General features: G+C 59.5%; 115 protein-coding genes (1 of these 115 running past the window's edge). 58 read left to right on the plus strand and 57 right to left on the minus strand.

From position 1 onward, the window contains the following. The 5 genes from LC094_RS00250 to LC094_RS00270 form a co-directional block, all read left to right on the plus strand. Positions 1-307 carry the 3' portion of an aminomethyltransferase family protein gene (locus LC094_RS00250; RefSeq protein WP_226548937.1) on the plus strand. 827 nt of this gene lie to the left of the window's left edge, so the window shows 307 of its 1,134 coding nt (coding positions 828-1,134); its start codon lies beyond the left edge, outside the window; it ends in the stop codon at positions 305-307. Between the two features lie 80 nt (positions 308-387). After that, on the plus strand, positions 388-981 hold the full coding sequence (locus tag LC094_RS00255) for a dimethylamine monooxygenase subunit DmmA family protein (protein ID WP_226548940.1): 594 nt from the start codon (positions 388-390) through the stop codon (positions 979-981). Beyond that, positions 978-1,925 carry a PDR/VanB family oxidoreductase gene (locus tag LC094_RS00260; RefSeq protein ID WP_226548945.1) on the plus strand — a complete coding sequence of 316 codons (948 nt, stop codon included), beginning with the start codon at positions 978-980 and terminating at the stop codon, positions 1,923-1,925. The genes LC094_RS00255 and LC094_RS00260 overlap by 4 nt, the downstream gene beginning before the upstream one ends. A gap of 12 nt (positions 1,926-1,937) precedes the next feature. Continuing rightward, entirely contained in the window at positions 1,938-2,981 is a 1,044-nt protein-coding gene (locus tag LC094_RS00265) for a heme-dependent oxidative N-demethylase family protein (protein WP_226548947.1), read from the plus strand. 21 nt (positions 2,982-3,002) lie between these two features. After that, positions 3,003-3,317 (plus strand): DMT family transporter, encoded by a 315-nt coding sequence (locus LC094_RS00270; protein WP_226548950.1) that lies wholly within the window; start codon positions 3,003-3,005, stop codon positions 3,315-3,317. Here LC094_RS00270 and LC094_RS00275 read toward each other — a convergent pair. The 4 genes from LC094_RS00275 to truA form a co-directional block, all read right to left on the minus strand. Next, positions 3,314-3,967 carry a TetR/AcrR family transcriptional regulator gene (locus LC094_RS00275; protein WP_226548953.1) on the minus strand — a complete coding sequence of 218 codons (654 nt, stop codon included), beginning with the start codon at positions 3,965-3,967 and terminating at the stop codon, positions 3,314-3,316. The two genes, LC094_RS00270 and LC094_RS00275, sit on opposite strands and share 4 nt — an antisense overlap. Positions 3,968-4,087: 120 nt before the next feature. Further along, on the minus strand, positions 4,088-5,836 hold the full coding sequence (locus tag LC094_RS00280; protein ID WP_226548957.1) for a sugar phosphorylase: 1,749 nt from the start codon (positions 5,834-5,836) through the stop codon (positions 4,088-4,090). 200 nt (positions 5,837-6,036) lie between these two features. Further along, positions 6,037-6,186 carry a hypothetical protein gene (locus LC094_RS00285; RefSeq protein ID WP_226548959.1) on the minus strand — a complete coding sequence of 50 codons (150 nt, stop codon included), beginning with the start codon at positions 6,184-6,186 and terminating at the stop codon, positions 6,037-6,039. 112 nt (positions 6,187-6,298) lie between these two features. Continuing rightward, complete coding sequence (truA, locus tag LC094_RS00290) at positions 6,299-7,069, minus strand: tRNA pseudouridine(38-40) synthase TruA (protein ID WP_226548961.1); 771 nt, start codon at positions 7,067-7,069, stop codon at positions 6,299-6,301. A 108-nt stretch (positions 7,070-7,177) separates the two neighbouring features. On the opposite strand from truA, the gene LC094_RS00295 reads away from it, so the two are divergent. After that, the gene (locus LC094_RS00295) at positions 7,178-8,581 is read left to right on the plus strand and encodes a YcjX family GTP-binding protein (RefSeq protein WP_226548962.1); all 1,404 of its coding nucleotides are present in this window, start codon (positions 7,178-7,180) and stop codon (positions 8,579-8,581) included. Then, on the plus strand, positions 8,578-9,585 hold the full coding sequence (locus LC094_RS00300; protein ID WP_226548964.1) for a YcjF family protein: 1,008 nt from the start codon (positions 8,578-8,580) through the stop codon (positions 9,583-9,585). The genes LC094_RS00295 and LC094_RS00300 overlap by 4 nt, the downstream gene beginning before the upstream one ends. A 169-nt stretch (positions 9,586-9,754) precedes the next feature. Here LC094_RS00300 and LC094_RS00305 read toward each other — a convergent pair whose 3' ends face one another. Next, a complete protein-coding gene (locus LC094_RS00305; protein WP_226548966.1) occupies positions 9,755-10,174 on the minus strand; it encodes a group III truncated hemoglobin in 420 nt (139 codons plus the stop codon). A 289-nt stretch (positions 10,175-10,463) separates the two neighbouring features. On the opposite strand from LC094_RS00305, the gene LC094_RS00310 reads away from it, so the two are divergent. Both LC094_RS00310 and ileS read left to right on the plus strand, forming a co-directional pair. Further along, positions 10,464-10,643, plus strand: coding sequence for a hypothetical protein (locus LC094_RS00310; protein WP_066705990.1), 180 nt, complete (start codon positions 10,464-10,466; stop codon positions 10,641-10,643). Between the two features lie 342 nt (positions 10,644-10,985). Then, entirely contained in the window at positions 10,986-13,922 is a 2,937-nt protein-coding gene (gene ileS, locus LC094_RS00315) for an isoleucine--tRNA ligase (protein ID WP_226548968.1), read from the plus strand. A gap of 55 nt (positions 13,923-13,977) precedes the next feature. On the opposite strand, the gene LC094_RS00320 is transcribed toward ileS, so the two are convergent. From LC094_RS00320 to fsa, 6 genes are all read right to left on the minus strand, one after another. Further along, positions 13,978-14,436 carry a hypothetical protein gene (locus tag LC094_RS00320; protein WP_226548970.1) on the minus strand — a complete coding sequence of 153 codons (459 nt, stop codon included), beginning with the start codon at positions 14,434-14,436 and terminating at the stop codon, positions 13,978-13,980. A gap of 144 nt (positions 14,437-14,580) precedes the next feature. Next, a complete protein-coding gene (locus LC094_RS00325) occupies positions 14,581-14,766 on the minus strand; it encodes a hypothetical protein (protein ID WP_226548973.1) in 186 nt (61 codons plus the stop codon). A gap of 134 nt (positions 14,767-14,900) precedes the next feature. Beyond that, positions 14,901-15,833, minus strand: a complete 933-nt coding sequence (locus LC094_RS00330) for a tyrosine recombinase XerC (RefSeq protein ID WP_226548975.1) — start codon at positions 15,831-15,833, stop codon at positions 14,901-14,903. After that, positions 15,830-16,552 (minus strand): DUF484 family protein, encoded by a 723-nt coding sequence (locus LC094_RS00335; protein WP_226548977.1) that lies wholly within the window; start codon positions 16,550-16,552, stop codon positions 15,830-15,832. The genes LC094_RS00330 and LC094_RS00335 overlap by 4 nt, the downstream gene beginning before the upstream one ends. 73 nt (positions 16,553-16,625) lie before the next feature. Continuing rightward, positions 16,626-18,419, minus strand: a complete 1,794-nt coding sequence (locus tag LC094_RS00340; RefSeq protein ID WP_226548979.1) for a glycosyltransferase family 2 protein — start codon at positions 18,417-18,419, stop codon at positions 16,626-16,628. Positions 18,420-18,582: 163 nt separating this feature from the next. Continuing rightward, a complete protein-coding gene (gene fsa / locus LC094_RS00345) occupies positions 18,583-19,236 on the minus strand; it encodes a fructose-6-phosphate aldolase (protein ID WP_226548981.1) in 654 nt (217 codons plus the stop codon). A gap of 744 nt (positions 19,237-19,980) precedes the next feature. Between fsa and LC094_RS00350 the strand changes: the two genes are divergently transcribed. Beyond that, positions 19,981-22,176, plus strand: coding sequence for a primosomal protein N' (locus LC094_RS00350; RefSeq protein ID WP_226548983.1), 2,196 nt, complete (start codon positions 19,981-19,983; stop codon positions 22,174-22,176). Positions 22,177-22,247: 71 nt separating this feature from the next. On the opposite strand, the gene LC094_RS00355 is transcribed toward LC094_RS00350, so the two are convergent. The 4 genes from LC094_RS00355 to LC094_RS00370 all read right to left on the minus strand — a co-directional run bounded on the left by LC094_RS00355 (position 22,248) and on the right by LC094_RS00370 (position 24,863). Continuing rightward, positions 22,248-22,724: a GNAT family N-acetyltransferase gene (locus tag LC094_RS00355; RefSeq protein ID WP_226548985.1), complete on the minus strand. Its 477-nt coding sequence runs from the start codon at positions 22,722-22,724 to the stop codon at positions 22,248-22,250. Then, positions 22,717-23,085, minus strand: coding sequence for a hypothetical protein (locus LC094_RS00360; protein WP_226548987.1), 369 nt, complete (start codon positions 23,083-23,085; stop codon positions 22,717-22,719). Before LC094_RS00360 ends, LC094_RS00355 begins: the two co-directional genes overlap by 8 nt. Positions 23,086-23,152: 67 nt before the next feature. Further along, the gene (locus tag LC094_RS00365; protein WP_226548989.1) at positions 23,153-23,869 is read right to left on the minus strand and encodes a hypothetical protein; all 717 of its coding nucleotides are present in this window, start codon (positions 23,867-23,869) and stop codon (positions 23,153-23,155) included. A gap of 73 nt (positions 23,870-23,942) precedes the next feature. After that, positions 23,943-24,863 carry a manganese-dependent inorganic pyrophosphatase gene (locus LC094_RS00370; RefSeq protein ID WP_226548991.1) on the minus strand — a complete coding sequence of 307 codons (921 nt, stop codon included), beginning with the start codon at positions 24,861-24,863 and terminating at the stop codon, positions 23,943-23,945. Between the two features lie 136 nt (positions 24,864-24,999). Here LC094_RS00370 and LC094_RS00375 point away from each other — a divergent pair, with 136 nt between their 5' ends. From LC094_RS00375 to LC094_RS00400, 6 genes are all read left to right on the plus strand, one after another. Next, positions 25,000-25,644 (plus strand): DUF2161 domain-containing phosphodiesterase, encoded by a 645-nt coding sequence (locus LC094_RS00375; protein WP_226548993.1) that lies wholly within the window; start codon positions 25,000-25,002, stop codon positions 25,642-25,644. Next, entirely contained in the window at positions 25,628-26,449 is an 822-nt protein-coding gene (locus LC094_RS00380) for a hypothetical protein (RefSeq protein WP_226548995.1), read from the plus strand. Before LC094_RS00375 ends, LC094_RS00380 begins: the two co-directional genes overlap by 17 nt. Before the next feature lie 178 nt (positions 26,450-26,627). Continuing rightward, positions 26,628-26,915 carry a co-chaperone GroES gene (gene groES / locus LC094_RS00385; protein WP_226548997.1) on the plus strand — a complete coding sequence of 96 codons (288 nt, stop codon included), beginning with the start codon at positions 26,628-26,630 and terminating at the stop codon, positions 26,913-26,915. A gap of 49 nt (positions 26,916-26,964) precedes the next feature. Further along, on the plus strand, positions 26,965-28,608 hold the full coding sequence (groL, locus tag LC094_RS00390; RefSeq protein WP_226549000.1) for a chaperonin GroEL: 1,644 nt from the start codon (positions 26,965-26,967) through the stop codon (positions 28,606-28,608). Positions 28,609-28,846: 238 nt separating this feature from the next. Next, positions 28,847-29,359: a GNAT family N-acetyltransferase gene (locus LC094_RS00395; protein ID WP_226549001.1), complete on the plus strand. Its 513-nt coding sequence runs from the start codon at positions 28,847-28,849 to the stop codon at positions 29,357-29,359. 171 nt (positions 29,360-29,530) lie between these two features. Then, complete coding sequence (locus LC094_RS00400) at positions 29,531-30,097, plus strand: GNAT family N-acetyltransferase (protein WP_226549003.1); 567 nt, start codon at positions 29,531-29,533, stop codon at positions 30,095-30,097. Positions 30,098-30,102: 5 nt separating this feature from the next. On the opposite strand, the gene LC094_RS00405 is transcribed toward LC094_RS00400, so the two are convergent. From LC094_RS00405 to LC094_RS00415, 3 genes are all read right to left on the minus strand, one after another. Continuing rightward, positions 30,103-31,182 carry a 5-(carboxyamino)imidazole ribonucleotide synthase gene (locus LC094_RS00405; RefSeq protein ID WP_226549005.1) on the minus strand — a complete coding sequence of 360 codons (1,080 nt, stop codon included), beginning with the start codon at positions 31,180-31,182 and terminating at the stop codon, positions 30,103-30,105. A 4-nt stretch (positions 31,183-31,186) separates the two neighbouring features. Next, complete coding sequence (gene purE / locus LC094_RS00410; protein WP_226549007.1) at positions 31,187-31,672, minus strand: 5-(carboxyamino)imidazole ribonucleotide mutase; 486 nt, start codon at positions 31,670-31,672, stop codon at positions 31,187-31,189. 78 nt (positions 31,673-31,750) lie between these two features. Then, positions 31,751-31,969 (minus strand): YdcH family protein, encoded by a 219-nt coding sequence (locus LC094_RS00415; RefSeq protein WP_167599728.1) that lies wholly within the window; start codon positions 31,967-31,969, stop codon positions 31,751-31,753. 240 nt (positions 31,970-32,209) lie between these two features. Between LC094_RS00415 and LC094_RS00420 the strand changes: the two genes are divergently transcribed. The 4 genes from LC094_RS00420 to LC094_RS00435 all read left to right on the plus strand — a co-directional run bounded on the left by LC094_RS00420 (position 32,210) and on the right by LC094_RS00435 (position 34,513). After that, the gene (locus LC094_RS00420; RefSeq protein WP_226549009.1) at positions 32,210-32,623 is read left to right on the plus strand and encodes an Hsp20 family protein; all 414 of its coding nucleotides are present in this window, start codon (positions 32,210-32,212) and stop codon (positions 32,621-32,623) included. 3 nt (positions 32,624-32,626) lie between these two features. Then, a complete protein-coding gene (locus LC094_RS00425) occupies positions 32,627-32,866 on the plus strand; it encodes a DUF1150 family protein (protein ID WP_226549011.1) in 240 nt (79 codons plus the stop codon). A 100-nt stretch (positions 32,867-32,966) separates the two neighbouring features. After that, the gene (locus LC094_RS00430) at positions 32,967-33,848 is read left to right on the plus strand and encodes a glycosyltransferase family 2 protein (RefSeq protein ID WP_226549014.1); all 882 of its coding nucleotides are present in this window, start codon (positions 32,967-32,969) and stop codon (positions 33,846-33,848) included. A 167-nt stretch (positions 33,849-34,015) separates the two neighbouring features. Next, complete coding sequence (locus tag LC094_RS00435) at positions 34,016-34,513, plus strand: cytochrome b (RefSeq protein WP_226549016.1); 498 nt, start codon at positions 34,016-34,018, stop codon at positions 34,511-34,513. A gap of 82 nt (positions 34,514-34,595) precedes the next feature. On the opposite strand, the gene LC094_RS00440 is transcribed toward LC094_RS00435, so the two are convergent. Then, a complete protein-coding gene (locus tag LC094_RS00440; RefSeq protein ID WP_226549018.1) occupies positions 34,596-36,308 on the minus strand; it encodes a bifunctional sulfate adenylyltransferase/adenylylsulfate kinase in 1,713 nt (570 codons plus the stop codon). Between the two features lie 219 nt (positions 36,309-36,527). Then, positions 36,528-37,472: a thioredoxin-disulfide reductase gene (gene trxB, locus LC094_RS00445; RefSeq protein ID WP_226549020.1), complete on the minus strand. Its 945-nt coding sequence runs from the start codon at positions 37,470-37,472 to the stop codon at positions 36,528-36,530. Positions 37,473-37,720: 248 nt separating this feature from the next. Between trxB and LC094_RS00450 the strand changes: the two genes are divergently transcribed. Beyond that, the gene (locus LC094_RS00450) at positions 37,721-38,221 is read left to right on the plus strand and encodes an Lrp/AsnC family transcriptional regulator (RefSeq protein ID WP_226549022.1); all 501 of its coding nucleotides are present in this window, start codon (positions 37,721-37,723) and stop codon (positions 38,219-38,221) included. A 104-nt stretch (positions 38,222-38,325) separates the two neighbouring features. Here LC094_RS00450 and LC094_RS00455 read toward each other — a convergent pair whose 3' ends face one another. The 5 genes from LC094_RS00455 to lgt form a co-directional block, all read right to left on the minus strand. Continuing rightward, positions 38,326-39,177 carry a Hint domain-containing protein gene (locus LC094_RS00455; RefSeq protein WP_226549023.1) on the minus strand — a complete coding sequence of 284 codons (852 nt, stop codon included), beginning with the start codon at positions 39,175-39,177 and terminating at the stop codon, positions 38,326-38,328. Positions 39,178-39,385: 208 nt separating this feature from the next. Beyond that, on the minus strand, positions 39,386-39,547 hold the full coding sequence (locus LC094_RS00460) for a hypothetical protein (RefSeq protein ID WP_226549025.1): 162 nt from the start codon (positions 39,545-39,547) through the stop codon (positions 39,386-39,388). A gap of 293 nt (positions 39,548-39,840) precedes the next feature. Then, the gene (gene pgeF / locus LC094_RS00465; RefSeq protein WP_226549027.1) at positions 39,841-40,599 is read right to left on the minus strand and encodes a peptidoglycan editing factor PgeF; all 759 of its coding nucleotides are present in this window, start codon (positions 40,597-40,599) and stop codon (positions 39,841-39,843) included. A 5-nt stretch (positions 40,600-40,604) separates the two neighbouring features. Beyond that, positions 40,605-41,678 carry a class I SAM-dependent methyltransferase gene (locus LC094_RS00470; protein WP_226549029.1) on the minus strand — a complete coding sequence of 358 codons (1,074 nt, stop codon included), beginning with the start codon at positions 41,676-41,678 and terminating at the stop codon, positions 40,605-40,607. Beyond that, the gene (lgt, locus tag LC094_RS00475; protein WP_226550328.1) at positions 41,675-42,544 is read right to left on the minus strand and encodes a prolipoprotein diacylglyceryl transferase; all 870 of its coding nucleotides are present in this window, start codon (positions 42,542-42,544) and stop codon (positions 41,675-41,677) included. The genes LC094_RS00470 and lgt overlap by 4 nt, the downstream gene beginning before the upstream one ends. 113 nt (positions 42,545-42,657) lie before the next feature. Between lgt and LC094_RS00480 the strand changes: the two genes are divergently transcribed. The 4 genes from LC094_RS00480 (at position 42,658) to LC094_RS00495 (ending at position 44,968) form a co-directional block, all read left to right on the plus strand. Continuing rightward, on the plus strand, positions 42,658-42,906 hold the full coding sequence (locus LC094_RS00480) for an accessory factor UbiK family protein (RefSeq protein ID WP_226549031.1): 249 nt from the start codon (positions 42,658-42,660) through the stop codon (positions 42,904-42,906). A 305-nt stretch (positions 42,907-43,211) separates the two neighbouring features. Continuing rightward, on the plus strand, positions 43,212-43,712 hold the full coding sequence (locus tag LC094_RS00485) for a type III secretion system chaperone family protein (protein ID WP_226549033.1): 501 nt from the start codon (positions 43,212-43,214) through the stop codon (positions 43,710-43,712). An 84-nt stretch (positions 43,713-43,796) separates the two neighbouring features. Continuing rightward, entirely contained in the window at positions 43,797-44,606 is an 810-nt protein-coding gene (gene proC, locus LC094_RS00490) for a pyrroline-5-carboxylate reductase (RefSeq protein WP_226550329.1), read from the plus strand. Beyond that, positions 44,603-44,968: a tRNA-binding protein gene (locus LC094_RS00495; protein ID WP_226549035.1), complete on the plus strand. Its 366-nt coding sequence runs from the start codon at positions 44,603-44,605 to the stop codon at positions 44,966-44,968. Before proC ends, LC094_RS00495 begins: the two co-directional genes overlap by 4 nt. A 15-nt stretch (positions 44,969-44,983) precedes the next feature. Here LC094_RS00495 and LC094_RS00500 read toward each other — a convergent pair whose 3' ends face one another. Continuing rightward, positions 44,984-45,565: a thymidine kinase gene (locus LC094_RS00500; protein ID WP_226549037.1), complete on the minus strand. Its 582-nt coding sequence runs from the start codon at positions 45,563-45,565 to the stop codon at positions 44,984-44,986. Between the two features lie 371 nt (positions 45,566-45,936). On the opposite strand from LC094_RS00500, the gene LC094_RS00505 reads away from it, so the two are divergent. Beyond that, complete coding sequence (locus LC094_RS00505) at positions 45,937-46,395, plus strand: hypothetical protein (RefSeq protein ID WP_226549039.1); 459 nt, start codon at positions 45,937-45,939, stop codon at positions 46,393-46,395. A gap of 62 nt (positions 46,396-46,457) precedes the next feature. Here the strand turns inward: LC094_RS00505 and LC094_RS00510 are convergent, their stop codons facing one another. From LC094_RS00510 to LC094_RS00520, 3 genes are all read right to left on the minus strand, one after another. Beyond that, positions 46,458-47,780 (minus strand): DEAD/DEAH box helicase, encoded by a 1,323-nt coding sequence (locus tag LC094_RS00510; protein WP_226549041.1) that lies wholly within the window; start codon positions 47,778-47,780, stop codon positions 46,458-46,460. 341 nt (positions 47,781-48,121) lie between these two features. Next, complete coding sequence (gene carB, locus LC094_RS00515) at positions 48,122-51,481, minus strand: carbamoyl-phosphate synthase large subunit (RefSeq protein ID WP_226549044.1); 3,360 nt, start codon at positions 51,479-51,481, stop codon at positions 48,122-48,124. Between the two features lie 132 nt (positions 51,482-51,613). Further along, positions 51,614-52,918 carry a glycosyltransferase family 87 protein gene (locus tag LC094_RS00520; protein WP_226549046.1) on the minus strand — a complete coding sequence of 435 codons (1,305 nt, stop codon included), beginning with the start codon at positions 52,916-52,918 and terminating at the stop codon, positions 51,614-51,616. A gap of 198 nt (positions 52,919-53,116) precedes the next feature. On the opposite strand from LC094_RS00520, the gene aspS reads away from it, so the two are divergent. Next, complete coding sequence (gene aspS / locus LC094_RS00525; RefSeq protein ID WP_226549049.1) at positions 53,117-54,910, plus strand: aspartate--tRNA ligase; 1,794 nt, start codon at positions 53,117-53,119, stop codon at positions 54,908-54,910. 83 nt (positions 54,911-54,993) lie between these two features. Here the strand turns inward: aspS and LC094_RS00530 are convergent, their stop codons facing one another. Next, positions 54,994-55,713: a response regulator gene (locus LC094_RS00530; RefSeq protein ID WP_226549051.1), complete on the minus strand. Its 720-nt coding sequence runs from the start codon at positions 55,711-55,713 to the stop codon at positions 54,994-54,996. A gap of 167 nt (positions 55,714-55,880) precedes the next feature. Between LC094_RS00530 and mce the strand changes: the two genes are divergently transcribed. Together mce and LC094_RS00540 are read left to right on the plus strand one after the other, a co-directional pair. Then, positions 55,881-56,285, plus strand: a complete 405-nt coding sequence (gene mce, locus LC094_RS00535; RefSeq protein WP_226549053.1) for a methylmalonyl-CoA epimerase — start codon at positions 55,881-55,883, stop codon at positions 56,283-56,285. Position 56,286: 1 nt separating this feature from the next. Continuing rightward, complete coding sequence (locus LC094_RS00540; RefSeq protein ID WP_226549054.1) at positions 56,287-56,583, plus strand: DUF1467 family protein; 297 nt, start codon at positions 56,287-56,289, stop codon at positions 56,581-56,583. Here the strand turns inward: LC094_RS00540 and LC094_RS00545 are convergent. Both LC094_RS00545 and LC094_RS00550 read right to left on the minus strand, forming a co-directional pair. Next, positions 56,566-57,282, minus strand: a complete 717-nt coding sequence (locus LC094_RS00545) for an EI24 domain-containing protein (protein ID WP_226549056.1) — start codon at positions 57,280-57,282, stop codon at positions 56,566-56,568. The two genes, LC094_RS00540 and LC094_RS00545, sit on opposite strands and share 18 nt — an antisense overlap. Continuing rightward, positions 57,282-57,860, minus strand: coding sequence for a nitroreductase family protein (locus LC094_RS00550; protein ID WP_226549058.1), 579 nt, complete (start codon positions 57,858-57,860; stop codon positions 57,282-57,284). Before LC094_RS00550 ends, LC094_RS00545 begins: the two co-directional genes overlap by 1 nt. Positions 57,861-57,941: 81 nt before the next feature. On the opposite strand from LC094_RS00550, the gene LC094_RS00555 reads away from it, so the two are divergent. Next, the gene (locus LC094_RS00555; RefSeq protein ID WP_226549060.1) at positions 57,942-58,208 is read left to right on the plus strand and encodes a DUF167 domain-containing protein; all 267 of its coding nucleotides are present in this window, start codon (positions 57,942-57,944) and stop codon (positions 58,206-58,208) included. Positions 58,209-58,774: 566 nt separating this feature from the next. On the opposite strand, the gene LC094_RS00560 is transcribed toward LC094_RS00555, so the two are convergent. Continuing rightward, a complete protein-coding gene (locus LC094_RS00560) occupies positions 58,775-59,014 on the minus strand; it encodes a hypothetical protein (RefSeq protein WP_226549062.1) in 240 nt (79 codons plus the stop codon). A gap of 330 nt (positions 59,015-59,344) precedes the next feature. On the opposite strand from LC094_RS00560, the gene LC094_RS00565 reads away from it, so the two are divergent. The 5 genes from LC094_RS00565 (at position 59,345) to LC094_RS00585 (ending at position 64,198) form a co-directional block, all read left to right on the plus strand. Further along, the gene (locus LC094_RS00565) at positions 59,345-61,384 is read left to right on the plus strand and encodes a TonB-dependent receptor domain-containing protein (protein ID WP_226549064.1); all 2,040 of its coding nucleotides are present in this window, start codon (positions 59,345-59,347) and stop codon (positions 61,382-61,384) included. 155 nt (positions 61,385-61,539) lie between these two features. Then, positions 61,540-62,217 carry a M48 family metalloprotease gene (locus LC094_RS00570; protein ID WP_226549067.1) on the plus strand — a complete coding sequence of 226 codons (678 nt, stop codon included), beginning with the start codon at positions 61,540-61,542 and terminating at the stop codon, positions 62,215-62,217. A gap of 211 nt (positions 62,218-62,428) precedes the next feature. After that, complete coding sequence (locus LC094_RS00575; protein ID WP_226549070.1) at positions 62,429-63,427, plus strand: Hint domain-containing protein; 999 nt, start codon at positions 62,429-62,431, stop codon at positions 63,425-63,427. A 165-nt stretch (positions 63,428-63,592) separates the two neighbouring features. Next, positions 63,593-63,862, plus strand: coding sequence for a DUF6455 family protein (locus LC094_RS00580; protein WP_226549073.1), 270 nt, complete (start codon positions 63,593-63,595; stop codon positions 63,860-63,862). A 48-nt stretch (positions 63,863-63,910) separates the two neighbouring features. Continuing rightward, entirely contained in the window at positions 63,911-64,198 is a 288-nt protein-coding gene (locus LC094_RS00585; RefSeq protein ID WP_226549076.1) for a DUF6455 family protein, read from the plus strand. 69 nt (positions 64,199-64,267) lie between these two features. On the opposite strand, the gene LC094_RS00590 is transcribed toward LC094_RS00585, so the two are convergent. Next, positions 64,268-64,807, minus strand: coding sequence for a DUF4405 domain-containing protein (locus LC094_RS00590; protein ID WP_226549078.1), 540 nt, complete (start codon positions 64,805-64,807; stop codon positions 64,268-64,270). A gap of 105 nt (positions 64,808-64,912) precedes the next feature. Between LC094_RS00590 and LC094_RS00595 the strand changes: the two genes are divergently transcribed. Then, positions 64,913-65,275: a diacylglycerol kinase gene (locus LC094_RS00595; protein ID WP_226549080.1), complete on the plus strand. Its 363-nt coding sequence runs from the start codon at positions 64,913-64,915 to the stop codon at positions 65,273-65,275. Positions 65,276-65,290: 15 nt separating this feature from the next. Continuing rightward, positions 65,291-65,641, plus strand: a complete 351-nt coding sequence (locus LC094_RS00600; RefSeq protein ID WP_226549082.1) for a YigZ family protein — start codon at positions 65,291-65,293, stop codon at positions 65,639-65,641. Here LC094_RS00600 and LC094_RS00605 read toward each other — a convergent pair. The 4 genes from LC094_RS00605 to rimO form a co-directional block, all read right to left on the minus strand. Continuing rightward, complete coding sequence (locus LC094_RS00605) at positions 65,623-66,024, minus strand: thiol-disulfide oxidoreductase DCC family protein (protein ID WP_226549084.1); 402 nt, start codon at positions 66,022-66,024, stop codon at positions 65,623-65,625. The genes LC094_RS00600 and LC094_RS00605 overlap by 19 nt on opposite strands. Positions 66,025-66,033: 9 nt before the next feature. Beyond that, the gene (locus tag LC094_RS00610; protein ID WP_226549087.1) at positions 66,034-66,426 is read right to left on the minus strand and encodes a rhodanese-like domain-containing protein; all 393 of its coding nucleotides are present in this window, start codon (positions 66,424-66,426) and stop codon (positions 66,034-66,036) included. Between the two features lie 107 nt (positions 66,427-66,533). Then, the gene (locus LC094_RS00615) at positions 66,534-67,400 is read right to left on the minus strand and encodes a hypothetical protein (protein ID WP_226549088.1); all 867 of its coding nucleotides are present in this window, start codon (positions 67,398-67,400) and stop codon (positions 66,534-66,536) included. Between the two features lie 84 nt (positions 67,401-67,484). Next, the gene (gene rimO / locus LC094_RS00620; RefSeq protein ID WP_226549090.1) at positions 67,485-68,894 is read right to left on the minus strand and encodes a 30S ribosomal protein S12 methylthiotransferase RimO; all 1,410 of its coding nucleotides are present in this window, start codon (positions 68,892-68,894) and stop codon (positions 67,485-67,487) included. 278 nt (positions 68,895-69,172) lie between these two features. Between rimO and LC094_RS00625 the strand changes: the two genes are divergently transcribed. Continuing rightward, on the plus strand, positions 69,173-70,366 hold the full coding sequence (locus LC094_RS00625) for a cytochrome b/b6 domain-containing protein (protein WP_226549093.1): 1,194 nt from the start codon (positions 69,173-69,175) through the stop codon (positions 70,364-70,366). An 80-nt stretch (positions 70,367-70,446) separates the two neighbouring features. Here the strand turns inward: LC094_RS00625 and LC094_RS00630 are convergent, their stop codons facing one another. Further along, positions 70,447-71,022, minus strand: coding sequence for a YceI family protein (locus tag LC094_RS00630; RefSeq protein WP_226549096.1), 576 nt, complete (start codon positions 71,020-71,022; stop codon positions 70,447-70,449). A gap of 256 nt (positions 71,023-71,278) precedes the next feature. After that, entirely contained in the window at positions 71,279-71,860 is a 582-nt protein-coding gene (locus tag LC094_RS00635; protein ID WP_226549098.1) for a GcrA family cell cycle regulator, read from the minus strand. A 249-nt stretch (positions 71,861-72,109) separates the two neighbouring features. On the opposite strand from LC094_RS00635, the gene LC094_RS00640 reads away from it, so the two are divergent. From LC094_RS00640 to argF, 5 genes are all read left to right on the plus strand, one after another. Further along, complete coding sequence (locus tag LC094_RS00640; protein WP_226550330.1) at positions 72,110-72,922, plus strand: ABC transporter permease; 813 nt, start codon at positions 72,110-72,112, stop codon at positions 72,920-72,922. A gap of 268 nt (positions 72,923-73,190) precedes the next feature. Further along, complete coding sequence (locus LC094_RS00645; RefSeq protein ID WP_226549101.1) at positions 73,191-74,228, plus strand: Hint domain-containing protein; 1,038 nt, start codon at positions 73,191-73,193, stop codon at positions 74,226-74,228. A 132-nt stretch (positions 74,229-74,360) separates the two neighbouring features. Continuing rightward, on the plus strand, positions 74,361-75,155 hold the full coding sequence (locus tag LC094_RS00650; RefSeq protein ID WP_226549104.1) for a trypsin-like serine peptidase: 795 nt from the start codon (positions 74,361-74,363) through the stop codon (positions 75,153-75,155). A gap of 273 nt (positions 75,156-75,428) precedes the next feature. After that, positions 75,429-76,595, plus strand: a complete 1,167-nt coding sequence (locus LC094_RS00655; protein ID WP_226549107.1) for an aspartate aminotransferase family protein — start codon at positions 75,429-75,431, stop codon at positions 76,593-76,595. A gap of 20 nt (positions 76,596-76,615) precedes the next feature. Then, positions 76,616-77,545, plus strand: coding sequence for an ornithine carbamoyltransferase (gene argF, locus LC094_RS00660; RefSeq protein ID WP_226549110.1), 930 nt, complete (start codon positions 76,616-76,618; stop codon positions 77,543-77,545). Between the two features lie 48 nt (positions 77,546-77,593). On the opposite strand, the gene LC094_RS00665 is transcribed toward argF, so the two are convergent. After that, complete coding sequence (locus LC094_RS00665) at positions 77,594-78,460, minus strand: LysR family transcriptional regulator (protein WP_226549113.1); 867 nt, start codon at positions 78,458-78,460, stop codon at positions 77,594-77,596. Between the two features lie 103 nt (positions 78,461-78,563). Between LC094_RS00665 and LC094_RS00670 the strand changes: the two genes are divergently transcribed. Then, the gene (locus LC094_RS00670; RefSeq protein WP_226549116.1) at positions 78,564-80,027 is read left to right on the plus strand and encodes an MFS transporter; all 1,464 of its coding nucleotides are present in this window, start codon (positions 78,564-78,566) and stop codon (positions 80,025-80,027) included. A gap of 5 nt (positions 80,028-80,032) precedes the next feature. Here LC094_RS00670 and LC094_RS00675 read toward each other — a convergent pair whose 3' ends face one another. Further along, on the minus strand, positions 80,033-81,514 hold the full coding sequence (locus LC094_RS00675) for an inorganic phosphate transporter (protein ID WP_226549119.1): 1,482 nt from the start codon (positions 81,512-81,514) through the stop codon (positions 80,033-80,035). A gap of 104 nt (positions 81,515-81,618) precedes the next feature. Beyond that, complete coding sequence (locus LC094_RS00680; protein ID WP_226549122.1) at positions 81,619-82,077, minus strand: NUDIX hydrolase; 459 nt, start codon at positions 82,075-82,077, stop codon at positions 81,619-81,621. A 248-nt stretch (positions 82,078-82,325) separates the two neighbouring features. Between LC094_RS00680 and gndA the strand changes: the two genes are divergently transcribed. Continuing rightward, the gene (gene gndA, locus LC094_RS00685) at positions 82,326-83,744 is read left to right on the plus strand and encodes an NADP-dependent phosphogluconate dehydrogenase (RefSeq protein WP_226549125.1); all 1,419 of its coding nucleotides are present in this window, start codon (positions 82,326-82,328) and stop codon (positions 83,742-83,744) included. A 109-nt stretch (positions 83,745-83,853) separates the two neighbouring features. Next, complete coding sequence (locus tag LC094_RS00690; RefSeq protein ID WP_226549128.1) at positions 83,854-85,281, plus strand: TrkH family potassium uptake protein; 1,428 nt, start codon at positions 83,854-83,856, stop codon at positions 85,279-85,281. A gap of 149 nt (positions 85,282-85,430) precedes the next feature. On the opposite strand, the gene hrpB is transcribed toward LC094_RS00690, so the two are convergent. Next, entirely contained in the window at positions 85,431-87,845 is a 2,415-nt protein-coding gene (gene hrpB, locus LC094_RS00695; protein ID WP_226549130.1) for an ATP-dependent helicase HrpB, read from the minus strand. A 109-nt stretch (positions 87,846-87,954) separates the two neighbouring features. Between hrpB and meaB the strand changes: the two genes are divergently transcribed. From meaB to LC094_RS00720, 5 genes are all read left to right on the plus strand, one after another. After that, on the plus strand, positions 87,955-88,932 hold the full coding sequence (gene meaB / locus LC094_RS00700) for a methylmalonyl Co-A mutase-associated GTPase MeaB (protein WP_226550331.1): 978 nt from the start codon (positions 87,955-87,957) through the stop codon (positions 88,930-88,932). A 237-nt stretch (positions 88,933-89,169) separates the two neighbouring features. Beyond that, on the plus strand, positions 89,170-89,457 hold the full coding sequence (rpmB, locus tag LC094_RS00705) for a 50S ribosomal protein L28 (protein ID WP_167599784.1): 288 nt from the start codon (positions 89,170-89,172) through the stop codon (positions 89,455-89,457). A gap of 122 nt (positions 89,458-89,579) precedes the next feature. Beyond that, the gene (locus tag LC094_RS00710) at positions 89,580-89,981 is read left to right on the plus strand and encodes a hypothetical protein (protein WP_226549132.1); all 402 of its coding nucleotides are present in this window, start codon (positions 89,580-89,582) and stop codon (positions 89,979-89,981) included. After that, complete coding sequence (locus tag LC094_RS00715) at positions 89,971-90,450, plus strand: copper chaperone PCu(A)C (RefSeq protein ID WP_404814960.1); 480 nt, start codon at positions 89,971-89,973, stop codon at positions 90,448-90,450. The genes LC094_RS00710 and LC094_RS00715 overlap by 11 nt, the downstream gene beginning before the upstream one ends. Before the next feature lie 148 nt (positions 90,451-90,598). Further along, entirely contained in the window at positions 90,599-91,150 is a 552-nt protein-coding gene (locus LC094_RS00720; protein ID WP_226549136.1) for a 2OG-Fe(II) oxygenase, read from the plus strand. A 202-nt stretch (positions 91,151-91,352) separates the two neighbouring features. Here the strand turns inward: LC094_RS00720 and LC094_RS00725 are convergent, their stop codons facing one another. Continuing rightward, the gene (locus LC094_RS00725) at positions 91,353-92,042 is read right to left on the minus strand and encodes an NAD-dependent deacylase (protein WP_226549138.1); all 690 of its coding nucleotides are present in this window, start codon (positions 92,040-92,042) and stop codon (positions 91,353-91,355) included. A 78-nt stretch (positions 92,043-92,120) separates the two neighbouring features. Here LC094_RS00725 and LC094_RS00730 point away from each other — a divergent pair, with 78 nt between their 5' ends. Next, positions 92,121-92,573: a low molecular weight protein-tyrosine-phosphatase gene (locus tag LC094_RS00730; protein ID WP_226549141.1), complete on the plus strand. Its 453-nt coding sequence runs from the start codon at positions 92,121-92,123 to the stop codon at positions 92,571-92,573. Here LC094_RS00730 and LC094_RS00735 read toward each other — a convergent pair. From LC094_RS00735 to LC094_RS00745, 3 genes are all read right to left on the minus strand, one after another. Further along, the gene (locus tag LC094_RS00735) at positions 92,562-93,296 is read right to left on the minus strand and encodes a DUF4336 domain-containing protein (RefSeq protein WP_226549144.1); all 735 of its coding nucleotides are present in this window, start codon (positions 93,294-93,296) and stop codon (positions 92,562-92,564) included. The two genes, LC094_RS00730 and LC094_RS00735, sit on opposite strands and share 12 nt — an antisense overlap. Continuing rightward, positions 93,289-93,606, minus strand: coding sequence for a hypothetical protein (locus LC094_RS00740; protein WP_226549147.1), 318 nt, complete (start codon positions 93,604-93,606; stop codon positions 93,289-93,291). The genes LC094_RS00735 and LC094_RS00740 overlap by 8 nt, the downstream gene beginning before the upstream one ends. A 197-nt stretch (positions 93,607-93,803) precedes the next feature. After that, the gene (locus LC094_RS00745; RefSeq protein ID WP_226549150.1) at positions 93,804-94,613 is read right to left on the minus strand and encodes a hypothetical protein; all 810 of its coding nucleotides are present in this window, start codon (positions 94,611-94,613) and stop codon (positions 93,804-93,806) included. A gap of 151 nt (positions 94,614-94,764) precedes the next feature. Between LC094_RS00745 and lepA the strand changes: the two genes are divergently transcribed. The 3 genes from lepA to LC094_RS00760 all read left to right on the plus strand — a co-directional run bounded on the left by lepA (position 94,765) and on the right by LC094_RS00760 (position 97,687). Further along, positions 94,765-96,564 (plus strand): translation elongation factor 4, encoded by a 1,800-nt coding sequence (gene lepA, locus LC094_RS00750; protein ID WP_226549153.1) that lies wholly within the window; start codon positions 94,765-94,767, stop codon positions 96,562-96,564. Between the two features lie 203 nt (positions 96,565-96,767). Beyond that, positions 96,768-97,187, plus strand: coding sequence for a hypothetical protein (locus LC094_RS00755; protein WP_226549156.1), 420 nt, complete (start codon positions 96,768-96,770; stop codon positions 97,185-97,187). After that, entirely contained in the window at positions 97,184-97,687 is a 504-nt protein-coding gene (locus LC094_RS00760; RefSeq protein ID WP_226549159.1) for an ImmA/IrrE family metallo-endopeptidase, read from the plus strand. The genes LC094_RS00755 and LC094_RS00760 overlap by 4 nt, the downstream gene beginning before the upstream one ends. A gap of 121 nt (positions 97,688-97,808) precedes the next feature. On the opposite strand, the gene LC094_RS00765 is transcribed toward LC094_RS00760, so the two are convergent. Together LC094_RS00765 and LC094_RS00770 are read right to left on the minus strand one after the other, a co-directional pair. After that, positions 97,809-97,946 (minus strand): entericidin A/B family lipoprotein, encoded by a 138-nt coding sequence (locus LC094_RS00765; protein ID WP_066710510.1) that lies wholly within the window; start codon positions 97,944-97,946, stop codon positions 97,809-97,811. A 67-nt stretch (positions 97,947-98,013) separates the two neighbouring features. After that, positions 98,014-98,151 (minus strand): entericidin A/B family lipoprotein, encoded by a 138-nt coding sequence (locus tag LC094_RS00770; RefSeq protein WP_226549162.1) that lies wholly within the window; start codon positions 98,149-98,151, stop codon positions 98,014-98,016. Positions 98,152-98,331: 180 nt separating this feature from the next. Between LC094_RS00770 and LC094_RS00775 the strand changes: the two genes are divergently transcribed. Next, on the plus strand, positions 98,332-98,520 hold the full coding sequence (locus tag LC094_RS00775; protein WP_226549165.1) for a CTP synthetase: 189 nt from the start codon (positions 98,332-98,334) through the stop codon (positions 98,518-98,520). Here the strand turns inward: LC094_RS00775 and LC094_RS00780 are convergent. After that, positions 98,517-99,299 (minus strand): alpha/beta fold hydrolase, encoded by a 783-nt coding sequence (locus LC094_RS00780; RefSeq protein ID WP_226549167.1) that lies wholly within the window; start codon positions 99,297-99,299, stop codon positions 98,517-98,519. The genes LC094_RS00775 and LC094_RS00780 overlap by 4 nt on opposite strands. Positions 99,300-99,363: 64 nt before the next feature. Between LC094_RS00780 and LC094_RS00785 the strand changes: the two genes are divergently transcribed. Continuing rightward, the gene (locus LC094_RS00785) at positions 99,364-99,723 is read left to right on the plus strand and encodes a hypothetical protein (RefSeq protein WP_226549170.1); all 360 of its coding nucleotides are present in this window, start codon (positions 99,364-99,366) and stop codon (positions 99,721-99,723) included. Here the strand turns inward: LC094_RS00785 and LC094_RS00790 are convergent. Together LC094_RS00790 and glyA are read right to left on the minus strand one after the other, a co-directional pair. Continuing rightward, positions 99,698-100,546: a DUF817 domain-containing protein gene (locus LC094_RS00790; protein WP_226549173.1), complete on the minus strand. Its 849-nt coding sequence runs from the start codon at positions 100,544-100,546 to the stop codon at positions 99,698-99,700. The genes LC094_RS00785 and LC094_RS00790 overlap by 26 nt on opposite strands. A 70-nt stretch (positions 100,547-100,616) precedes the next feature. Continuing rightward, complete coding sequence (gene glyA, locus LC094_RS00795) at positions 100,617-101,912, minus strand: serine hydroxymethyltransferase (protein ID WP_226549176.1); 1,296 nt, start codon at positions 101,910-101,912, stop codon at positions 100,617-100,619. Between the two features lie 267 nt (positions 101,913-102,179). Between glyA and LC094_RS00800 the strand changes: the two genes are divergently transcribed. Further along, positions 102,180-102,938 carry an NAD kinase gene (locus LC094_RS00800; RefSeq protein ID WP_226549179.1) on the plus strand — a complete coding sequence of 253 codons (759 nt, stop codon included), beginning with the start codon at positions 102,180-102,182 and terminating at the stop codon, positions 102,936-102,938. A gap of 15 nt (positions 102,939-102,953) precedes the next feature. On the opposite strand, the gene LC094_RS00805 is transcribed toward LC094_RS00800, so the two are convergent. From LC094_RS00805 to LC094_RS00820, 4 genes are all read right to left on the minus strand, one after another. Continuing rightward, positions 102,954-104,345 (minus strand): sigma-54-dependent transcriptional regulator, encoded by a 1,392-nt coding sequence (locus LC094_RS00805; RefSeq protein ID WP_226549182.1) that lies wholly within the window; start codon positions 104,343-104,345, stop codon positions 102,954-102,956. Continuing rightward, positions 104,314-105,903, minus strand: coding sequence for a response regulator (locus LC094_RS00810; RefSeq protein WP_226549185.1), 1,590 nt, complete (start codon positions 105,901-105,903; stop codon positions 104,314-104,316). The genes LC094_RS00805 and LC094_RS00810 overlap by 32 nt, the downstream gene beginning before the upstream one ends. A gap of 166 nt (positions 105,904-106,069) precedes the next feature. Further along, on the minus strand, positions 106,070-107,962 hold the full coding sequence (locus LC094_RS00815; protein ID WP_226549187.1) for a propionyl-CoA synthetase: 1,893 nt from the start codon (positions 107,960-107,962) through the stop codon (positions 106,070-106,072). Positions 107,963-108,239: 277 nt separating this feature from the next. Then, positions 108,240-110,522 (minus strand): NADP-dependent malic enzyme, encoded by a 2,283-nt coding sequence (locus LC094_RS00820; protein ID WP_226549190.1) that lies wholly within the window; start codon positions 110,520-110,522, stop codon positions 108,240-108,242. Between the last annotated feature and the right edge of the window lie 20 nt (positions 110,523-110,542).

The following is a 110,542-nucleotide window of genomic DNA, read 5'->3' on the forward strand; positions in this document are numbered from 1 at the left end:
TGCCGAGGAACATTACCGTTTGAAGGGCAAGGAGCGCTTCAAAATCTACGGTGTGAAGCTCGAGGGCACCACGCCCGCCGCAGAAGGTGCGCCTTTGCTGAAGGACGGCAAAGAGGTGGGCGTCGTGACCATCGGCATGTACTCGCCCCTCAATGAGCACAACGTTGGCATCGCGCGGATGCCGGTCGATTGCGCCGTCGAAGGCACCGAGCTGACGGTCAAGAACCCGGACGGCGAGATCAAGGCCATCGCCCATCCGATGCCCTTCTACGACGTCGATAAGAAACGCCGCACCGCTAAGGGCTAAGCTTCAAGTATAAATAATAACAAATACTTACGAGGCGGGCGCAATCCCGTGCCCGCCTCCTGAGACCAACAGGACCCGTAATGCCCAAGACTGAATTTTCCCCGTCCATCGACAGCCGGCCGACCTACGCCGGGCTTGTCTCGCAAGGTGCCGCCCCCGCGATCATGGTTGCGGATGAGGCGGGCGCTCAGGCGCTCTCCGATCTGGCCGCCTCTGATGCCTCCGTCATGGATCACGCCCATGTGGTGCTGGTCGGTTGTGGCGCGAGCGCTCTCGGCGATGTTACACCCACCGCCCTGCATGAGGCCCCCGATTTCGACGCCGCAACGCCGCTGGTGACCCAGCTTTTGAACACGGCGCGGATGGGCACGCAAATCTATCTCGCAGGCTCCGAAGGGCTGATCGGCCATGTCTCTGCGCTGGCTTTTGCGGCCGGGATGCCGGTCGACGAGATTCAGATGGAACATCGCGGTTCCATCGCGCGGCGGATGCAATGCGTGCATTGCAAGGGCATCACCGAGGATGTCACCACCGATCCCTTTACCTGCGCCCATTGCGGGCTGACGCTTTTCGTGCGCGATCATTTTTCGCGCCGCTTGGGCGTGTTCCAAGGCGTCTGTGTCGATGCGGAAACTCCGGGCGTCGTGCCCGAGGTCGTGGAGATTCAGGCATGAAAAAACTCTGTTTGAAAGTCGCTGCGGTTGAACAACTCTCGCCCTTGGTGAAACGCTTTCGCTTCGAGGACCCGACAGGGGCCTCTTTGCCTGTCTTCTCCGGCGGTGCGCACCTTACGGTCGAAATGCCAGAAGGCGACATGATCCGCCGCAATTCCTATTCGCTGATCTCCGATCCTTATGACGGCAGTGGCTATGAGATCGCCGTGCGTCGCGAAGATAAGGGGCGGGGGGGCTCGCTCTACATGCACACCAAGGTCGCGGAGGGCGATGAGATCACCGTCTCCGTCCCCTCAAACCTGTTCCAGCTTGATCTGCGCGCCCGCAAGCACGTGTTGATCGGCGGCGGCATCGGCATCACGCCGTTCCTGTCGCAACTGCGCCAGCTTGATATGGAGCAGAAGCCCTACGAGCTGCATTACGCCGCCCGCTCACGCGAAGAGGCCGCCGGGATCAGGCTTTTGCCGCAGGCCGCGCATATCCATGTGCATATCTCGGAAGAAGGCGCGCGCATGGACCTTGGCGCCATTCTCGATGGCCAGCCTTTGGGCACGCATGTTTACACCTGCGGCCCCGACGGGTTGATCTCGGCGGTGGCCGATCAGACCGCGCGGTTGGGCTGGCCCAAAACGTCTGTGCATTCCGAAGCCTTCACTGCGCCGCCTCCGGGCGAACCCTTTGATGTGGTGGTGAAATCCTCCGGCAAGACCGTGCATGTGAAAGCCGATCAGAGCCTTTTGGAGGCTTTGGAGGCCGCCAAGGTGGAGATCGATTATTCCTGCCGTGGCGGGGCCTGTGGGCGGTGCCACACCAAGGTGACGGCCTGTGATGGTCGCATCCTGCACAACGACCACTGGCTCTCGGACGACGAGCGCGCCGCACAACAAGACATCATGCCCTGCATGTCGCGTTTCAAAGGCACGCGGCTTGAACTGGACCTGTGAGGAGACATTCCCATGACCATGCAATTCAATGACGAAACCTTCCGGGGCGATTACACCTATCACAACTCCCCCGAGGCAATCCGCCGTTTTCCCTTTCCGTTCGACCAAGACACTTACATGTATTCGGTCAACATCGAACAGCATCCGGGCGGACCGCAGGGCACACCGTTCGAGAAGATGTTCGACGTGGACGAGCATTACGTGGCGGAGATGAAGGACCGCGAGATCACGCTGGCCGAAGATCCGCTGCGCTGTCAGTCGCTGCCGCATATGGAGCTGGCGGGCTGGGATTTGCTCGAACTCATCATGGTGTCGAAGGCCCGGGATTATCCCGATCTTTTCACGCTCCATCGCGACGGCAACGACTGGCACTGGGTCAACAAGCCGCTGGGGATTGAAAAGAATTTCACCTTCCTCGACGCGACCACGCTGCCGTGTGGTCCGATGGAATATATCACGCGCCAGACCCAAGGTGACTTTGCGCTCCTTCATGAGCGCGACAACAACCTCTGGATGGACGCAGGCATGATCACGTCTCAGGCCGACTGGTCGCTGGATTTCGACGTGGGCATGAACTTTTTCGAATGGCATGCGCCGGTGCCGAAAGCCCGCAAGATGGGCGTCTTCGACAAGGCGCTGAAATTCCTTTTGGCGGTGGACCAAGGCCAGCATTATCGCCGGTTGAACTGGACCATGACGGTCAATCCGCGACTGGATACGTCGCCCGAAAACTACCACAAATGGGGCCCGGAAAAGCGCACCGTGACGCCGGAAAACGTCGGCCAGAAACAATTCCTGCGCGTTGAGTTGCAGACGTTTTTCCGCCTGCCGCGTTCAAATGCGCTGGCCTTCCCGATCCGGTGCTACTTGATGAACCTCGAAGATATTGCGTCGAAACCGAAATGGGGCCGCCGTCTGCACCGTGTGCTGCGCGACATCGACCCGGCTCTGGCGGAGTACAAAGGCTTTGCGGTGAACCAGAAAATCATCGTGGACTACCTGTCGCAATTCGATGATGGTGCACCGACGACGCCGGGGATTTTCCCGGACGTGTAAAGGCGCAAAAGAGGATGCGGAATGGCTTGGATCTTGCTCATCATCGCGGGACTTCTCGAAGTGGTCTGGGCGACCTCGATGAAATATTCGAACGGATTCACGGTGCTCTGGCCGAGCGTTTTGACCGTGGTGACCATGATCATCTCGTTCGGACTGTTGTCCGTCGCAATGAAAAGCCTACCCTTGGGCACGTCCTATATGATCTGGGTCGGCATCGGTGCGATCGGGGCCTTTATCGCCGGGATCGTGCTTTATGGCGAGACAGTGAACCTCACGCGCATCGCCGCCGCCGCGCTGATCGTTGCGGGCATGGGGTTGATGAAACTCAGCGCTTAAAGTCCTGCGATTTCTGAGGCTTGCGTCAGGATCGCGGCGCGCAGGCCTTCGGGCTGGGTGTAGCTTTTGCCACAGAGCGGGCCGACCACGTCAATGAGACCGGCGATCATCACGGCCTTATGGGCCACGGTCTCGGGCGGGGTGTCGGGGGAAAACGCCGTCACCATATCCGCGAGACTGCGGATGTGAAACTGACAGGTGGCGGCGAAATATTCTGCCGGACCGTCGAGGCGTTGCGCCAGATCCTTGAGCCCTGTGGTGATCGTCTGCGCGCGCGGCGCAGCACTACGGTCCATGCGAAAATCCAGATAGGCGCGAAAGCGTTCGCGCAGATCGGGCAGGGTGAGCGCGCCACGGTCCCGCAGCTCTTCAAGACGGGTGGCCAAGGCATGGCGCGTCACCGCCGTCAAAAGCGCCTCCTGCGTGGCAAAGTAATACTGCAGATTGCTGAGCCGCATGTCGCAGCGCCGCGCAAGAGCGCGAAAGCTTAGCCCGCTGACGCCCTCGGTCGCCAAAACCTCGACCGCCTCATCAAGCACCTTTTCGACCGTCGCCCGGCTGCGGCTTGAAGGCGCTGTGACGCCGTAGACCTCGCTGGCTGTCGCGCCGGTTTTCAACTGGTCGATCAAGGCATCAAGGGAAAGGGTCATCGTGAAATCTCTGTAAACGTCGTGGGGGCGCACAGCCCCTACTGCGTCGCACCGGAGAGGTCAATTGCTGCAAAAAGGGCGCCCGCGATGGACGCCCTTTTGTTCACGCTTGTGCGGTCCTCAAAGCCGGTTGGAAATCCAGCGGCATTGATAGGGCGCAAAGCTGATGTTGGGTTTTGACAGATCGATTTTCTCGCCCGTCAACAGGTCGTACCAGGCCTCGCCGTCGATCAGGTTGATCGCGATATGCGGCACCTCGACCTCTTTGTCTGTCACATTGTGCAGCGCGAAAATCGACTGATCGCGTTCCGGCGACTGACGCCAGATGCCGAACATGTCTTCGCCCAGCTGCATGGTGAATTGCGTGGCGTTCGGGTGGAAGGCCTTTTGCGCGATGCGAATGGCGATCCGGCGTTTCATCTCGGCCAGCACCCGCGCGTTCTGGCTTTCGGGATCGTCCAGAAGCGCGCGCAGCTCCGGATAGTCCCAGCGGTGGCGGTTGATCGCGCGTTTCACGCCGGTCTTTTCGACGCCCGCATGGTCGTTGTGGGTCGCCAGAAGCGAGTGGATATAGAAGGCCGGCACACCTTCGAGCGCCATGACGATGCTCTGCGAACAGAGGAAGCGATCCACTTGGAGGCCATCTTCGCCCTTGGCAATCGTGCCTTTCAAAGCATCGAAATAGGTGATGTTCAGCTCGTAGGGTTTCTCCGAGCCGTCGGGCAGGGCGCGCATCGACACGAGGCCGCCAAAATCGCGCACGCATTGGATCACCTCGCCCAGTTCTTCGGGCGCCAAAAGCCCCTCCGCTCCGCGGACCCCGATGCCGTCGTGAGAGGCGGCAAAGTTCAGGTACGCACAGCCCAGTTGTGCTGGCGGCATCCGCATCAGCCATTGGTTCAAGTAGGTCGAGGTGCCCGACAAAAGCGCGTGCAGCAACAGAGGCGGCAGAGAGAAATTGTAGATCATATGCGCTTCGTTGCGGTTGCCGAAATAGCTCAGGTTCTCGGCATTGGGCACGTTGGTCTCGGTCAAAAGCACCACGCGCTCCTCTGCATAGTCGCACAAAAGTCGCATCAACCGCACGATGGCATGGGTCTGCGGCAGGTGGATGCAGGTGGTGCCGAGTTCCTTCCAGACAAAGGCCACGGCATCGAGCCGCACGATGCGCACCCCATTGTCGACATGCAACCGCATGATGCGCAGGAACTCGAACAAGACCTCGGGGTTCTTGAAGTCGACATCAATTTGGTCGTGGCTAAACGTACACCAAACGTGTTTCGGCCCATTCACCGTGTTCACTTCGCGCAGCAAAGGCGAGGTGCGGGGGCGGGTGACCTGTGAAAGATCGTCCTCCGGCGAGGCCTCGACAAAGAACTTGTCATAGGGCTCGTGGCCCTGACGGTATTCGGAGAACCAGGTCGACATCGACGATACATGGTTCAGCACCAGATCGGACATCAGGCGGAACTCGCTGCCGATGCGCTGAATATCGGCCCAGTCGCCAAGCTGGCTGTTCACTTGGCGATAATCCGTCACCGCAAAGCCGTCATCGGAGGTAAACGGGAAAAACGGCAGGATATGGACGCCATGCACCGTGCCTTTGAGATAGCGATTGAGGAAATCGCGCAGCAGATCGAGCGGCTTGTGCTGGCCGTCGATCAGAGAATTGCCATAGGTGATGACCAAAGTGTCGGTCTCATTCCAAAGGCTGTTGCCCGGCGCACGGGCGCGCGAGCGCGGCTTGGTGCCTTCGGGCCAAAAGGCGTCGATGATCTGGTCGGCAAGGCGTTTGCTGTCCTGATCCGGGTAAATCTGTTCGATCAAGGCGCGCAGGCGCGTTGAGAATTGCGAAGATGGTTTTGCCATGGGCTTCCCCTGTCTTTTCTTTTTCGTAGACCAGACAGATTTGAGGGGTTCAATGCATGGGCCGGTGAAAGCGGCGCATTCCTGTGCAAAAATTCGGGAAAGCGGAAAGGGCGTTCGCAAATTGCTCTATTTTTGAGCAGTCGAAACAGTTTCGGGTTTGTGCGGCCTGAAAGAGGGGGCGAAAGTCTGGTCCGAGAGACTCAGACGTGATCCCCAAGCGCGGTGTCAATCAACCAGCCACCGGGGCCCGCGATCCGATCGGGAAGCGTGACGATCATCACCTCACGGATCGCGATGGTGGTCATGATGGCCAGAGCCAGTTGATCAAAGCTGATGTTGAACAGGTCCATAGCGATGCTCCCGAAAGTGGTCGTGTAAGAGCTGACAGGCAAATCGGGCCGAAATGCGGCAGGCTTTGGGCGGCTTTGGGTTCCTTTGGCAAAATGCGAAAATGACCTAGCGTCAGCTTCCGAAAGGATCATCTGGGTAGCCAACGCCCACCAGATAAAGCCCCTCCGGCGGACAGACTGGCCCACAGGCGGCGCGATCCTTGGCCTCCAAAGCCTCGGTCACATCCTCGGGCGACCACGATCCCGACCCGACCCGTTCGAGCGTGCCGACAAAGCTGCGCACTTGGTTGTGTAGGAACGACCGCGCCCGGAAATAGAACCGAAACTCTTGCCCGTAGGGGATGTCCGAGACCTCAACGCGCGCCTCGTCCAGCGTCTTCACCGGGCTGTCCGCCTGACACATGGTCGAGCGAAAGGTTGTGAAATCATGCAGGCCGATCAACCGATCTGCGCCCGCCTGCATCGCTTGGGCGTCCAGCTCATGATTGACCCGCCACGCCAGCCCTGCGTCATGCACCAACGGCGCACGGCGCGACACCAGCCGAAACATATAGCGCCGCTCCAGTGCCGAAAACCGCGCGTGCCAGTCGTCGTCCACGCGGGCGGCTTTCAGGATCGCAACGGGGTTGGGTTTCAGATGATGGTTTAGGGCCTCGCTCAATCGAAACGGGTCCCAGCCCTTCGCCATATCGCAATGCGCCACCTGACCCGTGGCATGAACGCCCGCGTCGGTGCGCCCGGCGGCGCCGATCCCCGGACAATCGGGTTCGAGTTTGCGCAAAGCCTCCTCCACCGCCTGTTGCACGGAGGGGTGCTCTTTCTGGCGTTGCCAACCGGCAAAAGGCGCGCCGTTGTATTCGATCAAAAGGGCGTATCTGGGCATGTGGCGGCTTTAACGCGGCGGGGAAGGCGCGTCCAGTCTTTCTCCCTTACAACCACGCGCGCGAGTGCCTATGTTGAACGTGTAAACATCCAAGATGGGGCGGCAGATTTGATCCTCAACACGATTGCAGACCGGATTGTCCGGGGCGTTGAAACCGTTCAGGACGGCGTGCATGAGGCGCTGTTCGAACCGGTGGTTCGGCTGGGCGTCACGGGGCTGTCGCGCGCGGGCAAAACGGTGTTCATCACCTCGCTCGTGGCCAATCTTCTGGACCGGGGTCGGATGCCGCAATTCGGGCCGTCCTCCGCGATCACCGCCGCCTATCTTCAGCCGCAGCCCGACGATACCGTGCCGCGCTTTGACTATGAAAGCCACCTCTCCGCGCTCACCGCGCCCGAGCCGCATTGGCCCGACAGCACCCGCGCCGTGTCCGAATTGCGCCTGTCGTTCAAGGTGCGGCCTGCGGGTTTGCTTGGTGGTTTGACGGGGCAAAAGACGGTGCATCTCGACATCGTGGACTATCCCGGCGAATGGCTTTTGGACCTTGGACTGATGGAGAAATCTTTCTCTGAGTGGTCTGCCGAGGCTTTGCAGGCTGCGCGTGACCGGGCGGAAGGGGAGGCGTTCCTTGCGGCTCTGGACGCCGCCGATCCGAGCGCAAAACAGGACGAACCCACCGCCAAATCTCTGGCCCAAAGCTTCACCGCCTACCTGCAATCCGCCCGTGCGGCGGGCTATTCCGATTGCACGCCGGGGCGGTTTTTGCTGCCCGGTGAGTTGGAAGGCTCGCCTGTCCTGACCTTTGCCCCTCTGCCTGCGGGTGAGGCCCCGCGCGGCTCGCTGCATCGCGAATTCGAGCGCCGTTTCGAGGCCTATAAGCGCGAAGTGGTGAAACCGTTTTTTCGCGATCATTTCTCTCGCATTGATCGCCAGATCGTGTTGGTCGATGCGCTAGGTGCGATCCATTCCGGGCCGAAGGCGGTCGAAGACCTGCGCCGCACCATGGCCGATATTCTCTCTGCCTTCCGCCCCGGTCGGGTGGGGCGGATCATGTCTTTGCTCGGTCAGCACAAGGTCGAAAAAATCCTCTTTGCCGCCACCAAAGCCGACCACATCCACCACAGCCAACACCCGCGCTTGACTGCGATTATGGAGGCCTTGGTGCGAGATGCCCGCGACCGCGCCGATTTCGCAGGCGCCTCGACGCAGGCGATGTCTCTAGCGGCACTTCGCGCCACGGTCGAGGAGACCATGGACCATCAGGGGCAGAGACTCGATGTGGTGCGCGGCATGACCGAAAGCGGCAAACAGGCGGCGTTTTATCCCGGCGAGTTGCCCGAAGATCCGGCGCATATCCTGTCGCCCGCGCGTAAAGGGGCGGAGCGCTGGCTGGATGCGCAGTATGAAATCATGAAATTCCGTCCCGCGCGGCTCACCCTGCGCCCTGGCGAAGGGCCGCCGCATATCCGGTTGGATCGCGCCGCTGAGTTTTTGATCGGAGACAAGCTATGACAGACAATCAGCCGAGTCGTGGCCCGATCCTGATCGAGCTGGAAGACGCGCCGACGATCACCCCCTCCACCGCCGATCCCGTCCCCGATCTCGCACCTTTGGCGCGGCCTGCCGCGATGGAACGGGTGGCGGTACTGGTTGGGCGCAAACCTTCGGCCTTGGCGCGCTGGTTCTGGCGGCTCTTCGCGGCGCTTTTTGCCTTTACCGTCTCGATCCTGACCTATGACGCCATCATGGGGCTGATCGCGGCGCATCCGATGTTGGGCTATGTCGCACTTGGACTGACGGGGGCGTTTGTCGTTGTTTTGGCCGCGATTGCGATCCGGGAACTGTCGGCCTTCGCCCGGCTCAAACGCATCGATACGCTGCAAAAGGCGGCAGTGGACGCGATGGGGGCCGCCGATCTGAAAGCCGCGAAAGGCGTCGCCGACAAGCTTTTGTCGGTCTACGCGCATCGCCCGGAGCTGAACTGGGGCAAGGATCGGTTTCGCGAACGCGAGGCCGAAGTCTTCGATGCCGACGGGCTTTTGGGGCTGGCGGAAACGGAGATTCTCGTGCCGCTCGACGCCGCGGCGCGTCGTGAAGTCGAAGCCGCCGCGCGTCAAGTCGCCACTGTCACCGCCCTTGTGCCGTTGGCTTTGGCGGATGTGTTTACCGCATTGACCGCGAACCTGCGGATGATCCGCCGGATCGCAGAGATTTACGGCGGGCGGTCTGGCACGTTGGGGTCTTGGCGGGTGACGAAATCTGTGCTCACGCATCTGGTCGCGACCGGGGCCGTCGCCGTGGGCGACGATCTGATCGGCACCATGGCCGGTGGTGGTGTGATGGCGAAAGTGTCACGCCGCTTTGGCGAGGGGGTGGTCAACGGCGCCCTGACGGCGCGCGTGGGCGTGGCCGCCATCGAAGTCTGCCGCCCGCTGCCGTTCATGAAAGCCAAAAAGCCGTCAGTGTCGGGAACGGTGAAGCGGGCTTTGACCGGGTTGTTCGATAAGGGGGAGTGAAGCGCGAGCGCATGACCGGGGGCAGGCCTAGGGGCTGTCGACGACGCACTTTATCTTCGCAAAATCCGGGCGACATGAAGGCGAAACCTGCCGTTTCAAAATCGCCTGACCGAGGGACGGTCATGCGATGGCGCGGCGGACTGCGTCCTTGTTCCGCGCCAAGGGGGGCTTAGAACAGCTTCGGCGGCGCGTCTTTCGGCTGATCGCGCTGCATGATCCCCATGCGAAACGCCCGCCCGATGCGATGCGCCATTTCCGACCATTTCGCCGCCGTCTCGGGGTCGAGCTCTGCGGTGAGGGTTTCGTCGAAGAGCTCGAGCCACATGGCAAAGTGATGCTCTTTCACCTCTGGCGCCATCAGGTGGACGCGTTGCGGAAAGCCGTCGTATTGCCGCTCGTGCAGGATCGCGTTGCGCCAGAACCGGCCGATCTTTTCCTCATGCGCAGGCCAGTCCTCGACATGGGCACCGAACACGGGGCCGAGTTCAGGGTGTTGGCGAACGCCTGCGTAAAACCGGGCGAGGACGCGGTCCATCTCGTCGTGGCTGATCTCGAATTTCGGGGGCAGGGCGGAACGAGGCTCTGACATCGGGGGCTCCTTGAGCGTTTCGCTAAAGGTATATTCTCGATGGTCTTTTTCCACCAGTGCCGGAATGTCGCGCATATTCCGACTGTTTTACTTTCCATTCCTGAGTGTTTTTATAGTTGAGAAAATATGTCAACTATTTGATTTTGTTGAATATTTTGTTGACTTCTTCGTTCCGTGCGCCTAAATCACTCTCAGCAAGGACGAAAAGCCACCCATCGCAGGCAGCCATTCTCCCAGCCGCTTCAGCCCAATAGCCAAAACCTATGAACCCGGATCGGGGAGTGTCGCCATGTCTGATACCGCTTGCAAAACCTGTGCCTTCTTTGAGCTTAAGGCTGTTGAAACCGACGCCAAAGGCGAATGCCGTTTCAACCCGCCGACCTTCCTGACCGAAGCAGAACACAAAGGCATGTGGCCGGTTGTGAAATCCGACGACTGGTGCGGTCAGTTCGAACAAAACGCCGCTTGAGATTACGCGCTCCAGCCAGACAGCGACCGAAGCACGCCAGGAAACACCTAGGCCAGCCACGCCGCCCTCTCGCCAGACAGCACATGAGAAAGGGATGCCACAGATAGGATCTGCGGCGTCCCTTTTTCCTATTCGGTTTTCACATGCAGCCCCTGTCAAGACGGGTTTACCGCCCGCAAGCCGCGTCCTATAAGGCGCTTATGACATTCATGGTCGCGATCATTATTCGAATTATCAGCCCGGCGCTCTGATCTCAAAGATCCTACGAGCCGCCGGGACAAGGCGTATGGAGACCCGCGCCGCCCTCGAATTTACCGACCATTCCTCCCAAGGACAAAATCCATGTGTTCCGAGACGACCACACCCGAGTATAAAGACACGCTCAATCTGCCGAAAACCGATTTCCCGATGCGCGCGGGCCTGCCGAACCGCGAGCCGGGCTGGCTTGAACGCTGGGCGCAGATCGACGTCTATGAAACGCTCCGCGCCAAGGGCAAGGCCGACGGCCGCCCGTCCTTCGTGCTGCACGACGGCCCTCCCTACGCCAACGGGCATCTGCACATCGGCCACGCGCTGAACAAGACGATCAAGGACATCATCACGCGTTCGCATCAGATGATGGGCTTTGACGCGCGCTATGTGCCAGGCTGGGATTGTCACGGTCTGCCGATCGAATGGAAGATCGAAGAGAAATACCGCGAAAAAGGCAAGAACAAGGACGAGGTTCCGGTGGTGGATTTCCGCCAGGAATGCCGCGCCTTTGCCGATGAATGGGTGAACGTCCAGCGCGAAGAATTCAAACGTCTGGGCGTCTACGGCAAGTGGGACGATCCGTACCTGACGATGAATTTCCACGCCGAGGCGGTGATCGCCGAGGAATTCATGAAATTCCTGATGAACGGCACGTTGTACCAAGGCTCCAAACCCGTGATGTGGTCGCCGGTCGAAGAGACAGCATTGGCCGAGGCCGAAGTCGAATATCACGACAAGGAAAGCCCGACGATCTGGGTGAAATTCGCCGTCGCAAACGAGGGTGCGGACCTTCAGGGCGCCTATGTCGTGATCTGGACCACCACACCCTGGACCATCCCGTCGAACAAGGCGGTGGTCTACGGTGCCGATTACAACTACGGCCTCTATGAGGTCACCGGCACGCCGGATGAATGCTGGCTCAAGGTCGGGGAGAAATATGTTCTCGCCGACAAGCTCGCGGCGCAGTGTTTCGCCAAGGCGCGCCTTGCCGAGGATCAATGGACCCGCGTCCGCGATGTCCCGACCTCTGAGTTCGAAGGGCTGGGGCTTCTGCACCCGCTCGCCGGTGCCGAAGGTGCCAATGGCGAATGGGACGATCTGCGCGACTTCCGTGCCGCGCCTTTCGTGACCGATGACGAGGGCACGGGCTTTGTCCACTGTGCGCCCTCGCACGGCATGGAAGAATTCGAGCTCTACCGCGATTTCGGCATGCTCGAGCAGGTGATCACCTATAACGTCATGGACGACGGCAGCTTCCGCGAAGATCTGCCCTTCTTCGGCGGCAAGCGCATCCTGCGCGACAAGCCGAAGAAAGGCGATTGGGAGGGTGACGCCAACGCCGCCGTGATCGCCAAACTCACCGAGGTGTGCGGCCTCATGGCACGCGGTAAGATCAAGCACAGTTATCCGCACAGCTGGCGTTCGAAAGCGCCGGTGATCTTCCGCAACACGCCGCAATGGTTTGCCGCCGTGGACCGCAAGCTGGACGACGGCATGGACACCTATGGCGACACGATCCGCACGCGCGCGCTGACCTCCATCGACGAGCTGGTGAAATGGACGCCGCAGACCGGGCGCAATCGTTTGTACTCGATGATCGAGAACCGCCCCGACTGGGTGCTCTCGCGTCAACGCGCCTGGGGTGTGCCGCTGACCTGCTTTACGAAAAAGGGTCTGTTGCCGACCGAGGACGGGTTCCTCTTGCGCAATGACGAGGTCAACGCCCGCATCTCCGCCGCTTTCGAAGAAAAAGGCGCGGATGTCTGGTACGAAGAGGGCTTCAAGGAGAAGGTGCTGGACGGCATCGTCGACCCGGCCGACTACGATCAGGTCTATGACGTGCTGGACGTGTGGTTCGACTCCGGCTCGACCCACGCCTTCGTGCTGCGTGACCGCGAAGACGGCACGCCCGATGGCATCGCCGATGTTTATATGGAAGGCACCGACCAACACCGCGGCTGGTTCCATTCGTCCCTCTTGCAGGCCTGTGGCACCAAAGGCCGTGCGCCCTATAAAAACGTTGTGACGCACGGGTTTACGCTGGATGAGAAGGGGATGAAAATGTCCAAATCTCTCGGCAATACCATCGTGCCGGAGCAGATCGTCAAACAATATGGCGCCGACATCCTGCGGCTTTGGGTGGCGCAGACGGATTACACCGCCGATCAGCGGATCGGGTCGGAAATCCTCAAAGGTGTCGCCGACAGCTACCGTCGTCTGCGCAACACCATGCGCTATATCCTTGGCTCGCTGAATGATTTCACTGAGGCGGATCGTCTTGATGCCGCTGAAATGCCGGAGTTGGAGCGCTGGGTGCTGCACCGCATTGCGGAACTCGACACCACGGTGCGCGAGGGCTACGAGACCTTCGATTTCTCCGGTGTCTGGCAGGCGGTGTTCAACTTTGCGACCGTCGATCTGTCGTCCTTCTACTTCGACGTGCGTAAGGATGCGCTCTATTGCGATGGCGACACCACCCGTCGTCGCGCCGCGCTGACCGTGCTGGACGTTCTGTTCCATCGCCTGACCACATGGCTCGCCCCGATCCTCGTGTTCACAATGGAAGAGGTCTGGCTTGAACGCTTCCCGGGCGACGACAGCTCTGTGCACCTCGTGGACTTCCCCGAGGTCACGCCGGGCTGGCTCGATGGCGAATTGGCGTCGAAATGGGCGGGCATCCGCAAGGCGCGCCGCGTCGTGACCGCCGCCCTCGAAGTGCAGCGCCGCGACAAGGTGATCGGCGCCTCTCTGGAGGCCGCGCCCACCGTGCATGTCGAGGACGAGGCTGTGTTGGCCGCGCTCAAGACCGTCGATTTCGACGATCTCTGCATCACCTCGGCGATTGCGCTGACCGGCGATCCGGCGCCATCAGAGGCCTTCCGCCTCGAAGGCGAGGTCGATGGTATCGGTGTGGTGTTCGAAAAGGCCGAAGGCGAGAAATGCGAACGCTGCTGGAAAATCTTGCCGGATGTTGGCAGCCACAGTCACGCCGGCGTCTGCGGTCGCTGCGACGAAGCACTCGGTTAAGTCACGCAAGACAACATGGGAAGGGCGGACCATATGGTCCGCCCTTTTTTGTGGGTTAGTTGCTGAATAATCCCAAACGCTCCTGCATTTTGGCATAAAATTCTGCTGGATTTTTGCCCTGTGAGGAGGCGATGCGATCCAGCAGAGCATGAAAGACATGATGCGCGTTGGTCTTTTCAAGAGTGGGCCGGGAGTCGCGAGGCTGTTCCGAGATCTCGCGATCAGCATTCTGCTCGGGAGCTGTCTGGGCGTCGCCGCTTGCCTCAGCGGGATCGAAATTTTTCAACATATAGGCGTCGGTGATGTCACTTTGGACCACTGCGCGGTCTTCGGACGTGAAAATGGGCTTCGGCGTTATTTTATGCCCCTCCTGATCCAAGAAAAACGCAGTTGAATCGGTCTTGCCACTGTCCTGGTGGGCACTGTCCTGCTGGGCACTGTCCTGACGGGAAAGGCGAGAGGCAGAAGAAAAAGGGGATTGGAAATTGGCGTCCATAAACTGTGAAATGTTCATAGCGTAGTCCTTTCTGGCCTGACGAACATGGCATCAGGATCGCGCCGAAAGGTTGATAAAACAGAAACCAAGTTTGCAATGCCGATCCGGGCCAGCGTTTTACCGGTGCTTTATCTCTAAGATTTTAGATAAATGGATCTGACCTCAGCCCGCGTCCTTATAGGCGTCCTCGACCCATTTCCATTCTTCTTCGGTCAAAAGCCCGTCGCCATCCTGATCGTAAAGCGCCAAAGCCTGTGCCAGCTGCGCAAAGAAGTCTTCCTGCGTGATCCGTGTGATCGTGGCGACCTCGCGCAAATTCGGTCCGGTAGGTTGTGTGTCGTCCGCCATCTGTCATCCCCAAAACTGCCCCAAACGTGCCCCGAGTTTAGGGCAGAGGAAGTGAAGAAATCGTAAGCTCTCATAGAAACTTAAAGCGGTTCCGCAAAAACGAAAACATGGCTTTTAGGCGAGGTTCGGACGCTCTAGCCCTGTTTGGCGCGCGGATGGGCGGCCTCATAGACCTGCAACAGGCGCGCGTTGTCGACGGCGGTGTAGGTCTGAGTCGTCGACAGAGACGCATGGCCCAAAAGCTCCTGAATCGCCCGCAAATCACCGCCCGCATTCAACAGATGCGTGGCGAAGGAGTGGCGCATCGCGTGGGGCGTGACGGAAGAAGGCAGGCCAAGCTGCATGCGCGCGGCTTCGGTCACCTTCGCAATCAAACGCGGGTTGAGGGCGCCGCCACGGGTACCGCGAAACAGCGGTGCCTCTGGCGTCATATCATAGGGGCAAAGCCGCACGTAGTCCGCGACCGCGCGCCGCGCGGCGGGCAGCACCGGCACGATGCGCTCCTTGTTGCCCTTGCCGACAATACGGATCACCTCGCCCAGAGGGACATCCCCGCCGGTCAGCGACAGGGCCTCTGAAATCCGCAAACCGCAGCCGTATAATAACGTCACCACCGCCACATTGCGCGCCGCGATCCAAGGCTCGTCATGTTGCACCTCGACCGTCGAAAGCATCTCTTTGGCCGCGTCCGGCGACAGCGGGCGGGGCAGCTTCTTTTGAAACTTCGGCGAGCGGGTGGAGAGCACCGCAGTGGCGTCAAACCCGTCGCGTTCGGCCAGCCAGCGGGTGAAGGTTTTAACCGCCGACAAAGACCGCGCCAGCGAACGCGGCGCCACGCCCCGGCTGCGCTCACGCGCCATCCAGGCGCGCATGTCGGTGATGCGCAGCTTGGCGATCTGGGCGGGGCCAAAGCCACCGCCCTCATGTTCAGCGAGAAAACTGAGCCAGCCCGAGACATCGCGCCCGTAGGCAGTGATCGTGTTCTCGGAGGCGGATTTCAACGCGCGCTCGTGATCGAGCCAGCGCGCCAACGTGTCGCGCATCCCCTCTGTGATCTTGAGGCTCATCCCAGCCAGCGGCGCATCAATTTTTCGAACACGCCGGAGAAGAAGGTCAAAAGATCGGTGCCCTGGGTCGGGCGGAACATATGCGGGTCCTCAGACCCGAACACCAACAGTCCCGGCAGGCGACCGGGGCCGAAATCCAAGGTCATCAAGGCCTCGGAATGAATAAACCCGGTGTTGTCGCCATAGATCACATCGGTCTCCGGTGCGACTTGGCGCAGGGTGACAGCGCGCACGGGGACATTGCGGCCATAAGTGATATAGGCCTCGATGAAACCGGGCTCTGCGGTGATCAACACATCGCCGAGCTTGCGCGTGGCGGGTTCGTCGTTTTCGACTTTGGTCTCCAACACAAGCCGCACGGAATCGACGCGCAGGGTCTGGGCGATCTCACCCGACAAGGCCTTGAGAAACGGGGTGAATTCGGTGGGTTCCAAAAGCTGCAACACGGCGCGGTGGATCTGATTGGTGCCGGCGAGGTTCTCGTAAGCGGCGGCGATCACGCCGCGATGGGTGTCCTCGAGACGGTCGAGTCGGTCCTCGAGCCGCTCCATCGCCAGCCCGCGCAGATCGACGACATTGGACCCTGTGCTGCGTTCATTCGCGGCGATCAGCGCGCGCATCACGTCTTGGTCGTCCAACACCATATCAGGGTCGGAAATGATTTTTTCGCGCAGCTCTTCAGCCATGGGCGAGATGCCCCGGGGGAGTTGGGTGCTCATATTGCCTCGTCGTTTACTCGATCCGCCGGTTTTCCGGTCGTTGAGCCAACTATGACCGCAGGGGAGGCCCGTTTCAAGCCTCTTGCGTCTCATCCTCTGTCGCGACAACGGCGTCACGGTAGGCTTCGGGCACCTCGCTGTGCCAGGCCTCGTTGAAAATCCAACGTTTGCGGTCTTCGAATTCCGGCTCTCCTTCGAGGGCAGAAATTCGCGCCTCATGGGCGGCGCAGGCGGCGTCATGCAGCGCGGCCAATTGGGTGTCTTGCAACAGGCGCTCATATTCGGCCTTGGCGGCGGCGCGCAGGTGGCTCAGGTCGCTGGTGGTGAAATCATGGTGGTTGCGGGTGCGCCAATAGCGGTTCGAGGCCATTTTATTGGCCACCACCACATCACCGCGATGCATTTTCACAAGAAAGGATTCGAGCGAGCGCAGCGGGAAATGGTCCAAGGACACCAGATCGTAAGCCCCGCGGCAATCAAAGCCATTGGCCTCCGGATCGTCCAAAAACTCGCGCCGCATCCGTCCCGATCCATCGAGCCAGCGCACCGTGCCGAAACTTTCCGACAGGTCCGGGCGGTGGTTGCGCACGGCGGTCACGCGGGGGCTCATCTTGGTGATGCTTTTGACGCCACGATGGGCTTTCTTCTCGCCGGGGCCGGGGTTCTGATGGCCGGGGAATTGTTCGGTCAGCCAGCCGCGCTCATAACGCAGCCGATCGTTCGAGCCATGGTTGATCTCGGACATCGACAGCACGTCAAAGTCGCCCGCCGCCTCCACCAGATCGGCAAACCGCCCGTCGCCTGCGCGGATGTTGATGAACTCGTCCACATCCATCGAAATCACGTAATCCGCCTCGCGAAATTCGCGGGTGTAGGGCAGGTAGCGCAGCATCACCGGCTGGAAATTCGTGGCCTCCTGACCCAGCGCCGGGTTGGGCAGGTGATGCACCAGCCCCATGTCGTCGAGTCGGTCCAAAAGCTGATCCGTGCCGTCGGTGCAATCATTGGTGAAGATCAGGAAATCCGTGACGCCCACGACCCGATGCCAGGCGAGCCATTCCAAAATGAACGGCCCTTCGTTTTTCATGCAGGTCGGCACCAAAACGCGCGGCGGGGTTTGCTCCGCCGCTGCACGGAATCGCCTGCGCGGCATCATCGCGCCCTCGGGCACCTGACCCGGCACTTTCACCCGCTCGAAACAGATCATCCGCTTGCCGTCCTCGGTGTCGGGGGCGGGCATAAATCCTTTGGTGCCCAGCATGTCGACGAACTCGCGCAACGCGTCCTGACCGTAGACGGCGGGCGTCACCTCGATGATCAGATGATCCACCCGGTTCAGATCGGCCGCGTCGAACAAAGGCAGTTCCAAGCCCTGAAGCGTGCAGAGGATCACCGTCGGATCCACCTCCTCGATCAGCTTCGGCAGCGGCAGGTTTTCGAGCGTGACGGTCTCGCTGGGCCTGTCCGCCTCCGGGGCGAGCGAGCTGTCCCAGAGCGGATCACGCAGGTAAAATTCGGCCTTTTTCACGCCCGCGCGCTCCACCGGCATGCCGATGTAAAGCGTGGCATTCTCGACCCCGTTTTGGGCCCAGAGCGCGGTGATATAGTCCTTATAGGCCGGGTTGACTTCGACGGCGGCGACACGTTCGACGCCTTTGGTCTTGGCGGAAATCGCGGCCACGACGCCGATTTCCGTGCCCAGCTCCAAAAGCCGCGCGCCGGGGCGCAGGACCTTGTCCAAATGCGCGAGTTTCGCCTTGGCGTAGTTCTGGCGGCTGAGCCGACGCGCGATTTTCGGAGAAATCAGCGCGGGGTCATTCGGGACGATCAGGCCCCCCAGCTCAAATTTCTGTTCCGTGTCGCTCATACGCTTGCCGCTCACTTTTGTCTTAAAACCCCGCACATCTTGGCGTGGGAAGCCGGGTTTTGAAAGGGGTATAAGTGTGATGATTTAAAAATAGAAAAACGCCCCCATGTGGCCCGAAAGTTTGGCATGGAGGCGTCTTGTTGTTTTGAAAAGAGGGCTAAGATCAGACGATCTTGATGCCAGCCTCTTCGGCGTCTTTCACGAATTGCGCCAGACCTTTGTCGGTCAGCACATGGTTCGCCATCGCCTTGATCACATTGGCAGGCGCCGTGATCACATCGGCACCGATTTTCGCGCAATCCGAAATGTGGTTCACGGTGCGGATCGAAGCGGCGAGAATTTCGGTCTCATAGCCGTAGTTGTCGTAGATCGTGCGGATGTCTTCGATCAGTTCAAGCCCGTCGAGGTTGATGTCGTCCAGACGCCCGATGAACGGCGAAATGAAGGTCGCACCGGCTTTTGCAGCCAAAAGCGCTTGGTTCGCGGAGAAACAAAGCGTCACGTTGATCTTGTGACCCTCGGAAGCCAGCGTTTTACAGGCTTTGAGACCATCGAGCGTCAACGGCAGCTTGATCACAACGTTGTCGGCGATCTGCGCCAGCTTGCGGCCTTCTGCGACCATGGCGTCATAGTCGAGCGCCACAACTTCTGCGGAGACCGGGCCATCGACGATGTCGCAAATCTCTTTCGTCACTTCGAGAATGTCGCGACCGGATTTCTTGATCAGCGACGGGTTGGTGGTCACACCGTCCACGAAGCCAAGATCGTTCAGCTCGCGGATGGCATCCACATCGGCGGTATCAACAAAGAATTTCATGGGGCGTCCCTTTTGTGTGTCACAGGCTTTGATGTGCGGCGTGTCTCAAACCGCTTCTTCCGGTGCACTCATACGTCATCACGGGACGCGGAGAAAGGCAAAACCGTGTGAGATACAGGCGCTTTGTTCGCGCTAACTTCGAGGGAGGCCCTTTCTCTTTGCTCATTGGTTGCCTGTCCCACGTGTGATCGAGTGAAGTCAGGTTTTATGCGGAGATTTTTTTGATGGGCGCCCGTCGGAGCGTTTGGTCCCTTGCGCGAAAGATTTTGTTTGGCCTTGGGAGGCTTGTCTTTTACGCCCTCGTCGAGGGGCCTGTTTTCTGCATTCTGGCCTTCTTTCAATACATTTAGTTTATTCCCGGCGATGGCATATATCTTCCCCATATCCGGTTATCCGCTTTTCGTTATTGTCGCATAGCGGTTCTTGGCTGAGGGCAAGCGTAGCCTGCGAAAGACAACCTTTGCGCGATGCCTTGCTTTTTTAGGGTGGCTCGTGGTTTTTTACATTCTTGTGCTGATGTCGCTTTGGGAATTGCAGTTTAATCCTCCGCTGGAACAGGCCGCTGTTTGGAGTGTGTTCGCCGTATCAGGGGGCGCGGCAACTGCAACCTCGGAATTCCTTTGGTATCGTCTGCAAACCCGGATGGCCGCTCGGTGTGCCGCATGGAGGGTTGAAAGCGCCTGACACAGATGCGCACTCATTCGCGGCTTTTCCCCTCCGTCGAAACCTCCTAAAGCTGGTGCCATGCGTGACGCCGAATTTTACCCCGAAGGCCATCTGGTTGCCGTTTTGACCTGTGAACCGCTCGACCGGACGCTGGATTACAAGGCGCCCGAGGGCGGTGTCGCCATGGGCGCTTTTGTCGAGGTGCCTCTGGGCCCGCGCAGGGTTCTGGGCTGTGTCTGGGGCGAGGGCATTGGCGGCTTTGATCTCTCAAAGGCGCGCTCGATCTCGACGGTGCTGGACCTCGCGCCGATGCGCGAGGAGATGCGGCAGTTCCTCGAAAAAGTCGCCGCCTACACACTCACCCCCATGCCTGCCATGCTGCGCCTCGCGACCCGCGCGCCGGGGCTGATGAACCCGCCGGGGATGCGCAAGGTGTATCGCCGGGGCGAGGGGCGCCCGCCGCGTGAAACCGAGGCGCGCACAAAGGTTTTGGAGACCTTGGACGAATACGGCGGGCTGTCGTTTACGCTTAAGGAACTCGCTGACACGGCGGGGGTCACGGCCTCAGTCGTCAAGGGGATGCTGTCCTCGGGCGCGGTGATCGAAGAGGACACGCCCCGCGATCTGCCCTATCGCCGCCTCGATGCCAGTGCGCCCGGCAAAGAGCTGACCGAAGCGCAAGAGGCCGCCGCAAGCGCACTCCGCGAAGATGTCGCCGCCGAGCGCTATTCCACCACGCTTTTGAAGGGCGTCACAGGGTCCGGCAAGACCGAGGTCTACCTCGAAGCCGTAGCTGAATGTCTCAAACAGGGGCGGCAGGCCCTTGTGCTTTTGCCCGAGATCGCGCTCACCTCCGCTTTCCTCACCCGCTTCGAAGAACGCTTTGGCGCGCGGCCTGCCGAATGGCACTCGGGCGTCACCATGACCGAACGCCGCCGCGTCTGGAAAATGGTCGGCGAAGGCGGCGCGCAGGTGGTGATCGGCGCGCGCTCTGCGCTTTACCTGCCGTTTCAAAACCTTGGGTTGATCGTGGTCGATGAGGAGCACGACGGCTCTTATAAGCAAGAGGACGGGGTGCATTACAACGCCCGCGACATGGCTGTGCTGCGCGCGTCGCTGTGCTCTGCGACGGTCGTTCTGGCCTCGGCCACGCCGTCCTTGGAGACCTGGGCCAATGTCGAGGCGGGCAAGTACAAGCGCCTCGATCTCGAGAGCCGCTATGGCCCCGCCGTGATGCCCGACATGCATGCGCTCGATATGCGGGGGGAAAAGCTGCCCTCAACTCGGTTTATCTCCGACACTTTGGTCGGCGCGGTGAAAAAGCGGATGGAGCGGGGCGAGCAAAGCCTTTTGTTCCTCAACCGTCGCGGCTTCGCACCCGTCACGATTTGCCGCGCCTGCGGGCATCAGATCGCTTGCGATCATTGCGATGCGCGGATGGTTGAACACAGGTTTCTCAAACGCCTGATGTGCCATCAGTGCGGTGAGACAAAGCCGATGCCAGAGGCCTGTCCGTCTTGTGGCGTCGAGGGGCGGCTGGCGCCCGTCGGTCCCGGCGTCGAGCGTCTGGCCGAGGAGGTCGCCGAACGCTTCCCGGAGGCGAAATGTGCGGTGCTCTCCTCCGACCTCTTTGCCTCTGCGCGGGCGCTGAAAGAGCAGATTCAACTGATCGCTGAGGGCGACACGGACATCATCGTCGGCACGCAGCTGGTGGCGAAAGGGCATAACTTCCCGAACCTCACGCTCGTCGGCGTGATCGACGCGGATCTGGGGCTGCAAGGGTCGGACCTGCGCGCCGCCGAGCGCACCTTTCAGCTCATGCGTCAGGTCGCGGGGCGGGCCGGTCGGTCGGAGAAAAAGGGCGTCGCGCTGTTGCAGACCTATCAGCCCGAGCATCCAGTTATCCGCGCGATCCTGTCGGGCGACGAAGAGGGCTTTTGGCGCGCCGAGGCTGCCGAGCGCAAAATGGCGGGCGTGCCGCCCTATGGGCGCATGGCAGGGATCATTCTGTCGGGGCCGGATTTGGCGGTGGTGACGGATGTCGCCAATCATCTCTCTCGCATTGCGGGGCCGCTGCAACGCATCAACGCTCAGCTTTTCGGGCCTGCGCCTGCGCCGATTGCCCGTGTGCGCGGGCGGCATCGCATCCGCTTTCTGGTCAAGGCCGAGAAGACCGCACCGATACAGGCCGCACTGGCCGCTTGGGTCGGGCAGGTGAAACTGCCCAACAACGTCCGGCTTCAGATCGACATTGATCCGCAGAGTTTTTGGTGAGGTGAGGGGCGCTGCCCCTCTTGCGCGATGCGCAATTCACCCCGGGATACTTACAGACAAAAGAAAGCCGCTCAGCCGAAAGCCTTCGGGTAGATCAGCTCTTTGGTTTTGGCCTTTGCCGGGCCTGCGGCCAGCGTGTGATCCAGCGGGTAGGGGGAAGCAAATCCCTCCGCGATCGGTGTGAAGCCGCAGCGGGAATAGAACGCCGGATCGCCCAAAACGACGAGGGTTTGGCCCGAGAGTTCCGCCCATTGGGTGATCATGCCCACGAGACGACGCCCGTAACCGCGTGATTGCAGGTCCGGGCGGATCGCGACAGGGGCGAGGCAGAGCCAGCCCTTGGGCGCGGTCATTTTGGAAAGCGCCGCGTAGCCGATCACCTCGCCCGCCATGGGCAGGACCATTTCGCCCGCAATGGCGCGGGATTTGCGCAGGGTCTCGACCAGTTGCGCCTCATTCTTTTGGCCGAACGCGGCGGTCAGGAGGTCCGCGACGGCGGGTTCCTCGCCGCGTTTCATCTCGCGCATGAAGTCGGGCGTTTTAAGCATGGCGCAGGGCTTTCAGGTAGAGGGCGGCAAAGAGGACCTCGGTGATCACGGCCACCAGAATGCCGGGACCCACCCGACCCAAGGCCCATTCGGTGAGGCCCAGCATCGCGATGGTGATCAGGAAAATGGTTCCGGCGGAGAGCAGCACGCGTTGGACTTTCGGGTGCTCTATGTCCGCCAGTTGCAGATAGAGCAGGCCCAGAGGCGCGAAGAGAAGCCCTGCGCGGCGGGCCATGACCTCGGCGCCCGTCGAAGGGTCTATGCCGAAGATCGTGCCGAAGAGGCCGGGGGCCAAAAGAAGCCCCGCACAGAGCGCGAAGAAGAGACAGGCGCTGAGGCGAAACAGCAGGATGTTGGACATGGGCATCTCCGAAATGGGTCTGGCCTTTGAACCCTGATCTGCCGTGGCGCGCAAGGTTTGGGGGCACTCAGAAAAGATGTTTGTGCAGGAAATGTGGTTCAAGTGGACAATCCGGGCGGCGCGTTCCGGGGAAGACCGGGGCAGGGATCGCCTCGAAGCGCAGGCTTTTGGCGGACCAGTTCCATTCCTGCGCCTCTGTGAGCAGCACGCCGTGGAAGGTCCAGAAGTTGCTGGATTTAAACCCGGTTTCGTCGGTGTAAAACGCAAGCCCGCGCAGCTCCGCGATAGAGGTGATCGGGTCGCCGGAACGGGCGACACAATAGGGCTCACCTTCGGTCAGGCTTGCGATCTGCGTAACGGCGCGGGTCATGGCAAAGAGGGACCAGAGCGAGATCAAAGTGACAACGAGGAGGAGGGCTTTTCCTCTGCGGGAGCGATGTGCCCAAAGACCGATCAGCGCGGCCCATGTGACGAAGAGATAGAGAAAGATATGCGTTGTGCCGGGGCCTGACATGATCAGGATCAGGAGACTTGGCAACCAGAGGAGCGAGATCAGGGTGCGGACCGCCACGGAAGGGGTTGGCAGCAGAAGCGCCAGAGGCGCGAAGAGGGGCGCGAGGGCGAGGCCGATAAATAGCGTGAAAAACAGCGCGCTTATGAGGCCGTCACTGACAGCACTTGGAAATTTCTCGAACAGCTCTCCCAGAGGAATCGGCATGGCGCCGAATGTGGCGAGCACATAAAGGAGCGTGAACAGCCAAAGGTGCAGGGCGTTGAACGACATGAGACACAACCAAACAAAAAGGGGCGCGGACGGACCGCACCCCTTTCAAAGCTCATAAATCCTGAAAAGTCGATCAGACTTTGAGGTTCGGGATGATCTGTTTCTTGCGGGACATGATGCCCGGCAGGACCACGGTGTCGCCCTCTACGGTGCAGCCAAAGGAGGCCTCTGCGATGGCTTTCACGGTGTCGTTGGGCACCAGAAGCGTGGCTTCCTCGTTGAGAATATCGACAACGAAAAGCAGCACTTCATGAGCGCCATCCTCGGAGGCCACGGCGGGCATGGAGGCCATCAGGCTGTCCTTGCGGTCGAGGATCATTTTCGGCGCGGTGGTTTCCAGCACGGAGACACGCAGGTCGGTGGAGCCAACGGTGTATTCCTTGGAGTCCATGCGGATCAACTCGGCATCCGAGAAGGCGGCCACATCGGATTTGGCTTCGAACATCTCAGAGGCGTATTGGCCCAGATTGATGTTCAGTTCGGAAGCCAGTTTCTCGGCCAGCGCCTTGTCCACGTCGGTGGTGGTCGGGCTGCGGAATTCCAGCGTGTCAGACAGGATGCAGGAGAGCATCGCGCCTTTGATGTTGTCGGGCATCTTGTCGGCGTCGTCGCCCATCAGGTCGTACATGATGGTCGCGGTGCAGGCGAGCGGACGGATGGTGATGTCGATCGGACCTTTGGTTTCCAGACCGCCAACCAGTTTGTGGTGGTCGATGATCGCGGTCACGTTGGCGTCGTTGATCGCGTCCGGCAGTTCGGCCGGGTTGTTGGTGTCGACGATGACGACGTCTTGGCCCTCTGCGACCTCGGAAATGATCTCCGGCTTGTCAAAGCCCCACTTCTCGACAACGAAAGCGGCCTCAGTGTTCGGCTCGCCGAGCAGAACGGCTTTGGCGTCAACGCCTTTGACTTCGTTAAGATACCAAGCCCAGATCAGCGGGGAGCCGGTGGAGTCGGTGTCGGGGGATTTGTGGCCGAAAACAAGCGTGGTCATATGTCTGTCCCATGGATTCCTGTGATTTCGCCCGCCTTATAGGCGGTGCGGCATGGCTTGTCACCTCCTGTGAACGCTCACAGGGAGGGGGTCTTTCGTCTTGGTTCCTCTGTGTGCCCACGCTATCACAGAGCCTATGACGAAACTCCGCGAAACCGACCTCTATCCCCCTGTCAAAGCGCATTTCGAAGCGCTGGGATATGAGGTGAAATCAGAGGTGCGGGACGCGGATGTTGTGGCGGTCAAAGACGGCGTGCCTGTCATCATCGAGCTGAAAACCGGCTTTACCCTCCAGCTCTTGCAACAAGGTGTGGCGCGCCAAGTTATGAGTGATCACGTCTACCTCGCCGTGCCCCGGTGGAAGGGCAAGGCGGGCTGGCGGATGTTCAAGGGAAATCTTGGGCTTTGTAAGCGGCTGGGGCTTGGGGTGATCTCGGTGAATGTGGCGGAGAGTTCGGTGCAGGTGCATCATGATCCCCGACCGTTCACGCCGCGCAAGAATAAGGCGAAGACGGAAAAGCTCTTGGCCGAATTCGCTCGGCGGGAAGGCGACCCCAATCTGGGCGGCTCAAAAGCCGGTGGCCGCGTGACCGCCTACCGTCAGGACGCGGAGAAATGCCGGGCGTATTTGTTGGAGCATGGGCCCTCTAAGGGGGCTGAGGTGGCACAGGCTACGGGGGTGAAGAATGCCACCCGGATGATGCGGGACAATCATTATGGGTGGTTTGAGAAGGTTGAGGTGGGGGTTTATGGGGTGGTTTTAGATGGTACAGCATATTGACGAGTGCAGGCTCTGTCGCCGCGAGGCTAAATTGCTCAAGAGTCATATTATGCCGCGGGGCGTATACAATAGGGTTCGAGATGCCGGAGCCACTAAGGAAAGTGATCTGGTAAAGGTTCAACCAGTAGATGGTACTTCCTTGCTGACCTCACGGCAGATCGTCCAGAGATTATTTTGCCGTGAGTGTGAGGATCTTTTCAAAGTTGGAGAAGATTATTTCTACTCTCTCGTTGATGCAAAGGAGAGTGAGAAGATCAGTCTCTGTCGACATGTCCAAGAAGAAGGGGGAGGAGCTGTCTCTGCCCAACAAGCTGCTGCGTTAGTCGATATAGAACAATTAGCTAGTTTTGCTTTGGGCATTTTCTGGCGCAGCAATGTCTCGACCGCTTACGATGTTAGGAGTTATATCGGCTCCATGGGGCGAAACTTTGAAGAGGAAGTCCGCAAATATCTTGTGTCAGAGGGGCCTTTCCCATCGAAGTGCTTGTTAATAGTTACCGTGTATGACGGAGTTCACGAGGGAGGGTTCTCTCCCTTTCTTTTCAGCACACCCGTTGCATCGCGAATAACATATGATGGTCAGAAGTTGTGGTCGCACAGTTTCTTTTGCTTGGGATTGGAGTTTACTGTTGTAAGGGGTGGTTATGAGGGGTTCTGGGGTAAGATTATTTATCCCCTGCCAAAGATTCCTATGGTTCTTTCATCAGAGCGGTTCTCGGAGTCGAAGGTTGCCGACAAAATTGTCGATTTTGTTCACAATACATCTGCTGTCGGCGTTCTTCAAAAAATGCTTCCTAGTGTGTAAGTGTTTAACTTTCCCGCCGCCCCGCAGCACAATTTTCCCAATCTCCCCTGTTGACTCACTCCCACCTCCTTCCTAACTATGCGTCGTTGTCACTCTCCTGAGGTGAGTGCTAACGATTGATTTACCCCCGCCCGACAGGGTGGATGAACTGGAAACTTTGAGCGAAGGAGCCTCGAAGATGGCATTCAAACCGCTGCACGACCGCGTTGTGGTCGAACGTGTTGAGAGCGAAGAAAAGACCGCCGGTGGTCTCATCATCCCCGATAGCGCAAAAGAAAAGCCCGCTGAAGGCAAAGTCGTTGCCGTGGGCGAAGGCGCTCGCAAAGACAGCGGCGAGCTGATCGCTCCCTCCGTCAAAGAAGGCGATGTCGTCCTCTTTGGCAAATGGTCCGGCACGGAAATCACCGTGGACGGCAAAGAGCTTCTCATCATGAAAGAGTCGGACATTCTCGGCATCATCGCCTAAGCGAGCCTGAGACATCTGACCCCCATCAACCCAATTTACGGAGTGAACAATGGCTAAAGAAGTCAAGTTTGACGTCGACGCACGCAACCGCATGCTCAAAGGCGTGAACGTCCTCGCCGATGCAGTGAAAGTGACCCTGGGGCCCAAAGGCCGCAACGTGGTTCTCGACAAATCCTTCGGCGCCCCGCGCATCACCAAAGACGGTGTGTCCGTGGCCAAAGAGATCGAGCTCGAAGACAAGTTCGAAAACATGGGCGCACAGATGGTGAAGGAAGTTGCTTCCCGCACCAACGACGAAGCTGGCGACGGCACCACCACCGCCACCGTTCTGGCCCAAGCCATCATCAAAGAAGGCCTCAAGCAGGTTGCTGCTGGTTTGAACCCGATGGACCTGAAGCGCGGCATCGACCTCGCGACCCTCAAAGTCGTCGAAGCGATCAAAGCGGCTGCCCGTCCGGTGAACGATTCCGCTGAAGTTGCACAAGTTGGCACCATCTCCGCCAACGGCGAAGCCGAAATCGGTCAGCAAATCGCAGACGCGATGCAGAAAGTCGGCAACGACGGCGTGATCACCGTCGAAGAGAACAAAGGCATGGAAACCGAGACCACCGTGGTCGAAGGCATGCAGTTCGACCGTGGCTACCTGTCCCCGTACTTCGTGACCAACCCGGACAAGATGCTCGCAGAACTCGATGACTGCATCGTGCTCCTGCACGAGAAGAAACTCTCCTCGTTGCAGCCGATGGTGCCGCTCCTCGAGCAGGTCATCCAGTCCCAAAAACCGCTCCTCATCATCGCTGAGGACGTGGAAGGCGAAGCGCTGGCGACCCTCGTGGTCAACAAACTGCGCGGCGGCCTGAAAATCGCAGCTGTCAAAGCACCGGGCTTCGGCGATCGCCGTAAAGCCATGCTGCAAGACATCGCGATCCTCACCGGCGGTCAGGTGATCTCCGAAGATCTCGGCATGAAGCTCGAAAATGTCACCATGGACATGCTCGGCTCCGCCAAGAAAATCACCATCTCCAAAGACGAAACCACCATCGTCGACGGCGCTGGCGAGAAGGCAGAGATCGAAGCACGCGTGGCTCAGATCCGCACCCAGATCGAAGAAACCACCTCTGACTACGACCGCGAGAAACTCCAAGAGCGCGTTGCCAAGCTCGCAGGCGGCGTGGCTGTCATCCGCGTTGGCGGCATGACCGAAGTGGAAGTGAAAGAGCGCAAAGACCGTGTGGACGATGCTCTGAACGCAACCCGCGCTGCTGTGCAAGAAGGCATCGTCGTGGGCGGCGGTGTGGCCCTCGTTCAGGCTGGCAAAGGCCTCGAAGGTCTCAAAGGCGACAACGCGGATCAAGATGCCGGTATCGCCATCGTGCGCCGCGCGATCGAAGCTCCGCTGCGTCAGATCGCTGAAAACGCTGGTGTCGACGGTGCTGTCGTGGCCGGTAAAGTCCGCGAATCCTCCGACCTGGCCTTTGGTTTCAACGCTCAAACCGAAGAATATGGCGACATGTTCAAATTCGGCGTGATCGACCCGGCCAAAGTGACCCGCACCGCTCTGGAAGACGCAGCCTCCATCGCAGGTCTGCTGATCACCACCGAAGCCATGGTTGCCGATAAACCGTCGAAAGACGGCGCTGGCGCCGGCATGCCCGACATGGGCGGCATGGGCGGCATGGGCGGCATGATGTAATCATCTCGAAAGAGATGTGATCAGCCACCTGGTTTGATTTTGAGGGTCGCCTGACAAGGCGGCCCTTTTTCGGTTCTGCGCCGCAAATTCATATGAAAGATGGGAAACCGCGACGCCAGCGGAGCATTTCGCTCAAAAAAAGACCGTAAGCCTCTATTTTACAAGGATGTGCAAAAAAGACGCATTTGTGTCTTGCTATCGTTTTTCTGCACCTGCACAATTTTTGGAAAGCATGTTGATGAGTGATGAAATGCACCTACGCGCCCTTTCCGCTGACGATGATATTGCGGTGTCCGTGCTTTTGGACACGACATTTGGCAATTCGGACATGTACCGTTTGGCGCAATGCCTGCGCGATGAGGATGCCGTCGCGATGGAGCGGGTCGCCTATGAAAACGATACGATCCTAGGCTACATTTGCTGCGCGCGCATGACCCTGCCTCAGGACTGGTGGGCCCTGTCCATTCTCGCTGTCTCGCCGATCTATCACAAACGCGGTATGGGCCGGGAATTGGTGGTGCGCGGTATGGAGCACGCACGACGCGAGGGTGCAAAGGCCGTGGTCGTCGTTGGAGACCCGAAATATTTTTCCCGCGTTGGCTTTTCCAAACTGGCGGCGAGCAATCTTGAGACGCCTTTTCTCAAGGAACACACCTCACTCTTTCCGATTGCGCCGGGCACGGGAATGAGTCGCAATGAACTTATCTATCCCACTGCATATGGCAAATTTGTTGACACGATCAGCGGGTGATGCGCGCGGTATTTGGGCATAAAACGTATCTTGCGTGTATGTTTACCCATTTTTAACGCGCCAAAGTTGTGTTTTCTCAACCTTCCCTTACGTCAGCATTGAGGGTTTCATAAGCATTTTCATATTCAACTATCGGTAGGGTGACATGCGGCGGTGACTTGGCGCGTTTGCATGTCGGAAACGGTGGTGGAGTTGCTCCGCGTCCCGATTGTTCGGGGCCGGCAGTATTTATGTGAATTGAGTATGAGAATTAGACATATTGAGCCGGGGGACGATCTTGCTGTGTCTGTCCTGCTGGACGGATATTTCCAAGGCTCGGGCATGTTTCACATGGTGCAGCAGCTGCGCCTGGATCAAGATATGGCGCTGGAATGCGTGGCCTGCAAAGGGGACGATCTTTTCGGCTATCTTGCCTTTTCAAAATTGAAATCGCCGGACAACTGGTGGAATCTCGCGATCGTTGCGGTGTCATCGGCGTGGCGTCAAAAGGATGCCGATGCCTACATGATCCGCAAGTCGCTTGAATTTGCACGTGAGCACGGGGCACAGGCTGTCGTCGTTGTCGGCGACCCGGCATTTTACACGCCTCTGGGCTTTGCTCCCATTGCGGGAGAAAACATCATTCTGCCGTTCGGGCGGGAAAGAACGCAAATCGCCTATCTCGAGGACACCGCGCCGCAAGAGTTGCGACGCGTTGTCTATCCCGATGCTGTGGGGCAGGCCGCCAAGGCCTCATAGGTGGGTTAAGCGGCGCCTGTGATCTTGTTCACATGGCCCATTTTGCGGCCCGCTTTGACCTCGGCCTTGCCGTAAAGATGGATCGCGACCGAGCCGTCTTTGGCGAACTCCGGGATGCGGTCAACATCGTCGCCAATCAGGTTCAGCATCTCGACATTGGAATGCCGTTTGCCATCGCCCAAGGGCCAGCCTGCGACGGCGCGGATGTGTTGCTCGAACTGGTCGATGACACAGCCGTTTTGGGTCCAATGGCCGGAATTGTGCACGCGGGGCGCGATCTCATTGACGATCAAACCAGCGGGTGTGACGAACAGCTCGACGCCCATAACGCCGACATACTCCAGCGCATTCAATATCTTGGCCGCCAGAAGAACCGCATCGGTGCGTTGCGCGGGCGTCAGGCGGGCAGGGACCGTCGTGGTGTGCAAAATGCCAGATTTGTGCACGTTTTCGCCGGGATCGAAACAGGAAATATCCCCCGCCTGACCGCGCGCGGCAATCACCGACACCTCATGCGAGAAATCGACAAAGCCTTCGAGAATGGCGGGTGCGCCGGCCATATCGGCCAGCGCTTGATCGGCCTCGGACAAGTCCATGATCCGGGCCTGGCCTTTGCCGTCATAGCCGAAACGACGGGTCTTGAGGATGGCAGGCGCGCCGATCTCCGACAAAGCCTCAGCGAGATCGACATCGTCGTCCACGGCGGCAAAAGGCGCCACTTGCAGGCCCAGATCAGAGAGGAAGTTCTTCTCCACCAGACGATCCTGCGAGACGGCCAACGCCTTGCGGTTCGGGCGGATCGGCACGAGAGATTCGATCAGATCAAGCGCCGAGGTCGGCACGTTTTCGAACTCATAGGTCACCACATCGACGCTCTCGGCAAAGGCCCGCAGAGCGGCTTCGTCCTCATAGGGCGCGGTGGTCACTGTGTCGGCGACATGCCCGGCGGGCGGATTGGCGCCCGGCTCAAAGATATGCGTCTTGAACCCGAGGCGAGAGGCCGCAACCGAGAGCATCCGGCCAAGCTGACCGCCGCCGAGGATGCCGATGGTTGCATTGGGGGCGAGGGTCTGTACGTCAGTCATGGCGTCACTCATCAATCGGTTCGTCAGGGATAGAGGCGGAGAGGGCCTCGCGCCAGGCATCGAGGCGGTCGGCCAGTGCCGGGTCATTGATCGCCAGAATGCCTGCAGCCATCAGGCCCGCATTAGCGGCCCCTGCCTCACCGATGGCCATGGTGGCGACCGGGAAGCCTTTCGGCATCTGAAGGATCGAATAGAGGCTGTCGACGCCCGAAAGTGCACGGGTCTGCACCGGCACGCCGATCACCGGCACGCGGGTCTTGGACGCCATCATGCCCGGCAAATGCGCCGCACCACCGGCGCCCGCGATAATCACTTTGAGGCCACGTCCGACGGCCTCTTTGCCATAGGTCCAAAGACGATCCGGCGTGCGGTGGGCGGAGACGATTTTCGTCTCGTAAGCCACGCCCAATTCGTCCAGAATCTCCGCTGCGCGTTTCATGGTGGGCCAATCCGACTGGCTGCCCATGATGATGCCGACTTCGACGCTCATATGGCTGATCTCCTGGGAAAGTGTCGCTTTCCCGCCTTATAGCCGATGCGCGGCGTGACGCAACGTTTAGGCGTGGCTTTACGCAATGATGTCGGGGGTGATTTGATCTTCGAGCAGGGCGATCCGGTCCTTGAGCGCCAGCTTTTGCTTTTTCATGCGCTGAAGCCGCAGGGCATCGAGGTGCCCGGTTTCCTGCATCGCATCAATGGCCGCATCGAGATCGCGGTGTTCGCGTTTGAGCATTTCGAGTTTGACCCGAAGCACATCCAGATGATCCATACGGTTGGACACGTTCATCGCGTTGTCTCTGTCATTGTTTGCAATGGCCCTGACAGACTCAGGCGCATTCGCGCGGCCCGGCAGGTGCCCTGAGCTTAGCCGCAAAGTTTAAAAACTCAAAGCGTTCTGAACGCTCTCGTTTGGCACGAACGTAAGGGCACTTGAACCAAGAGTGTCTGTTGCCCATATCTTAGAGGAAGGGTTGCCGGGTTCGGGACCCGCAAGACACAACACAGTCGCTTCGAAAAGGACGTGTAGATGACGAAAGTGAGTTTTGGTGCCCATCCTTTCCTTCTGGGGTTCGATCAGTTGGAACGTCTGGTGGAGCGCACGGCGAAGACCGACGCCGGGGGCTATCCGCCCTATAACATTGAACAATCCGCAGCGAACGAATACCGCATCACGCTGGCCGTCGCGGGGTTTTCCGAAGGCGATCTGGCGATCACGCTCGAAGACCGTCAACTGGTCGTGCGCGGGCGGATGCCGGAGGAGACGGGCGAGCGCGTCTTTCTTCACCGTGGCATTGCCGGGCGACAGTTCCAGCGCTCTTTCGTGCTGGCCGACGGGGTCGAAGTATGCGGCGCGTCGATGGAAAACGGGTTGTTGCACATCGAATTGACCCGCGCGGAACCGGAATCCGTCGTGCAAACCATCCAGATCAGGAAAGGATAAGACATGAACGCGCGCTATCCGAATTTGCCGTTTGGAGAAGAGACCCACGAGGTCAAAATCGCCTATGTGCGCCCCGTCGCCGTCTCTGAGCTGCCCGAAGAGGTGCAGGATCAGGTCGAGGGGCTCGATCACATCTATTCCGTCAATGACGCGGAGGGCACGCGGTTGGCTTTGGTGGCCAACCTGCCTTTGGCTTTTGCGATTGCCCGCGAACATGATTTCGCGCCGGTGAACGTGCACTGACGTGAAGCCGTAGCAAAGACGTTAAAGAGATGCCCTCGTTCTTGATAGAGCGAGGGCATCGGCGTATCGAGGGAGGGAAAACTGTGCCTCGGAAAGCGCCATGAAAGATTTTGTTGTCTCGCTGACGACCATTCCACCGCGGTTCTCGGATTTGATGCCGACATTTTTGTCGCTGAAGGCTCAGAAACGCGTGAATATTCGTGAAATTCGCCTCGATCTGCCAAAGACATATCGGCGTTTCGAGTTTGACCCGGCAACCGATTTGCCGGATTTGCCCGATTGGGTGACGCTCTATCTGCATGATTTCGACTATGGGCCTGCAACGAAAATCCTCCCCTCGGCACAGGCCTATGCGGGGCAGGATGTCTTGTTGTTCTTTTGCGACGACGATCATCGATATGAGCCGCATTTGCTCTATAAGCTCGGCAAAGCTGCAGAAGCCCATCCGAACGATGTGATCGCCAACATGGGCTACAATCTCAATGAGCGGTTGGTGAACCCCTGTTATGCCTTCCCGCGCAGGTTTCAGCCGCGTGCGATGCGCCGTCCGAAAGACTGGCGCTACCGGCTTTGGCGATTGAGCACGGGGCTGCGCAAGAAACAGGAATTTATTGGTACGCCGGGTTACATGGACTTGGCAGAGGGCTATGGCGGCATTCTGGCGCGCCCGTCTTTTTTCACGCCGGACATGTATGACATCCCTGAGATTCTCTGGACGGTGGACGACCCTTGGTTGTCGGGGCATTTTACCAAGAACGGTCACGGCATCTGGCGCAGCGCCGAGCCCCTGCGGCACGCGCACAATGTGGGGGCCGAGGCGCTTGCCGATTTCGTCTACCAAGGGCATGGGCGCGCGGAAGCGGACACTGCTTGTATCGAATATTTCCGACGCGAATATGGGATTTGGGGCGGGGACGATCCGGCGACACGGTTCGAACGCGACCTGAGCGTACCGAGACGCTGGAACGGTTCAGCCGATTGACCTCTGTTGAGGGCTAAACTCAGGTTATAGACCGGCGTTTTCGGCCTGAAACGCATTTGCGTTGCGGCATGTCCGGGTCTAGCTTTCTCGTATTGATCCCGCGACGACCGGCGCATGGCATGAGGCCTGACCGGACGCCCACGAGCCATACAGCCAGAAAGCGAGCGATGATGAAACCTTCGGTGAAAATGTCCCAATCCTACAGCGGGCTGCAAAAGCTCTTGCACTGGGCGGTGGTGCTGACCTTTGCCTTTAATTATGTGGTCTCCGACGGCATGGGCCGGGCGCTGCGCACATTCCTTGAAACCGGGGTGAACGACACTCTGACCGCCAAACTTCACGTTATCGTCGGTGTCGCGACGCTGGTTTTGATGATCCTGCGCCTTCTGGTGCGGTTGATCCAGGGCGCGCCCGCACTGCCGCCTGCGCCACATCCGCTGATGGAAAAAGCCGCACATGGGGTGCATTGGCTGCTCTATGCCGCGATGATCGCGACGCCTGCGGCGGGGGGCGCGGCTTGGTTTCTGGGGCTTCATGAGGCGGGCGACATTCACGAGGCTCTGGTGAACCTGACGCTTTTGCTGATCATCGCCCATGTCGCGGCGGCTCTGTTTCACCACTTTATTCTCAAGGATCAACTCTTGAAACGTATGGCGCCACACTGAAAGCCGGAACGGAAAGCCGGGCGCCAAAACGAGAAAGCCCCGACAGTGTCGGGGCTTTCTTTATGTCTGCGTGTCGCGCGCCTTAGTGTGCGGCGATCAGGCCCATGCTTTCGAGTTTGAGAATGACCTGATGGGCGCAGTTGTCCACTTCGGTGTTCTCGGTCTCGATCCGCAGTTCCGGATTCTCAGGCACATCGTAAGGATCGGAGATGCCGGTGAATTCCTTGATCTTGCCTTCGCGCGCGAGCTTATAAAGCCCTTTGCGGTCGCGTTTTTCGCATTCCTCGATGGAGGTGGCGACGTGCACTTCGACAAAGGCGCCAAAGCTTTCGATGTCTTCACGCACGGCACGACGGGTGGTCGCATAGGGCGCGATCGGCGCACAGATGGCGATGCCGCCGTTTTTCGTGATCTCGGAGGCCACGTAACCGATGCGGCGGATGTTGAGATCGCGGTGCTCTTTCGAAAAGCCCAGCTCGGAGGACAGGTTTTTGCGCACGATGTCGCCATCGAGCAAAGTCACGGGACGGCCGCCCATCTCCATCAGCTTGACCATCAAAGCGTTCGCAATGGTGGATTTGCCGGAGCCGGAGAAGCCGGTGAAGAACACGGTAAAGCCCTGTTTCGAGCGTGGCGGCTTGGTCTTGCGCAGCTCTTTCACCACCTCGGGGAAGGAGAACCATTCCGGGATCTCAAGCCCCTCGGCCAGACGGCGACGCAGCTCGGTGCCGGAGATGTTGAGGATGGTGATTTTATCCTTGTCCTCGATCTCGTCGATGGCCTCGTATTGTGCACGTTCCTGGACCCAAACCATGTGTTTGAAGTCCACCATTTCGATGCCCATTTCGTCTTGGTGCTGGCGGAACAGCTCCTGCGCATCATAGGGGCCGTAGAAATCTTCGCCCTTGGAGTTGGAGCCCGGACCGGCGTGGTCGCGGCCCACGATGAAATGGGTGCAGCCGTAGTTTTTGCGGATCAGACCGTGCCACACGGCCTCACGCGGGCCAGCCATCCGCATGGCGAGCGGCAGGAGCGACATGGTGGTCGTGGACTGCGGGTATTTGTCGAGCACGGCCTCGTAGCAGCGCACGCGGGTGAAGTGGTCCACATCGCCCGGTTTGGTCATGCCGACGACCGGATGGATCAAAAGGTTGGCCTGTGCTTCTTTCGCGGCGCGGAAGGTCAGTTCCTGGTGCGCGCGGTGCAGCGGGTTGCGGGTCTGGAAGGCCACGACGCGGCGCCAGCCCAGCTTGCGGAAATAGGCGCGCAGCTCATTGGGCGTGTCGCGACGGGCGCGGAAATCGTAGTGTACCGGCTGTTGGATGCCGGTGATCGGGCCGCCGAGGTAGACCTTGCCTGCGGTGTTGTGCAGGTAGTTCACAGCCGGATGCTTGTCATCGTCGGCGCCGAAGACTTTTTCAGCCTCGAGAGATTTGTTCGGCACCCAATTGTCGGTGACGGTCATGGTGGCGAGGATCACGCCTTCCTGGTCGCGCAGAGCGATGTCCTGGCCCTCTTTGAGGGAGGCGGCAAACTCTTCGGAGACGTCGAGCGTGATCGGCATTGGCCAGAGCGAGCCGTCGGCGAGGCGCATCTCATTGACGACGCCATTGTAATCGGCCTCGGACAGGAAGCCTTTGAGAGGGTTGAACCCACCATTCATCAGCAATTCGAGATCGCAAATCTGACGCGGGGAGAGGTCCCAGCTCACGAGGTCCGCCGCCTCGACCTTGAGTTTCTGGGCGCTTTCGTAGGAGACGTAAAGCTCGGGGATCGGGGCTAGATTTTCGGCCATGCAAATCGCCTTTTTGTGGCTGGAACGGTTCAACGGTGTAATCACGATGCTGCAAGGCGGCATCGCACTTACGCCGGAGTAGCCTTTTTTCGCAGGCCAATTCAACACTGGTGGCGCTGACGGAACAAAAATGAGGCCCGCGGGCCTCACTTTTTAAGCTATCAAGAACTCTGTTCGTCCAATCGTGACAAAACCGGTCCTTTGTTTCGCTTTATGGGCTTATTCTTGAGCAGCCAGCCAATGTTCCGCGTCCAAAGCCGCCATACAGCCCATGCCCGCCGAGGTCACCGCCTGACGATATTTGTGATCCGTCAGATCGCCCGCGGCGAAAATGCCGGGGATGGAGGTCTCGGTGGTGCCGGGGTTGACTTTGACGTAGCCGCCGTGGTGCATCTCGACCTTGTCTTTCACCAACTCGGTCGCCGGCGCGTGGCCGATGGCGATGAACACGCCTTTGGCGGCAATATCGGTGATCTCGCCGGTCTTGACGTTTTTCACCTTCACGCCATTCACGCCCTTCAACGGTGCCTCGTCACCGTAGACCTCGACCAATTCGCTGTCCCAGAGCGGGTGGATTTTCTCGTTCTTCATCAGGCGGTCGATCAGGATCTTCTCGGCGCGCAACTCGTCGCGGCGGTGGATCAGCGTCACTTTCGAGGCAAAGTTGGTCAGGAACAAAGCTTCCTCGACCGCGGTGTTGCCGCCGCCGACCACAACGATTTCCATGTTGCGATAGAAGAACCCGTCACAGGTCGCACAGGCCGACACGCCATAGCCCTTAAAGGCTTCCTCGGTCGGCAGGTTCAGCCATTTCGCCCGCGCACCCGTGGCGAGGATCACCGCATCGGCCGTGTAGATCGTGCCGCTGTCGCCTTTGGCCACAAAGGGACGGCTGTCGGTGTCCAACTCGACGATCAGGTCCGAGATGATCTCGGTGCCCATCGCGCGGGCGTGCTCTTCCATCTTCACCATCAACTCGGGGCCCTGCACCTCGGTGAAGCCCGGAAAGTTCTCGACCTCGGTCGTGGTGGTCAATTGTCCGCCCGGCTCCATGCCCTGCACGAGGATCGGAGACAGCATCGCGCGCGCCGCATAGACGCCCGCCGTGTAGCCCGCAGGACCTGAGCCGATGATCAGAACTTTGGTGTGTTTCGTGTCCGCCATGATCCGGGACCCTTTTCATGTTGTCTTTTATGTCGGCACCGATATAGACACGCGGCTCGCGCTTATCAAACCCCCCTGTGCCGCACAGCGGTGGTGAAAAAATGAGCGCGGATTGGCGTAGGGCGCGTGACCCGTGCGAAATGCTCTTGAAACTTTCTTGCCAAAATGAGAAAGAATGTTGCGCGCAGAGACCGCTTTGCGCATTTGTTGGAATTTACGCCGTTTCGGCCAAGGCTTCGGGAAAACAGATGCCCTCTCATAAACTCGACGAGATCGATCGCAAAATTTTGGCCGAATTGCAGGCAGACGGTCGCATGACCAACGTGGAGCTGGCGAAACGCGTCGGCATTTCCGCGCCGCCCTGTTTGCGTAGGGTGCGCACCTTGGAAGAGAGCGGCTATATCAAGGGTTATCACGCCGTGGTCGATGCCCGTGCGCTGAACTTTGAAGTGCAGGTCTTCGCCATGGTCGGTCTGCAAAGTCAGGCCGAGGTCGATCTGTCGAAATTCGAAGCGAAATGTCAGGAATGGCCGCTTGTGCGCGAATGCCACATGCTGAACGGCGAGGTGGATTTCATCCTCAAATGCGTGGCGCCGGACCTCTCGACCTTCCAAAGCTTTCTGACCGGCGAGTTGCTGTCGACGGAAAATGTCGCGAGTGTGAAGACCTCGCTGGTCATCCGTTGTGCGAAAGATGAGCCGGGCGTGCCCTTCGAGGTGCTCGAAGCGCGGCTGGCGCAAAACGCCTGAACTGAGTGTTTTAAAACATTGCTCAAATATAAAAACGGCCCGCCTTCTGGGCCGTTTTTCGTGAATGACCGACGGAGGGACAGCTCATCGGTCGGCTGAACAGGTTAGCGGAATGTCAGTTCCAGCATATCCGTGGGCGTCAGGCGCAGCTGCGCCATCGCACCGAAATCGCCCAGAGTTTCGAGATGTGGGAACATCTCCATGAACCGCCCACGCAGGTCGCCCTGCAACTGACCGGCGGCGGCGGTGCCCGGGTGATAGCTCTCAAGTTCGACACCGTTGACGCGCAGGAGGCTGTGGCGGGCCAGACCGATGTGATAGCTGCGCACAGACGAAATCGGCGTGACCTCGATCACGGACATGCCATCGACGAGGCTTGGCACCGGGGCCATGGCCTGAGAGGTGCCATAGGTGGATTTCAACGCATCCGCCCGCAGCAAAGATCGCGCACCGGCCCCAAGCATCAGATCGGGGGCAGGGCGGCCCAGCCCGAAGGCATCCGCCATGATCCGATAGAGCCGCTCGGGCTTGGCCTCCGGGCTGCGCGTGCCTTTCGGGTCCAACATCATCGCGCCGATCCACTCGACACATTGCACGCCATTGTCCACGGTTTCGATCAGATCGCCCGGCAACAAATCTTCAATGGCAATAGGCCCTTGCTGCGTCGGGATCAGCGCGCCACGGGCAAAGGCGTTGAACGCCGCCTCAAAGAGCGGCAGGGCCGGGGCGCTCAGCGTGTCGTCGCGAATGTCGCCATTGGGCGCGCGCCAGAGGATTTCATAGCGGCGCAGCGCGTGTTGCGGACGTTCGTCAAGTTGATCCTGAGGGCGCGCCCGGCGCACGGTCCATGCCGTTTGAACGGAGGGGCTGGGCTGAAGATAGCCTTGCGCTGTTCGGGGCAGGCCTGCAGCGGCGTTGTTGACGTGCGCGTGCGGGCCGGAAAGGGGCTGCGACATGGAAAAGCCTCGTGACTGTGTCGGCCCCCACCGAAAAACAGTGGATCTTTGATCACAGGAAACGAGGTGGATTGTCAAAAATTTTATCGAATTACGGTTAAGAGCGGAACCAGTCGACCTGTCCGCTCATTCTTTGTTTCCGGCCTGCGGCGGAATGTGCCGCTATTGTGGCGCTCTCACGTCACGAAGCCTACCGGCGTCGAATCGTTCAGGCGGAGGCGCGCAGTTGGAATTTGGCGGCCGGGGCAGATTTCTTGGCGATGAAGGCGGCGCGACGGGCGCCACGGCTCCAAGGCATCTCGACCTCGGTCTTTTTCGCTTCAGCGATCATGGATGTCATCCAACGGCGGTTTTTCATGCTGGCTTTCATGGCGCGGCTCTCACATTTCCTGCACTGTTTCGGTGCCTGTTTCTGACTTGAGAACAATATGCTCCGGGCCTTCGGCGAAAATGCGGCGACTGGGGTGAAAAATCGACGGGGGACGCGTCCGATGTCCTAGGGGGCTTTAGGGAGGGCGCTCGGGTAGATTAACCTTAAGAAAATTAAGGTTAATTCCTGTTGTCGAAAAACAATGGTACGCAAGTCGCGGGATTGTTTCTGGCGAAAATGGGGCAGGGTTGCGCCGCATTCCTGCCCAAAACAGTACGTGCTGCAAACAGGCCTCAGAGGCGGATCAGAGAAATGAGTCGCCCGTAATCGGCCTCTTTGCGATGCACCGAACGGCGGTAGGAATAGAACCGCTCCGGGTCGGAATAGGTGCAATGCCGGGTCCATTCGGCCTGACCGACGCCCGCCTGACGCAAGCGGTGCAACCCGTAAGCCGGGAGGTCGAACTGATAGCGATCCCCCTCGCCAATGGCAAAGAATCGAGCGTTGTCGGGCGTATCCGCGATGAAATCCTCAAGGAATTCAGGACCCACCTCATAGGCGCGTTGCGAAATCGACGGGCCGATGATGGCGGTGATATCCGCGCGATGAGCGCCCAAGGCCTCCATCTCGTCAATCGTGGCCTCCAGAATCCCGCCAATCGCGCCTTTCCACCCGGCGTGCGCCGCGCCGATGACGCCGGCTTTCGGATCGGCGAAGAGCACTGGCTGGCAATCGGCGGTCAGAATCACAAGCGCCAGCCCCGGCTGATCGGTCACCAGCGCATCGCATTTCGGGGCCGGGCCGTCTTGCGGTCCGGTGACACGCGCGACCTCGGCGGAATGCACCTGATGTGCGGCGCAGAGATCGTTGTAGCTCAGCCCGAGCGCGCTTGCGGCCCGGCTGCGGTTGATCTTGACGATGTCGGCCTGGTCCGTCGATCCCAGCCCACAGTTGAGCCCGCCAAACACCCCCGACGAGGCGCCGCCCTTGCGGGTGAAGAACCCGTGCTGAATGCCGCGCAACGCGTCAGAGGTGATGATTTCGAGGTTCATATGTCTTATCCCGCGTCGAATCCTGGGGGCATTTTATCCGGGCTGGGGGCGAGGGCCAGCGCTTTAAAAAGGGTTCCCATTTCTGCGGGCGAGGTCAACCGGTCAAATGCGCGGGCGTGGCTTTCCAAAGCCTCTCCGCTCAGTTTTGCAGCAAGCGCCTCGGCACGTTCCGAGATGCCCAAGCGGGCCAAAAGCAGGCCTTGTGGGATCATCTGAGACGGGACGATGCCTGACCGTTGTGCCGCCTGAGCCAGCGCCTCGAAATCCACATGTGCGGTCAAATCGGCCTGCCCGGGGCGGGCGAGGGGGTCGACCATCTCATGGGCCTCAAGCGCTTGGAACGTATCGCCCAAAGAGCGCCAATCGCCATAATCGACAAAAATCGCAGCGCCGCCATGCTCGGCAATCCGCTGCGCGATCTCGGTGACAACGGGGCGTGCGGCAGGGCAGGTTTCGACCACATCGCCGTCTGTCGTGTCCTCAAACCGAGGCGCCAATTCTGCCAGCGGCGCAGGCGCGGAGAGGCCTAAGGTCAGCGCGCCGTCTTTCAGCCCGATCTGCGTTTCGGCCCAGCCCTGTCCCTTGCGGGTGAATTGCCGGATCGGCAGCGCATCGAAAAACTCGTTTGCGATCAACCACAAAGGTGCATTGGGCAGCTCCGCTACATGATCGCACCAAGTGGCATCATGGCCCGCAAGACGGTCCTTTTGCGCCGCGCGCAGCGTGGGGGAGGCCTCAACCAGATGCACCTGCATCGCATCGTGCAGGCCCGGCACGCCTTTGGTGGCGCGCAAGATGTCGGCCATCAAAGTCCCACGTCCGGGGCCGATCTCGGCCAGCGTAAAAGGCGCTGGTGCGCCTTGGCTCAGCCAGCTTTGCGCCAGACAAAGCCCCAAAAGCTCGCCGAACATCTGGCTGATTTCGGGCGCAGTGGTGAAGTCGCCAGAGGCCCCCAAGGGATCGCGTGTCGTGTAATAGCCATGCTCCGGGTGCAGCAGGCACTCCGACATATAGTCGGCCAGCGAGATCGGCCCGGTCTGCGCGATCCGGCGGGTGAGAATGTTTTTTAGCGCGGTCATGCTTTCTTGGCTCTGAGCATGAAGAACAGGCCCAAGAGGATCATCGGCAGGGACAAAAGCTGGCCCATCTGCATCCCGAGGAAAACGGCGCCGGTGGGATTGGAGGCGGTGATGAATTGCGCATCCGCTTGGCGGAAAAATTCAACGATGAAACGCGACAGGCCGTATCCCGCAAAGAACAACCCCATGATGAAGCCGGGGCGTTTCAAGATGCCGGTGAACCAGACGAGGGCGAGGATCAGCGCGCCGAGAATCAGCCCCTCCATCCCCGCTTCATAAAGCTGCGAGGGGTGGCGGGCGCAGACCGGACCAACATTGGCGCAGGCCTGCGCGTCCATGCCCGGAAAAATCACCGCCCAAGGTCCATCCCAAGGCTTGCCCCAAAGCTCGGCATTGACGAAATTCGCGAGCCGCCCGAGCAAAAGCCCCGGAGGCGTGGCCATCGCCAAGAGATCGCCCAGCGACAACAAGGGCTTATTGTGTTTGCGACCCCAGATCAGCGCCGCGACGACAACGCCCAGAAACCCGCCATGAAAGGCCATGCCGCCCTTCCACACCATCGGAATTTCCCAAGGATGGCTGAGGTAATAGCCGGGATTGTAGAGCAGCACGGAGCCAAGCCGCCCGCCGACAATGACGCCCAGAATGAGCCATGTGAGCAGGTCTTCGAACTCTGCCTTACTCATCGGCGCGGTGCCATCGGCCCAAAGCCGCGTGGCCTTGAGCGCGCGTAGGATCAGGAACCACCCGACCAGAAAGCCGCCGATATAAGCGAGCGCATACCAATGCAGCGCAAAATTGATCGGACCCAGGTGGATCTCGAAGATCACCGGGGAGAGGTCGGGAAAATTCAGAACGGCAGGGATCATGTTCAACATGCGCGCAACTGTCGTCAGGGCGCGGCGGAAGTCAACCTTGCGATTTGCGCTTTCCCGCCCCATATAGATCACAGACATTCACGACTGCGCCGGAGGCCGCCATGCAGACCCGCAACAAGATCCTTGATGACTTCTCGCAACTCATGACCAACGCCATGGGTGTGGCTCAGGGCGCCAAGGACGAGGCGGAAACCGCGATGAAAAGCCTTGTCGACCGCTGGTTGGCGGATCGCGATTTCGTCACCCGCGAAGAATTCGACGCCGTGCGCGGCATGGCGCAAAAGGCCCGCGAAGAGAACGAAGAGCTGAAAAAACGCCTCGAGGCTCTTGAGGCGAAGAAAAAAGCCTGATCCGGCAGACCCGTTTCAAATGCACCCGAAAAGCTCCCGTTCAGGGGGCTTTTTTTCTGTCCACAGGAGGCTTTGTGAGGATGTGGAAAAAACAGGCATCCTGTGGATGGCTGTCGATTGATGGGGATAACACAAATATTTCGCTTTACAGATTCGGTGCTTTCGTCACACCATATCTAGTAAGGGGAGGTGCTGCACACGCCGATCCTTAGAGCAGGCACCAAGTCTTAGTGGAAGCCACCGTGATGTCACAAAGGGGGGATGTCGCTGCGCCACGACAGACGCAAAACAGACGAGGCCCGTGTATGTCGCTTATTGAGCAGAGCTTTTCTACCGAAATTCACCCGATCGATCTGTGTGAGCATCTTTGCGAACACAATGACTGGGAATTCGACCGTGTTGCCGACGATCAGATCGCCATGGCGGTCGAAGGTCAGTGGCGCACCTATTCGATCACGCTGGCCTGGTCCGATTTCGACGAGACCCTGCGGCTGATCTGCACCTTTGAAATGGAACCGCCGGCTGAAAAGCTGCCGCAGATCTACGAAATCCTGAACCGCGCCAACGACCAAATCTGGACCGGCGCTTTCACCTTCTGGCCCGAGCAACAGCTTATGGTCTACCGCTACGGCCTCGTGCTCTCCGGCGGTCAAATCGCAGGCGCGGAACAGGTGGATCGCCTGATCGGTTCTGCCGTCGGCGCCGCCGAGCGGTTCTACCCGGCCTTCCAACTCGCTGCCTGGTCTGATCGTTCGCCCGAAGAGGCGATGGATGTCGCGATCCGCGAGGCCTACGGGCGCGCATAAGTGCAAAGCGCTGCCGCGTTGCACGCAGATGGATGATTGATAAAGTGCCCTCTGATTCAGAGGGCATTTTTCGTGACGAAAGGGATGAGCATGGATGATCTGAAAACACGTGGTCTGGTGCTGTTGGGCTGTGGGAAAATGGGCTCAGCGATGCTCAAGGGCTGGCTCGACGGTGGTCTGCCGCCCAGCTCGGTGACCGTGCTCGACCCGAATCCGTCGGAGTGGTTGCAATCCACCGGCGTGAATCTGAACGCGGCGCTGCCGGACAATCCGGCGATTGTTCTCGTCGCGGTCAAACCGCAGATGATGGGCGACGCGCTGCCGTCGCTGCAAAAGCTGGGCAACGGCACGACCGTGTTCCTGACCGTCGCCGCCGGGATCACCATGGCCAGTTACGAAGAGATGCTGGGCGACAAAACCCCCATCGTGCGCGCCATGCCAAACACGCCGGCGGCGATCGGTCGCGGCATCACCGGGATCGTCGGAAATGCCATGGCGAGCGCGGCCGATGTCGATCTGGCAGACAGCCTGTTGCAAGCCGTCGGGCAGGTGGTGCGCCTCGAAACAGAAGCGCAAATCCGGCCTCTCATGGCGATCTCCGGCTGCGGCCCTGCCTATGTGTTTCACCTGATTGAGGCCATGGCTGCGGCGGGCGAAAAGGCAGGTTTGACACCAGAGATGGCGATGCAACTGGCCAAGGCCACGGTCGGCGGCGCAGGTCAGCTGGCGGAAACCTCCGATGAAAGCCCGGCACAGCTGCGCATCAATGTGACCTCGCCGGGCGGCGTGACCGCCGAGGCGCTGCGCGTGTTGATGGATGAGGAAACTGGCTTCCCTGTGCTCTTGGAACGTGCTGTTGAGGCCGCGATCAAGCGTGACGAGGAACTGGCATGAGCGGTGAGAAAGCCGCCGAGAAAGAAGCTGAGATCAGCTTTGACGACTTTTTGAAAGTCGATATTCGCGCGGGCACAGTTGTCCGCGCGGAACCCTATCCGGAGGCCCGCAAACCCGCGATCAAGCTCTGGATCGATTTCGGGCCGGAGATCGGCGAAAAGAAATCCTCCGCGCAGATCACAGTGCATTACACGCCGGAAACCTTGGTCGGGCAACAGGTCATGGCCGTGGTGAATTTCCCGCCGCGCCAGATCGGGCGGTTCATGTCGGAAGTGCTGGTTTTGGGCTTTCCGGATGCCGAAGGGGCGATTGTTTTGGCGCAGCCGGGCCTCTCGGTGCCGAATGGCGGGCGGATGCATTAAGGCCTGATTGGGGGCTTAGCAGCCCCCCGTCGCCTCGCGCCAATGTTTGCGGCAAAGTGACACATAACGCTCATTGCCGCCGATATCGACCTGCGCGCCCTCGGTCAGAACCATACCGTTCTCAGACATGCGCACCACCATGGTCGCCTTTTTCCCGCAATGACAGATCGTGCGCACTTCGCGCATCTCATCGGCCAGCGCCAAAAGCGCAGCCGATCCGGGGAAGAGGTTGCCCTGAAAATCAACGCGCAACCCGTAGGCCATCACAGGCACCTTCAGATCATCGACCACGCGCGCCAACTGCCAGACCTGGTCCTTGGTCAGAAATTGGGCCTCGTCGATGAAAATACAGGCCAGAGGGCCGTCTTTGAGACGTGCCTCGATCTTGGCGAACATATCTTCGTTTTCTTCAAACGTGTCTGCCTCATCGCCGATGCCAATCCGGCTAGCGATGCGCCCCGCGCCTGCGCGGTCATCAAGTTTCGCGGTAATGAGATAGGTGTCCATCCCACGTTCACGGTAGTTGTAAGACGCCTGAAGCAGCAGAGTCGATTTGCCCGCGTTCATGGTCGAGTATTGAAAATAGAGCTTTGCCATGCGCCGTTCTGTGCCAGATCACATAGGTCAGGATCAAGCGGGCAATGCGCGCGAACCTCGAGGAAACTGAAAAACGGGCCGCTCAGCGGCTCTGTTGCGGGAAACTAACGGGTGGAAGCCTGAGAAAAACTCGTAACCATGTCCGGCGATTGCCTGACGGCAAAGGGGATGAGGGTGCCGGGACCAAACTATAAACCTGTTTTCTCGAAAAACGCTCCCACCCGACCCGATGCCGGTTTGCATCGAATACTCTCTAACGCCCGCAACAACAGGTATATGCTTGTATGTCATGCGAAAATCGGGAATTTAATGGGAAATGGTTTATGGAATTCCCCATGGGATGGATGACGTAAGGGGTTGAAACACACATTATGGATGCTGCTGGGAACTATCTTAAGAAACACACCGAAGCGTTGGTGAAAGATGTCGGTTTGGAGGCGGCCTGCGCTCTGACCGGTAAGTCCAAGGCCACGCTCGGGCGCTATTATTCGACGGCGGATGAGCATTCCGACCGCTTTATTCCGGTCGATGCCGTCGCCCAATTGGAAGCGGCGGCGGGCTATCCGCATGTGACCTCTGCCTTGGGGGAATTGAAAGGCATCGCGCTGTCTTATGACGCGACCCGCAACGTGCATCCGAAAGAGGGCGGGGTGAACACCGATGTGGTCGCCCTCTCGCAACGTTTCGCCATGCTGATGGCCGAATACACAGATGCGATCGAGGATGGGATCATCACCATCAACGAGGCCAAGCGCCTGCTGCGTGAGACGCTCGAACTGCAACAGGTGCTGATCAATATGAAGCTGCACCTTGAGCAGGAAGCCACCTGATAAGTGATTGATCCAGAAATAGAAAAGGCGGCCTTTGGAGCCGCCTTTTTCATGCTTTCACTTTAGCCGCGGCGTCTTTGCCGGGAGGGGCGGCCTTTTGCGCCACCCGGTTTTCCTGCCGGGTTTCCGCCCTGTTTCGCGCGCGGTTTGCCGCCCGCATTGGCACCACGAGGACCACCGCCGCCGCCATTTCCGCCGCCACGACGACGACCGCCTTGCGGTTTGGGTTTCGGCTCCGCCTTCATCCCATCGGCGGCCCAAGAGGCCGAGGTCGCCACCGGAATGCGGATTTTCATCACCTTTTCGATGGCGCGGAATTCATCAAGCTCAGTCGGCGAACAGAAGGCGATCGCTTTACCGTCGCGCCCCGCGCGGGCCGTGCGCCCGATGCGGTGCACAAAGTTCTCCGGCACATTCGGAAGCTCGTAGTTGTAGACATGACGCACCGCCGGGATGTCGATCCCGCGCGCGGCCACATCGGTCGCCACCAGCACTTTGATCTTGCCGGATTTTGCTTCCGCCAGGGTACGCTCGCGCTGGCCTTGCGATTTGTTGCCGTGAATCGCGCCCGCTTCGAATCCGTCGCGCACGAGGTTCTTCGCCATCCGCTCTGCGCCGTGTTTGGTGCGGGCAAAGACCAGCGCCAACTCGTCGGAATGATCGCACAGCAATTCCTTCAACAGCTCGTATTTGTCCGGCTGCGGGATGAAATGCACCTCTTGGGCGATCTTGTCGGCGGCCTTGCCCGGAGGGGAGACTTCGATGCGCACGGGCGAGGTCAAATAGCTCTGCGCGATCTCGTTCATGTCCTTCGACATGGTGGCCGAAAACAGCATGGTCTGGCGTTCTTTCGCCAGCATCGGCACCAGTTTACGGAGCGCATGGATGAAGCCCATGTCGAGCATCTGGTCGGCCTCGTCCAGCACAAGGAAGGTGGTCTCGTCCAGACGTACCGCCTTACGGTCAATGAGGTCCATCAAACGGCCCGGCGTGGCGACGAGAATGTCGGTGCCACGCTCCAGACGGTTGATCTGCGCATTGATCGACACACCGCCAACCACGCGGTTCAATTTGAGATGCGAGCCCTTGATGAAGGGGAACAGCCCGTCGGCGATCTGGTTCACCAGCTCGCGGGTCGGCGCCAGAATCAGCGCGCGGACGGTTTTGGGCGCGGGTTTCGAGCCATCGCTGTAACACATGTGCATGAGCGGCAGACCGAAGGCGAGCGTCTTGCCCGTGCCGGTCTGTGCGAGGCCCATCACGTCGCGACCCTGCATCACTTCGGGAATGGCGCGGGCCTGGATGGGGGTGGGGGTCTCGATGCCGATCTCTTTCAAGACATCGAGCAGCTTCGGCTTGAGGCCGAGCATGGAAAAATCAGTCATATCTGTCCTTTGGTGGGAGGCCCACACGCTAGACGCACCCGCATCTCGCGGGCACTTGGTTGGTCGCGGAAAAGGTCTCCGGAGCGCGCCATATGCCCACCCCGTCTTTCCGCCGGACCCCTCGCGTGATGTTGGGAACCTTTGGGCGGCTCAAAGCACACCCGATCTTCCACCCGGCGCGTCAAACGCGGCTGCTCACGCGGCAGCACGGGGGGTGGAATGTCGCTCAAATGGGGCAGAGCGGCGAAGAAGTCAAGGGATTTGCCGCACCGCAACAAAACTACAACAAAAAACGCCCCGTCAATACGGGGCGTTTCTTAAGAGTTCTGAACCTTCGACGCTTACACGTCCTGAAGGCTCAACACCTCGATCTCACCTTCTTCGCGGGCCTTGATCGCCATGGCGGCGGCGTGGCTGGCGGCGGCGGTGGTGAAGTACGGGATCTTGTCGTAGAGCGCGACGGAGCGAATCTCACGGCTGTCGTCCAGCGCCTGCTGGCCTTCCGTGGTGTTCAGCACCAAAGCGATCTCGCCGTTCTTCATCATGTCGACGATGTTCGGACGGCCCTCGTAAACCTTGTTCACCAGCTGGCTTTCGATGCCATTTTCCTTAAGGAATTTGGCCGTGCCACGGGTTGCGACGATTTCGAAACCCAAATCCACAAGCGTTTGCATCGCTTCGACCATCTTCGGTTTCTTGTCGTAGTTTTTCACCGACAAAAACACCTTGCCCGAGCGCGGCAGATCGGTGCCAGCGCCCATCTGTGCCTTCAGGAATGCGCGCGCAAAGCTCTTGTCCGTGCCCATGACCTCGCCGGTCGACCGCATTTCCGGGCCGAGGATCGTGTCCACACCCGGGAATCGGGCAAAGGGCAGAACCGCCTCTTTCACGGCGAAACGACCGGTGCCCTCGGGCGCGACCAGATCGAAGGTGTCGAGCTTTTCGCCCGCCATGACGCGCGCAGCGATGGAGGCGATGGGGGAGTTCACGGCTTTGGCCACAAACGGCACGGTGCGCGAGGCACGCGGGTTGACCTCGATGAGGAAGATCACGTCGTCTTTCACAGCGAATTGCACGTTCATCAGACCCACGACATTGAGTTCAAGCGCCAGAGCTTCGGTCTGACGTTTCAGCTCTTCGATGATCTCGGGCTTGAGCGAGTAGGGTGGCAGGGAACAGGCAGAGTCACCGGAGTGCACGCCCGCTTCCTCAATGTGCTGCATGATGCCCGCAACGTGGACCTTTTCGCCATCGCAAAGCGCATCGACGTCAATCTCGGTGGCGCCGGAGAGGTAGTGATCCAGCAGAACCGGGCTGTCGCCGGAGACGACCACCGCAGACGAGATGTAGCGCTTGAGCTGCTCCATGTCGCGGACGATTTCCATCGCACGACCACCCAACACGTAGGACGGGCGGATCACCAGCGGGAAGCCGATGCCTGCCGCGATTTCAATGGCTTCCGCGTCGGTGGAGGCGATGCCATTGGTCGGTTGTTTCAGCTCGAGACGGTTGACGAGGTCCTGGAACCGCTCGCGGTCTTCGGCCAGGTCAATCGCGTCAGGCGTGGTGCCGAGGATCGGAATGCCTTCGGCCTCTAGAGCGTTCGCGAGTTTCAGCGGCGTCTGACCGCCGAACTGAACGATGACACCGTGCAGCGTGCCGTTTTCCTGTTCGACACGCAGGATTTCCATGACGTGTTCAAAGGTCAGCGGCTCGAAATAGAGACGATCGGAGGTGTCGTAATCGGTCGACACGGTCTCCGGGTTACAGTTGATCATGATCGTCTCGTAACCCTGTTCGGTCAGCGAGAAACAGGCATGACAGCAGCAATAATCGAACTCGATGCCTTGGCCAATCCGGTTCGGACCACCGCCCAGAATGACGACTTTCTTGCGATCCGACGGCCGTGCCTCGCATTCCACTTCGCCCATCATCGGGGCCTCGTAGGTGGAATACATATAGGGCGTTTGCGCCTCAAATTCGGCGGCGCAGGTGTCGATGCGTTTGAACACGGCGGTGACGCCGAGGTTGCGACGCGCACGGCGCACATTGGCCTCGTCGCGGCCTGTCAGCTTCGCCAGACGCGCGTCGGTGAAGCCCATCATCTTGAGCTTGCGCAGGCCTTCTTCGGTGACCGGCAGGCCATCGCGTTTGACTTCGGCCTCGGCCACGAGAATCTCGCGGATACGGGCGAGGAACCACGGATCGAAGCTGTTGATCTCTTGGATTTCCTCGTCGGAGAAGCCAAAGCGCATGGCTTGGGCAATCACACGCAGACGATCCGGCGTGGCTTTGGCCAGCTCGCGGGTGACCGATTTGTCGATCTTCTGCTGTGCGGCCTCATCGGCGCCCAAAAGGATGCGCGGCAGCGTGGTCGCGGAGCCGTCGGCCTCGACGATGTCGGAGGTTTTCGGCATTTCCGGCAGCTCGATCTCGTCAAAGCCGGTGAGGCCGGATTCCATCGAAGACAGCGCTTTTTGCATCGACTCGTGGAAAGTCCGACCAATCGCCATCACTTCGCCCACGGATTTCATCGCGGTGGTGAGGTTCGGCTCGGAGCCCGGGAATTTCTCGAAGGCGAATTTCGGGATTTTCGTGACGACATAGTCGATGGTCGGCTCGAAGGAGGCCGGCGTCACCTTGGTGATGTCGTTGTCCAGCTCGTCCAAAGTGTAGCCCACGGCCAGTTTCGCGGCGATTTTCGCAATCGGGAAACCGGTGGCTTTCGACGCCAGAGCGGAAGAGCGCGACACGCGCGGGTTCATCTCAATGACAACCATACGGCCATCGACCGGGTTCACAGCCCATTGCACGTTGGAGCCGCCGGTCTCCACCCCGATTTCACGCAGCACGTTGATCGAATGCGTCCGCATGATCTGATATTCTTTGTCGGTGAGCGTCAGCGCCGGGGCCACGGTGACCGAGTCGCCGGTGTGGACGCCCATCGGATCGACGTTCTCGATGGAACAGACGATGATGGCGTTGTCGGCGGTGTCGCGCACCACCTCCATCTCATATTCTTTCCAACCCAGAAGCGATTCATCGACGAGGATCTGCGCCACCGGAGAGGCCTCGAGACCCGAGCGACAGATTTTCTCGTAATCGTCCCGGTTGTAAGCCACACCGCCGCCGGTGCCGCCCAATGTGAAGGCCGGGCGGATGATCGCCGGAAGGCCGATGTGCTCAAGCGAGTCCATCGCGATCTTCATGCCCGCACCGATGTCATATTTGCCGCTCTCAAGCTTCGGCGCGGCGACAATGTCGGCCTTCGGGTTCTCGATGCCGAGACGGTCCATCGCTTCGCGGAACAGCTTGCGATCTTCTGCCATTTCAATGGCTTCACGTTTCGCGCCAATGAGTTCGACGTTGAATTTTTCCAGAACACCCATGTCGGCGAGCGCCAGCGACGTGTTGAGGCCGGTCTGGCCGCCCATCGTGGGCAAAAGCGCATCGGGGCGCTCTTTCTCGATGATCTTGGCGACGACTTCCGGCGTGATCGGCTCGATATAGGTCGCATCGGCCATGTCCGGATCGGTCATGATCGTCGCGGGGTTGGAGTTCACCAGAATGACCCGGTAGCCCTCTTCCTTAAGCGCCTTACAGGCTTGCGCACCGGAATAGTCGAATTCACAGGCTTGCCCGATGATGATCGGCCCCGCACCAATGATCATGATGGAGGAAATGTCGGTTCTCTTCGGCATGGCAGACCCCGGATATGTTTGAGCAGCTTTCGCGCGCTCTTTAGCAGGGCGCGCGCAAATTGTCGTGGGTTATAGTCATGACGGGCGGGGGTGCAAGGGCGGATTTCCAAAAAACGCCCCAAGCCGTCTGGCTTAGTGGCGATGATAGACGCAGTAGCCAAAGGAGGCGACCATTGCGGTCATCACCAGCGTGCCCCAGACCTGAAACGACACCAAGGGCCAATGCAGCCGGTCCTGCACCCAATAGGACATCTGAGGTGCGAAATTCGAACTGAGAATCGCGATGACTGCGATCCAGATCACGCCGCGCAGGAGACCGATCCGAAAGACAAAGAGCGGGGCAAAGGCGGCGATGGCGATATAGTGGTAGCTCCAGCTCAACGGATTGGCGAGCGCGAAGAGCCCCATGACAAAGGCCCAGACCCAGCCGCTGTCCGCGCTCTGACGTTCGGCGCGGCGGATCAGGACGGCACCCAGCGCCATGGTGGCGAGCATGGCGCCACTCGACAGGGCTTTCCAAAGCGCGGGTTTGGCCATGTAAAAATAGCCTTCGCCCGGTTTCATGTCGATGCCGTAGAGGGCGGTCCACTCGGGGATCGGGCGGTCGCGCAGGGTGTCTTCGAAAAACATCTGTCCGATCATGGGATCGAAGGACCAGGAAACGGGCGTCACGAGAACCGTGCCGGAAATGGTCGAGACCGTGTGCAGGAACAGCGCGTGCAGCGGCCAGCCAGTCAATGCGATGGACAAAAGGCCAAGCGCGAGGCCGAAGCCGACAAAGGACACCACGGTGCGTCGATGCCCGCCCGCCAGAAACAGGATGACGAAAATCGCCGGATACAGCTTGATCGCTGCCGCCAGGGCCAGGGCCGCGCCGCCCGCGATCTTATGGCCGTTGCGGCTTCGTTCGATGCTCAAAAGGGTCAGGAACGCCACGAGAATCTGGAACTGGTTTTGCATCAGCGCGATCTGGCCGATGGCGCTGAGCGAAAAGAACACCATGCCGATGAGGAGCGTCGGGACTACTGGAATAGGCCGCCGCGTGATGCGCAGCGCCAAAAGCGCGCAAGAGGCCAACAGCACCGGGTTCACATAGGAGGCGAAGGTGCGGATGGTCTCATAATCGACGATCTGGCTCAGCTTGCCCGCCAGAAAGACCCAGATCGGCGGGTAGATGAAGGGAAAGACTTCTTGAGTTTCGCCATCGACGGTCAGCGCCTCATACCAGTCGCGTGGCGAATAGAGGTCGAACATGCCATTTTCAAGCGGCGGGTAGATGTTATGCGTCTCGCCTGCGGACCAGGCCATGCCTGCCATCCAGGAGGCCAGAAAATCCGGTGAAGGCACATTGGCGTAAATCGTCACGCACAAAAGGGTGAAGCCGAACATCAGACAGGCGATGGCGACCCACTCGGAGCGTTTGAGCGGTGGCGTCATGATGTTTTCCACACAAAAGGCTGCTGCACGGCGTGTCCTCAAATCTACTCGTTAAATTTTTCGGGCAGTTTCTGTCATTCGACGGCCTCACGCAAGGGCTCAGGCCCCGCCTGAGGCTTGACTTTCCGCTCTGGGCCTTGTGTATCAGCGCGAGCGTTTTCGAAACGATTGCCCACATCTCCTAAAGGGATCCGATCCATGCATGTCTACCGCAGCCATACCTGCGCCGAATTGAACAACTCCAACGTGGGCGACACCGTGCGCCTCTCCGGCTGGGTGCACCGCATCCGGGACCATGGCGGCATTCTTTTCGTCGATTTGCGCGACCACTACGGTATGACGCAGGTGCTTTGCGATCCGGACAGCCCGGTGTTTTCCGCGATGGAAAAGGTGCGCTCCGAATGGTGTATCCGCATCGACGGCACGGTGAAGGCGCGTGATGCGGAGCTGGTGAACCCGAAACTGCCCACGGGCGAGATCGAGGTTTTCGTGCGTGATCTCGAGGTGCTGGGCGCTTCCGCCGAGCTGCCGCTGATGGTTTTCGGCGATCAGGAATACCCGGAAGAGACCCGTCTCAAATACCGTTACCTCGATCTGCGCCGCGAGCAGATGCAGAAGAACATGGTGATGCGCAGCCAAGTTGTCGCCGACCTGCGTCAGCGCATGTGGGGCAACGGGTTCAACGAGTTCCAGACGCCGATCATCACGGCGTCCTCGCCGGAAGGCGCGCGTGACTTCCTCGTTCCGTCCCGTCTTCACCCGGGTAAGTTCTACGCCCTGCCGCAGGCACCGCAGCAGTTCAAACAGCTGTTGATGGTCTCTGGTTTCGACAAATATTTCCAGATCGCGCCGTGCTTCCGCGACGAAGACCCGCGTGCGGATCGTTCGCCCACCGATTTCTACCAGCTCGACATGGAAATGTCCTTTGTCACGCAGCAGGACATCTTTGATGTGATGGAGCCGGTGATCGCCGATATGTTCGACAAATTCGGCAAGGGCCGGAAGTCGAACCGCGACTGGCCGCAGATTTCGTACAAGGACTCGGCGCTTTGGTATGGCACGGACAAGCCGGACCTCCGGAACCCGATCAAGATGCAGGATGTCTCCGAGCACTTCCGTGGCTCTGGGTTCGCGATCTTCGCCAAGCTTCTTGAGCAAGAGGGCAACGAAGTCCGCGCCATTCCGGCACCGAAAGGCGGCTCGCGCAAATTCTGCGACCGGATGAACAAATTCGCCCAGCAAGAGGGCCTGCCGGGGATGGGCTATATCTTCTGGCGCGAAACCGATGGTCAGATGGAAGCCGCGGGTCCGCTCGCGAAGAACATCGGCCCGGAACGCACCGAGGCGATCCGTCAGCAGTTGGGCCTCGACGTGGGCGATGCGGCCTTCTTCTTGGGTGGCAAGCCGAAGAGCTTTGAGCGTGTGGCTGGCAAGGCCCGCACCGTGATCTGGGAAGAAACCCCGAAAGCGCCGGAGGATGAAAACTGGCGCGATGCGTTCAAATTCGCCTGGATCGTCGATTTTCCGATCTACGAGCAGGATGAAGAGAGCGGCAAGATCGACTTTGAACACAACCCCTTCTCCATGCCGCAGGGCGGGATGGACGCGCTCTTGGGCGATCCGCTCAAGGTGCTGGGCAACCAGTATGACTTGGCCTGTAACGGCTATGAACTGGTGTCGGGCGCGATCCGGAACCACAAGCCGGAGATCATGTTCAAAGCCTTCGAGATCGCGGGCTATGGCAAGGATGAGGTCGAGAAACGCTTTGGCGGCATGGTTAATGCGTTCCAATACGGCGCTCCGCCGCACGGCGGCTGTGCTTTGGGCATCGACCGCGCGGTGATGATCCTCGCCGATCAGGAAAACATCCGCGAAGTGATGCTCTTCCCGATGAACCAACGCGCCGAAGACCTGATGATGGGCGCGCCCTCGGAGCCCACGAATGAACAGCTTCGTGAGCTGAACCTGCGGGTCATTCCTCAGGAAGACTAAGCGGCTTTCGCAAGGCTGACATAGACATCAAAAAAAGGGCGCGGAAACTCCGGCGCCCTTTTTCTATGGATGGACCGAAGATGTTACACGACTTTGCGCGGCTCGATCCGGGATTGCACAAGCCCCGCGATCCGCGCCACGTCGGAGCCATAGGGCAGGCCCTTTTCGCGATGAGTGACCAAAGCCTGTGCCGCCACTTCCATCTCCGCATCCCCCGCCGTGCGCGCGACACCGGAGAGAAACTGCGCGATGTAATCCAAAAGATCTTCGCCGCCATCGGTGGTCAGAAGATCGGCGATATGGACGAAATCGTCCTGAAGCGCGATGGGATCGGGGCTGATCATATCGTCACTGACGACATGAAGCCCCTCGGGGCGCACGTCTTCGGGCAGACAGGAGAGAACGCATTCCTGAAAGGCGCCCAGAGACGAGATTGGTTTTTCGATGAACCCGTCGGCACCGGCCGCAATCGCCAGAGCTTCGGCCCCGCTGTCGCCGGACATGCCGAGGACCACATCGACACGCGGGCGGGCATGCGTCAGCTCGTCGATCAGCTCCGCCCCGGAGCCGTCCGGCAGGCCGAGATCGACGATCACCACATTGGGACGATAGACCCGCAGATGTTTGCGCGCCGAGCTGAGGCTGTCGGCACGACGAATGCGCGCGCCGGAGCGCAGGCACAAAAGCCGCATCGCTTCCGAGGCAAATCGGCTGTCCTCGACAACCAAAACGGTCAGTCCAAGGAGCGGGCGCTCCGCGGTCGGGGCCTGTATCGTTAACAGGCGTTCAAGTTCATCACTCATTGTTCAGCTCCATCCAGTGCGACTCGGAGTAAACCTCAGAACTGGTGAATGACTGGTTAACCTTGAGACAGGACGGTCAATGTGAGCGTTATCTGTATCCTAAATGCCTTGCGGGAACCCCGGTCTCGCGCGATAAACGGGCGGATATTTCATGGAGGAAGAGAAATATGATCGGTCGCCTGAATCACGTCGCCATTGCCGTGCCGGACCTCGAAGCCGCATCCGCGCAATATGCCAACACGCTGGGCGCCAAGGTGAACCCGCCGCAGGACGAGCCGGATCATGGCGTGACCGTGGTTTTCATCGAGCTGCCGAACACCAAGATCGAGCTGCTCTATCCTCTGGGCGCGGACTCTCCGATCCAGGGCTTTCTCGACAAGAACCCAGCGGGGGGCATTCACCACATTTGTTACGAGGTCGACGACATCCTTGCCGCCCGCGACAAATTGAAAGCAGAAGGCGCGCGAGTGCTGGGGTCTGGCGAGCCGAAAATCGGCGCCCATGGCAAGCCGGTGCTGTTCCTGCATCCGAAAGATTTCAACGGCTGTCTGGTCGAGTTGGAACAGGTCTGAGATGGGGATCACCTCGGCCATCGTGCTCTATGCGGTGACATGGTTCATGACCATGCTCGTCGCCCTGCCGATCGGGCTCAAGACCCAGGGCGATCTGCGTCATGAGAATGGCATCGACAAGGTCGAAGGCACCCATGACGGCGCGCCCGCGAATTACAACCCGAAGCGCAAGGCGCTTTGGGTCACTGTGTTTGCGACGGTGATCTGGGCCATTTTGGTGGCGATCATTTCCTCTGGCTGGATCACGTGGCACGATCTCGACTGGACCGCGAATCTGCCGTCAGTGGCGGACAGTTGAGCCGGATGAAACGGTGCTGCCTTCGAGCCGCATGAACATATGCGTAAAGGTCGCGGCCCCCAGAACCGGGATCAGCAGGTTGACCAAAGGAATGGTGAGCGGGATGGCCATCAAGGCCCCCGCCAGCCAAATCTCCGGCATATGGCGTTTGCGCGCGGCCTTGGCACCTTCGCGCCCCAGTCGACGCATGGCGACCATCTGAAAATATTCACGCCCCAACAGGAAGCCGTTTAAGGCCCAGAAAATCACCGGAGCGGCGATGTTGAGGATCAGGTAAAGTACCAAGGCGATCAGGTTCGTGAGGACGATCACCCCCAAAAAGCCCAAAGAATCCATGACGATGTCAGACAGGCTTTGACGCGGTACCTCGGGCAATCCGGGGTAATGTACGTCCTCAACCGCCTCCGAGACCTCTTCGAGGAAAATGCCGGTGAAGGCCGAGGCGACCGGCACCATGAGAAAGACCGAAAGCCCGATCATCAGGAAGAACGAGCCAATGGAGAGCGCGTTGTCGACCCATGTGATTTCGCCGATGAGAGGCAGGGTGAAGGTGTCGGGCACGAAGACGCCGATCCCCCAGACAAAGGCCAGATAAATCGCCACCAAGAGCGCGACGGTGAGGCCGAGACCCTTGAACAGCACCGATTGAAACCGCTTGTCGCCCAATTGGCCGAGCGCCTTGGAAAAATCGCCAAACATCACGCGGAGACCCAGTCGACGATCTGATCGAGATCGGGGCGGGGACGTTCCGGCGGGGCGATGGTCTCAGTCCCGATGTGGATGAAACCGGCGATGCTTTCGTGGGCGGCGAGGCCCAGACCCTCTTCGCAGAAAGAACGGTCATGCGAGGCCCAGCCCGACAACCAATTCGCGCCCCAGCCCGCAGCCAAGGCGGCGTTCAACAGCGACAGGCAAACGGCGCCCGCAGAGTAAAGCTGTTCGGAATGGGGGACTTTTTCGCTGTCTTTCGGCGAGAACACCACGGCGACGGCGAGATCGGCGTCGGCATATTGACGCTTGGCTTTCTCGACCTTCTCCGGCTCGATGCCAAGCTTTGCAGCCAAAGGTGCGATGCGCCCCGCCAACCGGGTGAGGGCCGCTTTTTCCAAGACGATGAACCGCCAAGGTTCAAGTTTGCCATGATCCGGCGTGCGCGCGGCGGCGGTCAACAGCGTCACGAGCGTGTCGCGATCCGGCACAGGTGTGCTGAGCGTCTTGGCTGGACGGGACCGACGGGTCAAAAGAAAATCGAGCGCGGCGGGATTGGGTGCGGGCATGAGAGGCCTTTCATCTGCGTTTCCTGCAACATGTCGGCGTTTTTGTCGGTGTTTTCAACCGCGCAGATGGTAAAGGGAGGCATGGAGAAGACGGAATTGAAAGCAGCGCTAGAGGCGGCCGTCATCGACGGAATGCTCTCGGTGCGCGTGACGCCCAAGGCTTCGCGCAATGCGGTGGTGGTCGAAGAGGGGCAGGTCGTGCGCGTTTACGTCACCACAGTGCCCGAAGGCGGCAAGGCGACGAAAGACGTGATCAAGCTCTTGGCCAAAGCCATGGGCCGGGCGAAATCGACGCTGACGCTGGTGCGCGGCGAGACCTCTCGGGACAAGGTGTTTCGGGTGGGGTAATGCTGGGGGCCGGGCGTATATTTGGATTGAGCCCGAAAAGTGAGCTACTCCCTATCTCTGGTTAAGTCCAATTTGAAAAATTTAATTATGAACGCGCGCGCGGGTCGATGTTCTAATCCTAAAATTCGCCCCAAGCGCAAACTCGTAATCAACCACTCATTCGCTAGAAAAAAGGTTATACCCAACGCTGTCGCCGACAATCCCCAAACAGGGAAAGACAGGAGGAGCACAAAGTTCATGTCTCACCCCAAGTACCGGCTCACCTCATCTAAGAGCAGAAATGCCATAGCCTGAACGTAGAGGGTTAAGAATAAGCCGACTGGAGAAGCTATGAGTGGTCGCCTGTCATATTGCCTAATATACCATTCAACCAATTGTCGGAAATGCTTCATTATTTTTCTCATAAAATCAAAATTTTGCGGCAGATGGCCGATGTCAGCCCGGTCTGGAAAAATCTTCGCAGATGCGGCGAGGACTGCGTACTTGCGGCGAACGGCAGGAAGTTCCACACAACGCACATCAACTCAAGACCATCCCGCACGCCACCTTAGGACAAGCCAGCCCTGTCACTCCTCCACCGGCGACAGCCGATAGGCGCCCTCTGGCAAATCAAGCGCCGCGCCCAGATCACGCAGCTGTTGCAGCGAGAGCGTGATCTTGTGGGTGCTATCTGTGCGCGGGTCGTGTTGTTCGACCGTCACGCATTCCGCGAAAGCCGAGATGATGACATCTTCGAGAAGAGGGGCCGCGCCCTCATCCACTATGGTGACGACCGTCGCGTCGAAATCGTGTTCGATGGTAAACATGGTTTGATGCTGCACCCGCCGCACGGCAAAAGCAAGAGGCTCTGAAGGCGGCAATCTGTGATCCTGAGGCAACGTGATCCGACGATCTTTTATTCTGAGTAAAATAATAAGTTAAACCCCTTGCATCTCCCGCCGATTTTTGTGCTTTGACAGGCAGCCAGTTAACGCGAGCTATCCATATCCGGGATCACGTTTGTGTCGATTGGGCTGTCTCATCCCATGATCGACCGTTTTATACGTCGCGCGCGTCACCGAGGCGCGTCTTGATGTGCCGCCAGCTTTGCGCGGGCCCGGAGGGATCCCTTTCGAAACATCTTTTGGAGACGCACCATGTCCGCCCTTCCTCCCCGTTCCGCGTCGCTGTCGCGCGGGTTCCTGATGACCTCGGCCCTGACGCTTTTGCCCAGTGTCGCTTTGGCGCAGGACGATTTGATCGTTCTCGACGAGATCGTTGTCTCGACCGCCTCCGGCCTTGAAACCACCGTGCAGGACGCACCCGCCTCGATCACCGTGATCGACCAGGATACGATTGCCCAAGAGGGCGCGCGCGATCTCAATGACCTGTTGCGGCGCGTGCCGGGGCTTAACCTGACACGGGGCAATAACGGGATTTCCAGTGTCTCCTTCCGCGGCATTTCCTCGAACCGGACGCTCACGCTGGTCGATGGCAAGCGCATCAGCACCGGCAAAAGCTTTGCGCGTCACTATCAGGGCGACCTGAACGCTGTGCCTCTGGATGCGATCGAGCGGATCGAAGTGGTGCGCGGGCCGATGTCCACGCTCTACGGGTCTGACGCCATGGGCGGGGTGGTGAACATCATCACCAAGGAACCAACGGGCGTCTGGGGCGGCTCGATCACCACCGATTTCGGCTTTGGCGAATCGTCGACCACGGCGGACAGCCGCCAGATTTCCGGCTACGTCAGCGGCGCTCTGAGCGAGACGGTCGATGTTGAACTGTGGAGCAAACTTTCCGAGCGGGACGCCCCTGAGGGCTTTGTCTGGACCGATGACACCGGCACGGAACAGACGACCTATGGGTCCGACGGCTCGAACGCCCGCGAACTTGGTGCGCGCTTCACCTGGCGGCCCAGCGGCACGGTTGAGTGGGGCTTTGAGGCGACCACGGGGCAAGAGAAATACCTCGCCTCCGAGGGCGCACATGACACCAACAAGATCGACCGCGAGGGCTATGCCATCACCAACGAGTGGATGGTCGGGGCGGGGACCCTGTCGAGCTACCTGCGCTACGAGGATTCGTCCAACGCCTCTTGGGTCGATCCGGCCTGGGGCGATCCGATCACCTATCAGACCACCACGTTTGAGACTCGCTATGCGGCGGAAACCTTCCTCGCGGGCAAAGCCCTTGGTTACACGCTGGGCGGCACGATTGCGAAAGACAAGCTGAGCGATCCGGCGACGAACCGTGATGGCGCCTTGATCGAGGGCGATGTGGTGACCGGCGCGCTCTATGCCGAAGGGCGCTATGATGTCACCGACGCCCTGACCCTGACCGGCGGGCTGCGCTACGATCACCATGAGGAGTACGGCGAACACATCACGCCGCGGCTCTACGCCAATTACGACTTCGGCGGTGGCTTGATGCTCAAGGCCGGCTATGCGCAGGCCTTTGTGGCGCCGGACCTGCGGTCGCTCAACCCGAACTACAAAATGTCGTCGCGCGGCAATGGCTGTAAACCCTACACCGGGCCTTGCATCATCTACGGCAACCCGGATCTGGAACCGGAAACCTCGGATAACTACGAGATCGGGCTGAACTATCAGGGCGGTGTGGTCAATTGGGAACTGACGGCGTTTTACAACGACATCACCGACATGATCGGCGCGCGCAAAACCGGCGAGATCGACCCGGACACCGGCTATGACGTGTTCGAGCGGACCAATATCGAAAGCGGCAAAACCGCCGGGATCGAAGGGGGATTCGCCTGGGATGTGACCGAAGATGTGATCTGGAGCAGCTCGTTTACCTATCTGGCGAAATCCGAGTTCAAATACGAAGAGCTCGATCATGCTTTCCCGATGGCCACGACACCGAAATGGAACGTTACCACTGGGGCAAGCTGGCAGGCGAATGATCGTCTGACGCTTTCCGGCGACATCACCTATGTCGGCAAACAGGTCGGCTATGTGACCGAAGACGAGCTGAGCGCAGATGAGGCCCGCGCGGTGCCTGCGGGGCAGAACAAGGATCCGTATTTCCTGGTCGATGTGGCGCTGGGCTACGATCTGACCGATGCGACCAGTCTGAACCTCGGGATCGACAACCTGTTCGATGAACAGCCCGCCGATGAGACCTCTTATCGCGAAAACGGGCGTCTGTTCAAAATCGGTCTGACGACGCGGTTCTGAGGAACCTCTGTGAACCGGGGTGGGGAACTGCCCCGGTTTTTTACGCTCAAGGGGAGAGCACTGCGATGTGACTGGTCAGCGAGGGCACTTGCGGTTACTTTCGCAAAAAAACGCGTGTCGGAGACCGAAGAATGTATCGTGCAGGCCTTTCCCTTATGGTCGCAGTCGCCCTCGCGGGCTGTGTCGAAACCACAACCGTGCCAAGCGCCCCCGCAGCTGCTCCCGTGAGCCGGGCCTCGGGGCCGGGCCTTTCCGTGGCCGCTTTCAACCGGATCGTCTCCCGGGTCGAGCCGGTGGCCGAACGGCAATGCCGTACGCGCACCCAAGGCGCGAATTGCGATTTCAAGATCGTCTTGGAAACCGATCCGCGTGCGCCTTCCAACGCTTGGCAATCGCAGGACAAATCGGGGCGCCCGGTTCTGACCTTTACGTCTGCACTCTTGAAAGATGTGCAAAACGATGACGAGCTGGCCTTTATCATGGGGCATGAGGCGGCGCATCACATCTCCGGCCATATCGCTCGGACCCAACAAACGGCGATGACCGGCGCGCTTTTGGGCGGCGTTCTGATCGCTGCGATCGGGGGCGACGCCAGTGCCGTGTCCAGCGCACAGGATATCGGCGCCACAGTGGGGGCGCGGCGGTATTCTAAGGATTACGAGCTTGAGGCGGATAAACTTGGCACAGTGATCGCCTATTATTCCGGCTACGATCCGGTGCGCGGCGCCGCCTATTTCTCCCGCATTCCCGATCCGGGCGACAGGTTCCTTGGCTCTCACCCGCCGAACGGCCAACGGATCGAAACCGTGCGCCGCACCATGGCAAATCTGTAAGAGCGACGCGTTCGGGGAAACTCAACGCGTGACGTTTTCATAGCATTTCTCTGCTCTTCACGTTGGGATCACGCAACCGTGTGATCCGTCATGATCTGGCCCTCTCAGCATCCAGATTTCGCCTTACTTCACCGTCAGATCGCAGCATGCCCGCCGTTAACCTTAACGCGGGCATCTGAGAACGGGAAAAGCGTAGAGGGCGAGTCATAAGATGGCGATTCAAATCAAAGGCAATATGATCGGCACCTATGGTTCCGCCTCTTTGAATGGCACCAATCCGCCCAATCTCGAACTCACCGTTTCCGGCATCACCCCCCTCGGCACCTCTGAGGATGTCTATTACCTCGAGGTCTATCAGAACCCGTCGGACACCTTTAGAAATGGTCAGTTTTGGCGGCTGACCGACGCCGACGGCAATGTCATCATGGAGGGGCTGAACCCCGACAATAATAACTATCAGAACTTGGGTGCGGGCGACGAACATGTTCTGTTTCAGAACGGCTATATCCTCGACATCTCCGGGCTGGATGGCGCCACGATGGTCTATACCTCGGCGGATGAAATCGCCGATCCCGACAGCGGCAACAACGATGGTGAGTTGCAGATCTCGGAGGTCGAGGATGCGATCTGTTTCGCGGCGGGCTCCGTCTTGCGCACGGGCCACGGGCCGAAACCGATCGAAGACATCGCCGTCGGCGATCTGGTCTGGACCGCCGATCACGGGCTGCAGCCTGTGCGTTGGGTCGGGACGTCCCGGATCGACCTGACCCGCGCGCCGGATTTGGCGCCGATCGAAATTTTGCGCGGGGCGCTGGATCACCATGTGCCGCGTCGCCCCGTATTGATCTCGCCGCAGCACCGCGTGCTCGTCACCGGATATCGGGTCCAGCTTTATGCGGGGCTTGAGGAGGTTCTGGTGCCGGCGCGGTGGTTGGTCAACGGTGAGACCATTCGCCAGCGGACCGACCTGACCGAAGTCACCTATGTGCATCTGATGTTCGATGGCCATGAACTTTTGGACAGCGGCGGGCTGATCTCGGAGAGCTTCTTTCCGGGGGGCATGGCCTTGGACACTTTGGAAGAGGCCCCCCGTGCAGAATTGTTCCGGATTTTCCCGGTGCTGCGTGTCTTTGGCGAGGGCGCTGCCGTGCCTTTGGCGCGTCCAGAGATTCGGGGCAGGGTGGCCGCTCTTTTCGGGCGCGCGGCGTGATGGTTTCGGAAAATCCGTAATCAATGCCTTATTTCTTCGCGGTTTTGCAAGAAAACCTGCGGAAACCTGCGCCAGATCCGGCAGTTGATCAGGATCAAAGAGGCGCTTCCCCCGCCATGGTCTTTTCCTCCTGGGATGTGAAAACGCATATCATCGGAGGCTGTCATGACCAAATTCGGGACATTCGAAACCCACGCGCGCCTTGTGGAGCGTATGGCGGGCGCCTTGGGCGTCGATCTGGAAGAGCGCGCGCAACGGGGCGAGGCGGCCTCGGAAGTTGAGGCCACGGACCGCGTCTATCGCTGCCTGAGCTGCACGGCGCCCGATATGTGCGTCAAGTTTCTCGAGGCCCAGGCCGAGCTGACTGTCCCGGCCGCGGCAGCGCCGCGCTATTGCCGCAACAAATCCGAGCTTGAACGTCTCGCGGCCACTTGAGCCGCCTCATGGGCGCCATATGCGCCCCAAACGAACATGGAGGACGATATGACGACAGACATCCTTCCGCGCCTGAAACCGGGAACCGCCTGCCTCATGCATGGCATGGCCGAGCGGCTTGGCGCAGATGTGGTGCGTGCCGCCGCATCCGGTGAAATCTCGACGCAGGAGCTGACCAACATGGAAAAGCGTTGTGGGGAATGCACCAAGCATGACGCCTGCATCCTGTGGCTGCTCGACCATCAGGGTCGGCAAGAGGCCACCCCGGACTATTGCCTGAATTCTCAGGAGTTGAACTACGTCCGTGCTGTGCAAAACCAGCTTGCCGCCGAGTAATCAGACCATCGACGGATGAAAAAAAAAGGGGCCGCGAGTGGCCCCTTTTTTCCTGTCTGAGTTGCTGTTTTAATTGCGTGCTGCCGCACCTTGACCTTGACCGCCCAGAGAGGTGCCGTCAGCGGCCAACACGGAAAACGCCTGCATCTGCGCCCGCACATTGTCGCCCGCCAGATCTGCGACGGTGCTCTCCATTGAGGCGCCGCTATAGCCCGCATCTTCCAACCGGGTCACCAAAATCTCGCCCGTCGTGTCAAAGATCGGCCCCAAGGTGGTCAGGCTCTCATCCGCGAATTTCGAGAAGGCCGCGAACTGCGGCGGGCCACCGCGCGCCTGTGTCTGATCCGGCACAAGATAGGCGCCGACCGTCAACACCACACCCAAAACGATGATCCCGATCGCCAGCGGGCGTTTGAAATAGGTCTTGAACGCGCGCCAGTTCAACACGACGTGCAGCACGATCACGACCATCATCGCCAGCCCGATGATCTCATGCATCCAGCGCCCGGCGGAGGTGATGAAATGGAAATACCAAAGCACGCCCGTGACGCCGACAATGGTGAATGTGGCGATGGTCAGCGGCGTGGCGAATTTACGTAACGTGGACATGGTGAACACCTTTCTTGTCTCTGCCCTTTTTTACGGGCGCGCGCATCGCTTCCGTCGCTTGCCTTGGCCTTTTTCCTCGCCCATGCTCGGGCAGGGAGGAGACCTATGAGAGACAAAGCGACTTACACCGCGAAACGGCTGGTGCTGCGCACCGTCTGGAGCGTCGCGGGGCTGCGCTATGCGTGGCACTCGGAGCATTCGTTCCGCACTTGGGTCTGGGCCAATCTGATCGCTGGTTGTGTGGCTTTTGTCCTTGATCTGAGTGCGTTGGAGCGCGGGCTTGTCATCGCGCTGGGGCTTTTGATCTTGGCTGCCGAGCTGTTGAACACGGCGATTGAGGATGCGGTGGATTACATCTCGGATCGCGAACACCCTTTGGCCAAAACCGCCAAGGACGCAGGCTCCGCCGCCGTGACGGTGACCGCGATTGCGGCGGGTGTGGCGTGGCTGGCGGTTCTGATCTCATGATCCTATAAGCGGCTCATGCAGATTTATGACGGCATCATATCTGACCGCGGCTCGAAATATGCGGTCTCCGGCGGCGCCTGTGGGTCCGAGGAGGAGGCCAAGGCCTTTCTAAAAGAGCTCTGCCGCAAAAAGAAATTCGCCAAGGCGACGCATAACACTTGGGGCGTTGTGCTGCCCGATGGCACGCCTCTCAAGAATGACGACGGCGAAAGCGGCGCGGGGATGGTGATCCTGCGGATGCTCGAGCGCGAGGGCGTCACCGGCCAGATCGTCGTGGTGACGCGCTGGTATGGTGGCAAGCACCTTGGCGGCGACCGGTTTCGCCATGTGCAGGACGCGGTGCGGTATTATTTGGACCGGCTCTGAGCGCGGGTCTCATTCCGAGCCTGACGCAGTTTGTGCCACCCGTATATGAGCGGCGCCAACACGCGGTCGTAGGCGAATTCCGACAGGGGCCGGATCACCGGCCAGCCCGTCAGCCGCGCGAGCCAGCGATAGCGCGGCATCTCGGCCCAAAGCACCCGAAACACGGGCATGCCGGACAGAAGCTCTCCGTCCTTTTCCACATACAACCGCCGCGCCGCGACATCCGCGTCCATGCCCCACCCAGAGGCCTCCGTATTCAGATCGTCAAACCGGATCGGCAGCGCGCAACGCTCTGCATAGCCCTTGTAATGGTTGATCTCAAAGGAACAGACCGGGCACTGGTCGTTGTAGAGAACTTTGGTGTTCGGCTCTGTCTCGCTCATGGGGGACAGTTAGTGCTTTTCGACCTCTTCGACAGGCCCGCCATGCATTTTCCACGCGCTAAACCCGCCGCCGACATGGGCCACATTGGTGAACCCCATCTCGATACAGGTCTGTGTGGCCAGTGCCGAGCGCCAGGCGGAGGCGCAGTAAAAGACGAACTTTTTATCCTCGCCGAATTTGGGTTTGTAATAGGGGCTTTCCGGGTCGATCCAGAACTCCAACATCCCGCGCGGACAATGGAAGGCGCCGGGAATACGGCCTTCGCGCTCAAGCTCGCGGCGGTCTCTGAGATCGACGAAGACGACGCCGTCGTCGCGCATGAGGCGGATGGCGTTTTGCGTTGGGATCGTCTCGATCACCTCATGGGCGGCTGCGAGCAGGTCTTTGTAGTTTTTGAGCATGGGGGTCTCCTCTTGGGGGAGAGTTAACCGGTTCGGGGTTTGGAGGGCAATGGTTTGTGGGGGAAACCAAGCGATGACACAGTCATCGCTCAGCGCCTACCCTCGGGTCAGGCGCTGGGGAAGGATTTCATCGCATATTCTAGATACGTGGAAAGATCTTGATTACTCTGTTCTAAGTTTTCAATCTCATGTTTGGATAGAACCAAGTCAGAACAATTTTCTTCATCCGTAAAGATTATGACACCGTCGTGATGAAGTTCATGAAAGCCATCGAGTATATCCAGTAGCCATTTGCAGCTAGCGGTACGATAATCGGCCATTTTTTGGCGAAAGCTTATGAACTCAGGCCTAATGGTTTGGATGTAGGTCAGGAGATGAAATGATACGTTAAAATTGCATTCCTCGCGGGCCAAAATTTTCGCCTTGTCTGCAATTTCGTGAGGATTGTTGTTGTGAATTGGTAACTGAGCAATGCGTTCTTTTGAAAAAGAATATTCCGGGGCGCTCTGATTTAGGAGGCTTTTTCGGGGATCATTAGTATAGCCGACTCCATGAATCGGAAGCATATTGTGTTGCGATTTGTTTCTTATGTGTTCAATCAGCAGAAATGAAAAGTTATTGGTTTTGAGGACGTGTCTTTTAGGGAAACCCTGATCGCTAAAGTGGGTTGACCCAATGTCAAAAAAACAGCGTGACCAAGTTAGAACTGACATAAGGCAAATATTCATAGCCCTGAAAGACTCGGTAAGTCTTTGTTGAGAGCCGAACATTTGAAATGAGTTACGAAGTTTATTTCTCTCACTCTCGAATTCCCAGTAGCACTGGATGAGAATAATAAACAATTCATCAACTTCGGAGAGACGCCTAAGTGTTGTAAGCTTGTCTTTTATCTCTTTGAAGAGTTCTACCTCAGCTGTGGTTTGATGGTGTGGCCCTAAAAAGAGGTCAACCTGTGCACTTTTTACTGTAACCATTTTAGTCCCCACCTTTAGTCTTTAGTTGCCTTGGCACTGCCTTCGACGCTCCCGCGCGTTGCCTCCGAGAAATGATCCCCCAGATCATTTCTTTGGGAGGCAACCCCACAAATCATACTCCCCAGCCTCATCAACCTCGACAGTCACCAAATCCCCCACGCTGAGCCCCTCGGTCCCCTCATCAATAAACAGGTTCCCGTCGATCTCCGGCGCGTCGGCCTTGGTGCGGCAGGTGGCGATGCCGTCTTCGTCAATGTCGTCCACGATGACCTGCTGCACGGTGCCGACCTTGGCTTCCAGCTTGGCCTCAGAAATCGCCTGCGCCTTCTCCATGAACCGTTCCCAGCGCTCCTGTTTCAGCTCCGGCGCGACGTGATCGGCCAGCGCATTCGAGCGCGCGCCATCGACGTTTTCGTATTGGAAGCAGCCCACACGGTCGAGTTGCGCCTCGTCCATCCAATCCAAGAGGTATTGGAATTCTTCCTCCGTCTCGCCCGGATAGCCGACGATGAATGTCGAGCGCAGCGTGATGTCCGGCGCCATCGCGCGCCAGGCTGCAATCTCGTCCAAGACCTTTGCCGAGGCCGCAGGACGCGCCATGCGTTTGAGCGTGTCCGGGTGGGCGTGTTGGAAGGGGATGTCGAGGTAGGGCAGCACCGCGTTGCCCGCATCCGCCATCAGCGGGATCAGCTCGCGCACATGGGGGTAGGGGTAGACGTAGTGGAGCCGGACCCAGAGGTCGTCCGCCGCGCCCAGTTGGCCCAACTCGCGCGCCAGATCGGTGATGTGGCTGCGCACCTCACGGTCCTTCCACGGGAAGGCCTCGTAGCGGCGATCCAGACCATAGGCAGAGGTGTCCTGCGAGATGACGAGCAATTCCTTGACGCCCGCCTCCACAAGTTTCTCCGCCTCGCGCAGCACGGCGTGGACCGGGCGCGATTGGAGTTTGCCGCGCATGTCCGGGATGATGCAGAATTTGCAGGCGTGGTTGCAGCCCTCAGAGATTTTCAGATAGCTGAAATGCCGGGGCGTGAGGCTCACGCCTGTGGCGGGCAAGAGGTCCACAAAGGGATCGGGCGAGGGCGGCACGGCGGCATGCACCGCGTCCAGCACCTGTTCGTATTGATGCGGGCCGGTGACGGCCAGAACCTTGGGATGCACGCCGGTGATATACTCGGGGTCAGCGCCGAGACAGCCGGTGACCAACACCTTGCCATTCTCCTGCAACGCCTCGCCGATGGCCTCCAAACTCTCCGCCTTGGCACTGTCGAGAAAGCCACAGGTGTTGACGATCACCGCGTCCGCACCAGAATAATCCGCGCTGATCTGATAGCCCTCGGCGCGCAGACGCGTCAGGATGCGCTCGCTGTCGACCAAAGCTTTCGGACAGCCCAAAGAGACCATGCCGATGGTCGGCTGGCCGTCGCGGCGGGGGCCGTCGAACAAGGGCTTCGGGGCAAGATCGGGGCGGAGGGCTGGAGGATTCTGGCTCATATGGCGCGATATACTCCGAAAGCGGCCCGCCTGAGAAGCCCTGTTGCGCGCTGGGACAATCCATCCGATGTTGGCCCCCATGTCAGCAGCCGCATCAAAGCCGGAGATGTGTCACATATCTGTCTCTGTGGGATGGACGCGCAGCTTCTGGCGTAATCTGTTCGAAATCGCACGTCGCGCGCACAGCGACTGTGCGGGCGGCGCTAGTGTTTGGGGGGCGGGCTTCGGTTAACCTTGCGTCAAACTCACACGAAAATCCATTCGCACACAGGTCGCCCATGCTCTCTAACACAGCCACCCGATACGGCGCCGCCGCGCGCTTTTTCCATTGGTCCATCGCGCTATTGATCCTCGCGGACATCGCGCTTGGCCTCATTGGCGAGAACACGCCGCGCACGGCGGAGACCGCTGAGCGGCTCCAAACCCTCTATTCCGTGCATAAAACCATCGGCATTGCCGTGCTTGGCCTCGCGGTGCTGCGTATCCTTTGGGCCTTTGTCCAACCGAAACCCGTGCCGGTGCATCCGGAGCGCAAGGCGGAGACGGTTCTGGCCGAGGTGATCCACTGGATGCTCTACGGCGCGATCCTGATCATGCCGCTGTCGGGCTGGGTGATGCATGCGGCGGAGAGCGGTTTTGCCCCGATCCTCTGGCCCTTTGGCCAAAACCTGCCTTTCGTGCCGAAGTCCGAAGACGTCGCCCATATGGCGGGCGCGGTGCATGGGCTGTCGGCTTGGGTGATTTATATCACCGTGGCGCTGCACATTCTGGGCGCGCTCAAACATGCGGTGATTGAGAAAGACGGCGTGCTGGCGCGGATGCTGCGCGGAACGGAAGCGGGGGGCGAGGGCGAGAGCCACGCCTCCGCGCTTCCTCCCGTTTTGGCCGCCGTGCTCTGGATTGCCGTCGTGTCCTTTCCCTTTGTCGCGCCAGCGCAAAAGCATGAAGAGGGCGCCAGCGCTGCACCGATGGAGCAGGTGGAGATCGCCTCCGAGCTTCCCGCATGGGCGGTGGAGCAGGGCGGCCTGACGATCTCCGTGACCCAGATGGGCGCGCCGGTCGAGGGTAGCTTTGCCAATTGGACTGCCGCCATCGCCTATGACGACGAGACCGGCACGGGCGAGGTGACCGTCAGCATCGACACCACCTCTTTGTCGCTCGGCACTGTCACGCAACAGGCGCAGGGGCCGGAGTTCTTTGACACCGAAACCTATGCGACCGCGACTTTCACGGGTGAGATCACGCGCCTTGAGGGCACATCGCATGAGGCGGTGGGCACGCTCACGCTGGTTGGCCAGACCGTGCCCGTGACGCTGGCTTTCGATCTCACAGTTGACGGCGACCGCGCCACGATGTCCGGCACCACCGCTTTGGATCGCCGCGACTTCGGCATGGGCGCGGGCTATGAGGATGAGGGCACGGTGGGCTTTGGCGTCGAAGTCGCAACTGAGCTGACGGCGGTGCGGCAGTAAGCCCGCCGCGTCCCTCAACCGAGCAAACAAAAAGGCCGCCGGATCGCTCCGGCGGCCTTCTTCATTCGGGGAGGCGAGAGTTACTCGGCCGGGGTGGCTTCGATGGAGATTTCGATCTCGACCTCGTCGGAGACGTAGGGGGCGAATTGGCCCATGTCGAAGTCGGAACGCAGCACGGTCAGCTCGCCGTCAAAACCAACCCAAGGCTTGTTCGCCATCGGGTGATCGCCTTTTTGGGTCATCTCGGCTTCGATCACGACGGATTTGGTGATGCCGTTGATGGTCAGGTCGCCGGTGATGTCGGCTTCGTCTTCGTCGGTCACGGTGATGCCGGTGGAGACAAAGGAGATGGTCGGGTTCTCTTCAGCGCCGAAGAAGTCGCCGGTCAGGAAGTGCGCGGTGCGCTCGGCCCAGCCGGTGTAGAGGCTGTCGGTCGGGAAGGACACGGAGACGGAAGAGGCGGCCGGATCGGCTTCGTCGAACATGATCTCACCGTCGAAGCCGGAGAACATGCCGGTGGTGGTGGAGTAGCCGAGGTGCTCGTAAGAGAACACGATCTGGCTGTGCGACGGATCAAGCACGTATTTCACCGGCTCAGCGTTGGCGGCAGCAGCGGCGCCCAGAAGAACGGCGGTGGAGAGAAGCAGGTTTTTCATGATGTCAAAGCTTTCTTTGGCATGGATGTTTAAGATGCGACAAAGCTAACGGCTGTCCGGCCCCTCTCATATTCCGCAGTCTCAAACAGATTTTGTGCGCGGGTAAACATATCTCCGCAAAAAACCGCTAAATATCTGCGGTTTCTGTTCATTTTTGCGTATATCAGGCCTGAAAAAGGCCGCCCCTCTCTCCAGAAAGGCGGTCTGTTCACATGGGTTCACGAGAGCGTCAGGACCTCACGAGAGCGCGAGAGGCTCAGCGACGGCGGTCGCGACGCGAGGACATCGGCTGGAAGGCCACGCCGACATGGGCCTCGCAATAGGGCTTGCCGGCTTGCGACGGCAGGCCGCAGAACCAGAAATCGTCGGTCGCGGGATCGCCCACCGGCCATTTGCAGGTCTTCTCGGTGAGTTCCATCACCGACAGCTTCTTTGCCTTTTTCTCGACCTCATTGACCTTCGCCAGAGCTTCGGCGGGGATCTCATTGGTCGAGGGCTGCGGCGGCAACGGTTGCCCTGCCGGAATGATCGCGCGGCGCGCCGGGCTGACCGGTTTCGGGGCGGCCTCAGAGGCAACAGGGGCCTCCGCCGGTTTCGCGGCGGGTTTCGGCTTGGCCTCGGTCTTGGGTTTCGGCGCGGCTGCGGGTTTTGGCTTGGGCGCGGCTGCGGGTTTCGCGGCGGCACCCGATCCTGCGCGGTTCGACAGGCCCAGACGGTGCACCTTGCCGATCACCGCATTGCGCGTCACACCGCCAAGCTCTTTGGCGATCTGCGAGGCGGATTGACCCTCGCCCCACATTTTCTTCAACAGTTCGACGCGCTCATCGGTCCAGGACATCGTGTTTCCTTCGGTTGTCTGCTGATCCGGGCAGGGCCCGCACCATGATCACCCTTGCACAAGACATTTGCGGTCCAAATTGGCCAAAGTCCGGCAAGGCGTGCTTGAGAATTTCTTCTAACCCCTATTTTAAGCACCACGCTTGCGGTTACAAGCGGGCTGGCGGGAAAACACGAGGTTCTTCCGCTTGGCACGTCTCTTGAGGGGCGCGTGCCTATATAGCAAGGCGGATGTGGGATGAACAAGGGGATGAACATGGCTGAATCTGAAATTCAGATGGGGGTGCGGCGCTTTGGTCGCGTCAATTGGCTTGGGCTTTACACGCTGATGATGCGAGAGACCCGCCGGTTTCTGGCGGTCTGGACGCAAACGCTTCTGGCGCCTTTGGTGACGGCGGGGTTGTTCCTGACGATTTTCACGCTGGCCATCGGTCCCTCGCGCGGTGATGTGATGGGCGTGCCCTTCGTGCATTTCCTCGCCCCCGGCATCTTGACCATGACGGTGATCCAGAACGCTTTTGCGAACACCTCGTCCTCGATCATGATTTCGAAGGTGCAGGGCAATATCGTTGATACGCTGATGCCGCCGCTGTCGCCCTCTGAGCTGGTCATCGGCTACCTCTCTGGCGGTGTGGCGCGCGGGATGGTTGTGGCTTTCGCGATCTGGGCCGTTATGGCCATCTTTGTCGGTCTGCCCCTGCATCACCCGCTGTTTGCGATTGCCTTTATCCTTCTGGGCGCTTTGTTCATCGGCGGTTTGGGCGTCTTGGCGGGTATTGTGAGCCAGAAATTCGACCATATGGCCGCGATCACCAATTTCATCATCACGCCGCTGTCCTTTCTGTCGGGCACCTTCTATTCGGTCGAAACCCTGCCGCAGTGGTTTAAGGTGCTGACCCACCTGAACCCCGTGTTCTATCTGATCGATGGTGTGCGCTATGGCATCATCGGCACCTCTGACAGCTCGCCTTGGCTGGGTCTGGCGGTGATGACGGCGGTGACGGCCGTGGTGGTTTTCGTCGATTGGACCTTCTTCAAACGCGGCACCAAGCTGAAATCCTGACCCGCTGACGTCGGGGTGACCGATTCGCCAAAGAGTGCCTGAAACAATATTAGCCCTTAGCTTTTATTGCTCCCGATGTGGAAACGGCCCCCTTCGCAGTTCGCTCTGCGGAGGGGTTTTTCGATGTATTTTTCAGCAACATTCTGAGGCTTGTCGATTTGGGGGTGAGCATAAAAGGATGGGGCGTTGTGAACTTATTGCTGTTATGATGTATTTAATATGCACGTTAAGGTTGATTGGGGTAATACTTAGTACTTTAGGATATATTATGGTACAGCGCACGCTCGACAATGTTTACATGTACAACGGCTCGCTTTTGAATGCCGAAGGTCTGTTGGACACGATGCTGCTCAACTCCTTCTCGGGGCCGCAAACCGGCACTCTGGATGTGAGTGACACCGACAGAGACCTGAATTGGGACAGCACGGAAAATGCGACCTGGAATGACGCCAATGCCACCTTCATCGGCAGCGGTGAAGCGAGCGTCAGCGTCACGATCCTGGGGATAACGCTGTCGCTGTCCTCCTCCGTGCCTTTCAATGCATGGGAGGTCGATGGTCAGACGTATATCGAGTATCCGGAGGACGGTCCGGCGGCGCTTTTGGATGGGCTGTTGTCCGAGGCGCTCGACATTCCTTTGTTGAACCTCCTCGGGGTGTCGCAGTTGATCACAAGGATCGAGCAGAATGCGATCTTGGATTTCGACCTCACGAACCAAAATGAAATCGACTTGCCGGTCTGTTTCGCCAAGGGCACGCGGATCAAGACCCTTGGCGGTTGGGAGGTGATCGAAAATATCAAGGCGGGCGATCTGGTGATGACACAGGATCACGGCGCGCAGCCCGTGCGCTGGATCGGGCATGCGACGGCCAAAGCACAAGGCGCGTTTGCGCCGGTGGAAATCGATCAGGGTGTCTTGGGCAATGATCGACCGCTGGTGGTGTCGCAACAGCACCGTGTGCTCCACCGCAGTGTCGCGGCTGAACTCTTGCTCGACGCTCATGAGGTGCTCATGGCGGCCAAGCATCTTGTGAATGGCACCACAATTCGCCTGCGCGAAACTGGATCTGTGACCTATTATCACATGCTGTTCGATCAACACGAGTTGGTGTTCTCGGAAGGCATTGTTTCGGAGAGCTTTCACCCGGGCGCCATGGCGCATCATGCCTTGCGGCGTGCGGAATGTGATGAGTTGTTCGGTCTCTTTCCGGAGCTGCAAACTGATTTCAACAACTACGGGCAAGCCGCGCGCAAAATTGCGAAAAGCTATGAGGCCGAATTGTTGGCTGCCAATACCGCTATGTGACGTCCGAGCCGACACTCGGCAGCGGCATCAAAGTTTTGCCAGATTTAATCATTAAGCCATTGCGATATCTTGTCATAAAGGCTCGCAATGGTTTTGAGGAAATGCGCAACGACAGTCTTTGCCTGTCTGTTTATGGTAGGGGCTGCACAGGCCTCCGACAGCCTGCCGTCCGAATTGGACAGCGCCGACCGGCGTGCCGAGTTGATCGGCTGGGAGGGGGTCGGGCGGCTCGATATTGCCGGGCAAAGCACCTGTTCCGGGGCCTTGATCGCCGCCGATCTCGTGCTGACGGCGGCGCATTGTGTGGTGGCCGAGGATAATACGCCGTTTCCTGCCGGGCAGATTCTGTTTCGTGCGGGGCTCAGGAATGGCGACTATATCGCCGCCTCTCGTGGCTATGCCGTGGCGGTCTCGCCGGGCTATGAGGCGCAGCGTGAGGTGACCGCCGCGAACATCCGCAACGATGTAGCTCTGATCAAACTGGCCTCTCCAATTCCTGCGGCGCTGGCGCGGCCCTTCGCGGTGCATCGCAGCTCAAAACCCCGTGGCGAGCTGATGGTCGCCTCCTACGGGCGCGGGCGCAACGCGGCGCTCTCTATTCAGCGCGAATGTCATGTGCTGGACTATTCCGACGACATCTACAGCTTTGATTGCGACATTACCTATGGCTCCTCCGGCGCGCCGGTCTTTGCCTATGACGGGGTGCGGCCCGCGATCGTCTCGGTCGTCTCCTCCCTCGGCACGCGAGGTGACCGCAAGGTCGGATTTGGCATGTCGCTGATCGGCCAAGTGTCTGCGCTCAAGCGCCAAATTGCGCTTGGTGCGCCGCAAGTGGCCGCCAAACCTGCGGTGACAAAACGCATTACGGTCGGCGGGGGGGCATCCTCGCGCGCGGTCGGCAATTCCAAATTCCTCTCGGCAGACTGAGCACCTCTCCAAATATCCTTTGACAGCGCCCGCGCTTTGCCCGTAAAGCGCATCTTATGAACATGATCCGCACATATGCCCGTATCATCCGACGTCGACGCCGTACCGCGTAAGACGTCCGTTCAACTGTGCCAAGACGTGATGTCCACGGCACAAAACGCGCCAAACTGGCGCAAAGCTTGCAAAATACCGCAAAATCCCCGTCCCACCCGTTGACAGGCCCGCTGGCTTTCGCCACCCATGAGGCCTCTCATTTTCAGAGGAATAAGACCGATGATCACACCCGTTCTGCCGACCTACAACCGGGCTCCCTTGTCCTTCGTCAAAGGCGAAGGCTCCTGGCTTTTCGAGGCGGACGGGCGACGTTTCCTCGATCTGGGCGCGGGCATCGCGGTGAACACGCTGGGCCATGCCAACCCGGAACTGGCCGAGACACTGAAAGCCCAGGCCGACACGCTCTGGCACGTCTCGAACCTTTACAAGATCCCGGCGCAGGAAGCTCTGGCCGACAAGCTGGTCGAGCTGACCTTTGCCGACACTTGTTTCTTCACCAACTCCGGCACCGAAGCCGCCGAGCTGGCGATCAAGATGGCGCGCAAATATTGGTATGAAAAAGGCCAGCCGGAAAAGATCGAGATCATCACCTTCGAGGGCTGTTTCCATGGCCGCTCCACCGGCGCGATTGCCGCCTCCGGCACCGACAAGATGGTCAAGGGCTTTGGCCCCTTGATGCCGGGGTTTGTGCATCTGCCGTTTGGTGAGTGGGACACTGTGGCCGATCATGTGTCTGAGAACACGGCGGCGATCCTGATCGAGCCGGTGCAGGGCGAGGGCGGCATTCGTGTCGTCCCCGACGAGGCGCTGAAACTGTTGCGCGAGATTGCGCAGAGCAAAGGCTGTCTGTTGATTTTCGACGAGGTGCAATGTGGTGTCGCGCGGACCGGCAAGTTGTTCGCCCATGAATATGCGGGCGTGACGCCGGACATCATGATGGTCGCCAAAGGCATCGGCGGGGGCTTTCCTTTGGGGGCTGTTCTGGCCACCGAAGAGGCCGCTTCCGGCATGACCGCAGGCACCCACGGGTCGACCTATGGGGGCAACCCGCTGGGCTGTGCCATCGGGCTCAAGGTCATGGAGATCGTCTCCGATCCCGCCTTCCTCGCCGAGGTGAACCGCAAGGCGGGGCTGATGCGTCAAAAGCTCGAAGGCCTCGTGGCCGATCACCCGGATGTTTTCGAAGGCGTCCGTGGCGAGGGCCTCATGCTGGGCCTTAAATGCAAAATCGCGCCTGCCGATCTGGTGGGCAAAGGCTATGAGCAAGGTGTCCTCACCGTGCCCGCCGCCGACAATGTGGTGCGGCTTTTGCCCGCGCTCAATATCACCGACGAAGAGATTGCCGAGGCCGTGTCGCGGATTGATGCCGCCGCCAGCGCGCTCTGACAGACGAAGAGACCAGACCTATGAACCACTTCCTCGACATTCACAAAACCTCCGCGCAGGATCTGCACCGGATCATCGAAACCGCGAAACTGACGAAGAACGCGCGTCACGACAAACCGAAGGCGGCTTTGGATGCGGAGCAGCCGCTCAAAGACAAAATGGTCGCGCTGATTTTCGAGAAACCCTCGACCCGGACCCGCGTGTCTTTTGATGTGGGCGTGCGCCAAATGGGCGGACAGACCATGGTGCTTTCGGGCGCGGATATGCAGCTGGGTCACGGCGAGACCATCGCCGACACCGCGCGGGTTTTGTCGCGCTACGTCGACATGATCATGATCCGCACCTTCGAGGAGCAGACGCTTTTGGAGATGGCGGAATATGCCTCCGTGCCGGTGATCAATGGCCTCACGAACCGCACCCATCCTTGTCAGATCATGGCCGACATCCTGACCTATGAGGAACATCGCGGCTCGATCAAGGGCAAGAAAGTCGTCTGGCTGGGCGACGGCAACAATGTCTGCGCGTCCTTTCTGCACGCCGCCGGTCAGTTCGGGTTTGATATGACCTTTGCAGGTCCCGAGCCACTCGATCCCGAGATGGGGTTTGTCGAGGAGGCGCGTGCCAAAGGGTCCAAGATCGAGATCACCCGCAACGCCGAAGAGGCTGTCGCAGGCGCCGATCTTGTCGTCACCGACACCTGGGTCTCGATGCACGATCCGGCTTCGGCCCGCGAACGTCGTCACAACCAGCTTCGGCCCTACCGGGTGGACCGCAAGCTGATGTCCTTTGCGCATCCCGACGCTTTGTTCATGCATTGCTTGCCCGCGCACCGCGGTGATGAGGTGACGAACAACGTGATGGACGGCCCGCAATCGGTGATTTTCGACGAGGCGGAAAACCGTCTCCACGCGCAAAAATCCATCATGCGCTGGTGTGTCGAGAGCAAATAAAAGTGCTTTCAAAGATTTAGACGGGGTGCGGTGACGCGCCCCGTTTTCTTATGTGACAAGGTGATCGATCAGCGCGCGCAACCGGCGGGGCAGGGCGCGCGAGGCGGGCCAGACGAGGTAGAACATGCCGTCTTCGCCCATCTCATCGGCGAGAACCTGTGTCAGACGCCCTTGGGCCAAGTCCTCCTGCACCACGAAATCCGGCAAACAGGCAATCCCAAGACCCAGCCGCGCGGCGTTCCGGGCACTGTCGATCGCATTGACGATGAGCCGCGGCGCGGTCAGGGCCAAGGGCCGCCCGTCGCGCCGCAACCACGGCTGAATCACGCCGGAGGTGCTGAGCCGCAACGCGATGCGCGGATGATCGGGCAGGGTGGCGAGGCTCGGGGCGCCATGTTGTGCCAGATACTCGGGCGAGGCGTAGAGGCGGTGGTGATAGGGCCGGAACGGCCGTTGTTTCAGCGTGCTGTCGCGCAGAGGCCCGTTGCGAATGCCTAGGTCGACGCCTTGGGATATCAGATCAACCACCTGATCTTCATAGCGAATTTCCAGCGTCACATCAGGGGTCTTGCGCAGAAACGCACTGAACGCGGCGTCCAGCATGTGATGCCCGGCCAAAGGCACGCTGACCGTAAGCGGCCCCTCGATCCGCCCCGTCCGGTCGCGCAGGGTCTCGACGGTCTCCCCCAAGGCCTCCAGCGCAGGCGAGACCCCGGCCAGCAACAGCCGTCCGTCTTCGGTCAGGGACACCTGCCGCGTGGTGCGTTGAAACAGGGTGACGCCCAACTCTTCTTCCAGCCGTTGAATGGATTTCCCGATGGCGGAAGAGGACACCCCGAGCCGCCGCCCGGCCTCCGCAAAAGAGCCGGCACGGGCGGTGGTCATGAAACTTTCGAGCAGGGTCAGACTGGGCATATTGGCAACTTTATATCCGGAATGTGCGGATATACTGCCATATTCACGATAATTTTGTCATGAGTATTTTCCGGTCATCATTTCTGCGCTTCAGGAGCCCTTCATGACCGATCTCACACAGACCTCATCGCACATCCACGTCCCAACGCCCACCACCCGCATGATCGTTTCCATCTGCCTCGCCGCGATGGTCCTGCCGCTGACCTTCGCGGGCGGGGCCATTGCCACACCGGATTTGGGGCGCAGTTTCGGCCAAACCGGCCCGCTGCTGAGCTGGGTGGTCAATGCTTTTATGCTGGTTTTCGGGGCCTTGCCCTTGGTGGCAGGAACGCTGGCGGACCGCATCGGGCGGCGCAAAGTGTTTCGCATCGGCCTTGTGGGATTCGTCCTCAGCGGGCTCCTGTTGATTGTCGCGCCCTCGCTTTTGGTGATCGACATTTTGCGCGGCGCGCAGGGGCTATTTGCGGCGGCGACCTTGGCCGGAGGCACCGCCGTTCTGGCGCAGCTCAAGGACGAAACCCAGCGGCGCAGGGCGTTTTCTTTGATCGGCGCGACCTTTGGGGTCGGGCTGGCCTTCGGTCCGGTGATGGCGGGAGCGGTGCTCGAAGTGGCGGGCTGGCGGGCGGTCTTCGGGCTGGCCTCTGGTCTGGCGTTTCTGGCGCTGATCCTCGGGATCGGTGCCTTGCCCGAAAGCCGAACGCCCGCCGCGGGACGTTTCGATTGGCTGGGCGCAGGGCTCTTTGCCACGGCGCTGATCGCGATCACGGTCTGGGCCATTCTTTTGCCGACGCGCCGCGCAACCGATCCTGTCGAACTGGCGCTTTTGGTCGCCACTGTGTTGAGCGGTGCAGGCTTTGTCTGGCGCGAATTGCGCTGTGCGGCGCCGATGTTCGATCTTGGCCTGTTGCGCGATCCGGCGTTCCTTGGGGTACAAATCCTGCCGATTGCCACCTGTTTTTGCTTCGTGTCGCTCCTGGTCGTGGTGCCGCTGCAATTGATCGGCGCGGGCTATTCGGAATTTTCCGCAGGCCTGATTTGCCTGGCGCAATCCATACCGGTCTGTGTGATCTCCGTGATTTTTGCGCGCAGGCCTGTGCGGAACCGGCGGGGTATGATCCGGATCGGGTTGGTCATCGCGGCGTTGGGTCTGGTAGGGCTGGCGATTTCACCACTGAGCGGGCCTTTGTTGCCGGTTCTGGTGTCGCTGGGGCTCGTGGGAGTGGGCACCGCTTTGCCTTGGGGGCTGATGGACGGCTTGGCTGTCGAGGTCGTGCCGCGCGAGAAGGCCGGTGTCGCGACCGGCATGTTTTCGACCGTGCGGGTTGCCTCGGAAGGCGTGGTTCTGGCGCTGGTCAGCGCGCTTCAGGCCCGGCTGATCGTGGGCGTTGGCGGGCTTTCAGAAGCGGATGCCCTCTCCATCGTCGCGGGCGGGCCGTTGCAGGACACGATGCAGACCCCGGTCGCGGAGGCTTCTCGTATCCTGTTTTTGCTGCTGGCTGCCTTGACGGTCATCGTCAGCCTGTCGATCCCTAAGGCCTTGTCGCTCTTGGACGCCCCCCGTGTTTGACCGGCTTACCCGGCCAGATGCGACAGCACCCAGAACACGATGGCCGACAACAGGGCTGCGGCCGGAACCGTGATCACCCAGGCGGCGACGATGGTCATGAAATGGCTGCGGCGGACCAGTTTGCGGCGGCGACGTTCCTCGGCGGCGATGCGCAGGTCTTTTTTCTTGCGCATCGTCTCGTCGAGGCGTTTCTCGTGATACCATTCGCGGAAAAAGCCGACGCCAAACACCCCGCCCACGGCGATATGGGTCGAGGAGACCGGCAGGCCCAGCCAGCTTGCGACGATGACGGTGATCGCGGCGGAAAGCGCCACGCAATAGGCCCGCATTGGGTTGAGTTTGGTGATCTGGCTGCCAACCATTTTGATCAGTTTCGGGCCGAACAGGATGAGGCCGAAAGAAATGCCGAAGGCGCCGATCACCATGACCCAATGGGGGATGGTGACGCTTCCGGCGAATTCACCGGAGGCATTGGCGTGCACGATGGCGGCCAGCGGGCCGACCGCATTGGCGACGTCATTGGCGCCATGGGCAAAGGACAAAAGCGCGGCCGAAATGACCAGCGGCAGGCCAAAGAGCGCCTTGAGAGACTTGTTGCGGTTCTCCAGGCCTTCGGACTGGCGGCGCACCAATGGCGCGGAGGCCACATAGGACAGCGCGCCCACGGCCAGACCGATCAGAACTGCCGACAAAAGATCGATTTGGATGATTTTATTGAGGCCCTTGATGGCGAGATAGGTCGCGAATGTGCCCATCATAATGCCGATCAGCACCGGCACCCAACGACGCGCGGCGGCGATCTTGTCGGGCTGATACATGATCCGGGCCTTGATGAACCACAGGAACCCTGCGGCGACCACGCCACCCAAGAGGGGTGAGATCACCCAGCTCAATGCGATCAGTCCCATCGAGCCCCAGTTCACCGTGGCAAAGCCCGCAGCCGCAATGCCTGCGCCCATGACGCCGCCGACAACGGAGTGCGTGGTGGAAACCGGCGCGCCGATCCAAGTGGCGAGGTTGACCCAAAGTGCCGAGGACAACAGCGCGGCCATCATCGCCCAAATGAAGACCTGCGTGTTGGCCACCGCGCTTGGGTCGATGATGCCTTTGGAGATGGTCGAAACCACATCGCCGCCCGCCAAAAGCGCGCCCGCACTTTCGCAAAGCGCGGCAATCACGATCGCCCCACCCATGGTCAGCGCATTGGCGCCGACCGCAGGGCCCATGTTGTTGGCGACATCGTTGGCGCCGATGTTGATCGCCATATAGGCGCCCAGAGCGGCGGCGGCGATCACCACGGCAGAGCCGGGTTGCCCGCCAAAGACCAAGGCGGCAAACAGCCCCGCGACGATGATAAAGGCCAAGGCGACCCCAAGCCCCACCATGGGACGCGCGATGTGAAACGTGGCCAACTCGATCTGACTGATCCGGTTAAGATCCTTATCGAGGGTTTTCCACTGTTTTCCGTGCTCTTCGCTCTCAGACATCGTGGCTTCGATCCGTTGTCAATCTGTTACAAACGGCGAAGCGCTAACGTGCCCGGCCTTGCAATGCAAGCCTTTCGCGTCTCTTGAGCGCAGGGTAAATCGTTTCAGAAGTCGAGAAGCAACTCTCGCAGCTCCGGCTCATCGACCAGAGCGGCGGCCTGTTTCGGCGACATCCAGCTGCGTTTGCGCTGGCTTTTTTCCGGGAAATCATCCTCGAGATAATCGACCTCGATCAAGTAGACCGTGGCCTCAACCGGCGCAGGCAAACCGTTGTCGAGCTTTTTGGTATAGTGATAAAGGCCCAGCGGCTTGGTCTTGCTCGTGACAGGTTTTACGCCGGCTTCTTCCCAGGCTTCCTGTGCCGCCGTGCCAGCTCCATCAAGCCCCCGGATCGGCCAGCCCTTTGGGATGATCCAACGCCCGCTGTCACGCGAGGTGATCATCAGAACTTCCTTACCTTTCTTGCCGTTACGCCAACAAAGCGCCGCAGATTGCACGCGGTCGGGACGACGAAGGAGGGGGTCGAAAACGCCCGTCCAAGCGGATTTGAGTAGGGGAACCATGAACTGAACTTGTGCCTGTTTTTGTCTATATTGCGTATATACATAGGGCGGGAACCGGAAAATTGCAAGCCATTCGCAGGAAACTTCCGGTTTCGGCTATCTTTGGGAGGGCAAAAGCGGCTTTTTTAGGCGCTCTTGTCAGACGCGGTTTTTGCCATAAGTTGAACCGCGACAGGCACCGATGATCCCCCCGTGGATCCCCCCCTGTGCCTCTATCCGTCCCAAAGCCCGCGATCAAGGAGCGCCCCATGTCTCAAATCACCACCAAAGCCCGCATCGGTCTCGTCGGATTGGGCGTTATGGGGGCGAACCTCTCGCTCAACATCGCGGAAAAAGGCTTTCCCATCGCCGTGTTCAACCGCACCGGTTCCGTGACCGATGAGTTTATCGCCGAAAGCGGTGATCTGCGGGAGGCCTTGGTGCCGACCAAAACCTACGAAGAGCTTGTCGCTGCGCTTGAGGCCCCCCGCGCCGTGATCATCATGGTCAAGGCGGGCGGCCCGGTCGATGCGGTGATCGAAGCACTCACGCCCCTCTTGGAAGAGGGCGACATGATCATCGACGCGGGCAATGCCGATTTCCACGACACCCGGCGTCGTGAGGCTGCTCTGCGTGAAAAGGGGCTGAATTTCATCGGCATGGGCGTGTCGGGCGGCGAGGAAGGCGCGCGTCATGGGCCGTCGATCATGGTCGGCGGCAACCCGGCCTCCTATGAGACGATCCGCGACATCATTGAGGCGATTTCCGCGAAACATGACGGCGATCCCTGTGCTGCGCATTTCGGTCCGGACGGGGCGGGGCATTTCGTCAAGACCGTACATAACGGCATCGAATATGCCGATATGCAGATGATCGCCGAGATTTACGGCCTCCTGCGCGACGGCGCACATAGGGCCCCCGAAGAAATCGGCGCCCTGTTCGAGCGCTGGGACAAAGGTCCGCTCAACTCCTATCTCGTGGAAATCTCCGGCAAGGTGCTTCAGACCTCCGATCCTGAAACCGGAAAGCCGATGGTCGAGGTCATCGTCGACAAGGCCGGGCAAAAAGGCACTGGGCGCTGGACCGCGATCGAGGCACTCACTTTGGGGCAATCGCCCTCGACCATTGAGGCCGCCGTGGCGGCGCGTTCCTGGTCCTCGGAAAAAGAGACACGTTTGGCGGGGGCGGAGATTTTCGGCACCGAGCCCGAACATAACCTGACCCTGCCCAAGGAAACGGACTTCGAACAGGCGCTTTTGGTGGCCAAACTCGTGGCCTACGATCAGGGGTTCAAGCTTTTGAAAGCCGCCTCCGATCACTATGACTGGGGTCTCGATCTGGCCCGAGCGGCCGAGGTCTGGCGCGAGGGCTGCATCATCCGCTCCGCACTTTTGGACGATATGGCCGCCGCCATCCGCAACGGTCTGCCGCAGGATCAGCTCATCTTTAGTGCGGACTTCATCGCCCATATGAAAACCGGCCTTCCCGCCCTGCGCCGTGTGGTCTCCTACGCCACCTCTGCGGGCCTTCCGGTCCCGGCGCTCGCCAACGCGTTGGCCTATTTTGACACTATGCGCCAAGGTCGCGGCACCACTGATCTCATTCAGGCACAACGCGATTTCTTCGGGGCCCATGGATTTGAACGCATGGATGGCGGCGAAGGGCAGCACGGCCCGTGGCATGGGTGAGCCGACAGGTTTGTTTTGCCTCTTTTATCTTGCCTGTGCCCCTGAAATTGTGATTTCCCAAAGCTGACGCGCCCCAGTATTGGTGCGCCGCGTGACAAGGTGGGCGGGAATGAGCTTCGTCATCTTCATCAATGGTTTGGTCATGGTCTTTTTTGCCGCCCTCATGGGCGTGGTGGCCTTGGCCTTTCCCGACACGGCGTCGGTGTTCGAGGAATCCGCCTTTTTCTTCGGGTTTCTGGGCGGCGCTCTGGCGCTGGCCTCCTCGCCGCGCACCGAAGACCTGCGCCCTCTGCACACGTTTCTCCTGACCTCCTCGGTCTGGATGGTTGCGGCCCTTTGCGGCGCGGGGCCTTTGCACCTCTACAATCTCTCGCTCACCGACGCGTTTTTCGAGGCCATGTCGGGGATCACCACCACCGGTTCTACCGTCATGTCCGGCCTCGACGACACCCCGCGCGGCATCATTCTCTGGCGTGCGATATTGCAGGCGGTCGGCGGTGTCGGCTTTATCGTCACAGGGATCGCGCTCTTGCCGATCCTCAAGGTGGGCGGGATGCAGCTTTTCCGCTCGGAAAGTTCAGAGACTGGCGAGAGAGAGCTGCGCAATGCAACCATGTTCGCCTCCGCCACCTTGCAGATCTATTTCGCGCTCATCGTCCTCTGTGGCCTGCTCTATCTCTTGGGCGGCATGTCGCCCTTCGACGCGCTGACCCATGCTTTGACCACGCTTTCGACCGGCGGCTATTCGGGTTATGATGCCTCTTTCGGCCATTTCCAAAGCGGCTTTCTGCAATGGACGTGCACGCTCTTCATGTTGGCCGGCGCCCTGCCTTTTTCCTGGTATATCAGAGGGATGCGTCACGGAAATTGGCGTTCTGAACAGGTCGTGGCGATGCTGAAATCTCTCGGCATTTCGATTGCGGTCCTCGCGGTCTGGCTGATGTATGCGCGTGATGAAACGCTGCCTGATGCGCTGCGCCTCGTGGCGTTCAACGTTGTCTCCGTGGTCACGACCACGGGCTATGCGACGACGGATTACACGCTTTGGGGACCTTTTGCGGTCGCCGCGTTTTTTGTTTTGACGGCAGTCGGAGGGGCCACGGGGTCGACGGCAGGGGGTGCCAAAGCCATGCGTTGGCTCGTGGCCTTCCGTGCCCTTTTGGCGCAAATCCGCATGAGTTTCGCGCCGCATCGGATCACTTTTGTCAAATACGAAGGCCGCCCCGTCGCCCCCGATGCGCTCTCCGGTGTGATCGCATTTTTCGTGCTTTATGCGGCCACTTTCGGTGTGTTGGCCTCGCTCTTGAGCTTTTTCGGCGCCGATATGTCGACCGCCCTCTCGGGCGCTTTGACCGCTCTGGCAAACGTTGGCCCGGGGGTTGGCGATGTCATCGGTCCTGCGGGCAATTTTGCCAGTTTGGATACGGCCTCCAAGCTTGTCCTGAGCTTCGGCATGTATCTCGGGCGGCTCGAAATGGCGACGGTTTACGCGCTCATGGCGCCGCTGTTTTGGCGGGAGCTGGTGGCCAACCGCTAAGGCTGTTCCATGCCTTTTTCACGCGTTATCCTTAATCATATTAACCTTAACACCCTGTCATAAAGGGCGGAGCAAAGGTTAAAATCCTGTCATATTTCGACCTATCCGACTGTCACAGTCTTTAAGGTTTGGTAAATGCCAAGGCCCACTTATGTGCCTCGCCGCTTTGCGCGCAGCGTCGGATCGGCCTCCGTCGGGTCCTCTGGCCAAGGGTGTTTCGGATAGCGCCCACGCATATCCTTGCGCACATCGGCATAGGAGGTCGTCCAGAAATTCGGCAGATCCATCGTCACTTGAACTGGACGATGCGCAGGTGAGGTCAGCACGACTTTCAAAGGTACATGGTTCGGCCCCACGGTCGGATGCCGCGTGGTGCCGAAAAATTCCTGAAGCCTGCCCGTGACTTCCGGGTGCTCACCGGAATAATCAATCGGCAGTTTCCGCCCGACCGGGCTTTCGAAGTGCCCCGGAACCTCTCGATCGAGCTGTTGCATCTGGTCCCAATCCAACATGGCCCGCAGCGCGTCGGTGATGTCCAGCGCCCGCAGCGCCGCCTCGGTTTTGGCGCCTTTGAGATAGGGCAAAAGCCAGTCTTCAAGCGTGGTGAGCAGCGCCTCCTCCGACATGTCGGGGTAGCTGTCGCCCATGAGGCGGACGCGCGCGGCAAAGCGTTTCGCCGCATCGCTCCACGGCAGCCCGATCTGACGCAAGCCCACCAAGGCGCCGCGGGCCAGTGCCTCTTTCGGGGCATCTTTCCACTGACGATCGTCCAGCACCAAGGCGCCGAACATTTCACGTCGTCGCGCCACCACGCGTTTCTCGCGTTTGTCCCAATCACAGACATCGTGCCATTTGATGTGATCGCCATAAAGGCCACGCAACTCGCTTTCGCTGATCTGAACGGCCTGCCGAATGCGTGCATCTCGTGCGGCGCCGTCGGTGTCCGTCACCACGATCAACCGGGCAGAGGCCAAATCGTCGCTCTCCGGCATCACGGCGCCTTTGCCGCCGGACAAAAGATAGCGTGGCTGGTCGCTCGCCCGCCGCAGGCCGACGCGGTCCGGATAGGCCAGTACGGCCATTTCGCCGAGGCTCATCGGCTCCAAGTGTGGCAGGCCTTGCCGCAAACGCTTGGCCTCTTGTTTGACGCGTTCAATCACGCCGCGATCGGCCGTGCCTGGGCTTTGCAAGGCCCGCATTCGTAGGGACAGATCCACGCCCGCGCCGCGCAAAGGATCGCGTTCGTTCAACATTGCGGCCAAATCCGCCGCCTGATGCCCCGCTATTTGTAGCATATGTGCAAGTCTAGGATGCAGTGGTTTGGCAGATAGTGCTTTGCCGTGCTCGCTGATCCGCCCCTCAGAATCGAGCGCGCCGAGGTTTTGGAGGAGCAGACGCGCCTCACTCAAGGGCCCCGGCGGGGGCGGCGTGAGAAAGGCCAAATCCCCCTCAGCTGCGCCCCAAAGCGCCAATTCCAAAGCCAGCCCTGTAAGGTCCGCTGTTTCAATCTCGGCCGGCGCAAAGCCGGACAGCGCGCCTTCCTCGCCCTTGGTCCAAAGCCGATAACACACCCCTTCGGAGACGCGGCCCGCGCGACCGCGACGTTGTTCGGCCTCGGCTTTTGACGCCCGCTCCGTGACCAGTCGCGACATGCCCGACGCCGGATCGAACCGCGCGCGGCGCGCGCGCCCTGCGTCCACCACGATGCGCACGTCTTCGATGGTGAGAGAGGTCTCCGCAATCGAGGTGGCCAACACGATCTTGCGCCCATCTTGTGTGGGGGCGATGGCCGCGCGTTGGTCGGCGAATTTCATCGCGCCGAACAGGGGGCGCAGAGTGCAATCTGGCGGCACGCGGCCTTCCAAAAGGCTCAGAACGCGGCGGATTTCGCCTTCGCCGGGCAGAAAGACCAATGCGGAGCCTTCGGCCTCTGCGACGGCTTTGAGTGTGAGATCGGCGATGGCTTGTTCCAGGCGCTGGGTCTTCGGAACCGGCGCATCGAGCCAGCGGGTTTCGACCGGATAGGCGCGGCCTTCGGAGCGGATCACGGGGGCGTCGTCCAGAAGGGCGGCGACGGGGGCGGCGTCCAAGGTCGCGGACATGACCACGAGCGCGAGATCATCGCGAAGCGCCTGCCGCACCTCCCAAGTGAGCGCGAGGCCGAGATCGGCGTTCAGGCTGCGTTCGTGGAATTCGTCAAAGATTATAGCGCCAATCCCGGTCAATTCAGGGTCGAATTGTAGCATTCGTGTAAGAATACCCTCGGTCACCACTTCGATCCGCGTGGCTTTCGAGACCTTCGCTTCGCCCCGGATGCGATAGCCGACGGTCTCGCCTGCGCGTTCTCCCAAGGTTTGCGCCATACGTTCCGCCGCCGTGCGCGCGGCCAGACGTCGGGGTTCTAGCATGACGATTTTGCCCTTGATGAAGGGCAGCAATGCCAGAGGCACGCGGGTGGTTTTCCCGGCCCCGGGCGGCGCCATGAGCACTGCGCGACCGTGAGCCCTAAGGGCGTCGGTCAAGTCGTCGAGTACGTCATCGATGGGCAGGCGAGGTGTGAACATGCCCCTCTATATGGTCGAAAGCTGAGGGGCCGAAAAGAGGGCAGGGGTGGACAAAGCGGCGAGCCTGCGTGAAAAACTGCATCAACGCTCCGCAACCCGGAAGGTCATCATGGACATCAAAGAGCTTGCCGAACAGGTCATCGCAGGGAACCGCCGGGCGCTGGCGCGGGCGATCACATTGGTCGAAAGCGCGCGGGCGGATCACCGGGCGCAGGCGATTGAGCTGATGGAACTGATCGGACAAAGCGGGCGTCAGGCGTTGCGGCTTGGGCTGTCTGGGACGCCGGGCGTGGGGAAATCCACCTTTATCGAGAGCTTTGGCATGATGCTGATCAAAGAGGGGCTAAAGGTCGCTGTGCTGGCCGTCGATCCGTCTTCGTCGCGCTCGGGCGGCTCCATTTTGGGTGACAAAACGCGGATGGAGATGCTGTCGCGGGAACGCGATGCCTTTATCCGACCTTCGCCGTCGCAATCTGAATTGGGCGGCGTGGCGCGGCGCACGCGGGAGGCGGTCGCGCTCTGCGAGGCGGCTGGATATGATCTGATCCTGATCGAGACCGTGGGCGTGGGGCAGTCCGAGACCGTGGTTTCTGAGATGTCCGATCTGTTTTTGCTTCTGCTGGCGCCTGCGGGCGGCGATGAATTGCAGGGCGTCAAACGTGGCATCATGGAGATGGCCGACCTGATCTTGGTGAATAAGGCCGATGGCGATTTGAAACCTGCCGCGCAACGGACCTGTGCCGATTACGCGGGCGCGCTGCGGCTGATCCGCAAACGCCCGCAAGACCCGCAGGATTTTCCCAAGGCGATGACTGTCTCCGCGATTGAGGAAAAGGGCCTGCGAGAGGCCTGGGGGGAAATGACTGCGCTGGCGAATTGGCGGCGTGAGAATGGGTTCTTTGACAAACGCCGCTCCGAGCAGGCGGAATATTGGTTCGGACAGGACATCCGTTTTGGGCTTTTGTCGCAGCTTGAAAAAGAGCCGCTCAAATCGATGATTTCGGGGCTGGCGCAAAAGGTGGCCAAAGGCGAGACCACACCGGGTCATGCGGCGGCGGATGTTTTGGCGGCCCTTCAGCACGGCTGAGCGTAGAGAGGACTTGACGATTCTCCTGGGATCGCCTATGCACCGCGAACTGAATTTCGGGCACGGCTCTCAGGCGGTGTCCTTTTCTGTTGGAAATCGGTGTTTTCCCGTGTTTCCCATTGCTTTTCGGACTTGCGTCCGGGGCGAGGGTGCGTAAAAGAGGGCCGAATAAGACAGAAACGAGTCTTTTAAACTGCGAGAGCTAAAGCTTTCGAAAGTAGAAACGAGGATGAACCCATGTCGCGTCGTTGCGAACTGACCGGTAAAGGCCCGATGACTGGCAACAATGTCAGCCACGCCAAAAACAGAACCCGCCGCCGTTTCCTTCCGAACCTCAACGATGTGACGCTGATTTCGGAAGCCCTCGGCCGTTCTTTCAAACTGCGGATTTCCGCCGCTGCTCTGCGTTCCGTTGACCACCGCGGTGGTCTGGACGCCTTCCTTGCAAAAGCCAAGGACGAAGAGCTGTCGGATAACGCTCTGAAAATCAAGAAAGACATCGCGAAAGCTCAGGCCGCCGCGTAATCCTTTCGGATGTGACAGATTGAACCCCGCGAAAGTTATGCTTTCGCGGGGTTTTCTCTGTGGCGCGATGTGTCATTTGGTCTCTTTCCTTTCGCGCGATCTTCGCTAGAGTGCCCGATACCATGCGTCTACCTCGCACGATAAAGGCCGTTCTGGTCGCGCTTTTGCTCATCGTCACGTCCCAATCCATGGCCGTGGCGCGGGGCACCATGCGTGATGCGACAGGCTCCGTGGTGCTCTGCACCGGCACCGGGCCGATCACGGTTTTGACCGATGCGGATGGGCAGCCGATCGGACCGACGCACATCTGTCCCGACTGTGCCCTGTCGGTGATCGCGGGGCTGGCGGAGGCATTCGACCTGCCGACGCCTGCGCAAAACGAGCTGCGCTTTGCCCCGCCGAACCTGTCCTATCAAGCGCATGATACGGTGCCACCGCGCCCGCGTGCGCGCGCGCCTCCTGTGGTCTGCGTTCTCCCCTCCAAAACTCTTAAAAGACCACAAGGACCTGAAAATAATGTTTAAAATGACTCTCTTGGCCGGGCTTGCCTGCGCCTTTGCCCTGCCTGCCTTTGCCGATATCACCATCACCGACGCCTATGCGCGCTCTTCCGGGATGATGGCGAAAACGGGTGCCGCCTTTTTTGTCATCGAAAATTCTGGCGATGAAGGCGATCAGCTGATCGACGCCAAGGCCGACTTCTCCAAAATTACGGAATTGCACACCCATAAGGATATGGGGGACGGCATTATGAAAATGATGCATGTGCCTGAAGGCTTTTCCATTCCGGCGCATGGCAAGCACGCTTTGGCACGCGGCGGCGATCATGTGATGTTCATGGGGCTTTTGAAGCCGATGGCCCAAGGTGATATCGTCAACGTGACCCTGACCTTTGAGAAGGCCGGTGACATCACCGTCGAGATTCCCGTCGATCTGGAGCGCACGGAAATGGAGATGCCAATGGAGCATGACCATGGTGCCATGAGCAACTGATGTTCATGGGGTTGAAATTTCAAAGGCACGCCGCGCGCGTGCCTTTTTTCTTGCGCGAATTTTAAAATGGCTTAGAGGACGCATTTGAGCGAGGCGGGACATTACCGACCCGAGTCGCGCCCTTTCTGGACAATTGAAGAGACCGATCATGCTGAACGTCTATGCGTTCCCGGAGGCGTTTTCGCCTGCCGAATGTGATGCGATTGTGATGCTCGCGCGCGAAGAAGAACTCGCGGACGCTGGGCTGGTGAAAAACCGTTCCGATCATAACCTACGGCGCGCCGATTTGGCCTGGCTCGATGAGCGCGACGGGGGGGAATGGATCATGGAGCGGATCATGATGCTGGTGGCCGAGGCCAACCGCACGCATTTCGATTTTGCTCTGACCGAGTTTGGCGAAAGCCCGCAGGTCGCCCGCTATGGCGCCGAGCGTCAGGGGCATTTCACATGGCATTCTGACATCGGCGAGGGCGCTTTGGCTTCGCGTCGCAAACTGACCATGGTGGTGCAGCTGTCAGAGGCCTCTGACTACCAAGGCGGCGCTCTCGAATTGCAACCCGACGCCAATATTCGCGAAGCCGCCCGTGCCAAAGGCTCTGCGGTTCTGTTCCCGTCCTTCGTGTTGCACCGGGTGACCCCCGTGACCTCGGGAGAGCGCTTTTCCCTGTCGACTTGGGTGCATGGACCGGCGTTTCGCTGAGTATTTTTCCAGCAAAGGAAACGACACGTTAACCCTCAAAGGCTTAAGCTGAGCCCACGGTACAGGCGGGAGCGCCGATGACCGTCAGCGAAGGAGACGCCCCGGCCCGTGTGGCCGAAATCCCTTCTGGTGACGCGACAGTGCTATGAACCGGCGGCCGGGGCGCATTTGTTTCCTTTGCTGTGCAAATACTCAACTTCGCTCAGCGGCACAGAACTTTGTCCACCCATTGCGGCACAACCGTGCTCGCAAGCCCTTCACGCACCTCGTCAAACCGTCCGCCGGAGGCCTCCAGGTTCAGTTCCATCGTGCGAATGCCAAGCTGGCGTGCCATTTGGCTGAACCCAGCAGCGGGGTAGACGACGCCGGAGGTGCCGATGGAGACGAACAGATCGCTGTCTTCCAAAGCCTCCTGGATCGTGTCCATGTGATATGGGATTTCGCCGAACCAGACGATGTCTGGCCGGGTTGCGGGCGCGCCGCAGGAGGGGCAGGGGGCTGTCACGTCCATCACCATAGGCGCGGGCCAGCGGTGGCCGCAGGCGGCACAAAGCGCGTCTTTCAGAGCGCCATGCATATGGATCACGTCGCGCGCGCCTCCACGTTCCAAGAGGTCATCGACATTCTGGGTCACGAGGTAAACCGGCGCATCATGGTCGGCCTGAAGTCGCGCCAGCGCCTGATGCGCCGCATTGGGGGAGGCCTCTGCCGCCTGAGCACGGCGCATGTTGTAGAAGGTCTGCACAAGTTCGGGGTCGCGGGCAAAGGCCTCTGGCGTGGCGACATCCTCGACCCGGTGATCCTCCCAGAGCCCGTCCTCGGCGCGAAAGGTTTTGAGGCCGCTTTCTGCCGACAATCCGGCGCCCGAGAGAATGAAAATTCCGCCTGTCATCTAAGGTCTCCTTTTTCACCACCCTGCCTTGTGCCCGACACGCGGGCAAGGGTAGCGTATCGTCAAACAGGAGCCCTCATGCATAAAATCCTTTTCGTCTGCCTCGGCAATATTTGTCGCTCTCCCTCCGCTGAGGCGGTGTTTGCCGCCAAGGCGAAACACGCGCGTCTTCCTGTCGTCGTGGACAGCGCGGGCACCGGGGATTGGCATGTCGGCGAGGCGCCTTATGGCCCGATGCAGGCGGCGGCGAAGCTGCGGCATTACGACCTTTCCTCCTTGCGGGCGCGTCAGTTCACAGTGGAGGATTTTAACCACTTCAATCTGATCTTGGCGATGGATGAGGCCAATCTGCGCGACATCGAGCGGCTAAGACCCGCAGGCAATGACACGCCCGTCACGCTGATGATGAGCTATGCGCCGCAGACGAGGGTGATGGCGGTGCCCGATCCCTATTACACCCGTGATTTCGATGAGGCGCTCGATCTGATCGAGGCGGCCTCCGATGGACTCTTGGCAGAATTACAAGCGTAGCCAACGAAAGGCGCGTTTCAGCTCTTCCGTGCCGTTCTCGGAATACCAGCGCCCGTGGCTGAGGATCACCTTGTCCGGGGCCCAGCCGATCACTTCGCGGATCACCGCACGGGCTTTCTTTTTGGATTTGAACGAGGCGCGCATGTCAGCGGGCGCCTTGCCGTCCGGGTCGAGAATACCAGCTATCCGCATCATAAAAGCTTTCACTTTTCCAACCTTTTCTGCCTCAAAATTCTCGATCAGATCGGTCAAAATGAGAGTTTTCGAACCTTCGTGGAAAAACACCACCTCGTGCAGAAAGCGATGCCCTTTGACCACGCGCTGGCGGATCGCGCTGGCATAGCCTTCGGGCGCCTCATCGGTCAAAACCTCATGTGGGGGGACAGGCACATTGAATTTGCGTGCACGCTCTTTGACGCCCGGAGCCGCCAAAACTTGTGCCGCCGGAAAGCGTTTGTGCCAAGCGTTCAGCGAGACGTAATGGATAGGATTGGGGGCGATCAGCCAGCCGATGGGGCCGAGGGCGGCCATCTCGTCCAAGAGGCCCTCATCCAGCGCGATAGGCGAATGCACCCAAAGTTTGCCGCCCACGCGCACCACTGTCATCCGGGTCGGAAAATTCATCCCGTAGAATGGCACAGGCGGCCCGTCGGCGAGCCAGATATCCGGGCCGACAGGTTTGAGCGTGTTGAGCGGCGGGTAGAGGTTTTCGGGCTTAGCCACAGTATTGCGCAGCGGTTTCCCCAAATGCTTTGTAACGACGCCAGAAGGCCTCGTGGCTCGTGTTGTCCGACTGGCGAATGTCCTGCGCCTTTTGCGGGTTCTTGAAGAACTTCGCGGCCTGACGCTGGTCGCTGTTGGACAGGGTCAGATCGGCGGCTTGCTGAATGCAACCACAGAGCGCGCGGTTGTTCGCAGCCCGGTCAGACGCCATGCAGGCGCGCTCGATGGCGCCTGCGGAGGCGCTCATGGGCGAAAGCGTCGCGGTGAAACCGGCGGCGATCAGGGTCAATACGGTCAAGGATTTTTTCATGTCTCTGCCTCTCGTAGTGCCAAGACGTGGCCCCGTCTTTTCGATGCTTTCACATCCGCAGGGTCCACCGTTTTGGTGAAGATGCGGTTAAAATGCCTGAGTCTGCGGTTTGACGCAATTGCGGAGTTTGTCGCGGGCGGGGGATGGGCGGAGGGGTGCTTATGTTCGGGTGGGATCATCATTCGCGCCCCCCAATACTATCTCGATTCTGATAGCTCGATAAGTCGGTCACTAACCTGAAGCGGCCCCTTTTGGTATTCCTCTGAAACGTACTGAAGATCGTTCAGTGTTTTCTCGTCAAATTCGATGGTAATGTCGAAATTTTGCTCGAGAACGTTTTTTGCTTTTAGACCCCAATCGATTATGTATCGTGCAAGATCGTCTTTCTCTGCAATGGAGAAAAGATCTTTTATGTTTTCGGGTATTTCACGCAGTTGTTGCCTTCTCGCGCCATATTCGGCAGCATTTTGAATTGGCTCTGGAAACTCTCTCTTGATTTTCCTTTCTGCGTCGACACGTGCTATCGAGACGGCGTCTCCAAGTTTTGGATAAAGTTCCGAAGTTATGTCGAAGATAAAATAGACGTCCATTTGACGTTTTGTTTCTGACAAATCAATGGTCTGCCCAAGGTCTTCGTGAGCTCCTTTAAGCTCGTCAAAAAGTTTCCAATGATTTTTCCATTCAGGGCCAGACGTAAATCGGTTTTGCTTCACTTTTCCTAATAATATTTCTTTCGAAAAGGAGGAAGTTATTGTGTTTAAACGTTTTATGAGGTCCTCAGCTTCTTTTTTCTTGTCGTCCCAAAGCTCGGCTTCAAAGCCAAGGCCTTTGAAGCGTTTAAATCTAGCGATGTTGGAATAGAAAAAGCTAAAGAAGCTCATCGCAAATGTTGCTGAGCTTCCTGCGATGTCACCCATCACAAGTTGTCGAAACGAAAACGTCAAGAACGCGAGGCCAACAAGTGCAAAAAAAGCCTGTTGCCAATTGGTCTTAATGAATTTCCACAAAGTCCGCGTCCTTCTGCCCTGAGTGTAAAGCATGCGCAAACTAAGTAATTTTAGCAATCAGAAGATGATTGCTTTAGGTGTTCTGGGCTTGCCATTCCCCCCCTTTCCCCGCATAGAACTCAGCCAAACCTTCACGCGCTAAAGGCCTGTCATGACCGAGCTGAAAAACATCCGGAACTTCTCCATCGTGGCCCATATCGACCACGGCAAATCGACGCTTGCCGACCGGTTGATCCAGCTTACAGGCACGGTGGCCGAGCGGGATATGCAGGCGCAGATGTTGGACTCGATGGATATCGAGCGCGAGCGTGGGATCACGATCAAGGCGAACTCCGTGCGGATCGAATATCCGGCCAAGGACGGCGAGACCTATATTCTGAACCTGATCGACACCCCCGGCCACGTCGACTTTGCCTATGAGGTGAGCCGCTCGATGCAGGCTGTCGAGGGCTCTCTTTTGGTGGTGGACGCGACGCAGGGCGTCGAGGCGCAGACGCTTGCGAACGTCTACCAAGCCATTGATGCCGACCACGAGATCGTGCCGGTTCTGAACAAGATCGACCTCCCGGCCGCCGAGCCGGAGCGGGTCTGCGAGCAGATCGAAGATGTCATCGGCATCGACGCCTCGAACGCCATTGAAATCTCCGCCAAGACCGGCATCGGCATTCCTGACGTTCTGGAAGCCATCGTCACCCGTCTGCCTGCGCCGAAAGGCGATCGCGACGCGCCGCTTAAGGCCATGCTGGTCGACAGCTGGTACGATCCGTATCTTGGCGTCGTCGTGATGATCCGCGTCATCGACGGGGTGGTCAAAAAGGGCGACCAGATCCGCATGATGCAGACCAAGGCGACCTATAAGATCGACAAGCTCTCGGTGCTCAAACCGAAGATGGTCGACATCGCCGAGCTGGGGCCGGGCGAGATCGGTATTTTCACCGCCTCGATCAAACAGGTGCGCGACACTAAGGTGGGCGACACGATCACCCATGAGAAAAAGCAATGCGACACGCCGCTGCCGGGCTTTAAACCTTCGATCCCCGTGGTCTTCTGTGGCCTCTTCCCGGTCGATGCCAACGACTTCGAAGACCTGCGCACCGCGATTGAGAAACTGCAACTGAACGACGCGTCGTTCAGCTCGGAGATGGAAACTTCTGCCGCTCTGGGGTTTGGCTTCCGCTGTGGCTTCCTCGGTCTGTTGCACCTCGAAGTGATCCGCGACCGTCTGGAGCGCGAATATGATCTTGATCTGATCACCACCGCGCCTTCCGTGGTCTATAAAATCTACATGAAGGACGGCACGGTTGAGGACCTGCACAACCCCGCCGACATGCCCGATCTGACCTATGTCGATCACGTCGAAGAGCCGCGCATCAAGGCGACGATCATGGTGCCCGACGAATATCTGGGCGATGTTCTCAAACTCTGTCAGGATCGCCGCGGCATCCAGATGGACCTGACCTACGCCGGCACCCGCGCGATGGTTGTCTATGACCTCCCGCTCAACGAAGTGGTGTTCGATTTCTACGATAGGCTCAAATCCATTACCAAAGGGTATGCGTCGTTTGACTATCAATTCACCGAGTATCGCGAGGACAACCTTGTGAAGATGCAGGTGCTGGTGAACGACGAACCTGTGGATGCGCTCTCGATGATGGTCCACCGCGACCGTGCTGAGTCCCGTGGTCGTGCGATGTGTGAAAAGCTCAAGGAGCTGATCCCCCGCCACATGTTCAAAATCCCGATCCAGGCCGCGATTGGCGGCAAGGTGATCGCGCGCGAAACCCTCTCCGCGCTGCGCAAGGACGTGACGGCGAAATGTTACGGCGGCGACGCGACCCGGAAGAAGAAACTTCTGGAAAAGCAGAAGGCTGGTAAGAAGAAGATGCGCCAGTTCGGGAAAGTGGAAATCCCGCAGGAAGCGTTTATTAACGCGCTGAAAATGGACAGTTAAAAAGAGCCCCGCGAGAGCGGGGCTTTTTGCTATTCAGGTTCATATGTAGTGCGAAGAAATGTCTTGCGATGGTAGACTCTTGACACCGCGCCTTGTGGGCTGGACTCCTTTACTAAGTGTTAGTTCAGTTTCTCTAGCCTTGATGATAAAACCTGTTTGTGATCAGGCTTTTGGATTTAAAACCGCTATTGCAGGAATATTAAATGCTGCGACGTTTTCAAAAAGACCCGTTAAAATATGCGCTAGACTTGGCTTCATTCTCGATCTTGTGGAATGTTATCTTGACGTTCGCCGTGGTCTTAACTTGGAATAGCTATGGTAATATTCCAGATGACAATCATATTTCGGTTGGATTGACGACAATTGAAATCTTTTTGGTCGTGGTGGCGCTTTCTGGCTTCTGGATGCTTCGCACAATCGTCGCTGAGACGGCATATGAACAAGCAAGTATTGCTGCGTATGAAGCCGTAAAAGAAATGGATCCTCAAATTCGACGCCAAGTAGAGCAACTGGTGAAAGAGGAACTTGAAGAACAGAAAAGAAATAACAATATTGTCTCTCAGAAGAACGGCGAGGCGGGTTATGATCTAGCGAAAGCCATGTCAGAGGATGAAACGGAATGATCATTCAGCAATCAGAGACTGAGATTCTGAAAGATTTTATGTCACGCGCTGGCGATAGCTTGGAAAAGCTCATCGAAAGGTTAGGCGTGCGTTTCGTTCGCGACACGGACCTGGGCGAAAAATCTGGCCAAATTGAATTCGACGGAAAACAATATACAATCTCGGTGAATGCTCTTGAGAACCGAGGACGTCAACGTTTTACGGCTGCGCATGAGATCGCTCACTATGTCCTACATCGTGATCTTCTGAGGAAGAAAGGAGTGCTCAACCGGCATACAGATACGCTATTCGATGAGCCTTCCCTGAATGAAGTGGAGCCGTTTACTAAGCAGCACGAAATTCAAGCCAATAAGTATGCCGCACGTTTGCTAATGCCTGCACCGTTGGTTCGTGAAATGGTCAGTGACGGTAAAAATATTTCTGAAATGGCGGAAGCATTTCGAGTTTCCAAGCCTGCAATGGAAATTAGGCTGAAGAACCTAGGTTTGAATACTGAGTAAGAAATCTGTGCGTGTTAGAAATACCGCAATGCTCCTTAGTTCAATTCTAAGCGGGATTAAACAAAAAACGCCCACCCAACCGGGCAGGCGCTTTCCATAATTCCCCGAGCGGCAACCCCGCTCACATCTCACTCTGCACTTCCCGGCTCTCCTGCGAAATCGCGGACCCGGCTTTGGAAATATCCTGACCTGCGCCTTCAATCGTTTCACAGGCGGCAAGGGACAAAAGCACAGCGCCCAAAATCATCACACGTTTCATCACTCTCTCCTTTGATTGCTTAGGAGAGAAACGCGCGGGCGGGCGGTCGGTTCCCGACCTCGTCCAATCAGAGGTTCGATTGCACGTCGCGGCTGGCGCTGGAGATCGCTTGTCCGGCGGTCGAGAGGTCGCGTCCTGCGCCGTCGATGGTTTCGCAGGCGGCGAGGGCGAAGAGGGTGAGGCCGATCAGGATTGTGCGTTTCATAGGGGTCTCCAAGATATATCGTAATGTCGTAGCGCCGTTCCGGGGAGGGGGCAATATCGGAGAGGTGTATGGGGGCGGATGTCATGCCGCGTACCAGATCGCGATTTGACGCCGATCAAAGCGACATCGCGGAATCACCTTAAAGTCACATGCGCGCGATCGAATATGAGGGAGAGACCCATGAACCGACTTGCCGGTATCCTGTTTTCGTTGATTTCCACCACCTTGATGGGCACCGCCGTCGTCGTGGCGCTGACGATGGGCAAGGACACGCTTCAGCCCATCCTGATCGCGGCGGCCATCGGCTTTGTCGTGTCGGTCCCGGTGACGTGGGTTGTCACCAAGAAAATCCTGAAAGAGTTCTCTTAAGCCTTCGCGTCGACGGCATGCATCCAGGCCCGCATCGCGGCCTCGAATTCGCGGGGTTTCTCGGCATGAAGCCAATGGCCCGTGCCGGGGATGGAGGCGAATTTGGCCTCTGGGAAGAGCGCCTTGGAGCGCGCGCGGTGGTCGCGTTCGACATAGGTGCTTTCGCCGCCGGAGAGGAAGAACGTGGGGCCATGATACTGCCCGGAGACCTCGGGGAAAGCGGTGATCTTCGGCATCTCGGCTTCCAAGACGTCGAGGTTCAAAAGCCAGCGTTTCTCTTTGACCACAAGGCTTTGCAGCAAAAACGCCCGCACGCCCGCGTCCAACACGTCGCGGGCGAGTTGTTTGTCGGCGTCCGAACGTTTCTCCACGATGGACAGATCAATCCGGCGCATCGCCTCAATCAAAGGCGTGTTGTCATGACTGTAGGTGACGGGCGAAATATCGGCCACGACCAGCGATTTGATCAGCTCAGGTCGCTCAAGCGCCAGCACCATCACCGCCTTGCCGCCCATGGAATGCCCCATGACGTGGCACGGCCCATGTTCGGCCACCAAAGGCTCCAAAACCTCGGCCAGATCAGCCGCCATGTCGGGATAGCTTTGCGTCGGAAAGCGCGGGCTTGCGCCGTGGTTGCGCTGGTCGACGGCGACGACAAGGCGTTCATCGGAGAGGCGTTTCGAGATCACGCCCCAGTTGCGGGCGGAGCCGAAGAGGCCGTGGACGATCAAAAGGGGTGAGGCGTCGGTCGGCTGACCGTTCAAGTCAATGTGCAACATGGTTGAGAGATAGCGCCTTGGCGCCCAGCGGCAAACCCCCTAAAAGAGGCGCATGGAGCATTCCGTGACGCAGAGATCAGACGAGCTTGCCGTGCTTTTGCGCGACCATCTGGGCGTGCGCATGGGAGAGGGCTTCGAGGCCAAGGTGAAACACGCCGGACGCCGCCTGCCGCGCTGGGCGCGTCGGAAATCGGCGGTGATTGTCGAGGCGCTTGCCCTTGAGGCGCATCCGAAACTGGCGCAGCAGGTGCCGCATAAAAAGGTCGATAAGGCCTTCAAGGAATTGCGGTATTTCCTCGAGCGTCAGGATGTGAAAACCCGACGCAAGAATCGGGTTTTGGACCTGATCGCGACGGTTGGCTTTGTTGTCTTTGCCACCATCGCGCTTGCGTTGGTCGTCATGATCTGGCGCGGTCTGGTGTAAAAGCGCGCGGGTGCAATGCATCGCGCTGTACCAAGGTGACCGTCACAAAGCTGACGTAAAGCAGCAAATACCACGACCCCATTTTCGAAAAACTGACCATCTCGCCGGAGACCTGACCGTTGTAGAGCCAGATCCGTGTCGCCGTGCCGATGTTCTCGGCGATCCAGAGGAAAAAGGCGGAGAGCACGGCGGCGAGAGGCAGGGGCATCCAGTGCCAATGTCCGATGCGATACCAGACGCGGGTGCGGGCAAAGAGGATCAGAGAGGCAATGAAAAGCCCGATGCGGATGTCCGGGCCGAAGTGATGCGTGAAGAAGTTCAGATAGATCGCGAGCGCAAACAGCAGCGAGGCCCAATAGGGCGGGTAGGGCGCGAACCTCATGTCGAAGAGGCGGATCGCACGGGCCATGAAACTGCCGACGGAGGCATACATGAAGCCCGAAAACAGCGGCACGCCGCCGATCTTGATCACGCCAGCGCCGGGGTAATCCCAACTGCCCATGTGGAGTTTGAAAATCTCCATCACGGTGCCGGTGATATGGAACAAGAGGATGACTTTGGCCTCAGTGAGGGTTTCCAGCCGAAAGATCAGAAACAGGATTTGCAGACCGAGCGCGTAGAGCAGCAATGCGTCATAGCGCGCGATCGGCCAGTCGTCCTGCCAGATCGCATGGGTCGCGAGCATGGCGATCAACAAAAGCCCGCCAAAGAGCGAGGCCCAGCCCATTTTGACGGTGAACATCACAAGTTCGGTGAGCGCATGCGGCAGACGGGCGCGGAGCCAGTCGCCGAGACGGCGTTCAAGTGTGGTGGGCTGAGACATCGGGCAACATCGCAATTGTGAAAGAAAAAGGGGCCCGAAGGCCCCTCAATCTGTCTTGAATGTTCGAAACTTACAAGTTCGGATAGAGGGGGAATTTCTCGCAAAGCGCCTCGACCTCGGCTTTAACCTTGGCTTCGACCTCTGCATTGCCCTCTTCGCCATTGGCGGCAAGACCATCGACCACTTCGACGATCCAGTCGGCGATCTGACGGAATTCCGCTTCACCGAACCCACGCGTCGTGCCCGCAGGCGTGCCGAGACGGACGCCGGAGGTGACCATCGGCGGCTGCGGGTCAAACGGGATGCCGTTTTTGTTGCAAGTGATATGCGCACGTTCCAGCGCCTTTTCCGTGTCCTTGCCGGTCACGTTTTTGGGGCGCAGGTCGACGAGCAGAACGTGGGTGTCGGTGCCGCCGGTGACGATGTCCAGGCCGCCCTTCATCAGCTGATCGGCCAGCGCTTGGGCGTTGACGATCACCTGCTTGGCATACTCTTTGAACTCGGGACGCAGAGCCTCACCAAAGGCCACGGCTTTCGCGGCGATGACATGCATCAGCGGGCCGCCCTGAATGCCGGGGAAGATGGCGGAGTTCACCTTTTTGGCGATCTCGACATCATTGGTGAGGATCATGCCGCCGCGCGGACCACGCAGCGTCTTGTGCGTCGTGGTGGTCGCCACATCGGCATAGGGGAAGGGCGACGGGTGCGCACCACCGGCCACGAGACCGGCGAAGTGGGCCATGTCGACCATCAGGATCGCGCCGACTTCATCCGCAATCTCACGGAATTTCGCAAAGTCGATCTGGCGCGGAATGGCGGAGCCACCGGCGATGATCAGCTTCGGCTTGTTCTCGCGCGCCAGCTCGGCGACGGCATCGTAGTCGATGCGCTGGTCTTGCTGACGCACGCCGTATTGCACGGCTTTGAACCATTTGCCGGACTGGTTCACGGTCGCACCGTGGGTCAGGTGGCCACCGGAGGCGAGGTTCATACCGAGGATCGTGTCGCCCGGCTGCAAAAGCGCGTTGAACACGCCTTGGTTCGCCTGAGAGCCGGAGTTCGGCTGAACGTTCACATACTGACAGCCGAACAGCTCTTTCGCGCGATCACGGGCGAGGTTCTCGGTGATGTCGACGAACTGACAGCCCCCATAGTAACGACGGCCCGGATAGCCTTCGGCGTATTTGTTTGTGAGGACGGAGCCCTGGGCCTCCATCACGGCGGCGGAGACGATGTTCTCAGAGGCGATCAATTCGATCTCGTGGCGCTGACGGCCAAGCTCTTTGGTGATGCTGTCGAACAGCTCGGGGTCGCGGGAGGCGAGCGCCTCGGTGAAGAAACCGGAATCGCGGACATTGGCCGTCATGATATGCTCCTTGGCAGGCTGGGAGTGTCGCGGCTGTCTTAGCCATTCTGTCACATTTGGAAAACCCTTTGTCGGCGCATAATGATCATGAATCCGATCCCGCGTAGGCCTTTTGTGGAGACGAAAGTTTCCGATGCGCGCCCGCGCGTCCGTCTGGGGGCACAATTTCGATGACAGGAGGATTGCGCAACCCCGCAGGAATTCAGGTGAAATCCCCAATCAGCTTTGATACTGAAAACCAAACACTGGTTCTGAAAGGGACACATCATGGTTAAAATCGCCTTTGCCGCAAGCGATGCCCAGATCGCGCAGCGCGCGTTTGAGCGGCTGTCTGCGCAGTATAAGGCGGTGCCGCTGGAAGAGGCGGAGGTGATCGTGGCCTTGGGCGGCGATGGTTTCATGCTTCAGACCCTGCACGGGACCATGCATCTCGACACGCCGGTTTACGGCATGAATTGCGGCACCATCGGCTTTTTGATGAACGAATTTCGTGAGGACGATCTGATCGAACGGCTGCGCGAGGCCGAGGAAGAGGTGATCAACCCGCTCTCCATGGTGGCCTGTGGTGAGGATGGGCGCGAACATAAGGCGCTGGCGATCAACGAGGTGTCTTTGCTGCGCGCGGGTCCGCAAGCGGCGAAACTTCGCGTCTCGATTGACGGCAAAATCCGCATGGAAGAGCTGATTTGCGACGGGGTGCTTGTGGCGACGCCCGCCGGGTCCACGGCCTATAACTACTCCGCGCGCGGGCCGATCCTGCCCATCGGCTCCGATGTTCTGGCACTCACCGCGATGGCCGCGTTCCGGCCCCGGCGCTGGCGCGGGGCCTTGTTGCCCAGTGCCGCCAAGGTGCGGTTCGATGTGCTTGAACCGGAAAAACGCCCGGTCATGGCCGATGCCGACAGCCGCCACACGGATAAGGTGCTCTGGGTCGAGATTGCCTCGGAACCCAAGGTCAAACACCGCATTCTCTTCGATCCGGGGCACGGGCTCGAAGAGCGGCTGTTGCGCGAACAATTCGTCTGAGATCAGGCGCTTGCCTTAGCTTTTGCGGGCGCCTCGCACGGGTTTGCCCCAGGTTTCAAGCTTGCGATAGAGCGTCGAGGGCGAGACATCGAGCACCCGTGCCGCCGCCGGGATCGACCCGTCCGTCGCTTGGATTGCGGCCTCAATCGCCTGTTTTTCGATCTCCGCCAAAGTGCGCCCCTGAAAGGGATCGGCGCGTCCGGGGAACCGTGGCGGCGCGCTCTCGGCGCCCTGCGACGGAGCGGTGCCAATGCCGCGCAGATAGGGCGGCAGGTCGGAAATTTCCACGACAGGCCCATCGTTCAAAAGCGCGACATTCCAGATCACATTCATCAGCTCGCGAATGTTGCCGGGCCAGTTGTGGTCGAGAAAGATCGCCTTGACCCCGGTCGAGAGCGTCCGGAAATTCCGCCCCTCCTGCGCACAGAGGCGATCCAGTTCGGTCTCTGCAATCTCGACCACTTCCAATCCGCGTTCGCGCAGCGGCGGGAGATGGATTGGCACAACGTTCAACCGATAGAACAAATCCGCACGAAAACGGCCATGGGCCACCTCTTCGGTCGGGTCGGGCGTCGAGGAACAGATCAGGCGGAAGGAGACGGGCAGGGGCGTGTCGCCACCGAGGGGGGTGATCTCGCCGGTTTGGAGAATGTTCAAAAGCCGCGCCTGCATCGCCGGGGACAGGGCGCAGACCTCATCGAGCAAAAGGGTGCCGCCATTGGCGCGCTCGACAGCGCCGGGCTTGGCGGGGCTGTCCGCTGTCGCGACATGGCCGAGAAGCTCTTCTTCGATCCGGTCCGGGTCGGCGGTGGAACAGTCGAGTTTGACAAAAGCGCCGGTGTTGAACCCGGATTGCGCATGGATGGTGGCGGCGGCCTTGACCTTGCCGGTGCCGCTTTCGCCGGTGATGAACACCGAGGCAGCCGATCCCGCCACGGCGCGGATGGTCGCATAAACGTCTTTCATCGGCTTCGAGGAGTTGATCGCGCCTTCCAAACCATCGCCGTGCCCGATCGCTTCGCCGGGCAAAGTTCCGATGCTGCGCCCGGCAAGCGCATTGTTGATCGCGGAGATCAATTGATCCGGGGTCAGCGGTTTGACCAGGAAATCGACGGCGCCGTTGCGCATTGCGGCCACCGCGCGGTCGACCGTTGCAAAGGCGGTCACGGCAATGGCCTTGAGCTCCGGGCAGCGGGAGGTCAAGGCCTCGATCAATTCCGCCCCGTCGCCATCCGGCAGCACGAGATCGACCAAGGCAATCCCTGGCGCATGGTTTTGCGCCAGTTCCAGCGCTTCTTGTTTGCTGCGGGCGGTGAGGACGACATGTCCCTCGGCTTCTAAAGTGGCAGAAAAGAGGGTCAAATGGGTCGCGACGTCATCGACGATTAAAATGGGTGGGTGGCACATCTGTGTCCATCTCGCGCGTTAAGATCGAATGAATTGCAGTTTGAATATTTGAGGCATATTGCCGGAGTTGCCTGAGAATTTCAATGATGTCAGATGGCGGCATCTGATCTGAACGCTCAGACAGGACACGCGAGGCCCGCTGGGCCGTCTTCATATTGACTGTGGCAAAGAGCGCCGACAAAGAATGGCAGGCCCGCGACACCTGGGCATGCCGTTCCAGACCGTCCTGATCTTGCATCGCGCGGGTGGCCTCATCGAGATAGCGATCCAGATCGTCAGACATCTGGGTCAGTACCTCTCGCGCTGTCGGGCAGGGCAGGTGGGCGATCAGCCTGTCCAGACAGTCTGCCAGCACATCTTGGGGCAGGGCGACGCGCGCAGGCCGGGCGTAGAACATGGGCTGCGCGGGCGAGAGCGGGTGATCTAACTCAAGCGCGGTGGCGATGGCCTCGAGAATATCGCGCTGGGCGCTGACGGGTTTTCTGAGCACCGTCTTGACGCCATGCGACAGGATGGTCTGACGGTTCACCATGAACACATGCGAGGTGATGGCCACGGTTGGGGGAACGCTTTGGTCCTGTGCACGGAGCCGTGACAACACCTGAAGCCCCGACAGCAGGGGCAATTCGATGTCGAGAAACACGATATCGATGTGGGTCTTTGGGTCGGTGAGGCGTTCGAGCGCTTCGATGCCGTCATGCGCCTCGATCACCGTCAGGCCAAGCGCCTCAAGATCGTGACGCAGTCCAAGCCGCAAAGCGGCGCTGTCTTCGACCAAAAGCGCCACCAGCCCTTCGGGCAGGTGCTGCGACTGTGCGATGGTGTCGGTGTTGGCCGTGTTGGGACGTGGAAAGGGCAGCGTCAAACAGGCTTCCGCGCCGCCATCCGGCGGGTTCTGCAGTTTCAGTTTGCCATTCAAACGACGGGTCGCGTCAAAGGCCACATGCAGGCCGAACCCCGATCCCGGCTCCCCCGCGCCGATGGGGGGGGGCGCCAGCGCCACGGAGCCCAAAACAGAGGGCGGGTAGCCCGGCCCAGAGTCGCGAATGCGGAACACAAGTTCTTCCTGCGCGTCCTGGCCAGAGCGCGCAATATCGATGGAGATCGGCCCGGGACCGGCATGATGCAGCGCGTTGGACACGAGGTTCGAGAGCACCTGTTCCAGCGCCAGCATATCGAGATCCGCAATGTCGGGCAGATGATCCGTCCCGCTGAGCAAAAGTTCGGAACCGAGCTTTTCGGTGATCCTCTGCCAGCGTTGCACAAGCCCCGTCAGGACCAGTCGCGGCGCGCTGCTGAGAACGGGCGGCGGGCGTTTCTGATGGTCGTGAAAGATCGCCTCGGAGACCTCATCGAGCAAGCGGCCCAGATGCGCGCCGGTATGGCTCAACCGCGACAGCTCATTCTGGAGGCGCTGAGGAAGATGCGCGTCCTGTGCCAACATCTTCAGCGCGCTTTGCAATTCCCCATACGTCGAGCGAATATCATGTGACAACAGGGAGATACGCCCTGCATCCTCGATCTGAAGCGTGTGGCTTTGTTCGTTCCCCTGAGTCAAATTATCCCCTTACGTCCCACCAGACGCTCAACCTATGCAACATTTGCCGATCGCATTGTCGGACAAGAAAAAACGCGGCCAAATCGGGCCGCGTCGATCCCCGGCGAATTGGTTTACAAAGTCTTAACCAACCTTGCGCCGGGGAACAGAGATTTTTGGTTAAAATTTACTCTTTTGCGTACCCAAGTCCCTGAAGCGCCAGTTTGATCTCGTCCAGAATGGCCGGATCGTCGATGGTCGCGGGCATTTTGAACGGTTGGCTGTCCGCGATTTTCACCATCGTGCCGCGCAGGATTTTACCCGAGCGGGTTTTCGGCAAACGATCCACGACACAGGCCATCTTGAACGCCGCGACAGGGCCGATGTCCTTGCGGACCGAGGCGACCACTTCTTTGACGATCGTGGCATGATCGCGGTCGCACCCGGCGTTGAGGCACAAGAAGCCCAGCGGCGATTGCCCCTTGAGCTGATCCGCCACGCCGATCACGGCACATTCTGCCACGTCCGGGTGGTTCGCCAGAACCTCTTCCATCGCGCCGGTCGAGAGGCGGTGCCCGGCGACGTTGATCACGTCATCGGTGCGGGCCATGATGTAGACATAGCCGTCCTCATCCTTGATGCCCGCATCGCCCGTCTCGTAATAGCCCGGAAATGTCGTCAGGTAGCTCTTTTTGTAGCGGTCTTCGGCATTCCAAAGCGTCTGCAACGTACCTGGCGGCAGCGGCAGTTTGATCGCGATGGCGCCCAGCTCGCCGTCGGCCACCGGATGACCCGCCTCGTCGAGAATGTCGATGTCATAGCCCGGCATGGCCACGGACGGCGAGCCGATCTTGACTGGCAATTCCTCGATCCCAAGCGGGTTCGCGGCGATGGCCCAGCCGGTTTCCGTTTGCCACCAGTGGTCGATCACCGGCACGCCGAATTTCTCCTGCGCCCATTTGATCGTGTCGGGGTCTGCACGTTCACCAGCGAGGAAAATCGCCTGAAGCTCATGTGCCTTATAGCGTTTGATCCACTCGCCATTCGGGTCCTCGCGCTTGATCGCGCGCAGGGCGGTTGGCGCCGTAAAGAAGGACTTCACCCGCTGGTTCTGGATGATCCGCCAGAACACACCAGCATGCGGCGTGCCGACCGGCTTGCCTTCAAAGACGATGGTCTGCGCGCCTTTGATCAGCGGTCCGTAGCAAATGTAGCTGTGGCCCACGACCCAGCCCACATCGGAGGCCGCCCAGAACCGGTCGCCCGCCTCGATGTTGTAGATATTCTTCATCGTCCAGTTCAGCGCCACAAGGTGCCCGCCGGTGGAGCGCACCACGCCTTTCGGCGCGCCGGTGGTGCCGGAGGTGTAGAGAATATAGGCCGGGTGGTTGCCCTCGACCGGCACGCATTCTGCCGGTTTGACGCCGTATTGGAAGCCATGCCAAGAGAAGTCACGCCCCTCGATCAGCTTGGCCACCTCTTGTTCACGTTGAAAAATCACGCAGAATTCGGGTTTGTGTGTGGCCTGCTCAATGGCTTCGTCCAAAAGCGGTTTGTAATGCACCACGCGGTTGGGCTCGAGTCCGCAGGACGACGCGATGATCGCTTTCGGCGTACAGTCGTCGATCCGAACCGCCAGTTCATGCGCCGCAAAGCCGCCGAAGACCACCGAATGCACCGCACCGATCCGGGCACAGGCCAGCATTGCCTCAAGCGCCTCGGGCACCATCGGCATATAGATGATGACGCGGTCGCCTTTCTCGACGCCGCGCATTTTGAGCGCGCCCGCCAGGGACGACACGCGGGCCTGCAATTCCTTGTAGGTGATGCCCTTGGTCGCATGGGTGATCGGGCTCTCGTGCATGATCGCGATCTCGTCGCCGCGACCGGCTTCGACATGGCGGTCCACTGCATTGTAACAGGTGTTGGTCAACCCGTCCGAGAACCATTCATAAATCGGGGCCTTGTCGTCAAACAGCGCCTTCGTGGGCTTTTTGAACCAATGAACCTCCTCTGCGGCCTCCATCCAGAATGCTTCCGGATCGGATTTCCAGGCCTCGTAAACGTCTTTATATGCCACTCTTCGCGTCCTCCTCGCTGACTTGGCGTGATTGGCTCAGTCAGTGATTCCCTGCGGGGCTAGGTAGGAATATCACGCGCAACAATCACGGGGGCCGCTGGTAATTTGGCCCGCTCCGGCAATGTTGTTACCAGAGCGCGCCACAAATGTTTATATAAAATTCGCAAACAGCTCTAGAAATGTAGTTTGCAAACTTTGATACAAGAGATTGATGTTGCAAATAGAAACGCCCCCGCGACGAGGCGGAGGCGTTGCAAATCTGGTCTGTCGTCTAGACTTAGCCGTAATGCGCGACCGGGGTCCCTGCGATGGCGGACATGTTCAAAAGCCCGCGCGAGGTGATCGAGGGCGTGACGATATGCGCCTTGTTTGCCATCCCCATCAGGATCGGGCCGACTTCCAAGCCGCCGCCTTTCGTCTTTAGGATGTTGCGCACGCCAGAGGACGCATCGGCAATCGCAAAGACCAGCGCATTGGCCGGGCCTTCAAGCCGCGAGTGCGGGAAGTTGCGTTCGCGCAAATCCGGGGTCAGGGCGCTGTCGATGTGCATCTCGCCCTCGTATTTGAAATCCCGGGGTTCGGCGTCGAGAATCTCCATCGCTTCGCGCATGTGGCGCCCCGTCATGCAATTGAGGTTGCCGAACTCCGAATGCGAACACAGCGCAATGTTCGGCTCGATCCCGAAGCGGCGCACATGGCGTGCCGTGGCGATCACGGTTTCGGCGATCTGCTGCGGCGTCGGCTCTGTATGCACATGGGTGTCGGCGATGAACAACGGGCCGTCCTCTTGGATCATGAGAGACAGCGCGCCGACCGGCTGGCGCTCCTTGGTGCCGAGAATTTGCGTCACATAGTTGAGGTGCCACAGATATTGTCCGAAGGTGCCGCAGATCATGCTGTCTGCGTGGTCCTGTTGCACCATGATGGCGCCAATCGCCGTGGTGTTGGTGCGCAGGATCGCTTTTGCCAAATCTGGCGTCACACCTTTGCGGGCCATCAGGTCATGATAGGCCTGCCAATATTGTTTGTAGCGGCTGTCGTTTTCCGGGTTCACCACCTCGAAATCAATGCCGGGGCGGATTTTCACGCCAGCGCGCTCGGCCCGCATGGCGATCACCTCTGGGCGACCGATCAGGATCGGTTTGTCGGTGGTTTCCTCGATCATGCCTTGGGCGGCGCGCAGCACGCGCTCGTCTTCGCCCTCTGCAAAGGCGATGCGGCGCTCGGCATGGCTTGCGGCGGCAAAGACCGGGCGCATGATCAGCGCGGATTTGAACACCGAGCCGTCAAGCGCGTCCTTATAGGCCTTCATGTCCGGCACAGGTTTCGTCGCCACGCCGCTCTCCATCGCGGCCTTGGCGACCGCCGAGGCGACAACGCCCATGAGGCGCGGATCGAACGGTTTCGGGATCAGATAATCTGGCCCGAACTCCATCCGCTCGTCCTGATAGGCAGCGGCGGCTTCGGCGCTGGTGGTGGCCCGTGCAAGGGCCGCGATCCCCTCGATACAGCCGAGCTGCATCTCGTCGTTGATCTCGGTGGCGCCCACATCCAGCGCGCCGCGGAAAATGAAAGGGAAACACAGCACGTTGTTGACTTGGTTGGGATAATCCGACCGGCCCGTTGCGATGATCGCGTCAGGGGCGACCCTTTTGACCTCATCCGGCATGATCTCCGGCGTCGGGTTGGCGAGCGCGAAAATGATCGGTTGTTTGGTCATTTTCTTGACCATCTCGGGCTTCAACACACCCGGACCGGAGAGGCCGAGGAACATATCCGCACCTTCGATTGCCTCATCCAGCGTCCGCAGGTCGGTCTTTTGCGCAAACGCCGCCTTTTGCGGCGTCATCTCTTCCTCGCGGCCCTCGTACACCAGCCCTGCGATGTCACAGAGCCAAACATTTTCGCGTTTGAGGCCGAGTTTCAGAAGCATGTTGAGACAGGCAATCCCCGCCGCCCCGCCGCCGGTGGAGACCACTTTGATGTCTTCGATCTTCTTGCCCGACACTCGCAAAGCGTTGGTCGCGGCGGCGCCGACGACAATGGCGGTGCCATGTTGGTCGTCGTGGAACACCGGAATGTTCATCTTCTCGCGGCAGAGTTGTTCAACGATAAAACAATCCGGCGCCTTGATGTCTTCGAGGTTGATCGCACCGAAGGTCGGCTCCAGCGCACAGACGATGTCGGCCAGTTTTTCCGGGTCGCTTTCGTTCACTTCGATGTCGAAACAGTCGATGTTGGCGAATTTCTTGAAGAGCACGGCCTTGCCCTCCATCACCGGTTTCGACGCGGCGGCGCCAATGTTGCCAAGGCCCAAAACGGCGGTGCCGTTCGACACCACGGCGACCAGATTGCCGCGCGCGGTGTAACGGCTCGAGGAGGTCGGGTCGGCCTTGATCTCCAGACAGGCTTCGGCGACGCCGGGGCTATAGGCCCGCGCGAGGTCGCGGCCGTTGGCCATCGGTTTGGTGGCGCGAATTTCCAATTTCCCCGGTTTAGGGAACTCGTGATAGTCGAGCGCGGCTTGTCTCAGGCTGTCGTTGCGCGTGTCCGTCGCCATTGGTGATCTCCCAATCTTGT

It is taken from the genome of Celeribacter naphthalenivorans (genome assembly GCF_020524585.1).
In the GTDB taxonomy this organism is placed as follows: Bacteria; Pseudomonadota; Alphaproteobacteria; order Rhodobacterales; family Rhodobacteraceae; genus Celeribacter; species Celeribacter naphthalenivorans.

Excerpts from the sequence above, each read along its gene's own strand:
- LC094_RS00255 (WP_226548940.1), top strand. The coding sequence starts at position 388 with ATGCCCAAGACTGAATTTTCCCCGTCCATCGACAGCCGGCCGACCTAC.
- LC094_RS00260 (WP_226548945.1), top strand. The coding sequence starts at position 978 with ATGAAAAAACTCTGTTTGAAAGTCGCTGCGGTTGAACAACTCTCGCCC.
- LC094_RS00265 (WP_226548947.1), top strand. The coding sequence starts at position 1,938 with ATGACCATGCAATTCAATGACGAAACCTTCCGGGGCGATTACACCTAT.
- LC094_RS00270 (WP_226548950.1), top strand. The coding sequence starts at position 3,003 with ATGGCTTGGATCTTGCTCATCATCGCGGGACTTCTCGAAGTGGTCTGG.
- LC094_RS00275 (WP_226548953.1), bottom strand. The coding sequence starts at position 3,967 with ATGACCCTTTCCCTTGATGCCTTGATCGACCAGTTGAAAACCGGCGCG.
- LC094_RS00280 (WP_226548957.1), bottom strand. The coding sequence starts at position 5,836 with ATGGCAAAACCATCTTCGCAATTCTCAACGCGCCTGCGCGCCTTGATC.
- LC094_RS00285 (WP_226548959.1), bottom strand. The coding sequence starts at position 6,186 with ATGGACCTGTTCAACATCAGCTTTGATCAACTGGCTCTGGCCATCATG.
- truA (WP_226548961.1), bottom strand. The coding sequence starts at position 7,069 with ATGCCCAGATACGCCCTTTTGATCGAATACAACGGCGCGCCTTTTGCC.
- LC094_RS00300 (WP_226548964.1), top strand. The coding sequence starts at position 8,578 with ATGACAGACAATCAGCCGAGTCGTGGCCCGATCCTGATCGAGCTGGAA.
- LC094_RS00305 (WP_226548966.1), bottom strand. The coding sequence starts at position 10,174 with ATGTCAGAGCCTCGTTCCGCCCTGCCCCCGAAATTCGAGATCAGCCAC.
- LC094_RS00310 (WP_066705990.1), top strand. The coding sequence starts at position 10,464 with ATGTCTGATACCGCTTGCAAAACCTGTGCCTTCTTTGAGCTTAAGGCT.
- ileS (WP_226548968.1), top strand. The coding sequence starts at position 10,986 with ATGTGTTCCGAGACGACCACACCCGAGTATAAAGACACGCTCAATCTG.
- LC094_RS00320 (WP_226548970.1), bottom strand. The coding sequence starts at position 14,436 with ATGAACATTTCACAGTTTATGGACGCCAATTTCCAATCCCCTTTTTCT.
- LC094_RS00325 (WP_226548973.1), bottom strand. The coding sequence starts at position 14,766 with ATGGCGGACGACACACAACCTACCGGACCGAATTTGCGCGAGGTCGCC.
- LC094_RS00330 (WP_226548975.1), bottom strand. The coding sequence starts at position 15,833 with ATGAGCCTCAAGATCACAGAGGGGATGCGCGACACGTTGGCGCGCTGG.
- LC094_RS00335 (WP_226548977.1), bottom strand. The coding sequence starts at position 16,552 with ATGAGCACCCAACTCCCCCGGGGCATCTCGCCCATGGCTGAAGAGCTG.
- LC094_RS00340 (WP_226548979.1), bottom strand. The coding sequence starts at position 18,419 with ATGAGCGACACGGAACAGAAATTTGAGCTGGGGGGCCTGATCGTCCCG.
- fsa (WP_226548981.1), bottom strand. The coding sequence starts at position 19,236 with ATGAAATTCTTTGTTGATACCGCCGATGTGGATGCCATCCGCGAGCTG.
- LC094_RS00350 (WP_226548983.1), top strand. The coding sequence starts at position 19,981 with ATGCGTGACGCCGAATTTTACCCCGAAGGCCATCTGGTTGCCGTTTTG.
- LC094_RS00355 (WP_226548985.1), bottom strand. The coding sequence starts at position 22,724 with ATGCTTAAAACGCCCGACTTCATGCGCGAGATGAAACGCGGCGAGGAA.
- LC094_RS00360 (WP_226548987.1), bottom strand. The coding sequence starts at position 23,085 with ATGTCCAACATCCTGCTGTTTCGCCTCAGCGCCTGTCTCTTCTTCGCG.
- LC094_RS00365 (WP_226548989.1), bottom strand. The coding sequence starts at position 23,869 with ATGTCGTTCAACGCCCTGCACCTTTGGCTGTTCACGCTCCTTTATGTG.
- LC094_RS00370 (WP_226548991.1), bottom strand. The coding sequence starts at position 24,863 with ATGACCACGCTTGTTTTCGGCCACAAATCCCCCGACACCGACTCCACC.
- LC094_RS00375 (WP_226548993.1), top strand. The coding sequence starts at position 25,000 with ATGACGAAACTCCGCGAAACCGACCTCTATCCCCCTGTCAAAGCGCAT.
- LC094_RS00380 (WP_226548995.1), top strand. The coding sequence starts at position 25,628 with ATGGTACAGCATATTGACGAGTGCAGGCTCTGTCGCCGCGAGGCTAAA.
- groES (WP_226548997.1), top strand. The coding sequence starts at position 26,628 with ATGGCATTCAAACCGCTGCACGACCGCGTTGTGGTCGAACGTGTTGAG.
- groL (WP_226549000.1), top strand. The coding sequence starts at position 26,965 with ATGGCTAAAGAAGTCAAGTTTGACGTCGACGCACGCAACCGCATGCTC.
- LC094_RS00395 (WP_226549001.1), top strand. The coding sequence starts at position 28,847 with ATGAGTGATGAAATGCACCTACGCGCCCTTTCCGCTGACGATGATATT.
- LC094_RS00400 (WP_226549003.1), top strand. The coding sequence starts at position 29,531 with ATGTCGGAAACGGTGGTGGAGTTGCTCCGCGTCCCGATTGTTCGGGGC.
- LC094_RS00405 (WP_226549005.1), bottom strand. The coding sequence starts at position 31,182 with ATGACTGACGTACAGACCCTCGCCCCCAATGCAACCATCGGCATCCTC.
- purE (WP_226549007.1), bottom strand. The coding sequence starts at position 31,672 with ATGAGCGTCGAAGTCGGCATCATCATGGGCAGCCAGTCGGATTGGCCC.
- LC094_RS00415 (WP_167599728.1), bottom strand. The coding sequence starts at position 31,969 with ATGAACGTGTCCAACCGTATGGATCATCTGGATGTGCTTCGGGTCAAA.
- LC094_RS00420 (WP_226549009.1), top strand. The coding sequence starts at position 32,210 with ATGACGAAAGTGAGTTTTGGTGCCCATCCTTTCCTTCTGGGGTTCGAT.
- LC094_RS00425 (WP_226549011.1), top strand. The coding sequence starts at position 32,627 with ATGAACGCGCGCTATCCGAATTTGCCGTTTGGAGAAGAGACCCACGAG.
- LC094_RS00430 (WP_226549014.1), top strand. The coding sequence starts at position 32,967 with ATGAAAGATTTTGTTGTCTCGCTGACGACCATTCCACCGCGGTTCTCG.
- LC094_RS00435 (WP_226549016.1), top strand. The coding sequence starts at position 34,016 with ATGATGAAACCTTCGGTGAAAATGTCCCAATCCTACAGCGGGCTGCAA.
- LC094_RS00440 (WP_226549018.1), bottom strand. The coding sequence starts at position 36,308 with ATGGCCGAAAATCTAGCCCCGATCCCCGAGCTTTACGTCTCCTACGAA.
- trxB (WP_226549020.1), bottom strand. The coding sequence starts at position 37,472 with ATGGCGGACACGAAACACACCAAAGTTCTGATCATCGGCTCAGGTCCT.
- LC094_RS00450 (WP_226549022.1), top strand. The coding sequence starts at position 37,721 with ATGCCCTCTCATAAACTCGACGAGATCGATCGCAAAATTTTGGCCGAA.
- LC094_RS00455 (WP_226549023.1), bottom strand. The coding sequence starts at position 39,177 with ATGTCGCAGCCCCTTTCCGGCCCGCACGCGCACGTCAACAACGCCGCT.
- LC094_RS00460 (WP_226549025.1), bottom strand. The coding sequence starts at position 39,547 with ATGAAAGCCAGCATGAAAAACCGCCGTTGGATGACATCCATGATCGCT.
- pgeF (WP_226549027.1), bottom strand. The coding sequence starts at position 40,599 with ATGAACCTCGAAATCATCACCTCTGACGCGTTGCGCGGCATTCAGCAC.
- LC094_RS00470 (WP_226549029.1), bottom strand. The coding sequence starts at position 41,678 with ATGACCGCGCTAAAAAACATTCTCACCCGCCGGATCGCGCAGACCGGG.
- LC094_RS00480 (WP_226549031.1), top strand. The coding sequence starts at position 42,658 with ATGCAGACCCGCAACAAGATCCTTGATGACTTCTCGCAACTCATGACC.
- LC094_RS00485 (WP_226549033.1), top strand. The coding sequence starts at position 43,212 with ATGTCGCTTATTGAGCAGAGCTTTTCTACCGAAATTCACCCGATCGAT.
- proC (WP_226550329.1), top strand. The coding sequence starts at position 43,797 with ATGAGCATGGATGATCTGAAAACACGTGGTCTGGTGCTGTTGGGCTGT.
- LC094_RS00495 (WP_226549035.1), top strand. The coding sequence starts at position 44,603 with ATGAGCGGTGAGAAAGCCGCCGAGAAAGAAGCTGAGATCAGCTTTGAC.
- LC094_RS00500 (WP_226549037.1), bottom strand. The coding sequence starts at position 45,565 with ATGGCAAAGCTCTATTTTCAATACTCGACCATGAACGCGGGCAAATCG.
- LC094_RS00505 (WP_226549039.1), top strand. The coding sequence starts at position 45,937 with ATGGATGCTGCTGGGAACTATCTTAAGAAACACACCGAAGCGTTGGTG.
- LC094_RS00510 (WP_226549041.1), bottom strand. The coding sequence starts at position 47,780 with ATGACTGATTTTTCCATGCTCGGCCTCAAGCCGAAGCTGCTCGATGTC.
- carB (WP_226549044.1), bottom strand. The coding sequence starts at position 51,481 with ATGCCGAAGAGAACCGACATTTCCTCCATCATGATCATTGGTGCGGGG.
- LC094_RS00520 (WP_226549046.1), bottom strand. The coding sequence starts at position 52,918 with ATGACGCCACCGCTCAAACGCTCCGAGTGGGTCGCCATCGCCTGTCTG.
- aspS (WP_226549049.1), top strand. The coding sequence starts at position 53,117 with ATGCATGTCTACCGCAGCCATACCTGCGCCGAATTGAACAACTCCAAC.
- LC094_RS00530 (WP_226549051.1), bottom strand. The coding sequence starts at position 55,713 with ATGAGTGATGAACTTGAACGCCTGTTAACGATACAGGCCCCGACCGCG.
- mce (WP_226549053.1), top strand. The coding sequence starts at position 55,881 with ATGATCGGTCGCCTGAATCACGTCGCCATTGCCGTGCCGGACCTCGAA.
- LC094_RS00540 (WP_226549054.1), top strand. The coding sequence starts at position 56,287 with ATGGGGATCACCTCGGCCATCGTGCTCTATGCGGTGACATGGTTCATG.
- LC094_RS00545 (WP_226549056.1), bottom strand. The coding sequence starts at position 57,282 with ATGTTTGGCGATTTTTCCAAGGCGCTCGGCCAATTGGGCGACAAGCGG.
- LC094_RS00550 (WP_226549058.1), bottom strand. The coding sequence starts at position 57,860 with ATGCCCGCACCCAATCCCGCCGCGCTCGATTTTCTTTTGACCCGTCGG.
- LC094_RS00555 (WP_226549060.1), top strand. The coding sequence starts at position 57,942 with ATGGAGAAGACGGAATTGAAAGCAGCGCTAGAGGCGGCCGTCATCGAC.
- LC094_RS00560 (WP_226549062.1), bottom strand. The coding sequence starts at position 59,014 with ATGTTTACCATCGAACACGATTTCGACGCGACGGTCGTCACCATAGTG.
- LC094_RS00565 (WP_226549064.1), top strand. The coding sequence starts at position 59,345 with ATGTCCGCCCTTCCTCCCCGTTCCGCGTCGCTGTCGCGCGGGTTCCTG.
- LC094_RS00570 (WP_226549067.1), top strand. The coding sequence starts at position 61,540 with ATGGTCGCAGTCGCCCTCGCGGGCTGTGTCGAAACCACAACCGTGCCA.
- LC094_RS00575 (WP_226549070.1), top strand. The coding sequence starts at position 62,429 with ATGGCGATTCAAATCAAAGGCAATATGATCGGCACCTATGGTTCCGCC.
- LC094_RS00580 (WP_226549073.1), top strand. The coding sequence starts at position 63,593 with ATGACCAAATTCGGGACATTCGAAACCCACGCGCGCCTTGTGGAGCGT.
- LC094_RS00585 (WP_226549076.1), top strand. The coding sequence starts at position 63,911 with ATGACGACAGACATCCTTCCGCGCCTGAAACCGGGAACCGCCTGCCTC.
- LC094_RS00590 (WP_226549078.1), bottom strand. The coding sequence starts at position 64,807 with ATGTCCACGTTACGTAAATTCGCCACGCCGCTGACCATCGCCACATTC.
- LC094_RS00595 (WP_226549080.1), top strand. The coding sequence starts at position 64,913 with ATGAGAGACAAAGCGACTTACACCGCGAAACGGCTGGTGCTGCGCACC.
- LC094_RS00600 (WP_226549082.1), top strand. The coding sequence starts at position 65,291 with ATGCAGATTTATGACGGCATCATATCTGACCGCGGCTCGAAATATGCG.
- LC094_RS00605 (WP_226549084.1), bottom strand. The coding sequence starts at position 66,024 with ATGAGCGAGACAGAGCCGAACACCAAAGTTCTCTACAACGACCAGTGC.
- LC094_RS00610 (WP_226549087.1), bottom strand. The coding sequence starts at position 66,426 with ATGCTCAAAAACTACAAAGACCTGCTCGCAGCCGCCCATGAGGTGATC.
- LC094_RS00615 (WP_226549088.1), bottom strand. The coding sequence starts at position 67,400 with ATGGTTACAGTAAAAAGTGCACAGGTTGACCTCTTTTTAGGGCCACAC.
- rimO (WP_226549090.1), bottom strand. The coding sequence starts at position 68,894 with ATGAGCCAGAATCCTCCAGCCCTCCGCCCCGATCTTGCCCCGAAGCCC.
- LC094_RS00625 (WP_226549093.1), top strand. The coding sequence starts at position 69,173 with ATGCTCTCTAACACAGCCACCCGATACGGCGCCGCCGCGCGCTTTTTC.
- LC094_RS00630 (WP_226549096.1), bottom strand. The coding sequence starts at position 71,022 with ATGAAAAACCTGCTTCTCTCCACCGCCGTTCTTCTGGGCGCCGCTGCT.
- LC094_RS00635 (WP_226549098.1), bottom strand. The coding sequence starts at position 71,860 with ATGTCCTGGACCGATGAGCGCGTCGAACTGTTGAAGAAAATGTGGGGC.
- LC094_RS00640 (WP_226550330.1), top strand. The coding sequence starts at position 72,110 with ATGAACATGGCTGAATCTGAAATTCAGATGGGGGTGCGGCGCTTTGGT.
- LC094_RS00645 (WP_226549101.1), top strand. The coding sequence starts at position 73,191 with ATGGTACAGCGCACGCTCGACAATGTTTACATGTACAACGGCTCGCTT.
- LC094_RS00650 (WP_226549104.1), top strand. The coding sequence starts at position 74,361 with ATGGTAGGGGCTGCACAGGCCTCCGACAGCCTGCCGTCCGAATTGGAC.
- LC094_RS00655 (WP_226549107.1), top strand. The coding sequence starts at position 75,429 with ATGATCACACCCGTTCTGCCGACCTACAACCGGGCTCCCTTGTCCTTC.
- argF (WP_226549110.1), top strand. The coding sequence starts at position 76,616 with ATGAACCACTTCCTCGACATTCACAAAACCTCCGCGCAGGATCTGCAC.
- LC094_RS00665 (WP_226549113.1), bottom strand. The coding sequence starts at position 78,460 with ATGCCCAGTCTGACCCTGCTCGAAAGTTTCATGACCACCGCCCGTGCC.
- LC094_RS00670 (WP_226549116.1), top strand. The coding sequence starts at position 78,564 with ATGACCGATCTCACACAGACCTCATCGCACATCCACGTCCCAACGCCC.
- LC094_RS00675 (WP_226549119.1), bottom strand. The coding sequence starts at position 81,514 with ATGTCTGAGAGCGAAGAGCACGGAAAACAGTGGAAAACCCTCGATAAG.
- LC094_RS00680 (WP_226549122.1), bottom strand. The coding sequence starts at position 82,077 with ATGGTTCCCCTACTCAAATCCGCTTGGACGGGCGTTTTCGACCCCCTC.
- gndA (WP_226549125.1), top strand. The coding sequence starts at position 82,326 with ATGTCTCAAATCACCACCAAAGCCCGCATCGGTCTCGTCGGATTGGGC.
- LC094_RS00690 (WP_226549128.1), top strand. The coding sequence starts at position 83,854 with ATGAGCTTCGTCATCTTCATCAATGGTTTGGTCATGGTCTTTTTTGCC.
- hrpB (WP_226549130.1), bottom strand. The coding sequence starts at position 87,845 with ATGTTCACACCTCGCCTGCCCATCGATGACGTACTCGACGACTTGACC.
- meaB (WP_226550331.1), top strand. The coding sequence starts at position 87,955 with ATGGACATCAAAGAGCTTGCCGAACAGGTCATCGCAGGGAACCGCCGG.
- rpmB (WP_167599784.1), top strand. The coding sequence starts at position 89,170 with ATGTCGCGTCGTTGCGAACTGACCGGTAAAGGCCCGATGACTGGCAAC.
- LC094_RS00710 (WP_226549132.1), top strand. The coding sequence starts at position 89,580 with ATGCGTCTACCTCGCACGATAAAGGCCGTTCTGGTCGCGCTTTTGCTC.
- LC094_RS00720 (WP_226549136.1), top strand. The coding sequence starts at position 90,599 with ATGCTGAACGTCTATGCGTTCCCGGAGGCGTTTTCGCCTGCCGAATGT.
- LC094_RS00725 (WP_226549138.1), bottom strand. The coding sequence starts at position 92,042 with ATGACAGGCGGAATTTTCATTCTCTCGGGCGCCGGATTGTCGGCAGAA.
- LC094_RS00730 (WP_226549141.1), top strand. The coding sequence starts at position 92,121 with ATGCATAAAATCCTTTTCGTCTGCCTCGGCAATATTTGTCGCTCTCCC.
- LC094_RS00740 (WP_226549147.1), bottom strand. The coding sequence starts at position 93,606 with ATGAAAAAATCCTTGACCGTATTGACCCTGATCGCCGCCGGTTTCACC.
- lepA (WP_226549153.1), top strand. The coding sequence starts at position 94,765 with ATGACCGAGCTGAAAAACATCCGGAACTTCTCCATCGTGGCCCATATC.
- LC094_RS00755 (WP_226549156.1), top strand. The coding sequence starts at position 96,768 with ATGCTGCGACGTTTTCAAAAAGACCCGTTAAAATATGCGCTAGACTTG.
- LC094_RS00760 (WP_226549159.1), top strand. The coding sequence starts at position 97,184 with ATGATCATTCAGCAATCAGAGACTGAGATTCTGAAAGATTTTATGTCA.
- LC094_RS00765 (WP_066710510.1), bottom strand. The coding sequence starts at position 97,946 with ATGAAACGTGTGATGATTTTGGGCGCTGTGCTTTTGTCCCTTGCCGCC.
- LC094_RS00770 (WP_226549162.1), bottom strand. The coding sequence starts at position 98,151 with ATGAAACGCACAATCCTGATCGGCCTCACCCTCTTCGCCCTCGCCGCC.
- LC094_RS00775 (WP_226549165.1), top strand. The coding sequence starts at position 98,332 with ATGAACCGACTTGCCGGTATCCTGTTTTCGTTGATTTCCACCACCTTG.
- LC094_RS00780 (WP_226549167.1), bottom strand. The coding sequence starts at position 99,299 with ATGTTGCACATTGACTTGAACGGTCAGCCGACCGACGCCTCACCCCTT.
- LC094_RS00790 (WP_226549173.1), bottom strand. The coding sequence starts at position 100,546 with ATGTCTCAGCCCACCACACTTGAACGCCGTCTCGGCGACTGGCTCCGC.
- glyA (WP_226549176.1), bottom strand. The coding sequence starts at position 101,912 with ATGACGGCCAATGTCCGCGATTCCGGTTTCTTCACCGAGGCGCTCGCC.
- LC094_RS00800 (WP_226549179.1), top strand. The coding sequence starts at position 102,180 with ATGGTTAAAATCGCCTTTGCCGCAAGCGATGCCCAGATCGCGCAGCGC.
- LC094_RS00805 (WP_226549182.1), bottom strand. The coding sequence starts at position 104,345 with ATGTGCCACCCACCCATTTTAATCGTCGATGACGTCGCGACCCATTTG.
- LC094_RS00820 (WP_226549190.1), bottom strand. The coding sequence starts at position 110,522 with ATGGCGACGGACACGCGCAACGACAGCCTGAGACAAGCCGCGCTCGAC.